At 41.4% G+C, this 115,343-nt stretch carries 110 protein-coding genes, 1 tRNA gene, 4 pseudogenes, 2 riboswitches and 3 other annotated features (2 of these 120 cut by a window edge); of the genes and pseudogenes, 101 read left to right on the top strand and 14 right to left on the bottom strand.

Translation table 11 applies throughout. The features are described 5' to 3' along the window. From AC0VYC_RS12975 to AC0VYC_RS12960, 4 genes are all read left to right on the top strand, one after another. Positions 1–1,234, top strand: the 3' portion of a protein-coding gene (locus AC0VYC_RS12975) for an alpha-N-arabinofuranosidase (protein ID WP_475388630.1). The gene continues 245 nt to the left of window position 1, outside the view; the window shows 1,234 of its 1,479 coding nt (coding positions 246–1,479); the start codon falls outside the window, past its left edge; its stop codon occupies positions 1,232–1,234. Positions 1,235–1,480: 246 nt separating this feature from the next. Further along, positions 1,481–1,795, top strand: a complete 315-nt coding sequence (gene trxA, locus AC0VYC_RS12970; protein ID WP_007501629.1) for a thioredoxin — start codon at positions 1,481–1,483, stop codon at positions 1,793–1,795. A gap of 139 nt (positions 1,796–1,934) precedes the next feature. Then, a complete protein-coding gene (gene uvrC / locus AC0VYC_RS12965; RefSeq protein ID WP_041506756.1) occupies positions 1,935–3,707 on the top strand; it encodes an excinuclease ABC subunit UvrC in 1,773 nt (590 codons plus the stop codon). A 61-nt stretch (positions 3,708–3,768) separates the two neighbouring features. Continuing rightward, positions 3,769–3,946, top strand: a riboswitch (Lysine riboswitch). Positions 3,947–4,077: 131 nt separating this feature from the next. Next, complete coding sequence (locus AC0VYC_RS12960) at positions 4,078–5,313, top strand: aspartate kinase (RefSeq protein ID WP_056705939.1); 1,236 nt, start codon at positions 4,078–4,080, stop codon at positions 5,311–5,313. A gap of 43 nt (positions 5,314–5,356) precedes the next feature. On the opposite strand, the gene AC0VYC_RS12955 is transcribed toward AC0VYC_RS12960, so the two are convergent. After that, complete coding sequence (locus AC0VYC_RS12955; RefSeq protein WP_475388627.1) at positions 5,357–7,105, bottom strand: ABC transporter ATP-binding protein; 1,749 nt, start codon at positions 7,103–7,105, stop codon at positions 5,357–5,359. Between the two features lie 129 nt (positions 7,106–7,234). Here AC0VYC_RS12955 and AC0VYC_RS12950 point away from each other — a divergent pair, with 129 nt between their 5' ends. The 3 genes from AC0VYC_RS12950 to AC0VYC_RS12940 are packed head-to-tail and all read left to right on the top strand — an operon-like array spanning position 7,235 to position 12,040. Further along, positions 7,235–8,692, top strand: a complete 1,458-nt coding sequence (locus AC0VYC_RS12950; RefSeq protein WP_335350412.1) for an ABC transporter permease — start codon at positions 7,235–7,237, stop codon at positions 8,690–8,692. Between the two features lie 13 nt (positions 8,693–8,705). After that, on the top strand, positions 8,706–10,226 hold the full coding sequence (locus tag AC0VYC_RS12945; RefSeq protein WP_335350411.1) for an ABC transporter permease: 1,521 nt from the start codon (positions 8,706–8,708) through the stop codon (positions 10,224–10,226). A gap of 20 nt (positions 10,227–10,246) precedes the next feature. Next, positions 10,247–12,040 (top strand): ABC transporter substrate-binding protein, encoded by a 1,794-nt coding sequence (locus AC0VYC_RS12940; protein ID WP_335350410.1) that lies wholly within the window; start codon positions 10,247–10,249, stop codon positions 12,038–12,040. Positions 12,041–12,172: 132 nt separating this feature from the next. Here AC0VYC_RS12940 and AC0VYC_RS12935 read toward each other — a convergent pair whose 3' ends face one another. Next, positions 12,173–12,616 carry a YslB family protein gene (locus AC0VYC_RS12935; protein ID WP_008345974.1) on the bottom strand — a complete coding sequence of 148 codons (444 nt, stop codon included), beginning with the start codon at positions 12,614–12,616 and terminating at the stop codon, positions 12,173–12,175. A 283-nt stretch (positions 12,617–12,899) separates the two neighbouring features. Between AC0VYC_RS12935 and AC0VYC_RS12930 the strand changes: the two genes are divergently transcribed. From AC0VYC_RS12930 to AC0VYC_RS12910, 5 genes are all read left to right on the top strand, one after another. Next, the gene (locus AC0VYC_RS12930) at positions 12,900–13,508 is read left to right on the top strand and encodes a succinate dehydrogenase cytochrome b558 subunit (protein ID WP_475388623.1); all 609 of its coding nucleotides are present in this window, start codon (positions 12,900–12,902) and stop codon (positions 13,506–13,508) included. A 37-nt stretch (positions 13,509–13,545) separates the two neighbouring features. Further along, positions 13,546–15,306 carry a succinate dehydrogenase flavoprotein subunit gene (gene sdhA, locus AC0VYC_RS12925; protein ID WP_007501620.1) on the top strand — a complete coding sequence of 587 codons (1,761 nt, stop codon included), beginning with the start codon at positions 13,546–13,548 and terminating at the stop codon, positions 15,304–15,306. Between the two features lies 1 nt (position 15,307). Continuing rightward, positions 15,308–16,072, top strand: coding sequence for a succinate dehydrogenase iron-sulfur subunit (gene sdhB, locus AC0VYC_RS12920; protein ID WP_072367454.1), 765 nt, complete (start codon positions 15,308–15,310; stop codon positions 16,070–16,072). Between the two features lie 123 nt (positions 16,073–16,195). Further along, the gene (locus AC0VYC_RS12915) at positions 16,196–16,654 is read left to right on the top strand and encodes an acyl-CoA thioesterase (RefSeq protein ID WP_007501614.1); all 459 of its coding nucleotides are present in this window, start codon (positions 16,196–16,198) and stop codon (positions 16,652–16,654) included. A 71-nt stretch (positions 16,655–16,725) separates the two neighbouring features. Next, positions 16,726–17,442 (top strand): biotin--[acetyl-CoA-carboxylase] ligase, encoded by a 717-nt coding sequence (locus tag AC0VYC_RS12910; protein ID WP_041506811.1) that lies wholly within the window; start codon positions 16,726–16,728, stop codon positions 17,440–17,442. A gap of 142 nt (positions 17,443–17,584) precedes the next feature. Here AC0VYC_RS12910 and AC0VYC_RS12905 read toward each other — a convergent pair whose 3' ends face one another. Continuing rightward, positions 17,585–18,715, bottom strand: coding sequence for a 2-methylaconitate cis-trans isomerase PrpF family protein (locus AC0VYC_RS12905; protein WP_216894817.1), 1,131 nt, complete (start codon positions 18,713–18,715; stop codon positions 17,585–17,587). 135 nt (positions 18,716–18,850) lie between these two features. Between AC0VYC_RS12905 and AC0VYC_RS12900 the strand changes: the two genes are divergently transcribed. The 18 genes and pseudogenes from AC0VYC_RS12900 to AC0VYC_RS12815 all read left to right on the top strand — a co-directional run. Then, the gene (locus AC0VYC_RS12900) at positions 18,851–19,711 is read left to right on the top strand and encodes a LysR family transcriptional regulator (protein ID WP_007501609.1); all 861 of its coding nucleotides are present in this window, start codon (positions 18,851–18,853) and stop codon (positions 19,709–19,711) included. A 155-nt stretch (positions 19,712–19,866) separates the two neighbouring features. Further along, positions 19,867–21,183 (top strand): CitMHS family transporter, encoded by a 1,317-nt coding sequence (locus AC0VYC_RS12895; RefSeq protein ID WP_327872112.1) that lies wholly within the window; start codon positions 19,867–19,869, stop codon positions 21,181–21,183. Between the two features lie 206 nt (positions 21,184–21,389). Next, complete coding sequence (gene gerE, locus AC0VYC_RS12890) at positions 21,390–21,614, top strand: spore germination transcription factor GerE (protein ID WP_003184172.1); 225 nt, start codon at positions 21,390–21,392, stop codon at positions 21,612–21,614. Between the two features lie 149 nt (positions 21,615–21,763). Further along, positions 21,764–22,204: a MarR family winged helix-turn-helix transcriptional regulator gene (locus AC0VYC_RS12885; RefSeq protein WP_007501606.1), complete on the top strand. Its 441-nt coding sequence runs from the start codon at positions 21,764–21,766 to the stop codon at positions 22,202–22,204. Positions 22,205–22,211: 7 nt separating this feature from the next. Continuing rightward, on the top strand, positions 22,212–23,030 hold the full coding sequence (gene racE, locus AC0VYC_RS12880; protein ID WP_148943496.1) for a glutamate racemase: 819 nt from the start codon (positions 22,212–22,214) through the stop codon (positions 23,028–23,030). 101 nt (positions 23,031–23,131) lie between these two features. Next, positions 23,132–24,193 (top strand): GerMN domain-containing protein, encoded by a 1,062-nt coding sequence (locus AC0VYC_RS12875; RefSeq protein WP_475388619.1) that lies wholly within the window; start codon positions 23,132–23,134, stop codon positions 24,191–24,193. A 151-nt stretch (positions 24,194–24,344) separates the two neighbouring features. Beyond that, entirely contained in the window at positions 24,345–25,073 is a 729-nt protein-coding gene (rph, locus tag AC0VYC_RS12870) for a ribonuclease PH (protein ID WP_138278819.1), read from the top strand. 10 nt (positions 25,074–25,083) lie between these two features. Then, positions 25,084–25,686, top strand: a complete 603-nt coding sequence (locus AC0VYC_RS12865) for an XTP/dITP diphosphatase (protein WP_475388618.1) — start codon at positions 25,084–25,086, stop codon at positions 25,684–25,686. A gap of 14 nt (positions 25,687–25,700) precedes the next feature. Further along, on the top strand, positions 25,701–26,225 hold the full coding sequence (locus tag AC0VYC_RS12860; RefSeq protein ID WP_008345914.1) for a YfcE family phosphodiesterase: 525 nt from the start codon (positions 25,701–25,703) through the stop codon (positions 26,223–26,225). A gap of 120 nt (positions 26,226–26,345) precedes the next feature. Continuing rightward, positions 26,346–26,419: transfer RNA gene (locus AC0VYC_RS12855), tRNA-Arg, on the top strand. 219 nt (positions 26,420–26,638) lie between these two features. Then, positions 26,639–26,811: pseudogene (locus AC0VYC_RS12850) on the top strand (tyrosine-type recombinase/integrase); the annotation flags it as partial. A gap of 342 nt (positions 26,812–27,153) precedes the next feature. Next, the gene (locus AC0VYC_RS12845) at positions 27,154–28,098 is read left to right on the top strand and encodes a hypothetical protein (protein ID WP_073413703.1); all 945 of its coding nucleotides are present in this window, start codon (positions 27,154–27,156) and stop codon (positions 28,096–28,098) included. A 721-nt stretch (positions 28,099–28,819) separates the two neighbouring features. Next, a pseudogene (locus AC0VYC_RS12840) lies at positions 28,820–29,356 on the top strand (site-specific integrase). Between the two features lie 71 nt (positions 29,357–29,427). Further along, on the top strand, positions 29,428–30,312 hold the full coding sequence (locus tag AC0VYC_RS12835; RefSeq protein WP_073413700.1) for a DUF2971 domain-containing protein: 885 nt from the start codon (positions 29,428–29,430) through the stop codon (positions 30,310–30,312). Between the two features lie 305 nt (positions 30,313–30,617). Continuing rightward, a complete protein-coding gene (locus AC0VYC_RS12830) occupies positions 30,618–30,782 on the top strand; it encodes a hypothetical protein (protein WP_475388615.1) in 165 nt (54 codons plus the stop codon). A 92-nt stretch (positions 30,783–30,874) separates the two neighbouring features. Next, positions 30,875–31,162, top strand: a complete 288-nt coding sequence (locus AC0VYC_RS12825; RefSeq protein ID WP_475388613.1) for a hypothetical protein — start codon at positions 30,875–30,877, stop codon at positions 31,160–31,162. 184 nt (positions 31,163–31,346) lie between these two features. Beyond that, a complete protein-coding gene (locus AC0VYC_RS12820) occupies positions 31,347–32,630 on the top strand; it encodes a PIN-like domain-containing protein (RefSeq protein ID WP_073413696.1) in 1,284 nt (427 codons plus the stop codon). Between the two features lie 425 nt (positions 32,631–33,055). After that, a pseudogene (locus AC0VYC_RS12815) lies at positions 33,056–33,372 on the top strand (HNH endonuclease); the annotation flags it as partial. Between the two features lie 83 nt (positions 33,373–33,455). Here AC0VYC_RS12815 and AC0VYC_RS12810 read toward each other — a convergent pair. Beyond that, positions 33,456–33,968: a hypothetical protein gene (locus AC0VYC_RS12810; RefSeq protein ID WP_283933183.1), complete on the bottom strand. Its 513-nt coding sequence runs from the start codon at positions 33,966–33,968 to the stop codon at positions 33,456–33,458. Between the two features lie 113 nt (positions 33,969–34,081). Between AC0VYC_RS12810 and AC0VYC_RS12805 the strand changes: the two genes are divergently transcribed. From AC0VYC_RS12805 to AC0VYC_RS12765, 9 genes are all read left to right on the top strand, one after another. Beyond that, entirely contained in the window at positions 34,082–34,255 is a 174-nt protein-coding gene (locus AC0VYC_RS12805; RefSeq protein ID WP_234799342.1) for a hypothetical protein, read from the top strand. A gap of 476 nt (positions 34,256–34,731) precedes the next feature. Continuing rightward, on the top strand, positions 34,732–35,157 hold the full coding sequence (locus AC0VYC_RS12800) for a DUF4241 domain-containing protein (RefSeq protein WP_475390056.1): 426 nt from the start codon (positions 34,732–34,734) through the stop codon (positions 35,155–35,157). A 306-nt stretch (positions 35,158–35,463) separates the two neighbouring features. Then, positions 35,464–36,723, top strand: a complete 1,260-nt coding sequence (locus AC0VYC_RS12795; protein ID WP_475388610.1) for a Kelch repeat-containing protein — start codon at positions 35,464–35,466, stop codon at positions 36,721–36,723. A gap of 254 nt (positions 36,724–36,977) precedes the next feature. Continuing rightward, positions 36,978–37,127, top strand: a complete 150-nt coding sequence (locus tag AC0VYC_RS12790) for a teichoic acid D-Ala incorporation-associated protein DltX (RefSeq protein WP_024427820.1) — start codon at positions 36,978–36,980, stop codon at positions 37,125–37,127. 14 nt (positions 37,128–37,141) lie between these two features. Then, on the top strand, positions 37,142–38,647 hold the full coding sequence (gene dltA / locus AC0VYC_RS12785) for a D-alanine--poly(phosphoribitol) ligase subunit DltA (RefSeq protein ID WP_475388608.1): 1,506 nt from the start codon (positions 37,142–37,144) through the stop codon (positions 38,645–38,647). Next, complete coding sequence (dltB, locus tag AC0VYC_RS12780) at positions 38,644–39,828, top strand: D-alanyl-lipoteichoic acid biosynthesis protein DltB (RefSeq protein WP_475388606.1); 1,185 nt, start codon at positions 38,644–38,646, stop codon at positions 39,826–39,828. The genes dltA and dltB overlap by 4 nt, the downstream gene beginning before the upstream one ends. Positions 39,829–39,849: 21 nt before the next feature. Then, entirely contained in the window at positions 39,850–40,086 is a 237-nt protein-coding gene (dltC, locus tag AC0VYC_RS12775) for a D-alanine--poly(phosphoribitol) ligase subunit 2 (RefSeq protein WP_003216498.1), read from the top strand. Further along, positions 40,086–41,252 carry a D-alanyl-lipoteichoic acid biosynthesis protein DltD gene (gene dltD, locus AC0VYC_RS12770; RefSeq protein WP_048002087.1) on the top strand — a complete coding sequence of 389 codons (1,167 nt, stop codon included), beginning with the start codon at positions 40,086–40,088 and terminating at the stop codon, positions 41,250–41,252. The genes dltC and dltD overlap by 1 nt, the downstream gene beginning before the upstream one ends. Positions 41,253–41,347: 95 nt before the next feature. Next, a complete protein-coding gene (locus AC0VYC_RS12765) occupies positions 41,348–41,767 on the top strand; it encodes a YkvA family protein (protein ID WP_475388603.1) in 420 nt (139 codons plus the stop codon). Between the two features lie 224 nt (positions 41,768–41,991). Here the strand turns inward: AC0VYC_RS12765 and AC0VYC_RS12760 are convergent, their stop codons facing one another. Beyond that, positions 41,992–43,038 (bottom strand): lactonase family protein, encoded by a 1,047-nt coding sequence (locus AC0VYC_RS12760; RefSeq protein ID WP_475388601.1) that lies wholly within the window; start codon positions 43,036–43,038, stop codon positions 41,992–41,994. A gap of 432 nt (positions 43,039–43,470) precedes the next feature. On the opposite strand from AC0VYC_RS12760, the gene ilvE reads away from it, so the two are divergent. The 14 genes from ilvE (at position 43,471) to yihA (ending at position 61,823) form a co-directional block, all read left to right on the top strand. After that, positions 43,471–44,385 (top strand): branched-chain-amino-acid transaminase, encoded by a 915-nt coding sequence (gene ilvE, locus AC0VYC_RS12755; protein ID WP_008342856.1) that lies wholly within the window; start codon positions 43,471–43,473, stop codon positions 44,383–44,385. A gap of 8 nt (positions 44,386–44,393) precedes the next feature. Further along, positions 44,394–44,641, top strand: a binding site (T-box leader). A gap of 122 nt (positions 44,642–44,763) precedes the next feature. Next, positions 44,764–46,488: an acetolactate synthase large subunit gene (ilvB, locus tag AC0VYC_RS12750; RefSeq protein ID WP_008342854.1), complete on the top strand. Its 1,725-nt coding sequence runs from the start codon at positions 44,764–44,766 to the stop codon at positions 46,486–46,488. Further along, positions 46,485–47,003: an acetolactate synthase small subunit gene (ilvN, locus tag AC0VYC_RS12745; RefSeq protein ID WP_007501584.1), complete on the top strand. Its 519-nt coding sequence runs from the start codon at positions 46,485–46,487 to the stop codon at positions 47,001–47,003. Before ilvB ends, ilvN begins: the two co-directional genes overlap by 4 nt. 18 nt (positions 47,004–47,021) lie before the next feature. Next, positions 47,022–48,050 (top strand): ketol-acid reductoisomerase, encoded by a 1,029-nt coding sequence (gene ilvC, locus AC0VYC_RS12740; protein WP_007501581.1) that lies wholly within the window; start codon positions 47,022–47,024, stop codon positions 48,048–48,050. Continuing rightward, positions 48,037–49,590, top strand: a complete 1,554-nt coding sequence (locus AC0VYC_RS12735; RefSeq protein WP_008342850.1) for a 2-isopropylmalate synthase — start codon at positions 48,037–48,039, stop codon at positions 49,588–49,590. Before ilvC ends, AC0VYC_RS12735 begins: the two co-directional genes overlap by 14 nt. Before the next feature lie 18 nt (positions 49,591–49,608). Continuing rightward, positions 49,609–50,706, top strand: a complete 1,098-nt coding sequence (leuB, locus tag AC0VYC_RS12730) for a 3-isopropylmalate dehydrogenase (protein ID WP_475388598.1) — start codon at positions 49,609–49,611, stop codon at positions 50,704–50,706. A 42-nt stretch (positions 50,707–50,748) separates the two neighbouring features. Continuing rightward, entirely contained in the window at positions 50,749–52,164 is a 1,416-nt protein-coding gene (gene leuC, locus AC0VYC_RS12725; RefSeq protein WP_041090960.1) for a 3-isopropylmalate dehydratase large subunit, read from the top strand. 15 nt (positions 52,165–52,179) lie between these two features. Further along, complete coding sequence (gene leuD / locus AC0VYC_RS12720) at positions 52,180–52,779, top strand: 3-isopropylmalate dehydratase small subunit (protein ID WP_008342843.1); 600 nt, start codon at positions 52,180–52,182, stop codon at positions 52,777–52,779. A gap of 123 nt (positions 52,780–52,902) precedes the next feature. Continuing rightward, positions 52,903–53,910, top strand: a complete 1,008-nt coding sequence (ddcA, locus tag AC0VYC_RS12715; RefSeq protein WP_008342841.1) for a DNA damage checkpoint antagonist DdcA — start codon at positions 52,903–52,905, stop codon at positions 53,908–53,910. A 240-nt stretch (positions 53,911–54,150) separates the two neighbouring features. Continuing rightward, on the top strand, positions 54,151–55,425 hold the full coding sequence (tig, locus tag AC0VYC_RS12710; protein WP_017358146.1) for a trigger factor: 1,275 nt from the start codon (positions 54,151–54,153) through the stop codon (positions 55,423–55,425). A 251-nt stretch (positions 55,426–55,676) separates the two neighbouring features. Then, complete coding sequence (gene clpX, locus AC0VYC_RS12705) at positions 55,677–56,942, top strand: ATP-dependent protease ATP-binding subunit ClpX (protein WP_017358145.1); 1,266 nt, start codon at positions 55,677–55,679, stop codon at positions 56,940–56,942. 139 nt (positions 56,943–57,081) lie between these two features. Further along, complete coding sequence (lonB, locus tag AC0VYC_RS12700; protein WP_007501566.1) at positions 57,082–58,743, top strand: ATP-dependent protease LonB; 1,662 nt, start codon at positions 57,082–57,084, stop codon at positions 58,741–58,743. Between the two features lie 171 nt (positions 58,744–58,914). Then, positions 58,915–61,239 (top strand): endopeptidase La, encoded by a 2,325-nt coding sequence (gene lon / locus AC0VYC_RS12695; protein ID WP_007501564.1) that lies wholly within the window; start codon positions 58,915–58,917, stop codon positions 61,237–61,239. Continuing rightward, the gene (gene yihA / locus AC0VYC_RS12690) at positions 61,236–61,823 is read left to right on the top strand and encodes a ribosome biogenesis GTP-binding protein YihA/YsxC (RefSeq protein ID WP_007501562.1); all 588 of its coding nucleotides are present in this window, start codon (positions 61,236–61,238) and stop codon (positions 61,821–61,823) included. Before lon ends, yihA begins: the two co-directional genes overlap by 4 nt. 244 nt (positions 61,824–62,067) lie before the next feature. Here yihA and AC0VYC_RS12685 read toward each other — a convergent pair whose 3' ends face one another. Beyond that, complete coding sequence (locus AC0VYC_RS12685) at positions 62,068–62,553, bottom strand: hypothetical protein (RefSeq protein ID WP_024718411.1); 486 nt, start codon at positions 62,551–62,553, stop codon at positions 62,068–62,070. Positions 62,554–62,793: 240 nt separating this feature from the next. On the opposite strand from AC0VYC_RS12685, the gene hemA reads away from it, so the two are divergent. The 8 genes and pseudogenes from hemA (at position 62,794) to ysxE (ending at position 71,696) form a co-directional block, all read left to right on the top strand. Further along, positions 62,794–64,161, top strand: coding sequence for a glutamyl-tRNA reductase (gene hemA, locus AC0VYC_RS12680; RefSeq protein WP_024718410.1), 1,368 nt, complete (start codon positions 62,794–62,796; stop codon positions 64,159–64,161). A 7-nt stretch (positions 64,162–64,168) separates the two neighbouring features. Further along, positions 64,169–64,999, top strand: a complete 831-nt coding sequence (locus AC0VYC_RS12675; protein WP_007501558.1) for a cytochrome c biogenesis protein — start codon at positions 64,169–64,171, stop codon at positions 64,997–64,999. 37 nt (positions 65,000–65,036) lie between these two features. Next, the gene (hemC, locus tag AC0VYC_RS12670; protein ID WP_024718409.1) at positions 65,037–65,972 is read left to right on the top strand and encodes a hydroxymethylbilane synthase; all 936 of its coding nucleotides are present in this window, start codon (positions 65,037–65,039) and stop codon (positions 65,970–65,972) included. Beyond that, positions 65,969–66,760, top strand: coding sequence for a uroporphyrinogen-III synthase (locus AC0VYC_RS12665; protein ID WP_008342826.1), 792 nt, complete (start codon positions 65,969–65,971; stop codon positions 66,758–66,760). The genes hemC and AC0VYC_RS12665 overlap by 4 nt, the downstream gene beginning before the upstream one ends. After that, positions 66,757–67,728, top strand: coding sequence for a porphobilinogen synthase (gene hemB / locus AC0VYC_RS12660; RefSeq protein ID WP_007501555.1), 972 nt, complete (start codon positions 66,757–66,759; stop codon positions 67,726–67,728). Before AC0VYC_RS12665 ends, hemB begins: the two co-directional genes overlap by 4 nt. A gap of 27 nt (positions 67,729–67,755) precedes the next feature. Next, positions 67,756–69,048, top strand: a complete 1,293-nt coding sequence (hemL, locus tag AC0VYC_RS12655) for a glutamate-1-semialdehyde 2,1-aminomutase (protein WP_039167003.1) — start codon at positions 67,756–67,758, stop codon at positions 69,046–69,048. Positions 69,049–69,379: 331 nt separating this feature from the next. Next, positions 69,380–69,859 (top strand): annotated as a pseudogene (locus tag AC0VYC_RS12650) (LysM peptidoglycan-binding domain-containing protein); the annotation flags it as partial. 805 nt (positions 69,860–70,664) lie between these two features. Next, positions 70,665–71,696 carry a spore coat protein YsxE gene (ysxE, locus tag AC0VYC_RS12645; RefSeq protein ID WP_039167006.1) on the top strand — a complete coding sequence of 344 codons (1,032 nt, stop codon included), beginning with the start codon at positions 70,665–70,667 and terminating at the stop codon, positions 71,694–71,696. A 79-nt stretch (positions 71,697–71,775) separates the two neighbouring features. Here the strand turns inward: ysxE and AC0VYC_RS12640 are convergent, their stop codons facing one another. After that, entirely contained in the window at positions 71,776–71,964 is a 189-nt protein-coding gene (locus tag AC0VYC_RS12640; protein ID WP_003216497.1) for a hypothetical protein, read from the bottom strand. A 169-nt stretch (positions 71,965–72,133) separates the two neighbouring features. Next, positions 72,134–72,363, top strand: a binding site (T-box leader). Positions 72,364–72,422: 59 nt separating this feature from the next. Between AC0VYC_RS12640 and AC0VYC_RS12635 the strand changes: the two genes are divergently transcribed. From AC0VYC_RS12635 to pheA, 20 genes are all read left to right on the top strand, one after another. Further along, the gene (locus AC0VYC_RS12635) at positions 72,423–75,065 is read left to right on the top strand and encodes a valine--tRNA ligase (RefSeq protein WP_024718405.1); all 2,643 of its coding nucleotides are present in this window, start codon (positions 72,423–72,425) and stop codon (positions 75,063–75,065) included. A 65-nt stretch (positions 75,066–75,130) separates the two neighbouring features. Continuing rightward, on the top strand, positions 75,131–76,435 hold the full coding sequence (locus AC0VYC_RS12630; protein ID WP_436853245.1) for a bifunctional folylpolyglutamate synthase/dihydrofolate synthase: 1,305 nt from the start codon (positions 75,131–75,133) through the stop codon (positions 76,433–76,435). A 149-nt stretch (positions 76,436–76,584) separates the two neighbouring features. Next, complete coding sequence (locus AC0VYC_RS12625; RefSeq protein ID WP_429627372.1) at positions 76,585–77,316, top strand: prepilin peptidase; 732 nt, start codon at positions 76,585–76,587, stop codon at positions 77,314–77,316. Positions 77,317–77,473: 157 nt separating this feature from the next. Beyond that, positions 77,474–78,490 carry an SPOR domain-containing protein gene (locus AC0VYC_RS12620; RefSeq protein WP_255234011.1) on the top strand — a complete coding sequence of 339 codons (1,017 nt, stop codon included), beginning with the start codon at positions 77,474–77,476 and terminating at the stop codon, positions 78,488–78,490. A gap of 177 nt (positions 78,491–78,667) precedes the next feature. After that, complete coding sequence (locus AC0VYC_RS12615; protein ID WP_007501543.1) at positions 78,668–79,237, top strand: Maf family protein; 570 nt, start codon at positions 78,668–78,670, stop codon at positions 79,235–79,237. 48 nt (positions 79,238–79,285) lie between these two features. After that, positions 79,286–79,960, top strand: coding sequence for a RadC family protein (radC, locus tag AC0VYC_RS12610; protein WP_026050121.1), 675 nt, complete (start codon positions 79,286–79,288; stop codon positions 79,958–79,960). Positions 79,961–80,050: 90 nt separating this feature from the next. Continuing rightward, entirely contained in the window at positions 80,051–81,070 is a 1,020-nt protein-coding gene (locus AC0VYC_RS12605; protein WP_007501538.1) for a rod shape-determining protein, read from the top strand. Between the two features lie 27 nt (positions 81,071–81,097). Further along, a complete protein-coding gene (mreC, locus tag AC0VYC_RS12600; protein WP_007501536.1) occupies positions 81,098–81,997 on the top strand; it encodes a rod shape-determining protein MreC in 900 nt (299 codons plus the stop codon). After that, positions 81,994–82,512, top strand: coding sequence for a rod shape-determining protein MreD (gene mreD, locus AC0VYC_RS12595; RefSeq protein WP_008342803.1), 519 nt, complete (start codon positions 81,994–81,996; stop codon positions 82,510–82,512). The genes mreC and mreD overlap by 4 nt, the downstream gene beginning before the upstream one ends. 54 nt (positions 82,513–82,566) lie before the next feature. Next, complete coding sequence (gene minC, locus AC0VYC_RS12590) at positions 82,567–83,250, top strand: septum site-determining protein MinC (protein ID WP_007501533.1); 684 nt, start codon at positions 82,567–82,569, stop codon at positions 83,248–83,250. 2 nt (positions 83,251–83,252) lie between these two features. Then, positions 83,253–84,056, top strand: coding sequence for a septum site-determining protein MinD (gene minD, locus AC0VYC_RS12585; protein WP_017358134.1), 804 nt, complete (start codon positions 83,253–83,255; stop codon positions 84,054–84,056). Positions 84,057–84,165: 109 nt separating this feature from the next. After that, the gene (locus tag AC0VYC_RS12580) at positions 84,166–84,957 is read left to right on the top strand and encodes a M23 family metallopeptidase (protein WP_024718399.1); all 792 of its coding nucleotides are present in this window, start codon (positions 84,166–84,168) and stop codon (positions 84,955–84,957) included. Continuing rightward, positions 84,950–85,819 carry a M50 family metallopeptidase gene (locus AC0VYC_RS12575; protein ID WP_041506793.1) on the top strand — a complete coding sequence of 290 codons (870 nt, stop codon included), beginning with the start codon at positions 84,950–84,952 and terminating at the stop codon, positions 85,817–85,819. Before AC0VYC_RS12580 ends, AC0VYC_RS12575 begins: the two co-directional genes overlap by 8 nt. A 66-nt stretch (positions 85,820–85,885) precedes the next feature. Then, positions 85,886–85,959, top strand: a sequence feature (ribosomal protein L21 leader region). A gap of 12 nt (positions 85,960–85,971) precedes the next feature. Further along, entirely contained in the window at positions 85,972–86,280 is a 309-nt protein-coding gene (rplU, locus tag AC0VYC_RS12570; RefSeq protein WP_003216781.1) for a 50S ribosomal protein L21, read from the top strand. A gap of 14 nt (positions 86,281–86,294) precedes the next feature. Then, a complete protein-coding gene (locus tag AC0VYC_RS12565; protein ID WP_007501524.1) occupies positions 86,295–86,633 on the top strand; it encodes a ribosomal-processing cysteine protease Prp in 339 nt (112 codons plus the stop codon). 12 nt (positions 86,634–86,645) lie between these two features. Next, entirely contained in the window at positions 86,646–86,930 is a 285-nt protein-coding gene (gene rpmA, locus AC0VYC_RS12560) for a 50S ribosomal protein L27 (RefSeq protein ID WP_003216586.1), read from the top strand. A 277-nt stretch (positions 86,931–87,207) separates the two neighbouring features. Next, on the top strand, positions 87,208–87,801 hold the full coding sequence (locus AC0VYC_RS12555) for a sporulation initiation phosphotransferase B (RefSeq protein ID WP_007501522.1): 594 nt from the start codon (positions 87,208–87,210) through the stop codon (positions 87,799–87,801). A 21-nt stretch (positions 87,802–87,822) separates the two neighbouring features. After that, entirely contained in the window at positions 87,823–89,109 is a 1,287-nt protein-coding gene (gene obgE / locus AC0VYC_RS12550; protein ID WP_007501521.1) for a GTPase ObgE, read from the top strand. 55 nt (positions 89,110–89,164) lie between these two features. Beyond that, on the top strand, positions 89,165–89,608 hold the full coding sequence (locus tag AC0VYC_RS12545; RefSeq protein WP_008342790.1) for an ACT domain-containing protein: 444 nt from the start codon (positions 89,165–89,167) through the stop codon (positions 89,606–89,608). An 18-nt stretch (positions 89,609–89,626) separates the two neighbouring features. Next, a complete protein-coding gene (gene pheA / locus AC0VYC_RS12540; protein ID WP_039167032.1) occupies positions 89,627–90,505 on the top strand; it encodes a prephenate dehydratase in 879 nt (292 codons plus the stop codon). A 24-nt stretch (positions 90,506–90,529) separates the two neighbouring features. Here the strand turns inward: pheA and AC0VYC_RS12535 are convergent, their stop codons facing one another. Then, positions 90,530–91,069: a 3H domain-containing protein gene (locus AC0VYC_RS12535; RefSeq protein WP_475388585.1), complete on the bottom strand. Its 540-nt coding sequence runs from the start codon at positions 91,067–91,069 to the stop codon at positions 90,530–90,532. 3 nt (positions 91,070–91,072) lie between these two features. Continuing rightward, a complete protein-coding gene (locus tag AC0VYC_RS12530) occupies positions 91,073–92,221 on the bottom strand; it encodes an IscS subfamily cysteine desulfurase (RefSeq protein ID WP_285851007.1) in 1,149 nt (382 codons plus the stop codon). A gap of 92 nt (positions 92,222–92,313) precedes the next feature. On the opposite strand from AC0VYC_RS12530, the gene nadB reads away from it, so the two are divergent. From nadB to AC0VYC_RS12505, 5 genes are all read left to right on the top strand, one after another. Next, positions 92,314–93,885 (top strand): L-aspartate oxidase, encoded by a 1,572-nt coding sequence (gene nadB, locus AC0VYC_RS12525; protein WP_475388582.1) that lies wholly within the window; start codon positions 92,314–92,316, stop codon positions 93,883–93,885. Further along, positions 93,867–94,730 carry a carboxylating nicotinate-nucleotide diphosphorylase gene (gene nadC / locus AC0VYC_RS12520; protein WP_475388580.1) on the top strand — a complete coding sequence of 288 codons (864 nt, stop codon included), beginning with the start codon at positions 93,867–93,869 and terminating at the stop codon, positions 94,728–94,730. Before nadB ends, nadC begins: the two co-directional genes overlap by 19 nt. Next, complete coding sequence (nadA, locus tag AC0VYC_RS12515; protein ID WP_024718391.1) at positions 94,717–95,826, top strand: quinolinate synthase NadA; 1,110 nt, start codon at positions 94,717–94,719, stop codon at positions 95,824–95,826. The genes nadC and nadA overlap by 14 nt, the downstream gene beginning before the upstream one ends. Before the next feature lie 131 nt (positions 95,827–95,957). After that, positions 95,958–97,160 carry a SafA/ExsA family spore coat assembly protein gene (gene safA / locus AC0VYC_RS12510; protein ID WP_407708605.1) on the top strand — a complete coding sequence of 401 codons (1,203 nt, stop codon included), beginning with the start codon at positions 95,958–95,960 and terminating at the stop codon, positions 97,158–97,160. Positions 97,161–97,293: 133 nt separating this feature from the next. Further along, entirely contained in the window at positions 97,294–97,914 is a 621-nt protein-coding gene (locus AC0VYC_RS12505; RefSeq protein WP_017367717.1) for a YhcN/YlaJ family sporulation lipoprotein, read from the top strand. 46 nt (positions 97,915–97,960) lie between these two features. Here the strand turns inward: AC0VYC_RS12505 and AC0VYC_RS12500 are convergent, their stop codons facing one another. Further along, positions 97,961–98,593 carry a LysE family transporter gene (locus AC0VYC_RS12500; protein ID WP_041090919.1) on the bottom strand — a complete coding sequence of 211 codons (633 nt, stop codon included), beginning with the start codon at positions 98,591–98,593 and terminating at the stop codon, positions 97,961–97,963. A gap of 238 nt (positions 98,594–98,831) precedes the next feature. Beyond that, a riboswitch (TPP riboswitch) is annotated at positions 98,832–98,941 on the top strand. A 126-nt stretch (positions 98,942–99,067) separates the two neighbouring features. Here AC0VYC_RS12500 and thiC point away from each other — a divergent pair. Beyond that, positions 99,068–100,828, top strand: a complete 1,761-nt coding sequence (gene thiC / locus AC0VYC_RS12495; protein WP_475388577.1) for a phosphomethylpyrimidine synthase ThiC — start codon at positions 99,068–99,070, stop codon at positions 100,826–100,828. Between the two features lie 31 nt (positions 100,829–100,859). On the opposite strand, the gene AC0VYC_RS12490 is transcribed toward thiC, so the two are convergent. Next, positions 100,860–101,009 (bottom strand): hypothetical protein, encoded by a 150-nt coding sequence (locus tag AC0VYC_RS12490; protein ID WP_017367715.1) that lies wholly within the window; start codon positions 101,007–101,009, stop codon positions 100,860–100,862. A 192-nt stretch (positions 101,010–101,201) separates the two neighbouring features. Between AC0VYC_RS12490 and AC0VYC_RS12485 the strand changes: the two genes are divergently transcribed. Continuing rightward, on the top strand, positions 101,202–101,384 hold the full coding sequence (locus tag AC0VYC_RS12485) for a hypothetical protein (RefSeq protein ID WP_008342761.1): 183 nt from the start codon (positions 101,202–101,204) through the stop codon (positions 101,382–101,384). 232 nt (positions 101,385–101,616) lie between these two features. On the opposite strand, the gene AC0VYC_RS12480 is transcribed toward AC0VYC_RS12485, so the two are convergent. Next, positions 101,617–102,261: a serine/threonine protein kinase gene (locus AC0VYC_RS12480; protein ID WP_017367714.1), complete on the bottom strand. Its 645-nt coding sequence runs from the start codon at positions 102,259–102,261 to the stop codon at positions 101,617–101,619. A gap of 226 nt (positions 102,262–102,487) precedes the next feature. On the opposite strand from AC0VYC_RS12480, the gene AC0VYC_RS12475 reads away from it, so the two are divergent. From AC0VYC_RS12475 to yajC, 7 genes are all read left to right on the top strand, one after another. After that, complete coding sequence (locus tag AC0VYC_RS12475) at positions 102,488–103,000, top strand: intercompartmental signaling factor BofC (RefSeq protein ID WP_008342756.1); 513 nt, start codon at positions 102,488–102,490, stop codon at positions 102,998–103,000. Between the two features lie 147 nt (positions 103,001–103,147). Beyond that, complete coding sequence (ruvA, locus tag AC0VYC_RS12470; RefSeq protein ID WP_173408156.1) at positions 103,148–103,753, top strand: Holliday junction branch migration protein RuvA; 606 nt, start codon at positions 103,148–103,150, stop codon at positions 103,751–103,753. An 11-nt stretch (positions 103,754–103,764) separates the two neighbouring features. Next, a complete protein-coding gene (gene ruvB, locus AC0VYC_RS12465; RefSeq protein WP_007501501.1) occupies positions 103,765–104,769 on the top strand; it encodes a Holliday junction branch migration DNA helicase RuvB in 1,005 nt (334 codons plus the stop codon). After that, positions 104,762–104,962 (top strand): DUF2905 domain-containing protein, encoded by a 201-nt coding sequence (locus AC0VYC_RS12460; RefSeq protein WP_008342752.1) that lies wholly within the window; start codon positions 104,762–104,764, stop codon positions 104,960–104,962. The genes ruvB and AC0VYC_RS12460 overlap by 8 nt, the downstream gene beginning before the upstream one ends. Before the next feature lie 34 nt (positions 104,963–104,996). Further along, the gene (gene queA, locus AC0VYC_RS12455) at positions 104,997–106,025 is read left to right on the top strand and encodes a tRNA preQ1(34) S-adenosylmethionine ribosyltransferase-isomerase QueA (RefSeq protein ID WP_007501498.1); all 1,029 of its coding nucleotides are present in this window, start codon (positions 104,997–104,999) and stop codon (positions 106,023–106,025) included. A 31-nt stretch (positions 106,026–106,056) separates the two neighbouring features. Then, the gene (gene tgt / locus AC0VYC_RS12450) at positions 106,057–107,202 is read left to right on the top strand and encodes a tRNA guanosine(34) transglycosylase Tgt (protein ID WP_008342748.1); all 1,146 of its coding nucleotides are present in this window, start codon (positions 106,057–106,059) and stop codon (positions 107,200–107,202) included. A gap of 47 nt (positions 107,203–107,249) precedes the next feature. Next, positions 107,250–107,516: a preprotein translocase subunit YajC gene (gene yajC, locus AC0VYC_RS12445; protein ID WP_003216659.1), complete on the top strand. Its 267-nt coding sequence runs from the start codon at positions 107,250–107,252 to the stop codon at positions 107,514–107,516. Between the two features lie 49 nt (positions 107,517–107,565). On the opposite strand, the gene AC0VYC_RS12440 is transcribed toward yajC, so the two are convergent. After that, positions 107,566–107,943, bottom strand: a complete 378-nt coding sequence (locus AC0VYC_RS12440; RefSeq protein WP_007501492.1) for a TIGR04086 family membrane protein — start codon at positions 107,941–107,943, stop codon at positions 107,566–107,568. 165 nt (positions 107,944–108,108) lie between these two features. On the opposite strand from AC0VYC_RS12440, the gene AC0VYC_RS12435 reads away from it, so the two are divergent. Then, entirely contained in the window at positions 108,109–108,771 is a 663-nt protein-coding gene (locus tag AC0VYC_RS12435) for a DUF421 domain-containing protein (protein ID WP_024718383.1), read from the top strand. A 1-nt stretch (position 108,772) separates the two neighbouring features. On the opposite strand, the gene spoVB is transcribed toward AC0VYC_RS12435, so the two are convergent. After that, on the bottom strand, positions 108,773–110,323 hold the full coding sequence (gene spoVB / locus AC0VYC_RS12430; protein WP_047947105.1) for a stage V sporulation protein B: 1,551 nt from the start codon (positions 110,321–110,323) through the stop codon (positions 108,773–108,775). A gap of 116 nt (positions 110,324–110,439) precedes the next feature. On the opposite strand from spoVB, the gene AC0VYC_RS12425 reads away from it, so the two are divergent. The 5 genes from AC0VYC_RS12425 to recJ form a co-directional block, all read left to right on the top strand. Continuing rightward, a complete protein-coding gene (locus AC0VYC_RS12425; RefSeq protein WP_003216788.1) occupies positions 110,440–110,736 on the top strand; it encodes a post-transcriptional regulator in 297 nt (98 codons plus the stop codon). Between the two features lie 41 nt (positions 110,737–110,777). Continuing rightward, a complete protein-coding gene (gene secDF / locus AC0VYC_RS12420; RefSeq protein WP_475388572.1) occupies positions 110,778–113,006 on the top strand; it encodes a protein translocase subunit SecDF in 2,229 nt (742 codons plus the stop codon). Between the two features lie 200 nt (positions 113,007–113,206). Then, positions 113,207–113,695 carry a cation:proton antiporter regulatory subunit gene (locus AC0VYC_RS12415; protein WP_008342734.1) on the top strand — a complete coding sequence of 163 codons (489 nt, stop codon included), beginning with the start codon at positions 113,207–113,209 and terminating at the stop codon, positions 113,693–113,695. Positions 113,696–113,794: 99 nt separating this feature from the next. Next, a complete protein-coding gene (locus AC0VYC_RS12410) occupies positions 113,795–114,151 on the top strand; it encodes a LapA family protein (RefSeq protein WP_024718382.1) in 357 nt (118 codons plus the stop codon). A gap of 81 nt (positions 114,152–114,232) precedes the next feature. Next, positions 114,233–115,343, top strand: the beginning of a protein-coding gene (recJ, locus tag AC0VYC_RS12405) for a single-stranded-DNA-specific exonuclease RecJ (protein ID WP_072368029.1). Its footprint extends 1,223 nt past the window's final position; only the first 1,111 of its 2,334 coding nucleotides appear in the window; it begins with the start codon at positions 114,233–114,235; its stop codon lies off the right edge, out of view.

The following is a 115,343-nucleotide window of genomic DNA, read 5'->3' as shown; positions in this document are numbered from 1 at the left end:
TGATCTGAGTGAACGAAAGCCGATGGTGAATACTCATTGGGGTGGCACCGTTGAATCAAATGCGTTTGGTACACATGAATTTATGAGACTGTGTGAATTACTTGAATGTGAGCCTTATATTTGTGGAAACGTTGGAAGCGGCTCTGTTCAAGAATTAGCAGAATGGATTGAATATATCACATTTCCTAAAGGGACACCTATGTCGGATTGGCGGATTCAAAATGGAAAACAAGAACCGTGGGAGCTGACGTACGTTGGTGTAGGCAATGAAAGCTGGGGATGTGGTGGAAATATGACGCCAGAGTATTATGCAGACTTATATAAACGCTACCAAACGTATGTGAGAGAATTTGCTGGTCAGCGCATTTACAAAATCGCATGCGGTGCGAATTCAAATGATGTGAATTGGACAAAAGTATTAATGGAGCGCGCAGCGCCTTGGATGGATGGGCTCAGTTTGCATTACTATACGGTCCCAGGAACATGGGATAAGAAAGGGTCAGCGACCGATTTTGATGAGGATGAGTGGTTTACAACGCTGAAAAAGGCGTCTGAAATGGAGCGGCTTGTCGTGGAACACGGAAAAATCATGGATCGTTATGATCCAGACAAGCGAATCGGGATGATTATTGATGAATGGGGGACATGGTATGATCCAGAACCGGGGACAAATCCAGGGTTTTTGTATCAGCAAAACACATTAAGAGATGCTCTAGTCTGTGCCTTGCATTTTCATATTTTTCATCGCCATTGCCAGCGGATTCATATGGCGAATATTGCCCAGACCGTCAATGTGCTGCAAGCGATGGTGTTAACGCAGGACGAAAAGATGCTCCTGACACCTACCTATCACGTATTTAACATGTTTCAAGTGCATCAAGAAGAAGAAGCGCTTGAAGTAGAATTGAATGTCCCTTCATATGAACGCCGGGGTGAAAAAATCCCTCAAGTCAGTGTATCAGCCTCGCGGTCATCTGACAAGATGCATATTAGTTTATGTCATGTGAATCCCCATGAAAAAGCAGACGTATCTCTTGCGATAGAGGGAATCGATGCAAAAACGAAGGTCACTGGCCGTGTGCTGACTGCTGATCGGATGAATGCGCACAACACGTTCGATGATCCTCATTCCGTTCAGCCTGCGGACTTTCGGCAATTTGCTGTTAAGCACGGCGAGCTGACTATTGATCTGCCGCCTATGTCGGTTGTAATGTTGACCGTCGATCTGGCTTGATCGCATATTTCAATGTTTGATGAGAAGAATGTTGGGGCATCATACATTGTAAATGAAGCGGAAAGGGAGTCATGTCATATGCTTAGAACCATTCTGATGATCATTGGTGCGATTGTTGTTATTGGTGCGATTATACGGTTTGTTTTTTAATTCATTTCATAAAAAATGATTCGTAAGCATTTCATTCGCAAGTCACATTGGTAGATGCTATACTAAAAAGCATAATTTACATTGGAGGAATGAATAATGGCAATCGTAAAAGCTACTGACGCAACATTTTCACAAGAAACTGCAGAAGGTGTTGTTCTTGCAGACTTTTGGGCACCTTGGTGCGGACCTTGTAAAATGATTGCTCCAGTTCTTGAAGAACTTGATCAAGAAATGGGCGATAAAATGAAAATTGTAAAAATTGATGTGGATGATAACCAAGAAACTGCTGGTAAATACGGCGTTATGAGTATCCCAACACTTCTTGTTTTAAAAGACGGTGAAGTCGTCGAAACGTCTGTTGGTTTCAAACCAAAAGAAGCACTAGCTGAGCTTGTAAACAAACATCTATAAACCGATCTATGCCCGCGTGGCATGATCTCAAAAGCGGTTCTCGTATAGTCGAGAGCCGCTTTTCTTTCATCGTGGTATAAAACAAATGTTCGTGATACACTAGAAGGAGTGAAAGTGGAAAACAAGGACGGATGAAAATATGAACAAATTGATTAAAGAAAAGCTGTCAGTCTTACCTGATCAACCAGGCTGTTACTTAATGAAAGATAGACAAAATACGATCATTTATGTGGGAAAGGCAAAGGTATTAAAAAATAGGGTCCGCTCTTATTTTACAGGATCTCATGATGCCAAAACGCAGCGGCTTGTCAGTGAAATCGAAGACTTTGAATACATTGTCACCTCTTCAAATATTGAGGCACTTATTTTAGAGCTGAATTTAATCAAAAAATATGACCCGAAATACAATGTCATGCTCAAGGATGACAAAACGTACCCTTTTATTAAAATTACGAATGAACGTCACCCTAAGCTGATTGTCACCCGCAATGTGAAAAAGGATAAAGGGAAATACTTCGGTCCATATCCGAACGTACAAGCAGCAAGAGAAACGAAAAAGCTGCTCGACCGTTTATATCCACTTAGAAAATGTGCGACACTCCCTGACCGAGTCTGCCTTTATTATCATCTTGGACAATGTCTTGCTCCGTGTGTGTATGACATTTCTGAAGAAACGAATAAACAGCTCGTCGACGAAATCACAAGATTTCTAAACGGAGGACATCAGCAAATCAAGAAAGAATTAACAGAAAAGATGCAAGAAGCGGCCGAACAATTAGAATTTGAGCGGGCAAAAGAACTGAGAGATCAAATCGCATACATTGACTCAACGATGGAAAAGCAAAAGATGACGATGAGTGACTTATCCGATCGTGATGTGTTTGCCTATGCTTATGATAAGGGCTGGATGTGTGTCCAAGTCTTCTTCATCAGACAGGGGAAATTAATCGAACGTGATGTCAGCCTATTTCCGATGTATCAAGACCCTGAGGAAGAATTTCTCACGTTTATGGGGCAGTTTTATGAGAAGAACAACCATTTTCTGCCGAAGGAAATTTTGGTGCCAGACAGCGTCGATCAAGAGATGATTGAGCAATTGCTTGAAACGAATGTTCATCAGCCGAAAAAAGGAAAGAAGAAGGATTTGCTTTTACTTGCCCACCAAAACGCCAAAATTGCTCTCAAAGAAAAGTTCTCGCTTATAGAGCGTGATGAGGAACGAACAATTGGTGCAGTGGAGCAGCTTGGCGATGCACTCAATATTTATATGCCATACCGGATTGAGGCGTTTGATAACTCCAATATCCAAGGAGCAGACCCCGTATCCGCTATGGTTGTCTTCCAAGACGGGAAGCCGTATAAAAAGGAATACCGAAAATACAAAATTAAAACCGTTGAGGGGCCCGATGATTATGCTTCCATGCGTGAAGTCATTAGAAGGCGGTATACCCGTGTGTTAAAGGATGAACTGCCGCTTCCTGACTTGATTTTAATCGACGGAGGAAAAGGACAAATCAACGCAGCCATAGATGTGCTCGAAAATGAATTAAATCTGTCTGTTCCTGTGGCAGGTCTAGTGAAAGATGAAAAACACAGGACATCGAATCTTATGATGGGTGATACGCTTGAAATTGTTGCGCTGGAGCGGAATAGTCAGGCCTTTTATTTATTGCAGCGTATTCAAGATGAAGTGCACCGATTTGCGATTAGTTTTCATCGGCAGCTGCGCGGGAAGAATGCATTCCAGTCTATTCTAGACGATGTCCCAGGTATCGGGGAAAAGCGCAAAAAGCAGTTGCTGAAACATTTTGGCTCTGTGAAAAAGATGAAAGAAGCCTCTATCCAGGATTTTCAGGACGCTGGTATTCCGAAACAAACGGCTGAACTTTTAATGGAGGCATTAAAAAAATAGATTGTACTTTTTCCAAAAGTCTGTTAAGATGTGACTAATTTAATAAATGAACGTGTTGTTTGTTGAAGATAGAGGTGCGAACTTCAAGAGTAAGCCTTCAGAGATCGAGGGGATCTAGGAAGAGGGCTGAAAGGGGAGCGTCGCCGAAGTGAATAAAATCCACTCATTTTATTCGCTGGCTGTACATTGAAGAAATGTAGGGCTGTCAAGAATTCATTTCTTGGAGGGCTATCTCATTGTTTGCATCGTTTGATGATGATTTTAAAGCAATGGGAGATTTGTTCTCTCATTGCTTTTTTATTTGCAGTGAACAGAGCAGTCTCCGCAGCCTCTTCTCTCACACGTGATCTTTTGAAAAAGGGTGGTAGACATGGGACTAATTGTACAAAAATTTGGTGGAACATCTGTTGGATCGACAGAAAAAATTCGCAATGTCGCAGAGAGAGTCATCGCTGAACGCGAGGCAGGAAATGATGTGGTCGTGGTTGTGTCTGCGATGGGCAAATCAACGGATGTTCTAGTAGACCTAGCGAAAGAACTCACAGATGATCCAAGCAAAAGAGAAATGGATATGCTACTGACAACTGGTGAGCAGGTGACCATTTCATTATTAGCAATGGCACTCCAAGCAAAAGGTTATGATGCCATTTCCTTTACAGGCTGGCAAGCTGGGATGAAAACAGAGAAGGTGCACGGAAATGCAAGAATCGTGGACATCGATGAAGCAAGAATCAAAGAAGAACTGAGTGCGGGAAAAGTCGTCGTTGTAGCAGGTTTCCAAGGAATTGCGGATGATCTACATATTACAACACTTGGGCGTGGTGGATCAGACACGACTGCTGTGGCACTAGCTGCGGCACTCAAAGCGGACAAATGTGATATTTATACGGACGTACCAGGTGTGTTTACAACAGATCCTCGTTATGTGCCATCTGCGCGAAAACTTGCAGGAATTTCATACGATGAAATGCTTGAGTTAGCCAATTTAGGAGCAGGTGTGCTGCATCCGAGAGCGGTCGAATTTGCAAAAAATTATCAAATCCCACTAGAAGTCCGTTCTAGTATTGAAAATGAATCGGGTACGTTAATTGAGGAGGAATCATCCATGGAACAAAATTTAGTTGTAAGAGGCATTGCATTTGAAGATCAGATGACACGCGTGACGGTATGCGGCCTTTCAAGCGGTTTAACAACGCTATCGACGATTTTTACGACACTTGCAAAGCAAAATATCAATGTCGATATTATCATTCAGTCTGTCACAAGCACCAATCAGACCTCTATCTCTTTCTCTGTGAAAACGGATGATTTGTCTAAAACAGTTGAAGTATTAGAAGAATACAAAGGTGCGCTTGGTTATGAGCAGATTGAGACAGAAAGCAAATTAGCCAAAGTATCTATCGTTGGCTCTGGTATGGTCTCAAACCCAGGTGTTGCGGCTGAAATGTTCGCTGTGTTAGCTCAAAAAGACATTCAAGTGAAAATGGTCAGTACGTCTGAGATCAAAGTCTCAACAGTCGTTGATCGTGAAGATATGGTGAAAGCGGTAGAAGCCCTTCATGATGCGTTTGAATTATCAAAGGTGAGCGCCGCTGCTCATTCTTAAACAACAAAAGAGGTGTACCCATTGTAGCGGGTACACCTCTTTTTTATTGTGCTGTTGGAATGGCAACCCAGTGATCTTTTGATATTTCTACTAACTCTGCATTCTGTAAATGATAAGGATCTTCGTCCATCTGTTCTGCCGAAACGAACCTTTCCTTCTTTGCTTCCACTTTAGGATCAGGTATAGGGATAGCTGAAAGTAACGATTTTGTGTAGGGGTGCTGCGGATTGTTGTAAAGCTCCTCACTTTCGGCTAATTCAACAATTTTACCAGCATACATCACAGCCACTCGGTCACTAATATGTTTCACCATCGACAAATCGTGTGCAATGAATAAATAAGTCAACCCAAGCTTTTTCTGAAGATCCTCTAATAAGCGTACGATTTGCGCTTGGATAGAAACATCAAGTGCAGACAGAGGTTCATCACATACAATCAATTGTGGTTCGACGGCAAGCGCCCTTGCGATTCCAATTCTCTGGCGCTGTCCTCCGGAGAATTCATGAGGGTACCGATCGGCATGTGACGGCTTGAGGCCAACCATCTCAAGCAGTGCTTCCACCCTTTTTCTTCTTTCGGTGTTGTTTGTGCTTAACCTGTGGAGATCAAGCGCCTGTCCGATAATATCCAGCACTTTAAAGCGAGGATTTAGAGATGAATAAGGGTCTTGAAAAATCATCTGCATATGCCGCCGCATCGTTTTCATTTCTTTTTTCGACAGACGGTGGACTGGAATGCCTTGAAATAAGATATCTCCATCTGTTGGTTCGTTTAAGCGCAGGATCGCTCGGCCAGTGGTTGATTTCCCTGAACCTGATTCGCCAACAAGCCCCAGTGTCTCTCCGCGTTTAATCAAAAAATCAATCTGATCAACCGCTTTTAGCACATGCCCTTTACCGATTTGAAAGTGCTGAGATAATGATTTAACTTTCAGTAAAGGCGGATGATGTTTGATATGTATGGCATCAAAATCTTTCTTGTTTTTTTTCTTTTCATGTAAACGAGGCAAAGAATTGAGAAGCTGTTTTGTATATTCATGCTGAGGGTTCTCAAACAATTCTTCTGTTGTATTGGATTCGACAATTTTTCCTTCTTTCATCACAACCACCCGATCACACATTCCGGCAACAACGCCTAGGTCGTGTGTGATGAAAATAATCGATGTCCCAAATCGTTCTTGAATATCCTTCATCACATGTAAAATTTGGGCTTGTATCGTCACATCGAGTGCAGTTGTTGGTTCATCTGCGATAAGCAAGGCTGGCTGAGAGGCTAAAGCGATGGCAATGACGATCCGTTGACGCATACCGCCAGAAAATTCATGCGGATATTGCTGATAGCGCTCCTTACTATGCTGAATTCCTACAAGTTTCATCAGGTCAATGGCCTGTCGTTTGGCTTCTTCTTTTGAAAGCTTCTTGCGTTTAATCAAGCTTTCAGCGATTTGGGGGCCGATCCGTATCGTTGGATTGAGAGAAGTCATAGGGTCTTGAAAAATCATGCCAATATCCCGCCCTCTTACAGCCTGCATTTCTTTTTCCGTTTTTGTTGTGAGTTCTTCCCCCTGAAAGGTTATGCGTCCTGATTTTAAAAAAGAAGGAGGTGATGGAAGGAGTTGTAAAATACTCCGGGCTGTTACGCTTTTCCCGCTTCCTGATTCCCCGACAATACCAAGTGTTTCTCCTTTGTTTACTTCAAAGCTAATGCCACGGACAGCTTCTAATTCGCCATCTCGTGTGTGAAAAGATATATGTAAATCCTTCACTGTTAGAAGAGGTGCTAAATCCTTCAATTTTTTCCACCACCTGTATGATATGGATATTGACTTTCAAATGAAGCTAGCATAAACTTTACTATACAGATCGGAATAATGCAATTAACTTTTTGGAACGAACATTCATGTGAAAGGGGGAACGATGGGTTGTCGAGAATGGTAGCTGTAAAACATGATGAGATTGGCGGCGTATCTCATCCATCCTGGGTTAGTCGAATATTTCAAGACATTCAATCGCGCCGCGCATATCAATTAGTGCTGTGGATTGTTGGTTTACCCGTGCATTTGTTTGTGTTTTTTTATTATTTACATAAGAGTAAACAAGATACATATATTCATGTATTAGAAGAAGTGAAGGCTCGTTTAGATGTTTCCGGTGTTAAAGAGAAAATGAGAGCGGATATTCAGCAGCAAGTGTTGAGGAAAAAAGAATTCTTCCATGAAAAAATAGATCCACATGAGATCGACAGCCTCACTCACCAGTGGACAGAAGAAGCCTTTCAAAAAACAGTGAAATTGAAGGTTGAGGAAGAGCTGAAAAAACAAGGTCAGTCGAAAGTCACGTTTCACACGGTTTTTGCTTCACTATTATCTAACCGGCTTTTTCTTATGGTGACATTGATTCCAGGCTTACCAATGTACATTCTGCTTTTTTTATACCGGCATGCATTCTTGAAATATGTTGTTGAACGGCTGCTTATGAGTGTATTGGTGATTATCGGTGTAGTCATTCTTGTCTTTACCATTCTCTATTTCTCTCCATTTGATCCAGCAGTAAATATTCTTGGAGAATCCGCAACAAAGGAGCAAATCGCAGCTTTTAATCACCTATATGGTCTAGATCAACCATATATCCAACAGCTTTGGAATGCTTTAAAAGGACTTTTCACATTTGATCTAGGAAAATCGTTTACCGGAAATGAAGAAGTGGCAACAAGCATAGCGAGTAAATTTCCTATCACGCTCACATTAGCTGTTTGGTCACTCGTCATGGCGATTGTGATTGCCATTCCAATAGGGATTATTTCTGCAACAAGACCGTATTCATTTTTTGATTATTCGTTCATGTTTATCGCATTACTTGGGTTGTCTATTCCAAATTTTTGGCAAGGACTCATTTTCATTTTGAACTTTTCGATTAAATGGAAATGGCTTCCCGCCACGTATTCCCCAGAAAATTGGTTATCGTTACTCATGCCAGTCATTGTCCTTGGTACGGGGTTAACTGCCTCGATTGCTCGGATGACCAGGTCATCTATGCTCGAAGTTATTCATGAAGATTACATGATTACAGCAAAAGCAAAGGGGCTAAGTCAGCAGTATATTCTATGGCGACATGGAATTGGCAATGCCATGATTCCGATTATTACCGTCATTGGACTGCTTTTCGGCGGCATGCTTGGAGGAGCGGCTGTTACAGAAAAGGTATTCAACATTAGTGGGATTGGAAGCTATATTGTTGATAAGCAGTTTATTCCTGATATTCCGAGTATTTTGGGAGGGGTTGTATATGTGGCGATTACCATCTCCGTCGTGAATGTCATCATTGATATTTTATATGCATTTTTTGATCCTCGTATTAGATCAAAGATGAAACAATATTGAAGTAGGTGTAGGAATGTCAGCAACGATGAAGTCGATTCATTCTCATGAGCAGCATCACGTGAAAAAGCGGTCTATCGAGTATATTGGCGCAAAATTCACATCTGTTGCATCAATTGTCATGACCATTCTTTTCTTTATAAACAGCGTTGATATTGCGAATCAAACCGTGAAGCCACTGATGTTCAGTGTATCTTTTATTTACCTTTTCTTTTCGCTTATTCAAGTCAGTATTACATGGAAAATGAAGAATGATCTAGAAAAGACAGGTGTAATTCAAACCTTCACGAGGCGTCTAGGTTATGTGCAGCTGTTGAGTCTTTTGGTTGGTCATCTCATCATCACCGTTTTTGCCTTTAGTCTCATAAAAGAAAGAAAATCTCTGGCATATATATTTGCTTTTTACATGCTGATCAATCATATCGTGATCATGGCTTTGTCCGCTCTTAATTTATTCAAACCCTATGTAACGGATTCCTTTCCACTTGCTATGCTGATTCTGCTTGTCATCGGTCTCTTTTATACGGCAGTATTTGTGTTTGTCATCAAGCAGGAGGATAGAAAGATATCACCGGTAGCGGGAACATATTTTGCCATTGTCCTTGTGCTTTCATCTGTGATGGGCAACGTATTTGCTCTTCTTCTGGCGATACAGCTTGCGGTGAAAACAGGACATATCAAAAAATATCGTTTTGAAAAATGGCGTTCCATCTGGGAGAAAATAACGAGAAACCAAGCAGCGATGCTAGGACTGTTGTTCATTGTTTTTGTTTTTTCTCTGTCAATGTGGAGTGTGTTTACCTTCGATTATGACTTGGCGGTTGAAAATCAATATGGTGCTATTTTGCAAACACCAAGTCTTGCTTATCCACTTGGAACTGATCAATTTGGCCGTGATGTATTTTCGCAAATTGTCTTTGGGGCAAGAATTTCCTTACTCGTTGGCTGCATTTCAACACTTATTCCAGCTGTCATTGGAGGTTTTTTTGGGGCGATTGCAGGATACTACACGCCAAAAATAGATCATGTCATTATGCGGCTGCTGGATGTTCTTTATGCCATCCCTGGCATATTGCTGGCAATCGCGATCATTGCAGCATTTGGAGCCAATATTGTGAACTTGATCATTGCTCTTAGTGTAGGAGCGATTCCGACCTATGCCAGAACAATGCGTGCCAACGTCATGATGATTTCTAATCTCGAATATGTTCACTCAGCCCGTGCATTAGGTGCTAGTGATTGGTCTATTATTTTTAAAGAAATTGTCCCCAATGCACTGGCGCCGATGATTGTGAAAGCCACTTTGACAATTGGGTCGGCAGTGATTGCGACAAGTAGTTTGAGTTACTTGGGCCTTGGTGTTGAACCTCATATTCCGGAATGGGGAAATATATTAAAAGCGGGGAGTACCTATCTAGAATCTCATGCCTATCTAGCAATTTTTCCAGGGCTCGCCATTATCATACTTGTCTTATCATTTAACTTTTTAGGTGACGCATTACGGGATGCGTTAGATCCAAAATTAGATGAAATGTAAAAACACAAGGGGGAAATATTATGAAAAAAAGTGTATTACCATTGCTCATCATATTGCTTCTCGTATTAGCAGGCTGTGTCAATACGAAGTCAAGTGTAGGAAATGAAGAAGGTAGTCAAGCGTCGAAAGAAACCATTGAATTACTTGGAATGAGTAGCAGTGAAGATGACCTGAATATTGTTCGAGATCAATTGGTCAAGAGTGGATTTAAAGTAAAACTCAATATTCAGCCTGATTATGGCAGCTATACAGCTCAAAAGGATGCCGGGAATTATGACATTGTTCTTTCGAGTTGGACGACTGTGACGGGGAACCCTGATTATGCGGTTCGTGGCCTGTTTAAAACCGGTGCTGATAACAGCATCATGTCAGATAAACAAATCGATCAATTGATTGACAAAGCAGCAACAGAAACGCCTGTCGAATACATTCAAACGTATCAAGAATTAGAAAAGCGTCTCGTCTTTGATAAGGCCTATATTGCGCCGCTTTACAATTCATTGAAAGCTCAAGGTGTGAACAAAGGTGTGATCAATGAGAAGACCGTTCGTCTAGCTAAATCTCGGGCAGTTGCATGGGAATCAATTGATTTTAACGATTCATCCAAAAGAAATAAAGATCCGCTCATCACGCAGCAGGCACTGGCTTCCCTTACATCGCTTGATCCGATCAAAGGCAATGATGGATCAATTAATACACTGAATACAAATATGTATGTAAGACTTGTGAATTTGACAGATGATGATAAAGTCACATCAAAAGGTTCACTTTCTTGGAATCATGCCGCAGCAAAAGATAAAACACATTATTACTTCTTATTAAGAGACGATATCCGTTTTGCAAAGGTGGAGAATAAAAAAGCGATGGATTCGGGTGAACGCGTAGGTGCAGATGATGTGGTTTTTTCGCTGAACAGAGCTAAGGATAAAAACGCAGTACCAGACCATCGTACATACTCATTGCATGAGCATATTCAAAGCGCAGAGGTTGTTACCGATCTATCTGAACTGAAAGCAACATCTGGTAATGGCGGTACGATCAAAGAAGAATTAGAAAAAGATGTGCAACAGAAGGTGCAAAAGCTCGTAAAAGATAAAGAAGATGCAGACAATCAAGCAGGTGCGTATCAAGTGGTCAAGATCACGACAACAGAGCCATTCCCGCAAGTATTAAATTATTTAGCCCATCAATCAGCAGGAATTGTTTCTAAGAAACAGATAGAGCGTGTAAACACATATGATATGGATGCCTTTGATCCAGCAAAGGATATCCCATATGGTGATCAGCGTACAATCACGGAAGGAAAAATGTATAACAATCAATTGTTTGCGAGTGGTCCATACATTTTATCGTATAAAAACGATTATGAAGCCGTTTTTTATAAAAACCCTGCATATATGAAAGGCACAGAGAACGAGCCAAACATTTCTCAAGTCACCGTTCGATTTATTGAAAATCCTGATAGTGCACTGTCTGCACTTCGAAATGGTGAAATTCATATTTTTAATGGTATTCCTGAAACAAAATATGATGTGGTCGAGAAAGACAGCAAGCTCGCCTTGCAAAAAAATCAGAGCAATGCGGTTGCTTATCTATTATTTAACACATCTAAACGCGAAGTGGCAAAAAGTGAAGAATTACGAAAAGCCATCCTTTACTCAATCAATCAAGAGGAATTCGTCAACTTCTATCAAGGTCATAAAAACAAGGCTTCATCCACAGTCAGTCCGCTTGTCGAAACAAAAAATGAGTTAAAGCCAGACGCAGAAAAGATGAAGGGATACTTAACGACATATCAAAAAAGTAAAAAATGAACAAGGAGCATCTACTCCGAATGGGGGTAGATGTTTTTCTGATGAAAGGAAATCCAGCTTCTGTGTGTATGCTATGATAGAAGGGCATATAAAAAAGGCGTGACACGAAGTCATCGCCTTTCATAAGCAGTGTTAGCTAGGGTCTCTTAAATCCCATTTAACGGTTAAAATGACTTTATCAGCACGCTTTTTTACTTGTTCATAGGATTCAGCCACGTGCTCATTGAGAAGCTGAATCTGTTCAGCGATAAAACCTGCTTCCATTTGAAAGCATGGCTCCTTTTGATAGCTGAGTCGATTCGATACAAGTGGACCTTCGAGCTCAAACTCAATTTCCTGTTTTTTAGAATGGACCATCGTGAGAGTTCCCCATCCGGCATCATGGAAAAATTCGGGGATCTTTTCCCATGACTCTTGAGGAAATTTACGAGCAAGCAGTTTACCCGCAAAATACATCATAGATGAATGATCCTGACCAAGAATGTCAGGCAGCAGAACTTCGCGTATCAGCTCGTAGGCAAATCCATTGACTTCAATTTCTTTTAGCTGTTCTAAGTTAGATTCGAATTTATTCATTGTATGGCTCCCCTCTTTCAACAATTTATTATAGCTTATGTGGGCATATGATGACAGAGTTTTCCCTGAAGTCTAAGAAATTCTTATTGTAGTAAAACGAATTTTGATTTAAAACTTTTAAATTTCGGAAAATTTTAATTTATGTACGCGGTTTCTTGACGCTTTTTTGACATAGGAGTAAAATGAAATTGTCAATAAATTTGAATAAAGTGCTTACAATTGAAAGAAGCGGGGGTAAGACAATTTTCAAGCAATTGCACTTTTTTTACTAGGGGGTAAAGTAATGTCGGGGAACAAAGAATTTTTTTATCGGAGATTGCATTCTTTGCTTGGCGTCATTCCGGTCGGTCTATTTTTAGTACAGCACTTAGTGATTAACCACTTTGCGACGAATGGACCAGAGGCGTTTAACAAAGCTGCACACTTTATGGAACAGCTTCCATTCAGATATGCACTTGAGCTGTTCGTGATTTTCTTACCACTGATCTATCATGCTGTTTATGGGGTGTACATAGCCTTTACGGCACAAAACAACACGTCTCGCTTCAGTTACTTAAGAAACTGGTTGTTCAGACTGCAACGGATTACAGGTATCATCACATTGATTTTTGTCACTTGGCACGTATGGGAAACACGCATTCAAGCGCAGCTTGGAGCTGAAGTAAACTATGACATGATGGCGAATATTTTAAGCTCTCCATTTATGCTAGGTTTCTATATTGTCGGCGTTTTATCTACTATTTTCCACTTTGCTAATGGCTTGTGGTCATTTGCTGTCAGCTGGGGAATTACAGTTTCACCACGCTCACAAAGAATCTCCACATATGTGACATTAGGTATATTTATAGCGCTTTCATATGTAGGGATAAGAGCAATTTTCGCTTTTGTTTAAGAGGAAATAGATTAGTAGAAGAGGGAGAGGGGCTACAATGAGTAATTCTAGCATCATCGTTGTCGGAGGCGGCTTAGCTGGTCTCATGGCAACTATCAAAGCAGCAGAAGCGGGAACAGCTGTTAAACTATTTTCAATCGTACCTGTGAAACGTTCGCATTCTGTTTGTGCACAGGGCGGAATTAACGGAGCGGTCAATACAAAAGGTGAAGGAGATTCACCTTATGAGCATTTTGATGACACGGTATATGGCGGAGACTTTTTAGCTAACCAGCCGCCAGTAAAGGCAATGTGTGAAGCAGCGCCGTCCATTATCCACTTACTTGATCGTATGGGTGTAATGTTTAACAGAACACCAGAAGGATTACTGGACTTCCGCCGTTTCGGGGGAACACAGCACCACCGTACAGCATTTGCTGGTGCGACAACAGGTCAGCAGTTATTATATGCACTAGATGAGCAGGTTCGCCGTTATGAAGTAGCGGGGCTTGTGACGAAATATGAAGGCTGGGAATTCCTTGGCGCTGTCTTAGATGACGAGGAAGTATGCCGAGGCATTGTCGCGCAGAACTTGACGACAATGGAAATCGAATCCTTCCGTTCAGATGCTGTCATCATGGCAACAGGCGGCCCTGGTATCGTATTCGGTAAATCAACGAACTCCATGATTAATACCGGATCAGCTGCATCGATCGTTTATCAGCAAGGTGCTCATTATGCTAATGGAGAATTCATTCAAATTCACCCAACAGCGATCCCAGGAGATGACAAGCTGCGTCTCATGAGTGAATCAGCTCGTGGTGAAGGTGGACGTGTTTGGACATATAAAGACGGAAAACCTTGGTACTTCCTTGAAGAAAAGTACCCAGCATACGGGAACCTTGTACCGCGTGACATTGCAACGCGTGAAATTTTCGACGTATGTGTGGAGCAAAAGCTTGGGATCAACGGAGAGAACATGGTATACCTTGATCTTTCTCACAAAGATCCAAAAGAGCTTGATATTAAGCTTGGTGGAATCATTGAAATCTATGAAAAATTCATGGGTGATGACCCGCGTAAGCTTCCGATGAAAATTTTCCCGGCTGTTCATTATTCAATGGGCGGATTATGGGTTGATTATGATCAAATGACGAATATCAAAGGCTTGTTTGCTGCCGGAGAATGTGATTACTCTATGCACGGCGGAAACAGACTTGGTGCAAACTCATTGCTTTCTGCGATTTACGGTGGAATGGTTGCTGGACCAAATGCTGTGAAATACATTAGCGGTCTTGAAAAGTCTGCAGAAGATTTATCATCTGCAACATTCGACAGTGCCGTGAAGAAAGAGCAGGAGAAATGGGACAACATCCTTAGCATGGATGGCACAGAAAATGCATATGTGCTTCATAAAGAGCTTGGAGAATGGATGACGGACAACGTTACAGTCGTTCGTTACAACGAGAAGCTCTTAAAAACAGATGAGAAGATTGAAGAACTGATGGAGCGCTATAAGCATATTAACATCAACGATACAGCTTCATGGAGCAACCAAGGCGCTGCCTTCACGCGTCAGCTTGACAACATGCTTCAGCTGGCACGAGTGATTACGATTGGGGCTTACAACCGGAATGAAAGCCGAGGCGCACACTATAAACCGGAATTCCCAGAAAGAAACGATGAAGAATTCCTAAAAACAACGATGGCTACGTTCAAAGGGAAAAACCAAAAACCTGCATTCCACTATGAGGACGTCGATGTATCGTTAATTGCACCTCGTAAACGAGATTACTCGAAGAAAAAGGTGGAGAAATAAGATGAGTGAAAAAAACACGATTCAATTTATTATCACACGTCAAGATACAGCAGATGGCAAGCCTTATGATGAGGAATTCGAAATCCCTTACCGTCCGAATATGAACGTCATTTCTGCACTCATGGAAATTAGACGTAACCCGGTCAATAAAAAAGGTGAAAAAACAACGGCTATTAACTGGGACATGAACTGTCTTGAAGAAGTATGCGGCGCTTGTTCCATGGTCATTAATGGAAAGCCTCGCCAGTCATGTACAGCACTGATCGATAAGTTAGAGCAGCCGATTCGTCTTCAGCCGATGAAAACTTTCCCGGTTGTGAGAGACTTGCAGGTTGATCGAAGCCGTATGTTCAATTCATTGAAAAAAGTCAAAGCATGGGTGCCAATCGATGGCACATATGATCTTGGACCTGGACCAAGAATGCCTGAGAAAAAGCGTCAATGGGCGTATGAGCTTTCAAAGTGTATGACATGTGGTGTCTGCCTTGAAGCTTGTCCAAACGTAAATGATAAGTCTTCCTTTATGGGCCCTGCACCGCTTTCACAAGTTCGTCTATTTAACGCACATCCGACAGGTGCAATGAATAAGTCTGACCGCTTAGAAGAAATTATGGGTGACGGTGGTCTTGCAAACTGCGGGAACTCTCAAAACTGTGTGCAGGCTTGTCCGAAAGGAATCCCGCTCACAACATCAATTGCAGCACTTAACCGAGATACAACATTACAAGCTTTCCGTAATTTCTTCGGAAGCGATCACGCAGAATAACATCACATTCAGTCCTCCTTGCCAATCATGATGAGTGTTTACAAGAGGCTGGATGCAATAACATAACAAACGCCTCTTCCAATACGGGAGAGGCGTTTTGTTTGCGAATAAGGAGTGGATCAAATGAGGCTGCCGTCATATATTGAAGAACCGTTTGAAGAGTGGAGGGCATCGTTTCGATTTTATGTGGAAACAACCGTCCGTTTTTCAGAAACGGATATGTTTGGTCACATGAACAATGTCACCCCGTTTGTGTATTTTGAAGAGGCGCGGATTGCCTTCTTTCAAAAAACGGGAATTGTAGATAAGCGAATGAAGCGAGCGCGAGAGACGATTACGGTCGTGGCAAACCTTCAATGTGATTACATCAAGCAAGTGGAAATCGGTGAGAGGCTGCGTGTGTATGTAAAGCCAGAAAAGGTTGGATCAAGCTCGCTCATCCTTCATTATTTAGGAGAAAATGAACAGCAAGAACCGTGTTTTACAGGCTCAGTCACGATGGTGCAAATAAGTAAAGACACCGGTGCCCCTGTACCGTTTACAGAAGAGGAAAAAGAGACTTTTCAGGCACAGCGACATTAAAGAATCACGGTCACATGTTTCATTTTGTTATAATAAAAGAATCAAAATGAAGAAGAAACAAAGGAGAGCACATGAAGATCTTTCAATACGACACCATTGATAGTACAAATAATGAAGCGAAAAGGCTTATTCAGCAAGGAGAAACCCCTTCATTTGCTGTATATGCCCGGCAGCAGACAGCAGGGAGAGGCAGGCTTGGCAGACCGTGGGAAACGCCTACAGGGAATGTGGCTGTCACGATGACAGTAAAACCGCCAGTAGATATCTCCACCCAATCAACGATTGCCCCGCTGACGGCACTCGCCATTTATGATGTACTCAAACCACTCATGAGAGCAGAGGATCAACTGGCAATCAAATGGCCAAATGATCTATTGATTAATGAAGCGAAAGTATCTGGCACATTAATTGAAGCAGACCGCAGCGCCATTTACATCGGTGTGGGCATCAATGTAGAGACAAAGCCGGAGCACGTTCCGTATAAAACCGTTTGCCTATCAGAACTGACTGAGGTGAAAGCGGACCAGCTAGTGAAAGATTTGGCAGCGGCCTTTGAAAAATACCATGCACGCTGGCAAATGGAAGGATTTGAAGCCCTCATAGCTCTCTATAACAAACGATTATATCGGCTGAATCAACCGCTTCGTATTTCATTAGATCGTGAAAAGCAAACATGGCAGGAAGGGATTTGCTGTGGTGTGAACCGTTATGGTCATATTCAGTTAAAAGATGATCAAGGACATATAAAAGCCCATTCAGCAGGAGATATTGATGCACCGCCCAAGTAGACAATTTCTTGTTCTATGAGTGTGTAGACAAACCGTTGCATTCGGTGTTAGAACGGAGTTGCTTTAAGATCTTCAAACTGAAAAAAGACAAAGAGCTAAAATCAGTTCATTTTAGCTCTTTGTCGACATGATGACGTCTCATTTATGCTTCTCTTTTTATTTGAGGTTGAACCATGTAGTCTTTTTTTGTAAAGACCACTCCATCTAGGATTTCTCTTGCGGTTCGAATGACTTTCACTCTGTTTTGTGAGATATCAATTTCAGTTTGCATAATACCAGCAGGATGACCAATTCGAAGTGTATCATCTTGACCTTGAAAAAGCTGTGCCGGAAGCGTTTGATCCATGAAACAGCTGGCTGACACACAGACAGATCCGGTAATGGCAAGTGCTTGGTGCGGTCTTTGCATCGATAGCATCCGAACGATGATGTCCATATCTGCTGCTCTTCTCAATATTCCATTTGTATCTACATAATCAGCAGGCTCGCTAATAATTGCAAGCTTAGGAACAGCTGGAGACTGTAATGTGGCCAGTTCTTTTGGTGCAAAGTGGCACATTTCAGCAGCGATGGAACGAATCTCTTCTAAATCATCCAGCAATTCGTCTGTAAACTCCTCAGGCAATTCAGTTCCTTTTAATTGAATATCTTTGGCACGGATAAAGGCGATTGGATTTGCAATGTCAACGATTGAGATCGGAATCTCTCCAAACTTTGTCTGGATCGTATCCATTTTGTTTCCAGTCGGAAAGGTTTTACCTGTGACAGCGCCTTCAGGTTTTTCAAAGGATAAATAAATGGGAGAACCTGTTCCTTTCACTCCTGGAATTTCTGCCTGTCCTTCAAATTTCACTTCTCCGTTCTCGACTTCTACCTCTGCCACAATGATTTTATTCGTGTTGGTATTCAGAATACGTACTGTTGTGACAGGCTCAACTGCTTGGACAAGTCCTTTAATGATGGCATACGGCCCAACTGCTGATGAGATATTCCCGCAGTTTCCTTTAAAGTCCACAAATCTTTCATTGATGCTGACTTGTGCAAACGTATAGTTCACATCCACATCTGGACGAGTGGCTTTGTCGATAATGGCCACCTTGCTTGTTAAAGAATTGCCGCCCCCGATTCCATCAACCTGTAGCCGGTCAGGGCTGCCCATAATGTCTAATAAAAATGCTTCGAGCTCATCGTGTTCATATGGTGCATCATTGGCTTGAATGAAGACCCCTTTGCTTGTACCGCCTCGCATGATTGTGATTGGAACTTTTCTCATTGCTCTCACCCTCAATTGTTTAGTTACTATTTATCTAATCAAAATGGTAAAGTATAATAAGAAATAAGTTAAATACATTATTTTAAGAGAAATCGATAAAATATTTTTATAACAAGGTCAAAAGGAGGGCACACAATGGATGAGAAAGATTGGCGGTTTTTAAAGGTGCTATATGAAGAGAAGAACATCACAAAAGCGGCAGAAAAATTATTTGTCTCGCAGCCTGCCTTAAGTTATCGATTGAAACAGCTTGAAGAGGAATTTGACATGAAGCTTTTCTTTAAAAGAAAACGAGGGATTGAATTTACATCAGAGGGCGAATATTTGGCTAAATACGCAAATGACATGCTCAAGCAGCTCCAGCAAACGAAAGATGGCATGCTCAATATGCAAAAAAAGGTCAAAGGAACGATCCGACTAGGGGTGTCGAGTAACTTTGCTCAATATAAACTGCCGGAAATTTTAAGAGAGTTTTCTAAGCAGTATCCACATGTTCAATTTATGGTGAACACAGGATGGAGCACAAAAGTCATGGATTTATTAGGGACATCAAGTGTACATTTAGGGATTTTAAGAGGAGATTACGACTGGAATGGAGAGCGATTTTTGCTTGATAAAGAACGGCTTTGTATCATTTCAAAATCAGAAATACAGCTAAAGGATCTTCCTAAGTTGCCGCTCATTGACTATCACACGGATAGTTCATTAAAACGATTGATTAACAGATGGTGGCAGGAGACGTTCACGATGCCTCCGCTTGTGACAATGGAGACAGACAGGCAAGATACATCAAAAGAGATGGTGAAGCATGGTTTAGGTTATGCCATTGTCCCGGAAATTTGCCTTAGACCAAGTGATGAGCTATTTGTAAAAGGTCTTTCGTATAAAGATGGACAGCCTGTTTTAAGAGATACATGGCTCATGTACCAGCCGGATTCCCTTCATTTATCTGTTGTGAAAGCATTCATTGAGTTTTTAAGAAGTCAGCAAGGCTAATTATAAAAAAAATTTATCGAATAAACGAAAAAATCGATATTTTCATTATAAAAAAAGCTATTATATCCTTGAAATAGAAAGCGCTAACATTTCGGGCCGCAAGTGCAAAAGGGGCGCTTGTGGATCGTGTAAAGAAGAGGATGGAGGGATATGAAGTGCTAGCTATTTTAGGGATCTTGATGGTCGTGACTTTTACATTTCTTATTATGACAAAACGTATGCATCCGGTGGTGGCTCTCACCGTTGTGCCAATCATCTTTGCATTAATCGGTGGATTTTACAGCGGATTAGGGGGCATGATGCTTGATGGACTCAAGACCGTTGCACCATCTGCTGCTTTATTGTTATTTGCCATCTTATTTTTCGGTGTCATGCTGGATGCTGGATTGTTTGACCCATTGATCAAACTGATTTTACGTCTTGTGAAAGGCGATCCGGTCAAAATTGCTTTTGGGGTAGCGATTTTGTCTATGCTTGTTGCATTAGATGGTGATGGGACGACAACGTACATGATTACCGTATCAGCTATGTTGCCACTTTTCTTAAGAATTGGGATGAACCCACTGATTTTAGGGACGATTTCATTATTATCACTAGGCATTATGAGTGGAATGACGCCTTGGGGTGGTCCAGCTACTCGTGCGATTGCTGCACTTGGTTTAGATGCAGCGGAATTCTTCATTCCATTACTCCCGACGATGATAGGGGGCGGTCTTTTTATCCTTTTTACAGCGTATGTTCTTGGAAAAAAAGAACGGAAGCGCATTGGGGTTGCCGAGATTCAGTATAAAGAAGAGGTCTCGATCTCTCCTGAATTGGCGGCATCAATTGAAGATGGCGTAGCGGATATGAAGAGACCAAACTTGATTTGGGTCAACTTCTTCCTGACGATTGCTGTCATGGCCACACTTGTATTGGATATCGTACCGATTCCTGTACTCTTTCTCATTGGCTTTGTCATTGCGCTTATGATCAACTATCCAAAAGTTGAAGATCAGCGCGAGCGGATTTTATCGCATGCAGGAAATGCCTTAACGGTCATTACCCTTGTGTTTGCAGCAGGAATTTTCACAGGCATTTTTTCGGGAACAAAAATGGTGGAATCCATTGCTAACTTGGTCATTTACATGATTCCGGATTCATACAGCTCATTTTTTCCACTCATTGTCGCTTTGACCAGTATGCCATTTACATTTGTTCTTTCAAATGATGCTTATTATTTCGGGGTGCTGCCAATCTTAGCTGAAGCCGGCGCAGCTTACGGGATTGATCCAGTAGAAATTGCGCGCGCCTCTATTATCGGACAGCCTGTCCATTTGCTGAGTCCGCTTGTCGCTTCCACATTACTGCTTGTGAGTATGTTGAATAAAGATATTGGTGATTTGCAAAAGTACGCACTGCTATGGACCGTACTCACAGCCCTGTTTACAACACTTATTGCTCTTTTAACAGGAGCCATTTCGATATTTTAAAAGCTTGTTTGATAAAGGACGATGTCTCTATAGGGGACTCGTCCTTTTTTGTGCGGTTTGAAGGCGAGGAAATTGGACGCTGCTCTGCGGGAATTCTCGATTTTAACGTCACCTACCTCAAGTACCCGGCATATGATATCTCGACTATACAGAATCCCATTCTATAGAGACTAGAGCTCTCACCTTAGCAAGGAGGGTTACAATACTTGAAGGAGAAAGAGTTTCAATCCAAGCCGCTATTAACCAAAAGAGAAAGAGAAGTATTCGAATTGCTCGTCCAAGATAAAACAACAAAAGAAATTGCAAGCGAGCTTTTTATTAGCGAAAAGACTGTTCGAAATCATATTTCGAATGCCATGCAAAAGCTAGGAGTTAAAGGTCGTTCACAGGCCGTAGTCGAGCTTCTGCGTATGGGTGAGCTAGAGCTCTAACGTCAGCCGGTTTTCCTTCCGCACCAGGGAGGAGCCGGTTATTTCTATATCGTTTCCATGAGTCTCTTCTTGCAATTTCTTTGAAAAACGAGGAAAATAGGAATGTACGTTTTAATCAAAGTGAGATGCTATAGTGAGGTATCAATGAAATGGAAACGAATGAGTCAGGCCATGTTGCAGAAATTGAAAAATCATTGCGCCATATTGCTGCAATCATTAAGCAAAAAGGCAGAGAAATTCTGAATCAATATACGATTACACCTCCTCAATTTGTAGGGCTCCAGTGGCTTTATGAATTCGGAGATATGACAATAGGTGAGTTATCACAAAAGATGTATTTGGCTTGCAGCACGACGACCGATTTAATTGATCGAATGGAAAAAAGTGAACTTGTTGAACGGGTAAAAGATCCGTCTGACCGCCGCGTGGTTCGCATTCATTTATTGCCTGAAGGTGAGCGGATCATTCAAGAAGTGATTGTCAAACGCCAAGAATACGTCAGTGAACTTCTAGGGGCTTTCTCAGAAGAAGAAGCCATCGTTTTCAACCAATCTTTAACGAAACTACAGCAGCAAATGAAAAGAAAATGAGGCGATTTTGTTGGATCAACCCATCGGCGTGATTGATTCCGGCGTAGGCGGTTTAACCGTTGCGAAGGAAATCATGAGACAACTGCCAAAAGAAAAAATTATTTATGTAGGCGACACAAAACGATGTCCATACGGCCCTCGAGCAGAAGAAGAGGTTCTTCAATATACATGGGAAATGGCGCACTACCTGTTAAGACATCACCATATTAAAATGCTAGTCATTGCGTGTAACACTGCGACGGCGATAGCACTTGATGAAATTAAAGCAACACTTGATATCCCGGTTATTGGCGTGATCCAGCCCGGAGCCCGCACAGCGATCAAGGTCACAAACAATCAGCATATTGGCGTCATCGGCACAGCCAATACGATCAAAAGTGAAGCCTATAAAGAAGCACTGCTTTCTTTAAAAGCAGGACTAACTGTTCAAAGTCTGGCATGTCCAATGCTTGTACCGTTTGTGGAAAGTGGTACGTTTTTAGATCATACAGCAGATGAAGTCGTAAAAGCTTCTCTTGAACCGATGAAAGAAACAGGCATTGATACGCTTATTCTTGGCTGCACACACTACCCGATTTTAAAAGAACCGATTCAGCGCTTTATGGGCAGTGGCGTCAACATCATTTCTTCAGGAGATGAGACAGCGAGAGAAGCGAGCACCATTCTTTCATATAAAGGGCTGTTAAATGATTCGAAGGAAGAGCCTGTTCATACTTTTTATACAACAGGGGAGCAGCAAAACTTTCAAAACATCGCTCAAGACTGGTTCGGCTACCTGCCAGGAAAGGTCGAAACGGTTTCGCTTGAACACGTATATCAGCAATAACCTACTTCTCATGGAAGTGGGTTATTTTTTTATGAAAAGGGTCTAATCCTCTGAGGGAGCTCGTATACATACTAGTACAAACCACTAGAGGAGGGTGAAGTATGCTGAAAAAAGGAACTACAGCAGCTGTTACGTGTATTGCGTCAGCCATGCTTTTATCAGGATGCGGATTGTTTCAAACAGACCAAGCGAAAACAGAGATTGATCCACCACAAAATGTCACGTTTGTGAAAGAAAATAAAGAAGAGAAACAAACAGCGAAAGAAGGAAAAGAAGAGAAGCAAGCAGATACCGTCATGAGAGAATTATATTTAATTGATAAAAATGGATATGTTGTCTCTCAATCCATTCCGCTGCCGAAAAACGAAGGAAGTGCGAAACAAACACTTGAATACCTCGTAGACGGGGGACCGATTTCTAACCTGATGCCAAATGGGTTCAGAGCCGTGCTGCCGGCGGACACGAGCGTATCTGTCGATATTAAAAATGGCACTGCGGTTGTGGATTTCTCAAATGAATTCAAAAACTATAAAAAAGAAGACGAACAGCGCATTTTGCAATCAGTCACTTGGACATTAACGCAGTTTGATTCAGTAGCCAAAGTCAAATTAAAGATGAATGGCCATGAATTAAAAGAGATGCCTGTGAATGGGACGCCGATTTCAGATGATTTAAGCAGAGAGGACGGCATTAATATTCAGCACGAGGCTGCGGCTGATATGACATCGACAAAGCCTGTGACCGTCTACTATTTAGCTGAATCTGATAAACAGACGTACTATGTCCCGGTGACCAAAAGAGCACCAAAAGACGATGATGATCCAATTACAGCAGCCATTGATGAGCTCGTCTCTGGGCCAAGCAAAACAAGCCAATTGCTGACAGACTTTGATCAAGATGTGAAGCTGAATGATGTCCCGAAAGTAAAAGACGGTCATGTGACACTAGATTTCAATGAATCCATTTTTGGCAGTGCAGATGAAAAGAAAAAAGTCATTTCACAAAAAGTTCTTGATAGCATTGTGCTGACATTAACAGAGCTGCCAGATGTGAAAAGCGTGTCTGTAAAGGTAAACGGAAAGGCAGAGCTTGTGAATGAAAAAGGAACAGAACTCACAAAGCCAGTTTCAAGACCAGAACAAGTGAATACAGGTAGTTTTTAACGTCACACATTGATATAATGGAGAAAAAGAGGCATGCACATTCGCTGCCTCTTTTTTATTCCAAGCGATTAGAACGGATCGAGGTTGTCAAAGTTAATAGGAGAACCCCGCTGACACCCGCGCGGAATGTATATTGTAACGGAGGTAAAACATGAGATTAGATGAAAGACAATACGACGAATTAAGAAAAATTGAAATACAGGCAGGCTACATCACGCACCCAGAAGGCTCTGTCTTAATCTCAGCGGGAAATACGAAGGTGATTTGTAACGCATCTATCGAGGACCGCGTACCTCCTTTTTTAAGAGGAGAAGGAAAAGGCTGGATTACAGCAGAATATAGCATGCTTCCTAGAGCAACGGCTCAAAGAACGATAAGAGAATCATCTAAAGGAAAAGTCACAGGACGTACAATGGAGATCCAGCGTTTAATTGGACGTGCTCTGCGCGCAGTCGTTGACTTAGAAAAGCTTGGTGAGCGCACCATTTGGATTGATTGTGATGTCATTCAAGCAGACGGCGGAACACGCACAGCTTCTATCACAGGTGCATTTGTGGCCATGACACTAGCGATTCAAAAGCTTCAATCAGCAGGCGTTTTGAAAGAAAATCCGATCACTGATTATTTAGCCGCGATATCCGTCGGAATTGATTCTAAACAGGGACTTCTGTTAGATTTAAATTATGAAGAAGATTCTTCAGCTGAAGTAGATATGAATGTCATCATGACAGGCGCTGGACGCTTTGTTGAACTTCAAGGTACTGGCGAAGAAGCGACATTCTCAAGAGAACAACTAAACGGACTGCTTGATTTAGCCGAAAAAGGCATCAAAGAATTAATTAAAAAGCAAAAAGCAGTGACAGGAGAAGTTATCGAATAAAGAGAAGGGTTTGATCAGGATGAAAACTGCCATCATCGCAACGCACAATGCGGGCAAAGCGAAAGAATTCAAAGCCATTCTTGAGCCAAAAGGATTCACGGTCAAAACACTAGCGGACATCGGATTTACGGAAGAGATTGAAGAAACAGGACATACCTTTGAAGAAAATGCGATCATCAAAGCCGAGGCCATTCAAGCCAAAGCAGGTGAAATGGTGATTGCAGACGACTCGGGTCTGTCGATTGATTACCTTGGCGGAAAGCCTGGCGTCTATTCAGCGAGGTACGCGGGCGAGCATAAAGACGATGCCGAGAACGTGGAAAAGGTGTTAAGTGAGCTGCAAGGTATCGAAAAAGAAGACCGCACTGCTAGATTTAGATGTGCCCTGGCTGTCAGTATACCGGGGAAAGAAACAAAAACGGTAGAAGGATCAGTAGAAGGCTTTATCGCAGAAGAACCGATCGGCGAAAACGGCTTCGGATACGACCCAATTTTCATCGTCAAAGACAAAGACCAGACGATGGCCGAGTTATCACCAGAGAAAAAAAACAAGATCAGCCATCGAGCGGTCGCGCTTCAAAAGCTTTCATCACTGCTAGACGCAAATGAATAAGGGGGAATGAAGCCATGAAGATACTCATCATTAGTGACAGTCATGGACTCACAGACGAACTTCAAACCATTGCCAAACGGCATGCGGCTGAAGTGGACATGATGATTCACTGCGGAGATTCAGAACTCGAAACGAACCACCCAGCACTCGAAGGATACAAAGTCGTCAAAGGAAATTGTGACTTTATGGGCGATTTTGAAGAAGAACTCCTGCTCCCATTGGATGGAGGCGGAAAACTATTTCTCACTCACGGACATCTGCATGGCATCAAACAATCCTTGCTTCAAGTCTACTACCGTGCAGAAGAGCTAGGCGCAGACATTATCTGCTTTGGCCACTCGCACATCCCAGGCAGTGAACTGCTAAGAGGAAAACTCCTCATTAACCCAGGCAGCGTGCACCTGCCAAGAGTGCGCAAAGAGCGCAGCTATGCTATACTGACACTAGATGGAAGCGAAGCAAACGTACAGTTTTTCACGGACGAAGGTCACGTCATACAAGACCTCGAAAACACTGTCACATTGGAAGGTATTTCATAAGGGTGCAGCATTTGCCCCTTATGAAAAAACTTTCGAAAAACCGTTGACTTTAAAGAACAATAGTAATATAATAAATCTTGTCGCTGAGGTAATACGCCAAAGCACACTACATAACAACATGTCCCAGTAGCTCAGCAGGATAGAGCAACGGCCTTCTAAGCCGTCGGTCGGGAGTTCGAATCTCTCCTGGGACGTCATTTAAATCGGGTGCTAAAGCCCGTCAAGTCAACCTCTTATATCGTTTAGTGAAACGGTCAGTATAGCGGAAACGTAAGAAATTACACCTGTTATTGGCTTATATCACTTTCGGTATAGGAGGTTTTTTGTATGATTAAATGAAAAGGTTTATTTGATGTTGAAGTAGATGTGATAGGAATATAAAGGTAGACCAAAACTTAAAGAAGATGCAACAAACACATAATAACATCCAGAAGCGATTAAATAAGTATTCCAAGAAGACGATTGAAAAACATCAATCCCCGCGCATTAAGAAGAAACTTTGTAAAATCATTGCTTGATAAAAGGGCAAATGTTGCAGTGATATCAAAGGCATTGGGGGCATAGTGACATATCTTTTACAACTTAAATGTTTGCATTTAAATGTCTTATACACCCTTGTGAATGGAGTTTTCTTGTCTCGTAACTCCTCCATTTTTCGTTCAGAGTTTACTGTATAAGTAGGGTACTGTCCGACCCACCTTGATGTTTACCCTAGCTCAATGGGATTAGCTATATTTCTTCGCATCAAGTTCTCCTTTTACGCTTCTTCATAAAATAAAAGAACCTTTTAACCATGAATGTATCAAATAACAATTGTTAAAGGGTATATTTTAGTCCATGGGCACTTTATTTACAAAGGTTATCCGACACTGTACTCGAAAGGGTCTAGTGCATAAATCAATTTTAATGTTATTATAGAACGTACAAAATGAAAAAAGAAAAAGTCAAGAAGCTTGAAAAGAGAATGCAGCTAGTCAATAAAAACCAAAAGAAACAAGAAAAAGCGGTGGCTCGCATTAGGAGTTGGAAAAAACAAATGTTTTATGGATACGGTTACAGAGAATTTATCAAAAAAGGAGAACACAAATTAACTATAAAAAAACATATAACAAAAGAAGAATACGACAATCACACTACAAGGTTAAGTGAAATCAATAAATTAAACGCTATGACGAATGTATATAACCTACTTGATAGGAATGGAAAAGAGTTTTTAACTTACTCCACTAAAATAAAAGAACAATTAGAAAAATATAATGAAGATTCAATAGGTTTGGAAGCGAATCGATTACTAATAAACTATTTATCTTCTTTATCGATGTTTATCGATTATGGAGAAAAATATAACAAAAAATACTTTGATAAAGAAAAACTAAAAGAGTTTCAAAAAAATACAAATGAATTTTATGATGGACATGTTTCTTATCGGTTCATGGTATTAATGAGAAATTACGCTTTACATTATGGTTTTCCGTTGTCAATTATTAAACAAAGTATTTCAGGACTTAATGGCATTTTTGCCTCAAAAGAAGCATTATTGCAATTCAAAGCATGGAAACATGTCAAAGAGGATATTGAAAAAATGCCTAATTTAATCTCATTAGACATTCACGTTGAAATTTCTATGATGTTCATTAAACATCTATATGACAATTATGTTTACGATATTGCTCCTGTTGTATTAAAAGGTATTGAACATTTGAACAACATGATAAAAACTAACGAAGAAAAAATACCTATTCTTGTAACTTTTAAAAACAAAGAAGAATTTAAAAGGGGAAACATCTCCGTCAATTTCATAAAAACAAAGCCATATCAAGACGCTTTGAAAATAATAGATAATCATCCAAGTATAAACATTATCAAAAAATAAAATTTAAGGAACGGCTTGGCCGTCTTCATAAAAAATACGTATATGAAACTTTCAATGCATTCGAGGGAGATGAACGTATTTATTTTATCGAAAGTTATTAAACAAGTTTATATTCTTACGAAGATGCAGATAAAGAGACAAGTAGCACTTACTGGGATTTTAAAGAAAAGAAGTACAAAAACTAGATAAGTCCAAGACGGAGAGCCTGCGGACACTGATCTACACCTATTAAGGGTCTTGATCAGTGTCCGTTTTTTAATTGTAAGGAAAGGAGCTGCGCCATGAAAAAGGAAAAATTTTAAGCAAGGTTATAGGGAAAAACATACAGCGGTTAAAAAAGTCAAAGGCGGGGCAGTGCGCAGAAAATAAAGGGGGAATTATCTTGAACCAAACAAGTTTAGACATTCCGCAGATAGACGAGGGGAAAAGGTTCGAAATAGAAAAATTAAGGAAAAATATAAAATACTTACATTACGTTGCAAACGCCAGAAGACTTTCTTCCAAAGATCACAACAACATATAACATTACGCTGCCTAGCTTTTCCAATCAAGGGCATTAATCGTCTTACGCAAAAAGAGCGCAGCATCTTAGTAATGCTCTATATGTAGGATGAAGAAATGTTTGATTACGAGATTTATGTTGGAAATGGGTCTCAGCCAAAGGAATTTATAGACTGGCCTTTGCTTTGAGAGAAGAAGTGTATAAGCAGGGGGATAAAACATGAATTTTGTGCAGCCGATAAGGAACTTGATCAGATCCATTATATTAACAAATATCTTGGAGAGCGAACAAAAGGAACTTGCTGCTTTTTGTGGCGGGTATTAACCTGGGCTTGCGTATATCTGATTTGCTGAAATTAAGGGTGAAGAATGTGAGAAAATAGTTCGTATCCCTTAGAGAAAGACAGGTAAAGAGAAAAGAATCAAAATAAACAAGACGCTTCGAAAAGCGATAGATCAATATATTAAAGACAAAAATGATCAAGAGTATCTCTTTAAGAGTAGAGAAGGACTTAACAAACCAATCAGCCGCAGCAGTGCATACATCATTTTGAGAGAGGCAGCGGAGTATGTTGGCCTTGATAGTATAGGCACACACACTTTACGTAAAACATTTGGTTACTGGCACTATAAGAAATTCAAGGATGTGGCCTTACTGCAAGAAATATTTAACCACTCAAGCCCAGATATTACATTGAGATATAGCGGGATCAAACAAGACACAATGGACAAAGCGATGGACAATTTTGGATTATAGGTTTATTTTCTCAAAAATATATCTTAAAATAAAATGAGTTTATGAAAATACAAAAAGTAGGGAGATATTTTATGCATTTAACAGGAGTATACGGTTTTGAAATTTTTGTGAAATATATTATGAGGGATTTTCTTGAGAAGGCACGACCAAAAGAGGTTTTCCACTATACAAATATTTATGGATTAGACGGCATATTAAGAAAAGGTGATTTTTGGGTTTCTGATGCCGATTTTTTAAACGATAAAAATGAAATTAAATATACATTTGAATTGAGCAAAGAAATATTCCCATCAATCTGTAAAGAGCGAGGGTTGTCAGATGAGAAACTAAGAGATTATACTGAATTATTTAATGCAAATATTCGCTCAATGTTTGAAACTAATAAAAATAATTTCTATTCTCTATCTTTTTGTATTAATCCAGATTCTAATTTATTATGGGCAAATTATTCTCAAAATGATGGGTATTGTATTGCATTTGATTTGTATGAATTTAATAAATCTCTGAATAGAAATGAAAATTTCACACCTGTTCCAGGCTATGTAATTTATGATAATTTAGAACAAATTAATAAACTTGAAAAACTTCTAAATGATATTATTGATATTTTTGAAGAGGGAACCCATTTAGATTCCAAATTACCAAGTGTCTTTACGGCCTTAGAATTTTATTCTCTCTTTTTTAAAGACAAATGTTTTTCTCAAGAAGAAGAGTATAGAATTATTTTTTATCCTAAAGGTAATAAAGAAATTTATAAGTGTCGTATATCAAATGGGGCTTTTATTCCTTATGTGGAGACTGAATTCGATACAGGTTCTGTGATTGGTGTGACTATAGGGCCTAAAAATAATATGGATATTAACTCTGAAGGATTGTACAAATTCCTTCATCAAATAAAAGAATTTGATTATTCTAAAGTCAAGATTGGAAAATCTAAGATTCCTTATAGATTCTAACCTATAAAGTCTTTATTATTGCGAAAATAAATTAACGCTAGAAAATTCATTCATAAGGTTAATATACTAAGACTCATTTGCTCTAATGACAGATGAGTTTTTTTAATTTCTTCATCAATTATACATATTGAAAAAATATCCAACTCATTTTAAGGGAATGGCTCTAAGCAAGAGGGACAAAGGATTCAGCGATTTCCTGAGTTAGACACAATAATAGATATGGTGAATTGGATTGTGTGGATAATTGTCGGAAAATATAGGTAAATGTTGTATAATAAGTTGAATTTAATTGAGGAGGTGTGGTCATGAGTCAGGAAATCATAATTGCAGTTATTGGCGGTGTAGTGACTATAATAGTTGGTCTTATAACCGCTGGAGCTACGTACCTTGGTGTAAGGATTCAAATTAATAAGAATGAAGAAACTTTGGAAAAAAACGTGTACAACAAGAGGTTGAACGAAAACAACTAGAACAAGAATCTTTTGAATATCAAAAACAAATAATTGAAAGATTTATTGATTTTGAGATTCATGAAAATTTTAATAAAATTAAAAGAAATCATATGGATGAACTAATCTTTGACACTAAGAATCTAAGAAAGGAATACATTAAACATGAAGGTCTTAATTTTAAAGAATTTGATAAAAACAAATATGATCTAATAAAGTATAAAAGTGACACGATTAATGAAGTGATAGAGATTTATGATGCTTTTCGTCTTCTAGCTATTTACGATGGTTTAAGCGAAAATATGCCGGACGATGAATTTCATAGATTTAAAAAAGGTTATCAACTTTGTTTAAACAGATTTGAAAAAGATCAGATACACAATTTTGTGAAATTATTTTAGATGCAAATGGCATACTTTTGGCAAAGCATTTTGTCTGAGAGCGGTTATGATGGTATTAGGTGATAAATTGAGAGCGGCTTCCATTGCGGAGGGCGCTTTTCGTTCGACAAAGTTTGCATGCTCTTAAAATTAACTCTTTTAGTTCGATATAACAATATGAACTTATGTATTGGGGGAATTTGAAATGAGAGAAAAGTTTCGAGAATTTTATTTTGACAAAGATGATAAAAAAATATGGGAAGAATCCATCATTATTTTAGATACAAATGTCTTACTTAACTTATATAGATACACTAAAGAAACATCGGATCAAATTATAGGGTTATTAGATAAATATAGAGATAACTTATGGATGCCTCATCAGGTTGCATTGGAATATCATTATAATAGGAAATCAGTATTAATAGAACAGAGTGGGTCATATAAGAAAGTCTGTAACGCTTTAAAGGATATTCCAGATAAAGTAAGAGATATACTTAATCAAGATTTGAGTAACTATAAGAAACGGCACAAAGATGATGTGGAAAATTTCATTGAAATTATTAAGTCTGCAACGAATAAACACATAGAAGAATTAAATGCAAAAAACGGAAAAGATACTGAATACAATTTTACTGATAAAGATTCAATTAAGTTGAAAATCACTAACCTTTATAATGGAAAAGTAGGCGACCCTTATACCAAAGATGAAATGAAAGAATTAGAAAAAGAAGCTGATGACCGTTTGAAAAAGGAAATACCACCAGGATATAAAGATTATAATAAGAAGAAAGGTCATAAAGTTCATAATGGTGTTACAATTCAAAATAAATATGGTGACTTAATTCTTTGGAAGCAATTATTGCGTTTTGCTAAAGAGAAGAACACCAGTGTTATATTTCTGACTGATGAACAGAAAGAAGATTGGTGGTATGATTTAAAAAGTAGAATAATAGGTCCTAAAGTGGAGTTACTAAATGAATTCACTAGTGAAACTAATATGGAATTCCATATGTTTAACTCTTTAGGTTTCGTGAAAAGACATCGAGATGATGTTAACGATGATACGGTTTCCGAAGTGAAGGAATTAGATGAATATAACAGATTATCAGAAAACCGTAAGATTTTTGGTAGAAGATTTTCAGTAAATGGTCGTTATGAAGGTTATTCGAGAGAGTCTAGGGTACCACCAAATTTAGATAATAAAAAGCCATTTATACCGGAGTATTTAGATTCAGATACTCTTGCTACATTTTGCTTTTGGTTTTATAACAATTTTTCAAAATCAGTTTCCAAAAAAATCAGATTCAGTACTTTTTATGAAATTATTGAGGATGAGTTTGGTGATTCTACGGCTAAAAACATTATGAATTTCTTATACAAAGAGAAGTTAGTGAAAGAAGACGTTATAAAACAGGAAATGTATATTAAGGTGGATCTATTAAAAGCTAGAGTGTACTTAACTGTAATGGATTTAACTGTTGAGTAATTAAGACTAATAAAAGAATATAACATAAAGATACTTAAGCATCCTTTGGGGTGCTTTTTATTTTGGGGAGGGACACAGCATAGACAACTCACTCAGGGAATTAATCGTTAACACAGCAATTGGACACGCAATAAGGACAGACCAATTGTATAACGGTCTTAAAGCCCTTAATAAAAGGGGATGCAAATGGGCGGATGGGGAGATCATCAGGGGGTTAGGGATGCTTGGGTCTTATGGTGTGAGGGATAGGCAAGCTATATACAGTCTCCTACATGTCAGCCAGACTCTGACCTATGAAGCAGCTCGATCCTATCTAGCATCATATCAACGGGAGTACAGGGAGTTTTATGCTGTACAGAAAGTGGGGCATCTTCATGCCTTTGTTTTGTTTGCGATGATAGATGAGAGGAAAGCTGGTGAATCCAATGCCACCTAAACCATTGAGGGAGTGTAAGGTGCGTGGATGTAGAGATTTAACAAGGGATGGTTATTGTCCTGCTCATGCTGATGGTAAGCAACAGGAAGCGAAGTATTACGACAAACATGTTCGAGATAAACAATCAACAAGTTTTTATAAATCAAGAGAATGGAAACAGACAAGACAACTTGTTCTAATGCGAGACAATTACCTTTGTCAGAGCTGTTTAAAATAAAATCGTGTTATACCTACTGACATGGTTCATCACATAGTGGAACTAGACTTAAACAAACGCCTAGACTAAACAACCTTGAAAGCATGTGTATATCACGTCTGCATCTGAATATCACGATGGGTAACAATAGTAAACTGAAAAGCCCTTCCATAATAATGAAGGGACTTTTTTGTTATTTAACACGATCGATGTTAGTATCTACTTCCGAGATCCATTTTTTTGTTGTGGTTGTTTTGTATTTGCCGTTAACATATATTTTTGTGGTTGCTTGGTATTCAGCCTTAGTATACTTCTTAAGCCATCTATACTTTTGGACTGCTTTTAATTTTATTTCACCTTTTGCCGAGACATAACCAGATACCATCCCAGCAAACGCAGCAGCTGCAGCAGGTCCAAGCTGTAAAGTTGCAGTTAAGTATCTTGTAATATGAAACATCCCATAGGTGGCAGCTGATGCAACTACATAAGAAGGTATAGTGTAATTAGATGAGAATTGTCCGTCCCATTTTGCTCGAGCTTCCAATTCATTGTTTAATAAGTTCTCATTAGTAACATATAGGGGAGGTTCATAGTTTATTTGATTTTTAGAAATCACTTCATTCTGCGCCAATAAAGGAGTGCTGCTGACAGAAAGCATTAACACCAAAGACAAACTAACAAGAAACAAAGATCTAAAGATTTTCATCAACCTTCTTTATGTAAAAAATGTAATTTATTTCATTATAAGCAAAAAAGTGTTTTAATTCCAACTTTTATGTAATAAAATGTATATGATTTAAACAAAGGGGTGAGATGGCGATGAAGCATTTTTTAACGGCAATCGTAGTAGCTATCATTGTGGGGATCATTGTTTATGTTGCAGATAATCGTTTAGGTATGTTTCCGTTAATGCTAATTTTAGCTGTTGCAATCTATATCGTAAGCAGGATTAGTGAATCATTGATAAAAAAATACTCCAAAGAAAATAGTTAATAACACAGCCCCTCCCACTGGAAGGGCGTTTTTTAATGAACCTTCATTTTTCTTCTCTTTATCTCATTCTAATACAACATTAATTAAGACAAGCTTCCGAACAGACTTACGAATCTCCTGCTCAGTTATCCAAGGTTTATCTAAGCCTGATCAATTTTCCCGAAGGTCAACTCAAGCGCAATTATTCACCATTTATTTTCAACTAATGAAACAGACACCGCAGAGATTAATGTTAAATAGAAAGAACATTCTTTCTCTAACTTAAAAAATTAAGGTGTATAGTAGAAGGAGAATATGAAATGAGTAAGGAGGAATTCTGGGGTGTAAAATATCACTCCAACAAACCTACTATATGAAAATGGAGAGACAACAAACCGCTCAGAAGGTAATCAATTATTTGCCAAACAGATCGGTCATATCGAAATCACAAGCGGTCAAATCGTTGCCTGTGATCCTTTTGTTTCAGAAGGTGACCAATCTTTTACGAGGAAGGTTGCTATAGGAAATATCCTATTCTACTTCTAGTGAAACGGTTAGAAAGCGGAGACGAACGCGTAGCCTATGCAATGATCATGTTTACAAACGAGCAAGCAATAGAGTGGGAGCTTGCTACAAGAGCGGGGCAGGAACTCAAACATTTGAAAGAAGACGAGTTTTACGGTTACGGTGTAAATACGGGTATGGGCTGTTTCATGGATGCTGAGGCTGCATTAGATTTACAAGCTTATAAGGATAAGCGCTATAAAGAGGACAATGATTTTTATTTTTATGAGGAATTTGCAGAAGCGCTTGAGAAAAACTACAAGCACACATGGGACTGGCTTGTCACCCGTTTTCATGAAAAGGTGGACATTGCCATGTTTACAACAGGCTTCGGTGACGGGATGTACCCAAGCTTTTGAGGGCTGGATGAAAACGGAGAACCTGCTTGTCTTGTGACGGATTTTCTTATAGTGGACTGATGAGAAACCCATGAAACTATGGGTTTTTTTATTTGTTTCTGAATATCGTGTCTTTATAGAAATCGTGAAGGAGATAAAGTTGAAATAAATAAAAGTTGAACGGAAGTAAAATATATAAACATACAACGATTAGTGAATCGGTATTAGATAATAAAGTGTTAAATTATTAAAAATATAACAAAAGTATGAAGAAAGTCATAAAAAAACCGATAAATGTTGAGTACACAATTTTAAGGAGTGATTTTCTTGAAAAGATTAGGATTAATATTCTTCCTATTAATCTCGTCATTAATTTATCCGTTACATTCAGTAAAAGCAGACACAGTAGAATGGAAAGAACAAGCAGATTTGCCAGAGGCACGTGTTGGTGCTAGTAGTGGAGTAGTTGACGGCAAGATATATATCATAGGTGGTCAGGGGCCAACTCAACGACAAGGTGCAGATCAAACTTTTGTTTATGATCCTGAGAAAAATGAATGGTCAAGTAAAACATCAATGCCAACTCCTAGATATGGGGCTGCTACGGCAATTTTAAATGACCAAATATATGTCATAGGTGGAATGTCTATAGATGGAGTAGTAAAGACAGTAGAAGTTTATAATACTAAAAATGATTCGTGGGAAAAGCTTGAAGATATTCCGTTGGAAACAAAAGTCTCACCATATAGAATATATGCGAGCAGTGTAAAAGGGAAAATTTTAGTTGTCGCAAAAGAAGGTAACTATCAAATGAAAACATACAGCTATGACCCAGACACGAAAAAATGGGAAAAGAAAAGTTCTTTAGATTATATTGTGACTGCCGGAACGTTAAATGAGATAGATGGTAAGTTATATTTATCTGGGGGAACAGAGGGTTTAAATAAAATGATCGGTGAATACGATCCTGACACAGATACGTGGATGAAAAAGCAAGGTGGTTGGTCAGCGGGGTATTATGCGACAGCTGTTTACAATAATAAAGTTTTACTTACAGGTGGAACTGCTAGATTATCGGTACATGATGTAATGTTAGGAACAAGGTATAGCGTTCAAACACCTAAAACCTTTTATAGAAAGGGACACTCCGCTGCTATTGTCAATGATAATCTTTATATCATTGGGGGAGAAGAAAACACAAATGGTGATATGCCTCGTGCAAGAGAAAAATTTAAATCTGTCATATCACTTTCTCTAAAAGACGCATTACCTCAAGAAAACAACACCGAAACCCCAGGCGACAAAGACCCAGAACCAACCACACCACCAAAAGACGATGCGACAGATGAAGACGGCGATGCTCTCCTCATCATCACAATGGTCAATGGTTTACAAAAAGAGTATGACCTCTCCATGAAAGAAGTCAATGCTTTCCTATCCTGGTACAAAAAACGTGATGCCGGCGAAGGTCCTGGGTTTTATGAAATTGACGAGCATGACAACAACAAAGGTCCCTTTGAAAGTAAAAAGGATTACGTGGTATTCAACAACATTCTCATGTTCGAAGTGAATAAATATAAAAAGTAAATAACATCAAAGCCATCTAGTCTAACTAGGTGGCTTTTACGTTTGTTCGACAGTTTCCGGCAATTTTAAGGCAAATTTAAGCTTCCATTTCATTTCAATTATATTAAATCTTTGTTACAATAAGACAGCTTTGCCTGAAGACACGTTCATACTTTGGACATCTTTTTTTCATCAATTCTTAAAATTTTTATGTTTTGATATGAAACTCTTTTGATGATCCATGCGTCTTTATAAGTGTCAAAAGAAAAGAGGTTATCAATATGCTATTCAAAAAGCTATCAGAAAATAAGTCTGTAAAATGGATAGGATATACAAGCTTTTACTTACTTATTTTGCTATTATTGTTCTTTATTTACGGATTCCATACAGCAAATACGGGATCATTCATTTACAACGATTTTTAATTGGAGATTAAACTATGAAACTATTACACACGATTCATGAATACCAACAAACGAAACCGACACAGCCAGCATTTGTTTCTCAACATGCTTCGATCACATATGATGAGCTTTGGCGTCTATCAGACCAAATGGCTGGTGCGATCGATGCAGTCGCAGCTGGCAGTGAACCTGTCATTGTCTACGGTCATATGGAGCCAGAGATGCTGATTTCTTTCTTAGGCAGTGTGAAATCAGGCAGACCTTATATACCGGTCGACATCTCAATCCCTACCGAGCGCATCGTCTCAATCATTGAAAGCTCAAAAGCCAGTCTATTGATATGTGCAAATGAGCAGAATGTATTAGATGTAGAAGAACACATTGAAGTGAAGAGTGCGGCATCGCTTTTAGCACTTGAAAAAGAAGCACCGCCATCCACGCAGTGGGTTCAACAAGATGATGTTTTCTACATTATTTATACGTCTGGCAGTACCGGAAAACCGAAAGGCGTTCAGGTAACAGCCAGCAATTTAGAAAGCTTTACAGGGTGGATGTGCAGCGACTTCCCAATCGGCGAGGGACGCACGTTCTTAAATCAAGCGCCGTTTTCTTTTGACTTATCAGTGATGGATCTCTATCCAGCGCTTCAATCAGGCGGAACGCTTTACTGTTTAGTGAAAGATCTTGTGAATAAGCCGAAGGATATGTTTGCAGCGCTTGGTCAATCTGACGTTGAAGTGTGGACATCCACACCTTCCTTTGTGCAAATGTGTTTAATGGACCCTTCCTTTACAGGGGAGCTATTACCAAAACTAAACGTTTTCCTTTTCTGCGGTGAGGCGCTTCCTGTATCTGTAGCAAGTGCACTTCTTGAGCGTTTTCCTAAAGCGCAGGTCTTTAATACGTATGGTCCAACTGAAGCAACTGTTGCGATCACATCGATTGAAGTCACGCAGGCCATTCTTGATCAGCACGATTCTTTGCCAGTGGGTTATGCCAAACCGGATACAGAAATCGTCATATTAGATGAAGAAGGCAAGACACTCCCTGATGGGGAAAAAGGAGAAATTGTTATCGTGGGGCCAAGCGTCACGAGAGGCTACTTAGGTGAACAGGCTTTAACGGATAAAGTGTTCTTTGAATACGAAGGACGCCCTGCTTACCGCACGGGTGATGCAGGTGTGGCGCAGGATGGTTTGATTACGTGCCATGGTCGTCTGGACTATCAAATTAAGCTGCATGGATACCGAATGGAGCTTGAAGAAATTGAATATCATGTGAGCGAGACAACCTATGTCAATGCTTGTGTGATTGTGCCGTTTCAGCCGAACGGGCATGTGGACTACTTAATTGCAGTAATTGTCCCAACTGAGCATTCTTTTGAAAAAGAATATCAGCTGACAAGTGCAATTAAGAAAGAAATGGCGGATTCACTTCCTGCGTACATGATTCCAAGAAAGTTTGTCTATCTTGAGCAGCTGTACATGACGCCAAACGGGAAGGTTGATCGTAAAAGAATCGCGAAAGAGGTTCTTCTATGATTCCGTTTAGTTCATTCTTTTTCTTCATTCTAATTGGTATTCTTCTTCTGCCGACGATGATTCTTGGTCTTCGCGGCAAAAGAATGCAGGGCTACAACATGTTTGCAACGGTTGTGGCACTCGCGCTTATTTTCTCAAAGGATGCACATGGCGCATTGCTGCTGTTCTTGTTTACAGTGTGGCAAGTCTTGATCATCCGCCTATACCTTGCGTACCGGCTGAAGGCGAACCGTGCGTCTGTCTTCTATATGGCAGTGGTGGCATCGATTTTGCCGCTTGTGCTATCAAAGATTTTACCGTTCTTTTTAACTCATCAGCCGCACCAACCGCCGCCAATGAACTGGCTGAGCTTTTTGGGGATCTCGTACTTAACATTTAAAGGTGTTCAGTTAGTTATCGAGACAAGAGACGGCTTGATTAAAAAGAAAATCCCGATTCACCGTTTGGTCTATTTCATCGTCTTTTTCCCGACGATTTCATCAGGTCCGATCGATCGTTATCGCCGTTTTGAAAAGGATATGGATACACCGCCTGAAAAAGAAGCGTACAGTGACCTTCTATATGCAGGGATTCATAAAATTTTTATTGGGTTCTTATATAAGTTCATTATTGGTTATCTCATTCACACATATATTCTCATGAATATTCATCACATTAGTAGCAGTCACTTTGTTCAACAGTTAACGTATATGTATGCGTACAGTATGTATTTGTTCTTTGACTTTGCTGGATATACAGCATTTGCTGTAGGTGTGAGTTATATCATGGGCATTAAATCACCAGAAAACTTTAACAAACCGTTTATCAGCCGGAATATTAAAGACTTCTGGAATCGCTGGCACATGTCGCTATCCTTCTGGTTCAGAGATTACGTGTTTATGAGATTTGTGTTCTTTATGACAAAAAAGAAGTGGATCAAGAACCGCATGGCTGTATCAAATATTGGGTACTTTGTCCTCTTTCTATTGATGGGTGCTTGGCATGGTCTCGCCCTTCAATACATTATTTACGGACTATACCATGCAGTTGTGATGTCCGGTTACAATTTATTTGAGAAGTGGAATAAAAAGCACAAGTGGTGGCCGGATAATAAGGTCACAATGGTTGTGTCGATCATTATTACATTCCATGTGATTTGTTTCGGATTTTATATTTTTTCAGGAAAACCATTTCATCATTAATGATTAAGGGAGTAGAAAATTATGGAATTTAAAAATCAAGTATACGGTATTATTGCAGAGGTTTGTCAGGACGACGTTGTGAAAGAAAATCCAGAGATTGCAATTTTTGACGAAGGTCTTCTAGATTCATTTGGTACAGTAGAACTACTTATGGCAATTGAAAGTCAACTTGGAATTACTGTTCCGATTACAGAGTTTGATCGTGATGTGTGGGATACACCGAATCACATTGCTGAGCAGCTGGCAGAGATGAAGTAATGAAAAAGCGTTTTTTTGGGCCGCTTATTTTAGCGGCTGTTCTATTCATTGGTGTTCTTCTTGTACCAAATGCATGGCTCTCACATCTGATCCCAAAAGACAAATTACAAAAGTCAGCCACAGAATTAGATCCAGGGATGTTCCAAGGGCTTTATTTACAAGATGAAATGCTAAAAGATCCAACTTATTTGCCGATCTATGGATCTTCTGAACTATCCCGTTTTGATCCATATCACCCTTCGAATTTCTTTCATGAAAATCCTCAAGGGTTTACACCTTATCTTGTTGGAAAAGGTGGATCGCAATCATTAATTCATGCCATGAACTTTGCAGCGCATATGAATGAATTAAAAGGGAAAAAGCTTGTGTTTATCGTGTCCCCGCAGTGGTTTGTCAAAGGGGGATCAGACGAGAATCACTTTGCTCCTAACTATTCAGCGCTTCAGGCGCTTGATCTTGCTTATAATAAAGAAATTGATCCAGCTGTGAAAAAAAAGCTCATCAAAAGAATCATGAAGTTTAAGGCAGTAAAGAACGACATGGTCATCACAGAGCTTTTTAAAGCAGAGCTTTCTGGGAACAAATTCGCTTATGGCGCGATTTCTCCTATTGCAAAAATGTATTATGGCATGCTTCAAAAGAAAGACATGTACTATACGATCGGGTCTGGGCATGAGCGCAAGCATCGTCCGTCTCCTTCAGTGAAAGGGAAAACATGGACTGAGCTTGAAAAAGAAGCGAGCGTCTTAGGATCCGAAAAAGCAGGGGACAACCCGTTTTATATTGATCAGAGACTGTTTGATCGTAAGCTGAAGCCGATCATGAAAAAGATGAAGGATTCTCGTCGTGACAATTCTTATGCAGCATCACCTGAATATAAAGATTTCCAGATCATGCTGGATATTTTAAAACAGGCAGGGGCGAAGCCTTTATTTGTGACGATTCCCGTCAACGGAAAATGGTATGATTACACTGGTTTTCCGAAAGAGGGGCGTACAGATTATTATCAAAAAATCAATCGTCAAATTCGAGATAATGGGTATGAAGTCGCAGATTTGACTTCGCATGAGTATGACCCATATTTCTTTAAGGATACGATTCATGTGTCGTATAAAGGATGGGTATACATCGATAAGGCGATCGAAAAGTTTTACAAAGAGCAGTAGATTGCAGCAGCTTTCTGCTGCTTTTTGTTTGTCGAATGAGTGGATTTCTTGTATAAATAAGGTGGAAGGGCTATGCTGAATATGGAGGCGATACGATGAATCGTTCTGAGAAAAAAGAACTATTAAAGCATTCAAAGAAGCATTTTAATGATCATGCCTTTTGGGAAAAGTTAAAAAAGACGGCACAAAAAGCTGGAGTTTCTCTTGTCTATGCTGTGTTATTACTTTATTATACATTGCAAAAACCCGAAGTACCGGTTAAAGCGAAGACCCTCATCATTGGGGCGCTAGGGTATTTTATCCTTCCGATTGACCTAATCCCTGATACATTGGTGGGGATCGGCTACACAGATGATCTAGGCGCCATCACATTTGCTCTGCTTCAAGTCGCAATGTACATTGATGACGATGTCAAAGGAAAAGCAAAAGACTGGCTGGGAAAATGGTTCGGTGAAAAAAGCGATACGTCTTTCATTGATCAAAAGCTTGAAGATGGCGGTATGCCGTCTGCTTAAAGAAAAGGCTCCTAAACGGAGGCTTCAGCGTGTAGACAAACCCTCGCATTCTTTGTCAGTCCTGTGCTTCGGTGCTCACGAATGTCAAATTCGCTCCGCTCCGGTGCTCGTTCTTCCTAGACTTCAAGGGTTTTCAACTACGCTGAAAAAAAGACAAAGGGCTAAAATAAAGTTCATTTTAGCCCTTTGTCAACAATCTATTGCCTCCTAAACGGAGGCTTTTTTCATTGTCCTAAAAATTTCACGCAAACCGGATGCGGAACGGTGATGTCTGATTGTAAGACAGTGAGTCGACCGGTTTCTTTGTCACGTTTGTATAACACAAGGTTGCTAGATTCTTGGTTTGAGCCGACGAGAAATTCTTCTGTTGGATCAAGGACAAAGTCTCTAGGCCAATTTCCTTCAGAAGAAGCAATGTCGACAAGGCTTAGTTTGCCATCATGATCTGCTTTGAAAATGGCAATGCTGTCATGTCCACGATTTCCTGCATACACAAATTGACCGTCAGAAGACACATGAATGGCGCTGCCTTGATTATTCTCTGTGAAGTCATTAGGAATGGTTGCGATCGTTTGGATCTCTTCGAAATGACCATCTTCAAAGTAACGAAGTACAATGACCTCTGAGCTGAGCTCTGTCATCACATAGGCCACAGGTTTCGTTGGGTGGAATGTGATATGACGAGGGCCGCTGCCTGGTTTTGTTTCAAATGTATGGGCAAGCTCAAGTTTGCCGTTTTCTTTCTTATACGTATAAATTCCGTCTGTTCCAAGGTCAACAGCTACTGCAAATTGTTCATCAGGTGTCAAACCCATAAAGTGAGTGTGCGGTTTTTCTTGACGGTCTTCGTTTGGTCCAGTGCCTTCATGTTGCGCCTGTGATAGCGTGCGGATCACTGAGCCATTTTCAGCATCGATTTCATACATCTCTGCTGTTCCTTTATGATAGTTTGCTGTAAACGCCGTTTTCGTTTGGCTGTCCACGCTGACGTGACAAGGAGAAGCCCCATCGGCAAGCTCTTGGTTGATGAAACGAAGTGCGCCGGTGTCGGCATCAATTTGATACGCAGCAAGACCGCCCTGTGCTCCTTCTTTCACAACAGCATACACAAACTTTTGAGAATCTGAGACAGTTAAATATGTAGGATTTTCAAGTTCTGCAGCCACTTCTACTTGTTCAATCTGCTGCTTGTCCGTATTTAAAGTAAAAGAATAGATTCCTTTGCTGTCTCCCTTTGTATACGTTCCGATATAACCTCTGATGTTAGCCATGTATTGCCCTCCTTCTATTAGATGCTCTCATTCTATCATAAATTCATAGGAAAACGCTTTAGAAAGGCATGCTGAAGGAAAAAACAAACGCAATGAAATCTCACAATATTCTTCAAAAACCGTGTGAAAAAATCTCACAAAAGCTTGTTCAAAAGAAAACCGTTCATGTAGAGTAAATAAATTGAAGAAAAAATACAAAAAATTTTAAGTTTTTTCATTCCTTGTCTAGCAAAGGTGTAAGCGTATACATTTTATTTTGATTAGTCTAAATTGTCTAATAATTTTAAAAATGCTGTTGACACTGTATGGAAAGCGGCGTAAGATGGGTTCAACAAAAGCAAACAGACACGCAGAGTAAGCGTGAGACACTTCAATATAAAGTGTCTGAAAATTCAACTACTTTTTGTTTGAAAGAGAGGGTGCTCACTGAAGATGGAAGACCAAAAGGAACAGTGGATCTTTTTAAACGATGAACTCGTGAAAAAAGAGGATGCGAAAATTTCAGTTTATGATCATGGCTTCTTATATGGTGACGGTGTGTTCGAAGGAATACGTGTATATAACGGAAATATCTTTCGAATGAAAGAACATTTAGACCGCCTGTATGATTCCGCTAGATCGATTATGCTGAACATTCCATATTCACTTGAGGAGCTCACTGAAAAAATGATTCATACAGTTGAAAGGAACGGCCTAAAAGATGCCTATATCCGCCTTGTTGTCTCAAGAGGAGCCGGTGATCTTGGCTTAGATCCAAACAACTGTGGGAGAGCCAACACAGTGATCATTGTAGAGCCGCTGGCCATCTTTCCAAAGCACCTATATGAAACAGGTATTGATATTGTGACAGTACCGACAAGGCGAAATCGTCCAGACGTACTAAGTCCAAAAGTGAAATCATTAAACTATTTGAATAACATCCTTGTCCGAATCGAAGCCCATATGGCCGGTGTCAGTGAAGCGCTCATGCTGAACGATCAAGGGTACGTGGCAGAAGGTTCTGCAGACAATGTGTTTATTTATAAAAAAGGTAAGCTCTATACACCGCCAGGTTATATCGGCGCTCTTGAAGGCATCACAAGAAATGCCATCATGGAGATTGCAGAAGACTTAGGCTACGAAGTGAAAGAAGAACCTTTCACAAGACATGATGTGTATACAGCTGAAGAAGTCTTCCTGACAGGAACTGCTGCCGAAGTCATCGCTGTTGTAAAAGTTGACGGCCGTATCATTGGCGAAGGAAAACCAGGGTTCCACACAAACAAACTTCTTGAACAATTCCGCAAGCGAGTCGTTGAAGAAGGAGAAAAAGTAGTCTTTACCGATGAAAACATTCACGCAAGCTAAATAGATATCGATAAACGTTGAAGAGGACTAGTAGCTTTAGAGTCAGTATCTACAGAGAGCCGGTGCTAGCTGGAAACCGGTGTTACTTTCTAAAGTGAACTCACCTCTGAGTGTCTGCTTGAAAAGATAGTAGGGCAGACCGAGTGACATTGCATCACTCGTTACCAAAATGGATGAAAGATGTCCATGAGACGGCAGCATGATTTGCCGTGAACAAGGGTGGTACCGCGAAAAACAAAGCTTTTTCGCCCCTTTGACCTAGTGAAAAGTAGTGTCATTGTGGGGTGAGAAGGCTTTTTTATATGGTCTCATATCTCTATCTTGAATGGAAAAGGGTGAAAGGACTTGACTGAAGCAAGACAAAGAGGAGGAAATCAAATGGGGACAAATGTACAAATGGAGACGGAAAAATCAAATGCACCACAAACGATGAACGGTGCACTCATGTTAATTGAAGCACTCAAAAGAGAAAAAGTAGAAGTCATTTTTGGTTATCCTGGCGGAGCTGTTTTACCGATCTACGATAAAATTTACGATTCTGGTTTATTTCATGTCCTGCCAAGACATGAGCAAGGAGCGATTCACGCAGCGGAGGGATACGCAAGAGTATCTGGTAAACCAGGCGTTGTTATTGCCACATCAGGACCGGGGGCAACCAACCTAGTCACAGGAATTGCGGATGCGATGATTGATTCACTACCTATGGTTATCTTCACTGGACAGGTGGCAACCTCAGTCATTGGATCAGATGCTTTCCAAGAAGCAGATGTACTTGGTATCACAATGCCAATCACAAAACACAGCTATCAAGTGAGACGTCCAGAAGAGTTACCGGGTGTCATTAAAGAGGCATTTCACATCGCAACAACCGGCAGACCTGGTCCAGTCTTGATTGATATTCCAAAAGATGTCGCTGGCATTGAAGGGACATTTGAATACGATCAGCCAATCGACTTGCCTGGTTATCAGCCGAAAATTGAGCCGAATTATTTGCAAATTCGCAAGTTAGTAGAAGCTGTAAGCAGAGCAAAGAAACCAGTTATTCTAGCAGGAGCTGGCGTTCTTCACGGCAAAGCGTCGGAAGAATTAAGGCAATATGTAGAGCAGCAGCAAATCCCTGTCGCTCATACATTGCTTGGGCTTGGTGGATTCCCAGCGAAGCACCCTCTTTTCCTAGGAATGGCGGGTATGCACGGCACATATGCAGCGAACATGGCACTACATCAATGTGACTTACTCATTTCAATCGGAGCGAGATTTGATGACAGGGTAACCGGCAACCTCAATCATTTTGCAAAGCATGCGAAGGTGGCTCATATTGACATCGACCCAGCGGAAATTGGTAAAAACATTCACACCCATATCCCAGTTGTTGGTGACAGTAAGCTAGTGCTTCAAGAACTGATCAAGCAGGACGGGAAACAAGGTGAATCAGACGAGTGGAAGAGCCAGCTAAATCAGTGGAAGGAAGAATATCCACTCTGGTATGTCGAAAACGAAGCTGAAGGCTTTAAGCCTCAAAAGCTGATCGAATACATTCATCAATTTACAAAAGGTGAAGCCATTGTGGCAACTGATGTCGGACAGCACCAAATGTGGGCTGCACAGTTCTATCCATTCGAAAATGCCGATAAATGGGTGACATCTGGTGGGCTTGGCACAATGGGATTTGGTTTACCGGCAGCGATTGGCGCGCAGCTAGCTGATCAAGAGGCAACGGTTGTAGCGATTTTAGGAGACGGAGGTTTCCAAATGACCCTGCAAGAACTTGCCGTTATCCGTGAGCTGAACCTTCCAGTGAAAGTGATTGTTCTCAATAATCACAGTCTTGGAATGGTAAGACAATGGCAAGAAATTTTTTACGAAGAACGCTACTCGCATTCTAAATTTTCAGAGCAGCCAGACTTCGTGAAATTATCTGAAGCTTATGGCATTAAAGGGATCAGAATCTCATCAGACGAAGAGGCGCAAGAAAAGCTAGAAGAAGCATTAACGTCTAGAGAGCCTGTTTTCATCGATGTCAATGTAGCGAGAGATGAGAAAGTATTCCCGATGGTAGCACCGGGGAAAGGACTTCATGAGATGGTGGGGGTGAAACCTTGAAAAGAATTATTGTGTTGACTGTATTAAATCGATCAGGCGTACTGAACAGAATCACAGGCCTTTTTACCAAAAGACACTACAACATTGAAAGCATTACGGTCGGCCATTCTGAGATTCAAGATGTATCACGCATCACGTTCGTCGTCCATGTAGACCAGGAGAAAGACATCGAACAGCTGACAAAACAGCTGAACAAACAAATCGATGTCCTCAAAGTAACGGATATTACAAACCAATCAATCGTTCAGCGAGAGCTGGCTTTGATAAAAGTCGTATCTGCACCAGCATCTAGAATGGAGATCACGGGGGTCATTGAACCGTTTAGGGCTTCTATTGTAGATGTGAGCAGAGAAAGTGTCGTCATTCAGGTGACAGGTGAGTCTTCAAAAATTGAAGCACTCATTGAATTACTTAAGCCATACGGCATTAAAGAAGTCGCCAGAACTGGCACCACGGCCTTTGCGAGAGATAATCAGCAAAAGCCGCAAACAAATAAAACAATTTCAATTGTCTAAACAAAAGGAGAGAGTCAAATGGTAAAAGTATATTATAACGGTGATATTCAAGAAAACGTATTAAACGGTCAAAAGGTAGCTATCATTGGTTACGGATCACAAGGTCATGCACATGCATTGAACTTAAAAGAGAGCGGCGTAGATGTCATTGTCGGCGTAAGAAAAGGCGGATCTTATACAAAAGCACAAGAAGACGGTCATCAAGTATTCACAGTAAAAGAAGCAGCAGCCCAAGCAGATGTCGTCATGGTATTACTTCCAGATGAGCAGCAAAAGAAAGTATATGATGAAGAAATCAAAGATCAATTAGAAGCAGGGAATTCACTTGTATTCGCACACGGATTCAACGTTCACTTCCATCAAATTGTTCCGCCAAGTGACGTAGATGTGTATCTTGTGGCTCCAAAAGGTCCAGGACATCTTGTAAGAAGAACATATGAGCAAGGCGCTGGTGTACCTGCACTATTTGCTATCTATCAAGATGTATCAGGTCAAGCGAAAGACAAAGCACTTGCTTATGCAAAAGCAATCGGCGGAGCAAGAGCGGGCGTTCTTGAAACAACATTTAAAGAAGAAACAGAAACGGATCTATTCGGTGAGCAGGCAGTTCTTTGTGGAGGTCTTACTTCATTAGTAAAAGCAGGTTTTGAAACATTAACAGAAGCTGGTTATCAGCCGGAGCTTGCATACTTCGAGTGTCTGCATGAACTGAAATTGATCGTTGACCTTATGTATGAAGAAGGATTAGAAGGTATGAGATATTCCATCTCTGATACAGCGCAGTGGGGTGACTTCGTATCAGGACCACGCGTTGTGGATGCAAAAGTAAAAGAATCAATGAAAGCAGTCTTGACTGACATCCAAAACGGAACATTCGCGAAAGAATGGATTGTTGAAAACCAAGTGAATCGTCCACGTTTCAATGCGATCAATGCAAATGAAAATGAGCACCAAATTGAAATCGTCGGAAGAAAGCTTCGTGAAATGATGCCTTTCGTTAAACAAGGAAAGAAAAAGGAAGCGGTGAGCGTCGGTGCGAAAAATTAATTTTTTTGACACAACACTTCGAGATGGAGAGCAATCACCAGGAGTGAACTTAAATGCACAAGAAAAGCTAATCATTGCTAAGCAGCTTGAGCGCCTTGGGGTTAATATCATTGAAGCGGGTTTTCCCGCTTCATCCCGAGGGGATTTCTTAGGCGTACAAGAAATTGCAAGAACGATTAAGAACTGTTCAGTTGCAGGACTTGCACGATGTGTGAAAGGTGACATTGATGCTGCATGGGACGCATTAAAAGATGGAGCTCAACCAAGAATACACGTCTTTATTGCGACTTCTGACATTCACCTCAAGCATAAGCTAAAGAAAACACGTGAAGAAGTGGTTGAACAAGCTGTTTCAATGGTGAAATACGCGAAAGAGCGCTTCCCAGTTGTTCAGTGGTCAGCAGAAGATGCATGCCGGACAGATCTTTCTTTCCTAGCAGAAATTGTAGAAAAAGTGATCGACGCAGGCGCAAGTGTCATTAACTTGCCTGACACTGTTGGATACCTAGCACCAAAAGAGTACGGAAATATCTTTAAATATATGAAGGAACACGTTCCAAATATCGATCAAGTCATATTGTCAGCACACTGTCATGATGATTTAGGAATGGCTGTAGCGAACTCACTTGCTGCCATTGAAAATGGAGCAGATCAAATTGAAACAGCTGTCAACGGTATTGGAGAGCGCGCAGGAAATGCTGCTTTAGAAGAAATTGCAGTTGCCCTTCATATTCGCAAAGACTTTTACCAAGTCGAATCAACCATTCAGTTGAATGAAATTAAGCGCACAAGTGATGTAGTGAGCAAATACTCAGGTATGATTGTACCGCGTAATAAAGCAGTCGTTGGAAACAATGCATTTGCCCATGAATCAGGTATTCACCAAGATGGATTCCTCAAAGAAAAAACAACCTATGAAATTATCTCTCCAGAGCTTGTAGGCGTCACAACAGATGTGCTTGTCCTTGGTAAACACTCCGGAAGACACGCGTTTAAAGACCGCTTAAAAACACTCGGCTTTAAATTGACTGAAGAAGAAATCAATAAGTTCTTCGAAACGTTTAAGAACTTAACAGAGAAGAAGAAAGAAATCACAGATGATGATTTAATCTCTATTATATTAGAAGAAAAAGTAGCAGACCGTAAAATTGGCTATGAATTTGAAAGTCTTCAAGTTCACTATGGGACAGAGCAAATGCCGACAGCAACAGTCTCTCTTAAAAATCAAGAAACGCAGGAAGTCATTCAAGAAGCAGCTACAGGTGCAGGCAGTGTAGAAGCTGTGTACAACACGCTTGAGCGCTGTATGGAGGAAAGAATTCATTTGCTAGATTATCGTATTCAATCCAATGGAAAAGGCAGAGACGCACTAGCGGAAGTATATGTCACTGTTTCAATAGAAGGAAAAGAAACAGCAGGACGCGGTGTAGCGCAAGATGTGCTGGAAGCATCGGCTAAAGCTTACGTCAATGCAGTGAATAGACATTTAATCTTTAAATCAAACCTAATAGAAATTGAGAAACATCACGCCATCTCATAAGAAAGGAGGAAGGGACTCATGAAAAAGAAAATTGCACTTTTGCCCGGCGATGGAATCGGACCGGAAGTCGTCACATCAGCCGTCGCTGTCCTGAAAGAGACAGCGGCTCAATTTCAACACGAATTTGAATTCGAAACAGCTCTCATTGGCGGTATAGCGATAGATGAAAAAAACAATCCGCTCCCTAAAGAAACAGTAGAAGTGTGCAAAAGCGCAGATGCGATTTTATTAGGAGCCGTTGGCGGACCAAAGTGGGATCAAAACCCGCCAGAGCTTCGCCCAGAAAAAGGCTTGCTCTCCATTCGCAAGCAGCTGGACTTATTTGCGAACATCCGCCCTGTCAAAGTATTTGATAGCTTGAGTGAGGCTTCACCGTTAAAACAAGATCACATTAGCGGAGTAGATTTCGTCATCGTTCGTGAATTAACTGGAGGCCTCTACTTTGGCGAACCAAGTGAGCGCTACACGGATGATGAAGGAAAAGAAGCTGCGGTTGATACACTTCTTTATACAAAGGAAGAGATTGTTCGTGTATTAAAAGAAGCGTTCGACATGGCGTTAACGAGACGGAAAAAAGTAACGTCTGTGGATAAAGCAAATGTTCTCGCTTCGAGTAAACTATGGCGGGATGCGGTAGAAGAAGTTGCATCCCAGTATCCAGATGTCGCATATGAGCACATGCTCGTCGATAATGCCGCGATGCAGCTGATTTATAAGCCCGCTCAATTTGATGTCATCGTGACAGAGAATATGTTTGGTGACATTTTAAGTGACGAAGCATCTATGATTACTGGCTCACTCGGCATGCTGCCATCTGCTAGTTTATCAAGCACCGGCCTTCATTTATATGAGCCGATTCATGGTTCAGCACCCGATATTGCGGGGCAAAATGTCGCAAACCCTCTGGCTACTATATTGTCAGCAGCCAGCTTGCTTAGAACATCCTTTGCTCTAGAAGAAGAAGCGGCTGCAATTGAAGCAGCTGTGGAAGCCGTTCTTGCCTCTGGCAAACGAACAAAGGACCTAGCAGCAAAAGAGGGAACGTATGAAACGACTGATGATATCACGCGAGCCGTTGTAGATGCACTCAAACAACGTACGAAAACCATTGTATAAATAGAAATCTTGTTGAATTAGGTAGAGGGAGGAAAAAGGGTTATGCCTCGAACAATCATCGAAAAAATATGGGATCAGCATGTTGTCAAAAATGGCGAGGGAAAACCAGACCTTTTATATATTGATCTGCACTTGGTGCATGAGGTGACGTCACCTCAAGCATTTGAAGGATTAAGACAAAAAGGGCGCAAGGTGCGAAGACCACAAAACACATTTGCGACGATGGATCATAACATTCCGACTGTGAATCGATTTGTGATCAAAGATGAGATTGCGAAGAAGCAAGTCAGTGCTCTAGAGCGCAACTGTGCTGAATTCGGGGTCCGTCTAGCTGACCTTCACAGTGTAGACCAAGGAATCGTTCATGTCGTTGGACCAGAGCTTGGTTTAACACTTCCGGGGAAAACAATCGTGTGTGGAGATAGTCATACATCTACTCATGGCGCATTTGGTGCACTTGCCTTTGGGATTGGCACAAGTGAGGTTGAGCATGTGCTTTCCACACAAACACTTTGGCAGCAGCGTCCGAAGACACTAGAAATTAGAGTAGACGGAACGCTTCAAAAAGGGGTAACAGCCAAAGATGTCATTTTAGCAGTCATTGGCGCACATGGCGTGAAGTTCGGTTCAGGTTATGTCATTGAATACACTGGGGAAGTATTCAGAAACATGTCAATGGATGAGCGGATGACCGTTTGTAATATGTCAATTGAAGCAGGCGCAAGAGCAGGATTGATCGCACCTGATGAAGTGACCTTTGAATATTGCCGCGGACGCAAATACGCACCGCAGGGTGAAGATTTCGAAGCAGCGATAAAAGAATGGAAAGAACTAAGAACAGATCCGGGTGCGACCTATGATAAAACCATTGTTTTAGATGGAAATCATATTTCACCAATGGTCACGTGGGGAATTAACCCAGGAATGGTGCTCCCTGTGGATGCAGCAATTCCAGGACCTGAAGATTTTGCACAAGAAGATGACCAAAAAGAAGCAAAACGTGCTTATGAATACATGGGGGTTCACCCGCATCAGCGTATTGAAGATATTACGATTGAGCATGTGTTTATTGGCTCATGTACGAACTCAAGAATGACTGATTTACGCCAAGCCGCTTCTATGATTGAAGGACAAAAAGTAGCTGATCATGTCAGAGCGATTGTGGTTCCCGGCTCACAAAGTGTCAAACTGCAAGCAGAAGAAGAAGGTCTTCATAAAATTTTCCTAGAAGCAGGATTTGAATGGAGAGAATCTGGCTGTAGTATGTGCCTCAGCATGAATAACGATGTGGTGCCAGAAGGTGAACGCTGTGCATCTACATCAAACCGTAACTTTGAGGGACGTCAAGGGAAGGGTGCAAGAACGCATCTTGTCAGCCCGGCAATGGCTGCAATGGCTGCCATACATGGCCGATTTGTCGATGTCAGGAAGTTTAATCAAGAGAAAACAGTCGTGTAAGGAGTTGTGTCATAGATGGAGCCTTTAGTCACTCATAAAGGAAAAGCCGCTGTGCTTAACCGTATAAATGTAGATACAGATCAAATCATTCCGAAACAATTTTTGAAAAGAATCGAACGAACAGGATATGGCCGATTTGCCTTTTTTGACTGGCGATATTTGGCAGATGGTAGTCCGAATCCAGATTTTGAACTCAATCAGCCGATTTATGAAGGAGCCTCTATTTTGATCGCAGGCGAAAACTTTGGCTGCGGATCATCAAGGGAACATGCGCCTTGGGCACTTGATGATTATGGATTCAAAATTGTCATTGCCCCATCTTTCGCCGATATTTTTCATCAAAACTGTTTTAAAAACGGGATGCTTCCAATCCGCCTTGATTATGATGTGTGGAAAACGTTTGCTGCATCATATGAAAACAAAGGATATGAAATGACAGTTGATCTGGAAAAACAACAGATTCAAGACCATGAAGGGAATGTTACTCCTTTCGATGTAGATCCACACTGGAGAGAAATGCTCCTGAATGGCTATGATGAGATTTCATTAACATTGTTACTAGAAGATGAGATTCAAGCATTTGAAGAAAAACGTAGCAGCTGGCTGCGTGCATAAACAACGAGAAGCCGTCCCCGTGGTGTGACGGCTTCTTTTTTGCATGAAAACCTCTCGTTACTTGTGTTTACTAACCTTCGTTGGTAAACTGATAAAAAATATGCGCCCGAAAGGAACGTAAGCATGAAACATGACAAGAAGAAAGATAATGTCATTTTGTTTCCTGGTCTGAAAGAAAGACTGATTGAAAAAGGAATGGCAGCATTAAAAGATAAACAGTATCAAGAGGCGCTTCACTTATTTTCAGAAGCGAAATCGTATGATGACGATGAAGAATCCGATATTCATCTCGGTATGGCGATTTGTTTTCTAGAGCTTGGTGAGCTGCAGGATGCAAAGCGAGTCTGTGAAAAGATGCTACATGAAGGATATGGCCACTATTTCACTGTGCTTCAAGTATATATGACCATCTTAATTCAGCTGAAAGAGTACGAGGAAGTCAAACAAACAATTGAGGCAGTCCTTGAAGAAAATCACCTTCCAGCAGAAAGCGCGGAGCATTTTTATAAGCTGCTTGAATTTAGCAGAAAGATGATTGAATCACCAGAAGAGATTTTAGACGAAGACGAGGAAGGCAGCGGAGAAATCAATATAGATGAAATGCTCGAGCGGCCAGAAGAGCAGGTGCAGTTCATCCATTCGCTGAAAGACCGAAACATCACGCCGCATATGGGTCTATTAAATACGATCCTACAAAAGCCTGATGGAAACCCTTTGGTCAAATCATTGATCCTGCAACTTCTGTCAGATCATGATGTGGCAAAGCCGGTTCATGTGACGAAGTTCGGTGATTCTTTAACGCTTGTTCCTTCTGAGGCTGTCAAGCCAGAGCAAATGCCACTGCTTCAGCAAGTCCTTCGAAAGCTCGATGACACACTTGGCAATGAGAACCCAACCCTTTACCAAGGAGTTGAAGAGTTATGGCGCCGGCACTTATTTGTGCTATATCCATTTCTTCCTAAATATACGGATCCGAATCTTTGGGCTGCGGCACTTCATAAAGTCGGCTATGAAATGCATGGAATCGAGATTGACCTCGAAGAATTGCATTTATTGTATGATTTTAACGAACGAGAGCTGAGAGAAGCTTGTACAATGCTGAAAGATATTGAAGAAATTTCTTATTTGTAATTTGTCGATTTAGTTGAAAGACGGACTTGTTATGTTATAATATAATGGTTGTATTTGTGCATATATCGTGCGGTTGTAAGATTCCAACGGTTGAAAGACGTTATGTATAATCAAGTCAAATGTTGTATACATAAGACCGCTTCTTTAGCGGAGTGCGTGGTTTTTGATTGGACGAAGTCTTTATGATGCTTTAGAATGTAACAACGCACAATCTGAATAGATTTTTGGAGGGAAACACACATGTCAGTAAAATGGGAAAAACAAGAAGGTAACGAAGGTGTCTTAACAGTAGAAGTTGACGCTGAAACATTTAACAAAGCACTTGATGATGCATTTAAGAAAGTAGTTAAGCAAGTATCAATCCCTGGATTCCGTAAAGGGAAAGTACCACGTGGTCTTTTCGAGCAGCGTTTTGGAGTAGAATCTCTTTATCAAGATGCACTAGATATTCTTCTTCCAGTTGAATATCCGAAAGCAATCGACGAAGCTGGTATCGAGCCGGTTGATCGCCCTGAAATCGATGTTGAGAAAATCGAAAAAGGCGAAAGCTTAATCTTCACTGCAAAAGTAACAGTGAAGCCAGAAGTAAAACTTGGTGACTACAAAGGTCTTAACGTAGAAAAAGACGACACATCTGTATCTGATGAAGATGTCCAAGAAGAGTTAAAAGCTATGCAAAACCGTCAAGCTGAGCTTGTTGTCAAAGAAGAAGGCGCAATCGAAAACGGCGATACAGTTGTTCTAGATTTCGAAGGATTCGTTGATGGAGAAGCATTCGAAGGCGGAAAAGCTGAGAACTACTCTCTTGAAGTAGGTTCTGGTTCATTCATCCCTGGTTTCGAAGAGCAATTGGTTGGTCTTGAAGCAGGGGCAGAAAAAGACGTTGAAGTGACATTCCCAGAAGAATATCATGCTGAAGACCTTGCAGGTAAACCAGCTGTATTCAAAGTGAAAATTCATGAAATCAAAGCAAAAGAACTTCCAGCACTTGACGATGAGTTCGCTAAAGATGTTGATGAAGAAGTTGAAACGATTGCTGAATTAACTGAAAAAACGAAGAAACGTCTTGAAGAAGCAAAAGAAAACGAAGCAGAAGGCAAACTTCGTGAAGAGTTAGTAGCAAAAGCTTCTGAAAATGCGGAAGTTGACGTTCCTCAAGCGATGGTTGACACTGAGCTAGACCGCATGATGAAAGAATTCGAACAACGTCTTCAAATGCAAGGGATGAACCTTGAGCTTTACTTCCAGTTCTCTGGACAAGATGAAGATGCGCTAAAAGAGCAAATGAAAGAAGATGCTGCTAAACGCGTAAAATCTAATCTTACTCTTGAAGCAATTGCTGCTGCAGAAGACCTACAAGTGTCTGATGAAGAAGTGGAAGAAGAACTTTCAAAAATGGCTGAAGCATACAACATGCCAGTTGAAAATATCAAACAAGCGATCGGTTCTACTGAAGCAATGAAAGAAGATTTAAAAGTTCGTAAAGCAATTGATTTTCTTGTAGAAAACCGTTAATATGGTGCATAATAATAAAACAGGGCGCGAGTGACTCGTGCCTTGTTTTGTACAATTTTTGACTTATCATCGCTTCTTTTGGAAACGATAGTGTAAGTCGCATCTTTCTGTCATACATATCTCAATGTGCAGTGTTACAAACACATCATTACCGTCTTTTAGGAAAGTATGGTAAAATGCATACATACTGGACCCAGAAGGGTAGCTGACTGTTAGCTACAGGCAAGTGAAGAAGAATAAGGGGTGAAAGAATGTTTAAATTCAACGAGGAAAAAGGTCAATTAAAATGCTCGTTTTGCGGAAAAACGCAAGATCAAGTGCGTAAACTGGTCGCAGGACCTGGCGTATATATATGTGATGAATGTATCGAGCTTTGCACGGAAATAGTTGAAGAAGAGCTCGGTACTGAGGAAGAAGTTGAATTCAAGGATGTTCCGAAACCTCATGAAATCCGGGAAATTCTTGATGAATATGTCATCGGACAAGAGAATGCGAAGAAATCCTTAGCTGTAGCGGTTTATAACCATTACAAGCGGATTAATTCCAACAGTAAGATTGATGATGTTGAGCTTTCGAAAAGTAACATTTCTATGATTGGACCTACAGGAAGTGGTAAAACATTACTTGCTCAAACGCTTGCACGTATTTTAAATGTTCCATTTGCGATTGCAGATGCGACGTCTTTAACAGAAGCAGGTTACGTTGGGGAAGACGTAGAGAATATTTTACTAAAGCTGATTCAAGCAGCAGATTATGATGTAGAAAAAGCTGAAAAAGGCATTATCTACATCGATGAGATCGATAAAGTAGCAAGAAAATCAGAAAACCCTTCTATCACTCGTGATGTATCTGGGGAAGGTGTACAGCAAGCCCTTTTGAAAATTCTTGAAGGAACAGTCGCTAGTGTACCGCCTCAAGGTGGACGTAAGCATCCTCATCAAGAATTCATTCAAATTGATACAACAAATATCCTCTTCATTTGTGGTGGAGCCTTTGACGGCATTGAGCAAATCATCAAACGCCGCCTAGGTCAAAAAGTCATTGGATTCGGTGCGGAAAATAAAATTGAAGATCTTGAAAAAGAAGTCCTTCTATCAAAAGTTCTGCCAGAAGACTTACTTCGCTTCGGTTTAATCCCAGAATTCATCGGTCGTCTTCCGGTTATTGCAAGCCTAGAGCCGTTAGATGAAAAAGCACTTGTAGAAATCTTGACGAAGCCTAAAAATGCGCTCGTTAAGCAATATACAAAAATGCTTGAGCTTGATGATGTTGAGCTTGAGTTTGAAGAAGATGCTCTTAGCGAAATTGCGAAAAAAGCAATTGAGCGTAAAACAGGAGCTCGTGGTCTTCGCTCCATCATTGAAGGCATCATGCTTGATGTGATGTTTGATCTTCCATCTCGTGATGATATTGAGAAATGTGTCATTACTGGTGAAACGGTTGCTGATGGTGAGCCGCCACGTCTTGTCTTAAAAGACGGTACAGTCGTGAATAAAGATACAAAAACATCAGCATAAGCCCATTTGAATGACTCCTGAATCTTTTGATTCAGGAGTTTTTTATTTATCGTGGAAGTTGTGTTTATTCCGTCCAGCTCTAGGAAATACTAGCAGACAGAAACCAATACATAACGATAGATGAAGGAGGGAGCACCGATTGAGCTGGACAGGAATCGTATTATTCATACAACTGTTCTTTGGTATCGTCATCGGGTTGTACTTTTGGAACTTACTGAAAAATCAGCGCACACAAAAGGTGACGATCGATAAAGAATCGAAGAAAGAAATGGAAGCACTCAGAAAGATGCGATCCATTAAACTGAGTGAACCTTTATCAGAGAGAGTCCGGCCAAAGGGGTTTCAAGATATTGTAGGGCAGGAAGACGGTATACGTGCACTTAAAGCTGCCCTGTGTGGACCGAACCCGCAACATGTCATCGTCTACGGGCCGCCTGGTGTTGGAAAAACAGCTGCTGCCCGTCTAGTGATGGAAGAGGCGAAGCGCCACGCTGATTCACCATTTAAAAAAGATGCAGTATTTGTTGAGCTTGATGCCACAACGGCAAGATTTGATGAACGAGGCATCGCAGACCCCTTGATTGGTTCCGTACATGATCCCATTTATCAAGGAGCAGGGGCCATGGGACAGGCAGGCATTCCGCAGCCGAAACAAGGAGCCGTCACACATGCTCATGGCGGCGTTCTCTTTATCGATGAAATTGGAGAACTGCATCCGATTCAAATGAACAAAATGCTCAAAGTGCTAGAAGATCGAAAAGTGTTTTTAGATAGTGCTTATTACAGTGAAGAAAATACGCAAATCCCGAATCACATCCATGATATTTTTCAAAATGGGTTGCCCGCTGATTTTCGACTGATTGGCGCCACGACAAGAACACCGGACGAAATTCCGCCGGCTATTCGATCAAGATGTTTGGAGATTTTCTTCAAGGATTTGGATCAGCATGAGCTGAAAATTGTTGCAGCTAAAGCAGTCGAGAAAATACAGAAGGAATTAAGTGACGAAGGACTGAACCTGTTAACATCCTATGTGAAAAATGGACGTGAAGCGGTCAACATGGTACAGATCGCCGCAGGTATGGCTGTCACTGAAAACCGAAAAGATATTACGATCGCCGATGTAGAATGGGTCATTCATTCAAGCCAGCTGACACCAAGATATGAACAAAAAGTACCGGAAAAGCCAAAGGTAGGAGTAGTAAATGGTCTTGCCGTGTATGGACCGAACAGCGGGGCTCTGCTTGAAATTGAAGTGAACATTTGTAAAGCGCTTGAAAAAGGCAGTATCAATATTACTGGTATTGCGGAAGAAGAAAGCATCGGCAATCAGTCGAAATCGATCAGACGGAAAAGTATGGCGAAGGGCTCAGTTGAAAATGTCTTAACCGTGCTTCGAAACTTAGGCATACGAACAAATGAATATGATATCCACATTAATTTTCCGGCTGGTGCCCCGATTGATGGGCCGTCTGCTGGAATTGCGATGGCCACAGCCATTTTCTCAGCCATTCATCAAATTCCGATTGATCATTTAACGGCGATGACCGGTGAGATTGGATTACAAGGTCAGGTGAAGCCGATCGGCGGTGTCATACCAAAAATCAAGGCAGCCAAACAAGCGGGTGTCAAAACAGTGATCATCCCTTATGACAATCAGCAGTCGATCTTAAAAGAGATTGAAGGGGTTACGATTGTGCCTGTGAAGCATTTCCAAGAAGTGCTGGATCAGTGTTTGGTCAATCCGCCAGATGAGAAGAAAGATGGACTAGAAGAAGAAATGAAAAGGAAATCTGTTTAATCCCCATCTCATATGGGGATTTTTTAGTGAAATAGATCTTTTTTTCTTTTTCAAGATAAAAAGAAAGGGTATACTACGGTAAGATCATCATTTCTCAAGTCTTTTACATTGTACAAGACTGAAACAGGTATATTATAATGATTCATACTAGTGACGGAGGTGTCTATCAACATGGCAGATGAAATCAAAAAGAATGTTCCGCTCCTTCCATTGCGAGGCTTGCTTGTTTATCCAACAATGGTCTTGCATTTGGACGTTGGGCGCGAAAAGTCTGTTCAAGCATTAGAACAGGCCATGATGAACGATCATATGATTTTTCTAGCAACACAGCGGGAAATTTCAATAGATGAACCAGGTGAAGAGGAAATTTTCAAAGTCGGCACCTACACAAAAATTAAACAAATGCTGAAGCTGCCAAATGGAACGATCCGTGTGCTCGTCGAAGGCTTAAATCGAGCGCAGATCGAATCCTACATGGAGCTAGAAGACTATACGTCAGTCGATATTAAAGAGTTGACAGAAGAAGAATTAAAGGACGCAGAAGCAGAAGCACTCATGCGCACTTTGTTAGATCACTTTGATCAGTACATAAAAATTTCAAAAAAAATCTCAGCTGAAACATATGCAACGGTGACGGATATTGAAGAACCTGGAAGAATGGCGGATATCGTCGCTTCCCACCTTCCTTTGAAATTAAAAGACAAGCAAGAAGTGCTGGAAACAGTCGATGTCAAAAAACGATTGAATCGGGTCATCAGTCTCATTCACAATGAAAAAGAAGTGCTAGAGATTGAAAAGAAAATTGGCCAGCGTGTCAAACGTTCAATGGAGCGAACGCAAAAAGAATATTATTTGCGCGAACAAATGAAAGCTATTCAAAAAGAGCTTGGAGACAAAGAGGGAAAAACAGGCGAAGTCAGTACGCTTATGGCTAAAATTGAAGAGTCCGGCATGCCAGATTCCGTTCGTGAAACGGCTTTAAAAGAACTGAACCGTTATGAAAAAATCCCTTCAAGCTCTGCTGAGAGTTCTGTCATTCGCAATTATATTGATTGGCTGATCAATCTGCCGTGGGGCACTTATACAGAAGATCGTCTAGATTTAAAGCTTGCAAGCGAAATTTTAGATGACGAGCACCACGGGCTTGAAAAAGTAAAAGAGCGGGTACTCGAATATCTTGCTGTTCAGAAACTGACAAATTCATTAAAGGGACCGATTCTTTGCTTAGCAGGACCTCCTGGGGTAGGGAAGACGTCACTTGCTAAATCCATTGCCAAATCACTCGATCGAAAGTTTATCCGTATCTCTCTTGGCGGTGTACGTGATGAATCTGAGATCCGTGGTCATCGAAGAACTTATGTAGGTGCGATGCCTGGCCGTATCATTCGCGGGATGAGCAAGGCGGGCACGATGAATCCGGTCTTTCTTTTAGATGAAATTGATAAAATGTCTTCTGACTTTAGGGGAGATCCGTCTTCTGCGATGCTTGAAGTGTTAGATCCAGAGCAAAATCATAACTTTAGCGATCATTATATTGAAGAGACATTTGATTTATCTCAAGTCTTATTTATCGCAACTGCCAACAATTTAGCAACCATTCCAGGTCCACTTCGTGATAGAATGGAGATTATCACGATTGCAGGGTATACGGAAGTTGAAAAAGCAGAAATTGTGAAAGATCACCTTCTGCCGAAGCAGCTAAAGGAGCACGGATTAAAGAAAGGGAACTTGCAGCTTCGTGAAGCAGCGATTTACGATATGATTCGCTATTACACGAGAGAAGCAGGAGTCCGCGGGTTAGAGCGTCAGCTTGCGGCGATTTGCCGAAAAGCGGCAAGAGCAATTGTGGCTGAAGACCGCAAACGCATCACAGTGACGGAAAAGAACTTATCTGAATTCCTCGGAAAAAGACTTTACCGTTATGGTCAGGCGGAAACGACAGATCAGGTCGGCGTTGTCACAGGGCTTGCATATACCACAGTTGGCGGAGACACCTTGTCCATCGAGGTCTCACTCTCACCGGGTAAAGGTAAGCTTTTGCTAACAGGTAAGCTCGGTGATGTCATGAGAGAATCTGCGCAGGCGGCATTCAGTTATATTCGTTCAAAAGCAGATGAACTGAACATTGATCCTCAATTTAATGAAAAGCACGATATTCATATCCATGTTCCAGAGGGTGCAGTTCCAAAGGACGGGCCATCAGCTGGTATTACCATTGCGACGGCTCTTGTATCAGCACTCACAGGACGTCCTGTTTCAAAAGAGGTTGGCATGACAGGAGAAATTACGTTAAGAGGAAGAGTGCTTCCGATTGGCGGATTAAAAGAAAAAGCATTAGGCGCACATCGTGCAGGACTGAAAACGATTATTCTTCCAAAGGACAATGAGAAGGATATTGATGATATTCCTGAAAGTGTGAGAGAAGGATTAACTTTTATTCCGGTTTCACATTTAGATGAGGTGCTTGAGAAAGCGTTAGTAGGAGAGGGAAGATGAAAGTAACAAAATCAGATATCGTCATTAGTGCGGTGAAACCAGAGCAGTACCCGAGCGGGGGACTGCCTGAGATCGCACTTGCTGGACGGTCAAATGTTGGAAAGTCCTCGTTCATTAACTCATTGATTAATCGGAAAAATTTAGCGCGTACGTCTTCTAAACCAGGAAAGACCCAGACGCTTAATTTTTACATTATTAATGATATGCTCCATTTTGTGGACGTCCCAGGTTATGGCTTTGCAAAAGTATCAAAAACAGAGCGCGAAGCATGGGGGAGAATGATCGAAACGTATATTACAATGCGTGAAGAGTTAAAAGCAGTCGTCCAAATTGTGGATCTGCGTCATAAGCCATCCGCAGATGATGTGAACATGTATGAATTCCTTAAATATTATGGAGTTCCTGTGATCATTATTGCGACAAAGGCCGATAAAATTCCAAAAGGCAAATGGGAAAAACATGCGAAAGTCGTCAAACAGACACTCGACATCGACCCATCAGATGAATTAATCCTTTTCTCTTCTGAAACAAAAAAGGGAAAAGATGAAGCATGGAATGCGATCCTTGCGAAGATTAACAGTTAAAAGAAAGGCATCTGCACAAAGCAGATGCCTCAGCGTGAAGACAAACCCTCGCATTCGTTGTCAGTCCTGCGCGCTGGTGCTCACGAATGTCAAATTCGCTCCGCGCCAGTACTCGTCCTTCCTAGACTGCAAAGGTTTTCTATCACGCTGAAAAGAAGACAAATGGCTAAAATCAAGTTCATTTTAGCCATTTATCAACATTCTAAGGCATCTGCACATAGCAGATGCCTTTTTATTGTATAAGTTATTTCCTTTTTAAAAATAATAAGAGGAGACTGACGGCAATCAATACATATGGCCAGTACAATTCAAAACCGGAAGTAGGGATCGAAAGTGTGCTAAGTTGCTTTGTAATTTGTTGAAAGAAATAAAGGAATAGACCGAGTGCAATGAGAACAACACTTTCTATTCGATATTCCTTTTTCTGTGATGATTTCATCAAAAGCGCGAGGCCGACGATGAACACAATCATCGTAAATGTATCTGGCCAGTGTTCTAATTTCGGCTGAAGGATAAAGTGTAGCGCAAGGCCTGTCATGAGCATACCGATAAACACATGAGAGGTTTCCTGTTCCTTCTTTCCTTGATATAAGAAAGCAAGGCCAAAAAGCAGTACAAGTGTATACCATTTCTCCTGATCTTTCCAAATGTCAAATTGATCTCCTGAGAGAATGGCATATAGTGCTACAGCCAGCAAAGTGAGCGGCAGCAAAATAGATTTCTTCTTCAAAGATGTCACCTTCTTATAAGCAGATCATTTGTCCGCACGCGCCAAATCTGGTAAATTGCTTGAAGTGATGATATGGCATTCGATGTCGAACATTTTTCTACTATATCACAACATTTTTGAAATCTGTTCACAATTTTTATCCAGTTAAAAATGAATATATGTTATAATCATTATAAATAATAAATTCTATATTGTAATTATTATAAATTAGACAGGGCGTTGGGGGTGCAAGCTGAAGTTATGCATATTCTTGTTGTGGGTTTAGATTATAAAACAGCCCCTGTTGAGATACGGGAACAGCTGAGCTTTGAACCGAGCGAGCTCGGAACAGCGATGTCCAAGCTTAAAGAAGAAAAAAGCATTCTAGAGAATATCGTCATCTCAACATGTAATCGAACAGAGATCTACGCAGTTGTAGATCAGCTTCATACTGGTCGGTTTTATATAAAAAGATTTTTAGCAGATTGGTTCGGTTTAGAAAAAGAAGATGTCTCTCCATATTTGAAGTTTTATGAAAATGATGGAGCGGTTGAGCATTTATTCCGGGTTGCCTGTGGACTTGATTCTATGGTCATTGGTGAAACACAAATACTCGGTCAAGTGCGCTCAAGCTTTAAAGTCGCTCAAGAGGAGAAGACCATTGGTACCGTTTTCAATTATTTGTTTAAGCAGGCGGTAACAGTTGCGAAGCGCTCTCATGCGGAAACAGATATTGCGTCTAATGCTGTATCTGTCAGCTATGCGGCAGTGGAACTTGCCAAAAAAATCTTTGGACGTCTTTCTGATAAACATGTCCTTATTCTTGGTGCGGGTAAAATGGGCGAGCTGGCGGCTCAAAACCTTCAAGGTCAAGGGATTGGCCAGGTAACAGTCATCAATCGAACGTTTGAAAAGGCCAAAGAACTGGCCGGCCGCTTTTCAGGAGAGCCTAAGAGCTTGAATCAATTAGAAAAAACTTTATCTGAAGCGGATATTTTAATTAGCTCTACTGGGGCTAAACAATTTGTGATTACAAAAGAAATGGTCGAAAAAGCGAACAAACAGAGAAAAGGCAGACCTCTATTCATGGTGGATATTGCAGTACCACGTGATTTAGATCCAGCTATTTCTGAAGTAGAAGGTGCTTTTTTGTATGACATTGATGACCTTGAGGGCATTGTGGCAGCTAACCTGAAAGAGCGCCGTGCAGTAGCTGAAGAGGTGGAGCTTCTCATCGAAGCTGAAATTGTGGAATTTAAGCAATGGCTTAATACGCTCGGAGTGGTTCCTGTGATTTCTGCTTTAAGAGAAAAAGCACTCTCGATTCAAGCGGATACGATGCAAAGCATCGAACGAAAGCTTCCAAACCTCACAAATCGTGAAATGAAGCTGTTAAATAAACATACGAAAAGCATCATCAATCAAATGCTGAAAGATCCTATCTTAAAGGCCAAAGAAATTGCCGGGGAGCCGAATGCAGAGGAAAAACTTTTACTCTTTAAAGAAATCTTTGATTTACAGGTTGAAGATGAAGAGCAAAAGGCAGAGCCGATGCAGGTGGAGCAAGGGGCATTTCAGCTGTTTAAAACAAATATGGCACAAGGCCTTGCTACAGTTGCCAGTGAGTGATTAGGCGATGATGGAATCCATTGTAGCGAGACTAGGTGAAGCGACGACCTTGATCTATGCACTCAGTGTCTTGTTCTATTTCATAGATTTTCTTCAACACAACCGGAAGGCTGGAAAAATGGCTTTCTGGTTGCTTTCTATTGTCTGGCTGCTGCAAACAGTCTACATGTTTTATATTATGATGGAAACAGACCGATTCCCTGTGTTGAATGTAGCAGAGGGGTTATATTTTTATACGTGGGTGCTTGTGACATTGTCACTTGTTTTGACAAAAGTATTACGCGTTGAATTTATTGTCTTTTTTACAAATGTGATTGGTTTTTCCATGATGGCGATTCACACCTTTACACCATCCGATCTTCATTCTGCCGAACTGACGGGAAAGCTGACGAGTGAGCTGCTCGTCATTCATATTACGATGGCCATTTTATCATACGGCGCTTTTTCACTTTCATTTGCTTTTTCACTACTCTACCTATTTCAATATCGTTTGCTGAAAAAGAAAAAATGGGGAAAATGGCTTTTGAGAATTGAAGACTTATCAAAGCTTGATCATATGGCGTATGTCTTAAATATTATTGGCGTACCGATGCTCTTGCTTAGTTTAATTCTTGGCATTATATGGGCATATATTTCGTATGATACGTTGTACTGGACAGATGCAAAGGTGCTCGGTTCGTTTATTATGCTGTTTTTATACGGCTTTTACTTATACATTAGACTGGTGAGAAATATGCAGGGCAAAATCGTGGCGCGATGGAATGTCGCTTCATTTCTTGTGCTGATGATCAATTATTTTCTGCTTGGTAGCTTATCAACCTTTCATTGGTTTCAATAATGATGAGTCTTAAGGGCATTGTCGGGAGGAAGACGTAATGCGTACAATTAAAGTAGGTTCTAGACGAAGCAAACTTGCGATTACACAAACAAAATGGGTCATTCAAAAGTTGTCTGAACTAAACCCTTCTTATTCTTTTGAAATTAAAGAGATTGTGACAAAGGGTGATCAAATTTTAGATGTGACCTTATCAAAGGTTGGCGGAAAAGGTCTGTTTGTTAAAGAGATTGAACAGGCAATGCTGAACCATGACATTGACATGGCGGTACACAGCATGAAAGATATGCCGGCCTCTCTTCCGGAAGGTTTAGTCATCGGCTGTATTCCTGAGCGTGAAGATGTGCGGGATGCATTGATTTCAAAGGATCATCTCCGTCTTCATGAACTGCCAAAGGGAGCGGTTGTGGGAACGAGCAGCTTACGGCGCAGTGCCCAGCTTCTTCAGGAGAGACCAGATCTTGAGATTAAATGGATCCGTGGAAACATTGATACGAGACTTGAAAAACTGAAAAATGAAGAATATGATGCGATTATTCTAGCGGCTGCCGGATTGTCTAGAATGGGCTGGAGTCAAGAAGTCGTGTCGGAATTTTTATCTCCTGATACTTGCCTTCCTGCTGTAGGGCAGGGCGCATTGTCGATAGAATGCCGAGGAGATGACGAAGAGCTATTGCAGCTGTTAGCTCAATTCACAAATGAGTATACAAAGAAAACGGTCCTTGCTGAAAGAGCTTTCCTTCAACAAATGGATGGAAGCTGTCAAGTGCCGATCGCTGGTTACGCAACGATGAATGAGCGTGATGAAATTGAATTGACAGGTCTTGTGGCATCTGCGGATGGGCATACGATTATTCGAGAAACCGTAACAGGTACTGATCCTGAGGCAATCGGAACAGCATGTGCGAAGCAGATGGCTGATAAGGGAGCAAAGGATTTGATCGACAAGGTGAAAAAGGATCTGTCTTCCCAATGACGATAGCCAAATCGCTTTACGGACAGACGGTGCTTGTCACTCGAAATGAACGTCAAGCGGGTGCGTTTCAGCAGAAAATTGAAGCGCTGAACGGCCATGCTGTTTTAACCTCTCTTATCAGGTTTGAGCCAACGCTGACAAAAGAAAAAGCGAAGGCATTTTTAGAAGATTTAGAAGCAAGCCATTGGCTTGTGTTTACGAGTGTAAATGGTGCGTCTTTTTTTCTCAGTTATATAGAGAAGCATCAATTACATCAAAGCTTATCCCACTTGAAAGTGGCGGCCGTAGGTGAAAAAACATCTGCCTATCTGATGCAGCACGGCTTAAAAGTGGATGTGGTTCCAGAACGTTTTATAGCAGAAGAACTGGCAGATGCTTTAATTGAACATGTACACCCAGAAGAATGTGTCTTTGTAGCAAAAGGTCACCTGTCACGAGATGTGGTGAAGAATACCCTCGTTCCGCTTGGCATTGACGTAAAAGAGTGGATTATATATGAAACAGTGAAGGATGAGGACGGAATTATCGCACTCAAGTCGGCAATGATGGAGCAATCATTTGATTTTATTACATTTACAAGCTCCTCCACTGTTCATTCTTTTATGCACGCCATGGAGGCTGATATCGATAGATTAGCTGCATCAGACACATGTTTTGTGAGCATCGGTCCTCTTACACAAGAGGCACTGCTTCAATACGGGATTTCTTCTGAAACCCCAGATACTTATACGATAGACGGGATGCTTGATTTGATGTGCCGTTTATCTGAAAGGAAGTTGAACCAATGATGAAATTTAACAGACACCGCAGATTGCGTACAAGCGCAGGAATGAGAGAATTGGTGAGAGAAACATTTTTAAGACCCTCTGATTTCATTTATCCCATCTTTTTTGTAGAGGGAGAGAATGTCCGGAAAGAAGTCCCTTCAATGCCGGGTGTCTATCACATTTCAGTTGATCTTGTGAAAGAAGAAGTCCAAGAGCTTGTTGACCTTGGGATTAAATCTATCATTGTTTTTGGGGTACCAGACCATAAAGACCATGTAGGCAGTGAAGCTTATCACGATCATGGGATTGTTCAAAGAGCAACGCTTGAAATCAAAAAGCATTTCCCAGAGCTTGTGGTCATTGCTGATACTTGCTTATGCCAATATACAGATCACGGACATTGCGGAATCGTTGAAGATGGAGAAATTTTAAATGATGAATCTCTTCAGCTCTTAGCGAAAACCGCTGTCAGTCAGGCTCGTGCAGGTGCAGATATCATTGCTCCATCAAACATGATGGATGGCTTTGTTATCGCAATTCGTGAGGCGCTTGATGAGGCCGGCTTTGTTCATGTGCCTGTGATGTCATATGCTGTGAAATATGCAAGTGCTTTTTACGGTCCGTTTCGTGATGCGGCGCATAGCACACCGCAGTTTGGAGATCGTAAAACGTATCAAATGGACCCTGCAAACCGCTTAGAAGCACTGAGAGAAGCGCAGTCTGATGTAGAAGAAGGCGCTGACTTCCTGATCGTGAAGCCGTCACTCTCATACTTAGATATCATGCGTGATGTGAAAAATGAATTTACACTTCCTGTTGTTGCGTACAATGTGAGCGGAGAGTATGCAATGGTGAAAGCAGCAGCTCAAAATGGCTGGATTTCTGAAAAAGAGCTTGTTCTTGAAATGCTGACTAGCATGAAACGTGCAGGCGCAGAATTAATCATTACGTATCATGCAAAAGATGCAGCGAAATGGCTCTCAGAATAAAGAACGGATAGACAGGAGGACATTGAAATGGGACGTAGCTATGAAAAGTCAAAGCAAGCATTTAAAGAAGCGCAGCAGTTAATGCCGGGTGGTGTGAACAGCCCTGTGCGCGCATTTAAATCAGTCAATACAGACCCGATTTTTATGGAACGAGGAAAAGGCGCAAAAATATACGATATTGACGGAAATGAATATATTGATTATGTCTTATCGTGGGGACCGCTTATTTTAGGGCATACGAATGACCGTGTGGTTGAAAGCATTCAGCGAGTAGCTGAACATGGTACAAGCTTCGGTGCTTCTACTTTAGTTGAAAATGAATTAGCTAAGCTTGTATCAGAACGAGTTCCTTCTATTGAGGTCATTCGTATGGTCAGCTCTGGAACAGAGGCGACGATGAGTGCGCTTCGTCTAGCACGTGGTTTTACAGGCAGAAACAAAATTGTGAAATTTGAAGGCTGTTATCATGGCCACGGTGATTCTTTGCTCATTAAAGCTGGTTCGGGTGTGGCAACGCTTGGACTTCCGGATAGCCCTGGTGTCCCTGAAGGTACAGCAAGCAATACGATCACCGTTCCATACAATGATTTAGAAAGCATCAAAGTCGCTTTTCAAGAATTTGGAGACGACATTGCAGGTGTCATTGTAGAACCAGTTGCAGGAAATATGGGGGTTGTCCCTCCACAAGAAGGTTTCTTGCAAGGATTGAGAGACATCACTGAGCAATATGGCTCTTTACTCATTTTTGATGAGGTCATGACAGGCTTCCGTGTGGATTATCATTGTGCCCAAGGCTATTTTGGCATTACGCCTGATCTGACATGTCTTGGTAAAGTCATCGGAGGCGGCTTGCCAGTTGGTGCTTATGGCGGTAGAGCGGACATTATGAGACAAATTGCGCCAAGCGGCCCGATTTATCAAGCAGGAACGTTATCCGGTAACCCGCTTGCGATGACAGCAGGTCTTGAAACATTAAAACAGCTGACACCTGAGTCTTATGAAGAGTTTAGACGCAAAGGAGATCGTTTGGAAGAAGGCATTTCAAAAGCGGCGAAAGCACATGGGATTCCATTAACATTTAACCGTGCCGGTTCCATGATCGGATTCTTCTTTACAAACGAACAAGTCGTCAATTACGATACAGCGAAAACAGCTGACCTCGCTTTATTCGCTGAATTCTACAAGGAAATGGCTGATCACGGCATCTTCCTTCCACCTTCACAATTCGAAGGGCTGTTCCTCTCAACTGCTCATACGGATGAAGACATCGAGTATACAATTGAGACAGTTGAAAAGGTATTTCAAAAATTAGCTCAGTAACCAAAAGCCGATATGGAGACATATCGGCTTAGATCGTTGACAAAGGGTTAAAATGAACTTTATTTTAGCCCTTTGTCTTCTTTTCAGCGTGAAAGAAAACCTTTGCAGTCTAGGAAGGACGAGTACTGGAGCGGAGCGAATTTGACATTCGTGAGCACCAGCGCGCAGGACTGACACCGAATGCGAGGGTTTGTCTACACGCTGAGCCGATATGGAGACATATCGGCTTTTTGCTTTGCATAAAACCAATCATATTTTCACCGCCTTCTTCATACACCTGTATTGACATCTAATTTTATTTTGAAGGATTAGATGAAAGGAGGACACCGACTTGTCTCAAAACAATCGATTACAGTTTTCGGTAGAAGAGTCCATTTATTTCAAAAACGGACAGGAAGTCAGTGAGCTACTGTCAATTTCTCTCGATCCTGACATTCTCGTTCAAGAAGTGAATGATTATGTTTCCATTAGAGGTTCACTCGAGCTAACAGGAGAATACAACATAAATCAAGAGGAGCTAATGGGTGAATCCAGTTCCTATGCATCATACAGGCAGGCTGATGAGGTGAAGGTAAGAGAGGACGGAACGGCGGAGCTGCTGCATCAATTTCCGGTGGATATCACGATCCCAAAGAACAAAATTAGTCATTTAAATGATGTATTTGTGTTTATTGATGCATTTGATTACCAGCTGACAGAAAGTCGTTTGCTCACGATTCAGGCTGATTTGGCCATTGAAGGTCTGTTAGATGAAGGAACGCCTGAACCGCTTGTAGAAGGGCCATATGAATTTGTCCATCGTGCTGAAGAGGAATATGGCGATGTCACCTATGAATATCAGGCGCAGCCTGAATATGAAGAGCAAGAAATGCTCCCACGTGAAGAGCATGAAGAAAATGCAGAACAGCAGGCCGCTTTGCAACATGAAGCGCGAACTGAACAAGAAGAGGATGAAATAGACATCGAGACGGTGATGGTGGAAGAAGCAGAAGAAGAAGAGGAGGAATACGAGGAAGAAGAAGCCGTGGCGCTTGGGTATCGTTCCTTCCCAGAAGCTCAAGTACAAGAGTCGCCATTCTTTGACCCGCCTAAGCTGCTAGAAGAAGAGGAGCGGGATGATACGTTCTTTGAGGTGGAAGTGAGGAAAGACCCTGAAGCAGAGAGCAAGGAAGAAGAAGAGCCGCCAGTTTATCCAGCCTTTGAATCACCTGCTTATCAGATGGAACAGACGCAGGAAGAGCGGGATGACAGCTATCAGTTCGAACGATTATATGAACGTGAAGCACCAAAGGTGTATGAATCAGCTCAAGAAGCTGAGGAGTTTGAACATGACCAGAGAGAAGCGTCTGGCAGTGAGAATTCTCTTTATTTAACGAAGCTGTTCGCTAAGCAGGAGGAGGAAGATTTTTCTCGCATGAAAATATGTATAGTTCAGCAAGAAGATACGGTCGATCGTATTTGTGAGCGATATCAGTTGAATGTGCAGCAGCTCCTTCGAACGAATTCATTGTCGGTGGATGCAGAGCTTGAAGAAGGGCAGATTCTTTATATTCCTGAATATCAAAAAAGCAACGCATAGTATGAGATGATGGACCGAGAAAATGTGGTGAGAGAACGTGGATGAAATCCAATCTGTCCTATACGAATACGGGCTTGAGGCTGAATATATCGAACCTGTCAGTCCAGCTGTCGTTAGAGTGTATACAAAGCAGGGCGTATTTGCACTAAAGCGGGTAAAGCCCCATCGACACATGCAGTTTACAGAGCAAATGCTTGAACTAGAATCAAAAGGCTATCGCTCGTTTGTGCCGATTTATCGCACGAAGAGCGGTTCCTTTTTCTCTAATCATCGGGAAAGCCAGTACACGTATTATCTCATGCCATGGCTGACCAATGAAAAGAGAGAAGAGCAGGACGATAAACATGAATATTTATTTCAAGAGATTGCAAGACTTCATAAACGAACAGAAGTTATGATGGACATTAATGAGCAGGAAATAGAGGCTCACTACACCCAAATGAAAAGCAAATGGGAAACAGAGAAAGACATGTATGAACGATTTATCGAGCGGGCAGAACAAACATGGTATATGTCGCCATTTGAGCTGGCTGCTGCTATGTATTTTTCAGAAGCGATGTCTGCAAGTGAATTTGCACTTGAACGTTTAGAGGATTGGCATGAGGAAATGAAAGACCAAGAGACGACACGTATTGTGTTAAACCATGGGCAATTGTCAATCCATCACTTTTTGTACAATGATGTAGGTACAGGACATTTCACCAATTTTGAGCGGTCCAAAAAGGCTGCCCCCATTTATGACCTTTTGACTTTTTACTATCGCACATTCAAAACCTACCCTACTCCTTGTCCTGAATGCACATCTTTGTTTTATACGTATCAAAAGGGAAATAAACTTCGTGAGGAAGAGATTCATTTGTTCTTGAGCTACCTCGCTTATCCGCAAGGTTTGTTTGATACGGTGAAAGCCTATGAAGCAGGCGGACAGGATGAGATGGAAAGTTGTCAAGAGCTGTTAAGGGCGTATTGGCAAATGAAAAATTCTGAGCCGACCGTCATGAAAATACACGAAATTGAGCAGGCTAGACGCCTTGAAGAAGAACAAAATGCCTCGTCATCAGAAGAGTGACGAGGTTGTTTGCTGTTGCGCTATGAAATGTCTAACGAGGGACCTATACATAAGAGTGAGCCTGCAGCTTTCAGCTCTCTTAAAACCAATCAAGGTGAAAGGCACAGGCGAGAAATATAAGAATTCCTAAGATGAGGACGTCAAATGTTGTGGGAAAAATGATCGTGCGAAAGCCTTGAAATATGGCAATCGGGAGAACGACTTGGGAGGCAACTGCCCGAATTTGTCTAAGCCATGGGGGGAGTGTGTAAGGATTGATCTTTTTCAAAATAAAACGCCCTCCTTCTTTATTTTGTTATTATCATATGGGCAAAGAGGCAAAGGGTGCCTGCCCAATTTGTATAAAGAAGAAGAAAAGCGGAAAAGATGATTGACGAAAACAAAAGGCATTTAGTAATATTAATAAAAGATGAGTATAAGCTGATGAACGTGATATATCGTAAGCGTGGATCAGGAAGAGTACGAGCAAGCCCCTAAAGAGAGGGAAACCAATAGCTGAAAGGTTTTCTAGGATGCACTTGTTTGGAAGGTCGCCTGTGAGCTTAATTTCTTGAAACATGTAGTAGAGAAATTCGGGAGATCCCCGTTATCCTTTAGAGAGTACGGGACACGTCTAAGTGTTTCGTGAAAAAAGGTGGTACCGCGAAAAAGCTTTTTCGTCCTTTTATAAGGATGAAAAGGCTTTTTTTATGTTTCATCAGCCGAAAAAATGTGGAGGTAACACAAATGGGAACAAATAATCAAGAAATGCCAACAAAGTACGATCCAAATGCGATTGAAAAAGACCGCTATACGTACTGGCTTGAAGGGAAATTCTTCGAAGCACAAAATGACAAAACGAAAGATCCATATACAGTCGTCATTCCTCCACCAAACGTGACAGGAAAATTACACTTAGGGCATGCTTGGGATTCAACCCTTCAAGACATCGTGACTCGTATGAAACGGATGCAGGGCTATGATGTTTTATGGCTGCCAGGAATGGACCATGCGGGTATTGCAACACAAGCAAAGGTCGAGGCGAAGCTTCGCGAAGAAGGTGTGAGCCGCTATGATCTCGGACGTGAAAAATTTGTAGAAGAAACGTGGAAGTGGAAAGAAGAGTATGCCGATTTTATTCGCAGCCAGTGGGCGAAAATGGGTCTAGGTCTAGACTATTCGCGTGAGCGTTTTACATTAGATGAAGGCTTGAATAAAGCAGTCCGCCAAGTGTTTGTTCAATTGTATGAAAAAGGATTGATCTATCGCGGAGAATACATCATTAACTGGGACCCAGCAACAAAAACGGCCCTTTCTGATATTGAAGTCATCTACAAGGATGTGCAAGGTGCGTTTTATCACTTGAGATATCCGCTTGCAGATGGATCAGGTTCGATTGAAATTGCGACAACAAGACCTGAAACGATGCTTGGAGATACGGCAGTCGCTGTACATCCTGAAGATGAACGCTATCAGCATTTGATTGGGAAAACAGTTGTATTACCAATTACAGGCCGAGAGATTCCAATCGTTGGGGATGACTATGTCGATATGGAATTTGGATCAGGAGCTGTAAAAATAACGCCGGCTCATGACCCGAATGACTTCGAGCTTGGAAACCGTCATAACCTAGAGCGCATTCTTGTGATGAATGAAGATGGCACAATGAATGGAAATGCGCTTCAATACAAAGGAATGGACCGCTTCGAATGTCGTAAACAGCTTGTGAAAGATCTTCAAGAAGAAGGCATTTTGTTCAAAATTGAGGACCACATGCATTCAGTTGGTCACAGTGAGCGCAGTGGAGCTGTAGTGGAGCCATATTTATCAACACAATGGTTTGTGAAAATGCAGCCGCTCGCAGATGAAGCCATCAATCTGCAAAAAGGTGATGAGCAAGTTCAATTTGTTCCAGACCGATTTGAAAAGACGTATTTACACTGGATGGAAAATATCCGTGACTGGTGTATTTCTCGTCAACTATGGTGGGGACATCGCATCCCGGCTTGGTATCATAAAGAAACGAAGGAAGTATACGTGGGACTTGATGCGCCAGAAGATATTGAAAACTGGGAGCAAGATAACGATGTACTTGATACATGGTTTAGTTCAGCGCTTTGGCCTTTCTCTACAATGGGCTGGCCAGATGCAGACAGTGAAGACTTCAAGCGCTACTACCCAACCAATCTGCTTGTAACAGGCTATGACATCATCTTCTTCTGGGTATCTCGTATGATCTTCCAAGGTCTTGAATTCACAGGAGAAAAACCATTTAAAGATGTCCTCATTCATGGTCTTATCCGCGATGAACAAGGGCGTAAAATGAGTAAGTCACTTGGCAACGGAATTGATCCAATGGAGGTTATCGACAAGTACGGAGCAGATTCATTGAGATATTTCTTAGCGACTGGAAGCTCTCCAGGTCAAGATTTACGTTTTAGCTTTGAAAAGGTTGAATCCACTTGGAACTTTGCGAACAAAATTTGGAACGCATCCCGTTTTGCTCTCATGAATATGGATGGTTTAACGTACGATGAGCTTGATTTGACAGGAGAAAAATCAGTTGCTGATCAATGGATTTTGACACGCTTAAATGAAACAATTGAAAGTGTCACACAGCTTGCTGACAAGTATGAATTCGGTGAAGTAGGCAGACATTTATACAACTTCATTTGGGATGATTTCTGTGATTGGTACATTGAAATGGCGAAACTTCCGCTTTATGGAGAAGATGAAGCAGCGAAGAAAACGACTCGTTCGATCCTTGCGTATGTATTAGATCAAACGATGAGACTTCTACATCCGTTTATGCCGTTCTTAACAGAAGAAATCTGGCAGCATCTACCTCATGAAGGTGAGTCCATTACTGTAGCGGCATGGCCTGAAGTGAAGCCGGAGCTTTCCAACGAACAAGCTTCTGCTGATATGAAACTGCTTGTTGAACTGATTCGTTCTGTTCGTAACATTCGCAGTGAAGTGAACACGCCAATGAGCAAACAAGTTGAGCTTTACATTAAAGCATCTACGTCTGATGTTCAGGAACGTTTAGAGAAAAATCGTTCATATATTGAGCGCTTCACGAACCCAAGTGTTCTTGAAATTGGCACAGATGTCCCAGCTAGTGATAAAGCGATGACGGCTGTTATTTCTGGAGCAGAACTCATTCTGCCGCTTGAAGGCTTAATCAACTTAGATGAAGAAATTGCCCGTCTGCAAAAAGAGCTTGATAAACTGACAAAAGAAGTGGAACGAGTTCAGAAAAAGCTTGGCAATGAAGGCTTTATGAAAAAAGCGCCTGAAAGTGTCGTAGAAGAAGAGCGTGCGAAAGAACGTGATTATGTCGCAAAACGCGAAGCTGTTCAAAAGCGTATTGAAGAGCTGAAAGCATAAGAGTGAAAAGACGGCTCCTAATGAATTGGAGTCGTCTTTTTTGAAAATTTCGTATGAAATGAGAGATGACATTGTTTACAACCTATCATGAAGCCATTGAATGGATTCATAGCAGACTCGCTTTCGGTGTCAAACCGGGACTTGAACGAATGAAATGGCTGATGGACAGACTAGACCATCCTGAACAAAAAATAAAAGCGGTGCATGTAGCTGGAACAAATGGAAAAGGATCAACGATTGCATTTACGCGATCCATTTTACAGTCAGCGGGCTATTCAGTTGGAACCTTCACCTCGCCATTTATTTTAACGTTCAATGAACGAATTAGTGTTAATGGGGAGCCGATTTTGGACGAAGAGTGGCTGAGTTTGGTGAACGAAATCAAGCCTTTAGTTGATGAATTAGATGATACAGAGCTTGGTGTAGCAACAGAGTTTGAGATCATTACAGCATGTGCGTTTGCTTATTTTGCCCATGTGCACCAAGTAGACTTTGTCCTCTTGGAAACAGGACTTGGCGGAAGACTTGATTCTACAAATGTGACAGCGCCCATCTTAACAGCAATTACGTCGATTGGTCACGATCATATGGCCATTTTAGGCGACACACTTGATCAGATTGCAGCAGAAAAAGCTGGCATTATTAAAACTGGGATTCCGATGATCACGGCCGTTCATCAAGCGGAAGCTCTTACTGTGATTCAACACAAAGCCGAAGAAAAGAATGCGCCGTTTATCTCGTTACATGATACTTGTACCTTTAAGGACCAGCAGCCGACGGAAACAGGTGAACGCTTCACATTCACTACCCCAAAAAGGGAGTACTCGCAGCTAGAGACAGGGTTAATCGGAACGCATCAAATGCAGAACGCCTCCCTTGCCGTTCTACTGATCGAATGGCTTGAGCAAGAAGGATATATCCATGTGCTAAATGAGCAAGTGTATGAAGGAATTCGGCAAGCAGTGTGGGCTGGAAGATTTGAAAAGATCCAAGATCAGCCTCTTGTTTATTTAGATGGTGCTCATAACGAAGAAGGAATGGACCGTTTAATCGAAACTGTACAAGCTCATTTTTCTAGTAAACAGGTTCATGTATGTTTTAGTGCGTTAAAAGATAAACCTTACAAACAAATGATCGAAAAGCTTGAAAGGATTAGTTCATCGATTCATTTTGTTTCCTTTGACTTTCCAAGAGCTGAATCAGCGGAAAAGCTTTATGCTTGCAGTCATTTAGAAGCAAAATCGTTTGATGAAGACCCTTGTGCAGTGCTTGACTTCATTCAGAAGAAAAGAGATGACCCTTCAGCAATGATTCTGGTGACAGGTTCCCTTTATTTTATCTCAGATGTACGAAGTCGTATTTTACAGTAAGGAAAAGACGCACATTGCTTCTATGCAATGTGCGTCTTTTTTCTTTTGATATGTAGAAGAGGGGGAAAATCACTTTTTCGCAAGGTGATCAAAGGTGAATCGCTATGGTACAATCCGGTCTATTCTATTTCCGGAAGGAGTCACCTAATTTGATTGATTTTTTTATGTTTTTCACAGGCATGGTCATGGGGTCATTTTTTCATCTTGTTGGTGAGAGGCTTCCAATGAAGCGGTCTATTCTTTTTCCTCGTTCACACTGCGGAGCTTGTAAAGAGCCGCTTTCTTTTCACGACATGCTCCCGCTTTTTTCTTATATTGTATTGAAAGGGTCATGTAAGCATTGTAGAACCCGGCTCTCTTTGCTTTATCCAATGGTTGAGTTGTTGACAGGCGGCCTTTTTTTACTCGTTTATAGACATGCTGGTTTCTTTTTTGAGGGCCTTTTTCTTGTGAGTCTATGTAGTTTATTCGTGATTGCTGTCGTGAGCGATCTTTTTTATATGAGAGTACCCAACGAGCTCTTTCTCTTCTTTTTTCCTCTTTTCGTCATATACCGCACGCTAGAACCGCTTTTTATTTGGTGGGAAGGAGCGGCATCTCTTCTTATTTGTCTTCTTTTGTTTTATAGTTTAGAACATTTCAAGCCAAATAGTATGGGGGGAGCGGATGTCAAACTATTTGGTGTGCTTGCATTTTGCTTCGGATTTAAGCCGTTTCTGATCATTCTTTTTCTTTCGTCTGTCACGGGAATGGTTTACGCAAAGGTGTTTTCTTACAAGGCAAATGAACCCTTTCCTTTTGTTCCTGCCATCGCTTGTTCTTTCTGGTTTTATCTTTTTTGTGGTGATCTGTTAAACCCAATTCGCGATTTTTTCGGATGAGAAAATTGGCGAACACTTTTTGAACCTGCCGACAAAAGTCTTGTTCTTTTTTTTATTGGCTATGTTAAAGTGTGAAACAGAAAGAAGGACGGGTTACATTCGCGCTATTTCATTGGACAGAAAGGTCTTTCTTACAAACAATGTCAGAAAGCGGGGAATGACAGTGAAAAAAAGGCAGGCAAAAAAACAAGGGTTAAAGGTCAATATTAATGGCAAGGAAGAAATGCTGCATGGAGAAGAGCATCAGCCTCAAAAACAGCAAGAGGATCAAGTGACGTTTTCGAACTGGGAGGAAAAGAGGCAGTCGGAACAGGAGACAGCCGCTTCCGGGGAAGAACCGTCTAAACCGAAAGAAGAAGATTTTCAATGGGACGATGCAGCTGATCACATTTACCATTCGGATCCAAAGGTTGTCACACCTTATCAAAAGAAAAAAGGTTCTTTTGACCAGAAGTTCAGTAAAAACCGCGGTCCCTTCAAACGAGTGATGACAACGATTGTGTTTGCAGTCGTTCTAGGGACAGGCCTCGGTGTATTTGCACTAAGTTTAAGCAAAGATGGATCTGCCAATCCATCAGGAGGCGATCATATCAGCGTCTCAGCATCTGGAAGCGGGCCTTCGGCGAAAGCTGGGGGAGATGCACCACCGGCTGATCTTGCAGATACGTCAAAGGACAATGAAGGTGAAAAAAGTGCATCAGGTCATTTTTCAACCTTTGTGGTGCAGGCTGGAAAGTTTTCTTCTGAAAAAGGAGCAGATGACTTAGTTGACAGTTTAAAAGAGGCAGGATATGCAGGTAAAAAGGTATCAATGGATGATGGCTATTATGTTATTGCCGGACTTGCCACAGAACAAGGCATGACAAGTGCCGTTGGGAAAAAATTGATCGATCAGCATTTTGAAGCATGGGGAGGAAAAGAGCTCTCATTTCAAGTGCCGGATGAGCTGACAGGTTTAATAGAGAAGGCATCTGTCTTATCCTCTAAGGTGATTGCAGGAGAAGATGTGGATCAAAAAGAAGTCACTCAGTTGATTTCTGAGCTTGAAAATGCCAAAACAACCGACGCACCAGCCAAAAGCAGTTTGCTGAAAGCTGTACAGCTTTTAAATGACCCATCTGCTGAAAATGGCTGGAAATCTCAGCAAGCGCTATTAGATCAACTAAATACGTAAAATCATGTTTTTAACAGCCAAACTAGTCAAAAAATGACTAGTTTTTTTCTTTTGCTTCCAACATAATGATGTAGGAACATGAAAATGGCATTTTCGTTAATTGTCGGTAAGATGTTCATTTGATAGGATGAATGGGTATCTTACTTCTTAGGCTAACCCCTGAAAGGATGAACAAACATGAACCAGTTAATACTCGCATCTCAATCACCTAGAAGAAAAGAATTGCTTGATTTAGCAGGGTTTTCTTATGACATTCAAGCAAGTGATTTAAAAGAAGAAATAAATCGAAACCTTTCTCCTGCTGAGAACGTCCAATGGTTGGCAGAACAAAAAGCAAATGATATTCAAAAAATACATCCCAAAGCTGTGATCATTGGTGCAGATACAATTGTTGCAATTGATGGCAAATGTCTTGGAAAGCCAAAAGACAAGGAAGATGCAGCCTCAATGCTTCAATTATTGTCAGGTAAGACACATCAAGTCTTGACTGGTGTCACGATTCAATCAGAGAATAGAAAAGAAACATTTTATGAACAGACAGACGTGACATTTTGGCCGCTTACACAAGATGAAATAGACCGCTATATTGAAACCGGTGAGCCTCTTGATAAAGCTGGAAGCTACGGCATTCAAGGAAAAGGTGCCCTGTTTGTACAAAAAATAGACGGTGATTATTTTTCCGTTGTAGGACTCCCTATTGCTAAAACAGTCAGAGTGCTTGAAACATTTGGTATCACCCCTTTTTGATGACGGGAAGGAATCAAAAAAGGAGTGTAGATCTTGAATCATTTCCCTATGCTGCTGAAGCATTTTCCTCATGATGAAAAGCCGCGCGAACGATTTGTCAAATATGGCCCAAGCAGCTTATCAAACCATGAACTTGTCGCGATTCTTTTGAGAACAGGCACAAAAAAGGAATCAGTTCTTCAAGTGTCCGCAAGACTTTTGCAAACATTTGGTGGTCTTCGTTCTGTGAAGGAAGCTTCTATTGAAGAATTGTCAAAGATTCGAGGAGTTGGAAAAGCGAAGGCGATCTCTCTTTTAGCTGCTTTAGAACTCGGCACTAGATTACACCATCAAACGACGGACAATCGTTATGTGATCCGCACGCCGGAGGATGGTGCGAATTTTGTGATGGAAGATATGAGATTTTTGACGCAGGAGAATTTCGTTTGTCTTTATCTCAATACCAAAAATCAAGTTCTTCATAAACATACTGTGTTTATCGGAAGTCTAAATTCGTCGATTGTTCACCCGCGCGAAATTTTTAAAGAGGCCTTTAAACGTTCGGCCGCTTCATTTATATGTGTGCACAACCATCCATCTGGAGATCCGACGCCCAGCAGGGAAGATATTGAAGTCACACAGCGACTTTTTGAATGTGGGAAGCTGATTGGAATACAGCTGCTTGATCATCTAGTGATCGGTGATCAAAAATTTGTGAGTTTGAAGGAAAAAGGGTATTTGTAACACTTTTTTTTTCAATGTTTTACGATATAATAGAGTTTATGAGTTTTTCCCTAAAGGGAATTTTGGTTTAAGAAAGGAAGATACATACATATGTTTGGAATTGGTACAAAAGACCTTGGAATAGATCTTGGAACAGCGAATACGCTTGTTTTTATTAAAGGAAAAGGCATTGTTGTGAGAGAACCTTCGGTCGTAGCTTTGGAAACTGATACGAAGTCTATAGTGGCGGTTGGAAATGACGCTAGAAACATGATCGGTCGTACACCTGGTAATGTTGTGGCACTGCGCCCAATGAAAGACGGAGTCATTGCAGACTACGAGACGACAGCAACAATGATGAAATATTACATTAATCAAGCATTAAAAGGTAAAGGGCTTTTTGCTCGTAAACCGTACGTGATGGTGTGTGTACCATCTGGTATTACAGCAGTAGAAGAGCGTGCTGTCATTGATGCAACAAGACAAGCTGGTGCTCGTGACGCATACCCTATTGAAGAGCCATTTGCTGCGGCAATCGGTGCTAACCTTCCTGTATGGGAGCCAACTGGAAGCATGGTTGTTGATATTGGCGGCGGTACAACAGAAGTAGCCATTATTTCACTTGGCGGTATTGTGACATCTCAATCGATCCGTGTTGCAGGAGACGAGATGGATGATGCGATCAGCAGCTACATTCGTAAAACGTATAATCTTATGATTGGTGATCGCACGTCAGAAGCGATTAAAATGGAAATCGGTTCTGCGCAGCCTGACGTACATGACGAGATGGACATTCGCGGCCGTGACCTTTTAACAGGTCTGCCAAAAACGATCTCTATTACGGCAGAAGAAATTGCAAAAGCGCTTCGCGATACGGTGGAAACAATTGTCGATGCGGTCAAAATGACACTTGAAAAAACGCCACCTGAGCTGGCAGCAGATATTATGGACCGTGGAATCGTTTTAACAGGCGGTGGTGCATTGCTACGTAATCTTGACAAAGTCATTAGTGATGAAACAAAAATGCCGGTCATTATTGCTGAAGATCCGCTTGACTGTGTGGCGATCGGAACAGGGAAAGCACTAGAACATATTCACTTGTTCAAAGGAAAATCTAAAGATAATCGATAATTGGGCGTAAATAAAGAGGTGTAAGACATGCCGCAGTTTTTTATGAATAAAAGATTAATGTTGCTCCTTGTCTGTGTCATCGTACTGGTGGCCATGATTGGTTTTTCAGTGAAAAGCGGCAGAGGTGCTTCATGGCCGGAAAAATTAGTGGGGGATACGACAGGCTTTTTTCAAGGTGTCTTTCATAAACCATCACAATTTATTGCCGGTATTTATGGGAACGTACAAGATTTAAAGAACACATATGATGAAAACGAGCGTCTTCGAAAAAAACTTGATGGACAAACCCAATATGAGGCGAAACTTCAAGAACTAGAAGATGAGAACAAAAAGCTTCGCAAGCAGCTCGGATATGTGAACTCTATTCGTGACTACACGCCCATTCTTTCAACAGTCATTGCGAGAAACCCGTCCCTTTGGGATAGTTTTGTCATGATTGATAAAGGGAAAAAACAAGGCGTTGAAAAAGATATGGCGGTCACCAATGAGAGTGGTGCGTTAATTGGGAAAATTGAAAGTGATAAGCTCAACAATTTTACGTCGACTGTAAGGTTGCTAAGCTCTACAGATCAAAATAATAGAATTTCAACGAAAATTTTTGCGAAAAAGGGCAAAGAAGAACTCAATGGAATTATTAACGGTTATGACAGCAAGAAAAAAATGCTGACAATGAACATTTTAAAATCCGATGCTGATGGGGATGTCAAAAAAGGAGATCTTGTTGAAACATCTGGAGCAGGGGGCGTATTCCCGCAGGGCTTGACCATTGGAAAGGTAAGCGAAATTGAGCCGGACCATTACGGACTGACAAAAATTATTTATGTAGAACCAGCTGCTGAACTCAATAATTTAGACCGCGTGATTGTTGTGAATCGCAGCACAAGTACGGCAGATGCATCTCAATTAACGAAGGAGGAAGGCTCGTGAAACGTGTCCTTCTTGCTTTCGTCATGTTGTTTATTTTCGTATTTGACAGTATTTTTGTCGATTTAGTGAAGCTCCCATTTGTTTCAGATAATCAAATTTTAGCACCTCATTTCATCTTACTCGCACTTGTATTTATGACAGCTTTTGTGAATCAAAAATATGGTGTGATTTATGGATTTATCTTTGGACTTTTATATGATATTTCGTATACAGGTATTCTTGGTGTTCATATGTTTGGCTTTGGTGCGCTCTGCTATTTGTTAGCAAAAGCCTTCAAAGTTCTCCAAACGAATATGTTAGTCGTTGTCTTTCTATCGATGATTGCTGTTGCAGTGATGGAGTTTTATGTGTACGGCGTTCAAGCGACGATTCAACCAGGTATTATGCCTTTTAATACGTATGTCATCGAACGCTTTATTCCAACGATTCTTTTAAATACTGCTGCGTCTCTCATACTTGTTGTGCCGCTTAGGCTCTTTTTCATCAATGTGAAACAAGGACTGATCGACGAATAAAAGCAGGAGTTTGTCCAATTACGGCGAAATGAGTATGTTGTTGAGGTGAGCATCTTGAAAACTCAAAAACAGCAGTATGTGACAATAAAAGGTACAAAAAACGGATTAACATTACAGTTAAATGATGACTGTTCGTTTGAAGACCTTCTTTCTGGCTTGCGAGAGGTTCTTTTACTTGAGCAATATACAGATGGAAGAGAAGGACATAAAGTCAATGTGCATATTAAACTTGGTTTTCGATATTTAACAGAGGATCAAGAGGCGCGTTTAACTGAAGCGGTGTCTGAAAATGAACATCTCGTCATTCACTCTATTGAAAGTGACGTCATGTCAACTGAAGAAGCGAGACGTTTAAAAGCAGAGGCTGAGATTACTTCTGTAGCAAAAATTGTACGCTCTGGACAGGTGCTTTATGTCGAAGGGGATCTTTTATTAATAGGAGATGTCAACCCTGGCGGCACCATTCGTGCAGGGGGGAATATTTTTGTGCTCGGTGCGTTAAAAGGTGTAGCGCATGCTGGATGTAATGGAAACAAACAAGCTGTGATTGCGGCATCTCATATGATTCCAACTCAGCTCCGCATCGCACAGGTGTTTAACCGTGCACCGGATCAAAAAGAAGATGGAAATGAAATGGAATGTGCTTATTTAGATATAGATGGCAATATGATCATTGAACGCCTGCAGCAATTGGCTCATATAAGACCTAATCTGACAAGGCTTGAGGGAGGAATGTGAAATTGGGCGAGGCTATTGTGATTACCTCAGGAAAAGGCGGCGTTGGCAAAACAACAACATCTGCAAACTTAGGCACAGCACTAGCAATTCAAGGAAAAAAAGTGTGTCTAGTTGATACCGACATCGGCCTTCGGAATTTAGATGTCGTGATGGGGCTTGAAAACCGCATTATTTATGATCTAGTCGATGTAGTAGAAGGAAGATGCAAGATTCACCAAGCGCTTGTGAAGGATAAGCGGTTCGAGGATCTGTTGTATCTTTTACCTGCTGCTCAAACAAGCGATAAAACGGCGGTAGAGCCGGAGCAGATCAAAGAATTAATTCAATCATTGAAACAAGACTTTGATTATGTTGTCATTGATTGCCCTGCTGGAATTGAGCAAGGCTTTAAAAATGCTGTATCAGGTGCTGACAAAGCGATTGTGGTCACGACACCTGAAATCTCAGCTGTGAGAGATGCAGACCGAATTATCGGCTTGCTGGAACAAGAGGATATTGAACCGCCTCGTTTGATTGTGAACCGCATTCGTACTCACATGGCGAAAAATGGCGATTCGATGGATGTGGATGAAGTTGTCCATCATTTATCAATTGATCTTCTCGGCATTGTAGCCGATGATGATGATGTCATTAAGGCTTCAAACAATGGTGAACCGATTGTCATGGATGCTAAAAATAAAGTTTCCATTGCGTATCGCAATATTGCTCGCCGCGTACTAGGTGAATCTGTTCCTCTTCAATCCTTTGAAGAAGAAAACAAAGGGATGTTTGCAAAGCTGAAAGCATTTTTCGGTGTAAGAGCATAATGATTCACGTGAGATGAGACCGATTCGATGAGAATCGGTCTTTTTGTTGCATATCATATGAGGTCGCCACATAAAATGTACAAACTGTTTGTATGTAAAGGGTGATCTTATGAAAAGAGTGGACGAGTATCGAAAGAAAATAGCGCAGCGCCGCAAAATGAAGCAGCCAGCTGCTGCCCCTAAGAAGGCAGCTTTCAAGAAGAAAGATGATATTCCGCCATGGGTCATGTTAACAGAAGAAGAAAAGCATTCTGGCTCGGCTTCCTACGAGTCAACTTCTCATCAGCCGAAAAAATTTCGCCATCCGTTATTTCATTCAAATACATTTGTGCTTAAATGTTTACTTTCTGCCTCTCTTGTACTGATTGCCGCTATTTCATTTAAAGGGCAGGCGGGGCCTTTTCAGCAGCTGAAGCCGATGATCAGTCAAACTTTTGAACAAGATTTTCAATTTGCCGCCGCCAACCGGTGGTTTGAGAAGACTGTCGGAAACCCACTTGCCTTTTTAACCGATAAAAAAGAAGGACAAAAGGACGTACAAGCCAATCAAGAGCTGGCTGTACCTGCCTCTGGAAAAGTGCAGGAATCCTTTACGCAAAATGGTGCCGGAGTGAAAGTTGAAACATCTGCTGAAGCCATCGATAGTATGAAAGAAGGCTATGTCGTAGAAGTGAAAAAGAAAAGTGATACGGGGCTCACAGTCGTGGTGCAGCATGCAGATAACAGCTACAGCTGGTACGGCCAACTAAAAGAAGCTGATGTGGCTTTATACGATTTTGTCGATAAAGGGGAAAAAATTGGTCAAATTGCGCTTGATAAACAAGGCAAGGGGACATATTACTTCGCCATTAAGCAAAATGAACAGTTTATTGATCCCATTCAGGTGATGACCTTTGAATAGATGGCTGCTCATGCTGACAAAGGTCCATGTTCACCCGCTCCTTTGGATAGTCATGGCATTTGCCATGCTATCAGGTCAAATTAAGCCGTTGCTTTGTCTGCTCATCATCGTCTGTGTCCATGAGCTTGGACATGCAGCGGCTGCTTGTTATTATCACTGGCGGATTCGGCGGATTTTTTTACTGCCATTTGGCGGGGCGGTAGAAGTAGAAGAGCATGGGAACCGTCCGCTAAAAGAAGAGTTGGCGGTCATTTTATGCGGACCGCTTCAGCATGTCCCGCTCCAGCTCGTCGCCTGGCTTCTCATGGAAGCCTCACTTATCTCATATGATGTCTTTACGATGTTTACTTTTTATAATGTAGCGATTTTTTTAGTGAACCTTTTGCCCATTTGGCCACTTGATGGCGGGAAATTATTCTTTTTGCTCTTATCTGTTTTTTATCCTTTCCAACAGGCACATGCCCTTGCAATAAAAGGCTCTCTCATTTTTTTCGGTCTTTTGACAGCAGGGTTACTCTGTTTTGCTCCGCTGCAATTCAACGGCTGGATCCTGCTCACTTTTTTAGCCTACTCGCTTGTGATGGAGCACCGGCAGCGGCATTATATCAGGGTACGTTTTTTACTAGAACGTTATTACGGTAAAAAAGAGCAAAAGGTAGAGAAACTCATTCCGCTGAGAGCGGGTGCTGAGGAGAAAATATATGAAGTGATGGCGCGATTCCAAAGGGGCTGTAAGCATCCCATTATTATCGAACGGAATGGTGTGAAAATGAGCCAGCTCGATGAAAATGAATTGCTCCATGCTTATTTTTCAGATCGAAGAACCACCTCTTCTATGGAAGATCTTCTTTTGCCGTACTAATGGTGAAAATACATTGACATTCAGCGTCTAATTTGATATATTTTTTAATGTTATGGATATGTAGCACCCGTGCTACAACCGCGCGGAGCAGGTGTAAAGTGCCTATTGGCCCCCTGTATTCGGCGAGTCTGAGTTTATTAGGAGGTGCAGAGATGTACGCAATTATCGAAACTGGTGGTAAACAAGTAAAAGTTGAAGAAGGTCAAACTGTTTATGTTGAAAAACTAGCTGCTGAAGCAGGTGAAACAGTTACTTTCGAAAACGTATTGTTTGTCGGCGGAGACACTGTCAAAGTGGGTAACCCTTCAGTTGCTGGAGCAACAGTAACGGCTAAAGTTGAAAAACAAGGTCGCGGTAAGAAAATTACTGTGTTCAAGTACAAACCGAAGAAAAACAACCACAAAAAACAAGGTCATCGTCAACCTTACACTAAAGTTGTTATCGAAAAAATCAACGCTTAAGGCGTGTGAGTGATATGATCAAAGCAACCATTACTCGGTCGCCGGCAGATGAAAGCATTACGTCTTTTCAGATGACTGGACATGCCGAGTTTGCTGAAAAAGGTCAGGATCTCGTTTGTGCAGGTGTATCTGCTGTTGTTTTCGGATCAGTCAATTCAATTATTGCACTGACAGGAATGGATCCACTGCTTGATATTGGAGATGAAGGCGGGTATTTCTCTTTTGAACTGCCAGCTGATACAGATCCAGTCACCTTTGAAAAAGCCCAGTTGCTTTTAGAAGGCATGGTCGTTTCCTTAGAAACAATTGAACGAGATTATCACGATTATGTGAGAATATCTACAAAAAAATAGGAGGTGAACTTCATGCTTAGATTAGATCTTCAATTTTTCGCATCTAAAAAAGGGGTAGGTTCTACAAAGAACGGACGTGACTCTGAGTCTAAACGTTTAGGCGCTAAACGTGCTGATGGTCAATTCGTAACTGGTGGTTCTATCCTTTATCGTCAACGTGGAACGAAAATCTATCCAGGTGAAAACGTTGGACGCGGAGGCGACGACACTCTTTTCGCTAAAATCGACGGAACAGTTAAATTCGAACGTTTCGGTCGTGACCGTAAAAAAGTGAGCGTATATCCTGCGGCACAATAATTGCTAAAAACTCCGGTCATTGACTGGAGTTTTTTTCACTATTCAGGGAGCTTTTGCGCTTTTTACAAGTAGTATCGAAGATGATAAAAGAAGATGCACTCCATAAATATCAAAGAATGTTTGCTGACTTTGCCTCATTTTCTCCTATACGATCAGAAAAAACAACCTTTCCTCACATAACTAGTGTTTTTCTATGCTGTCTTCTCTGTTATAATTCAGGGAGACATATTGATGATAAGACTCCTAAAAGAGAGACCAAACGATTGGGAGTGCGATAATGGAAGAGATACCAAGTAAACAAAACGAAAAATTAACTCACGTTGCATTAACGAATGAATTGATCCATTTGCTTAGTCGTTCAAGACACGACTGGATGAATAAATTGCAGTTAATCAAAGGCAACTTGACATTAGAAAAATATGACCGAGTGTTCGAAATAATAGAAGAAATGGTCATTGAAGCACAGCATGAATCCAAACTCTCAAATTTAAAAATTCCCCAATTGGCCTATTACTTTCTAACCTTTAATTGGGAGTCGCATTTTATCACCCTAGAATATGAAGTGCTTGGTGAAACCCGAGACTTATCAGCATATGAATCGCAGCTGCTAACGGTATCACGGGAGTTGTTTTCGATATTCGATCAATCAGTTTGCCAAAAAACTGAAAATCATTTAACGGTCACTTTCCAAACGGATCATGAAGAGAATGATGTGATCTTATATTTTGATTTCAAAGGAAAATTAACAAGTTTGGATGCGTTAAATGCGTTTCATGACGCAAACTATCCATGTATGAGTATAACGCAATTTCATGTGACGAATCACGAGTCCATGATTGAGCTTTGTTTGAGGCAAGAACGAGATATGTGATGCAGAGAAACGGAGGAAGTTATGTTTGTAGATCAGGTTAAAGTGTATGTTAAAGGCGGTGACGGCGGAAACGGTATGGTGGCGTTCCGTCGTGAAAAATATGTGCCAAAAGGCGGGCCAGCAGGCGGCGACGGCGGAAATGGTGCAGATGTAGTATTTGAAGTAGACGAAGGACTCAGAACGTTAATGGACTTTCGTTATAAGCGTCATTTCAAGGCGGACCGCGGTGAGCATGGAATGAGTAAAAACCAGCATGGTCGAAATGCGGAAGAAATGATTGTTAAAGTTCCGCCGGGTACAGTGGTGACAGATGCTGAGACGGAACAAGTACTAGCTGACTTGACAGAGCATGGACAGCGGGCTGTGATTGCCAAAGGTGGACGTGGCGGACGTGGAAATTCACGCTTCGCAACACCAGCAAACCCTGCACCACAGCTGTCTGAAAACGGTGAGCCAGGTAAAGAACGTGACGTCATCTTAGAATTAAAAGTACTTGCAGATGTTGGACTTGTTGGTTTCCCAAGTGTCGGGAAGTCAACACTGCTTTCGATTGTCTCTTCTGCGAAACCAAAAATTGCGGATTATCATTTTACAACGCTTGTGCCAAACCTCGGAGTTGTTGAAACAGACGATAACCGAAGCTTTGTCATGGCGGATCTGCCAGGACTGATCGAAGGAGCGCACGAAGGTGTTGGCTTAGGTCATCAATTTTTACGCCACATTGAACGTACACGTGTCATTGTCCATGTCATTGATATGTCTGGACTTGAAGGGCGTGACCCATACGAAGATTACGTGACGATTAACGAAGAGCTTGAGCAATACAACATGAGATTGACAGAGCGTCCGCAAATCATTGTAGCGAACAAAATGGACATGCCGGATGCAGCTGACAATCTAGCGGCATTTAAAGAAAAATTAACAGATGACTATAAAGTGTTCCCAATTAGTGCGATCACAAGAGAAGGGCTTCGTGAGCTCTTATTTGAAATTGCCAATCAGCTTGAAACAACACCGGAATTCCCGCTCTACAATGAAGAAGAGCTCTCTGATAACCGTGTGATGTACAAGTTTGATGAAGGAGAAGCAGCATTTGAGATCTCAAGAGATCCTGATGGTACGTTTGTCTTAACTGGTAAAGCACTTGAGCGACTGTTTAAGATGACAGATTTCTCAAGAGACGAGTCAGTGAAACGATTCTCTAGACAGCTGCGCGGAATGGGCGTTGATGATGCCCTGCGTGAACGTGGTGCTAAAGATGGAGACATCATTCGTCTGCTTGAATTTGAATTTGAATTTATCGATTGATCAAAAGGAGGGTCCAGTTCATGGGCTCTCCCGTTTTTAAAAGGGGAGAAAACAGGTGAAAGAAGAAACGTTCTATTTAGTAAGAGAGGATGTACTTCCGGATGCGATGCGAAAAACGCTTGAAGTCAAAAAGCTTCTCGATCGCAAAAAAGCGGATTCAGTTGCCGATGCTGTTCAAAAAGCGGATTTAAGCCGCAGTGCTTTTTATAAATATCGAGATGCTGTTTTTCCATTTTATACTATGGTCAAAGAGCAGATCATCACATTGTTTTTCCACCTGGAGGATCGGTCTGGGGCTCTGTCTAGGCTGCTGCAAATTGTGGCTGACTCTGGCTGTAATGTGTTATCCATTCACCAAACGATTCCGCTGCAAGGAAGAGCGAATGTTACCCTGTCGATCAGTACGGCCGGCATGGCAGATGATATCAATACAGTCATGAATCAATTAAGAAAACTTGAATTTGTCGAAAAAGTTGAAATTCTAGGTTCTGGGGCGTAAAAGGAGAGATCATAGCAGATGAAGCAATTAACGGTAGGTTACTTTGGACCAGAGGCCACATTTACTCATTTGGCTGTCTGTTCTTGTTTTCCAAAAGAAGCAGAGCAACGGGCTTATGCAACCATTCCGCAATGTATGGATGCCGTGTCAAAGGGAGAAGTAGATTTGGCGGTCGTTCCACTTGAAAATGCACTCGAAGGATCTGTGAACTTAACGATTGATTATTTAATTCATGAGGACGCTTTGTCCATTGTGGGCGAAATGACAGCACCGATTCGTCAGCACCTGCTTGTCCATCCATCGAGAGCGGAGAGCTGGGAGACATTAGATGTGATTCAGTCACATCCGCACGCCATTGCGCAGTGTCATCAATTTTTGAAGAGGCAGTTCCCTGATATTCCGCATCGGCCAGTGGAATCAACAGGCTATGCAGCAAAATACATCAGTGAGCATCCAGATGAAGCTGTTGGTGCGATTGCGAATGAAATCGCCGCAAAAACGTACGGATTGACGATTGCGAAAAAAGACATTCATGATTATCCGCACAATCATACACGTTTTGTTATTTTACATAAAGAGGCGAAGGCATCGTTCCCAATGAATTCTGGTTTTTCTTCAAAGCCAAAAACGACCATTGTTGTCAGCCTGCCAAAGGATGATCAGTCAGGTGCATTGCACCGCGTGTTATCAGCTTTTTCATGGCGGAATCTCAATTTGTCCAAAATTGAATCGCGTCCGACAAAAACAGGCCTTGGACACTATTTATTTATCATTGATATCGAAAAAGAGATGGATGATGTACTTGTCCCTGGCGCCATTCAAGAATTAGAAGCGATTGGCTGTGAAGTGAAACTACTCGGCAGCTATCAAACATATGAATTAACGAATGAAAAATAGTGTCCTGCAGGGGACACTATTTTTTTAGTCTTTAATGAGAAATCCAGCGTCATCAAGCGCTTGAATGGCTTGGTCAAGCTGCTTTTGGCTGAAGGAAGTAAGGGTATGTAAGTGTACGCCGTCTGTCAGCTCTGATAAGTAGGAGGCGCCTGTATTAGAAATATGATGAACGAAGTCAGCCACTTGTTTGCGCGTACTCACTCGAATAGAGGCCGTTAGCTCCCCGTAGACAGGGTGCTCAATCATCACGTCTTTCACCGTTACACCGTAGTCTACAATCAGTGTCAGCTCCTCTTCTGTACGATGAGGATCGTGCTTGCAAGCGATAATCTGTTCAATTTCAGTTTCCGGTGTATGCTGCGCCATATACACATAGCCTTGGCTTGTGGCAATAATGGGTTCGTTTTTTGCTTTGAGTAATGAAATATCTTGTACAATGACTTGTCGTGAGACAGCGGCTTTTTTGGCTAAAAAACTTCCGGTGAGTGGTGTATCAGTCTCTTTCAGCCACTTTAAAATGGCGTTTCTTCTTTCTTCGCCAATGAGTTTTCTCTCTTGTTCCACGTTTTATGCTCCTTTCTTCTCCTTTTGCAAGCGTTCAAATGTATGCAAAAGCTGATCGATGTCATCCTTTGATGATCCTCGTCCAAATGATAGTCGAATGAATTGAAGGGCATCACGATCTGATACATGTAATGCCTTTACAGCAGGGGAAGGGTGATGATAACCAGAAGCGCATGCACTTCCAGTAGATATACAAATTCCCTGCCGATTACAAGCTAACATTACATATTGTCCTTCAAACCCTTCAAAAAAACAACCAATAATATGAGGGAGCGTGCGGCGCTGGTCATTTTCTTGCAGCATGCGGACAGGCAGCTGCCTTTTTTTTAGCTGCTGAAGAAAATAATCACGAAGCTGAATATCCAGCTGCTGCTGATGCTCTATTTTCAGCATGATTTGCTCGCTCGCGGCAACAAAAGCACCGATACATGGAACGTTCACTGTCCCTGGGCGTAGACCATTTTCCTGTACAGTATGTTGATATATAGGCTTCCAAGGGACATGTGCTCCCATATAGACAGCACCGGCGCCCTTAGGTGCATACACTTTATGACTCGAAATGGAGAGGGCATCAACCCCAAGTTCTTTAATCGACACATGCATTTTTCCGAATGTCTGCACTGCATCTGTATGAAAAAGAATATCTCTTTCTTTTAAGAGCGTCGCTAATTCAGCTAATGGCTGAATAATCCCAGTTTCTGAGTTGGCATGCTGGATGGATACTAGTCCGGTTTCAGGCAATAGAGCCTGTTTGAGAATCTCCTTTGTGATAATTCCTTCTTGATTCGGGTCTATGACCGTCACCTTCACACCGAGACGCTTCAAGGCATTGACCGCATGATGAACGGAAGGGTGCTCTACTGATGTGGTAATGACATGCTGTTTATGTGGAGGCAGCCCATTTATGATCGATTGAATCGCAAGGATATTGGATTCAGTTCCGCCACTTGTAAAGTAAATGCCATCAGGTTCGCCCCCTAGAATCGTTGCAAGTGATTGTCTGCTGTAAGCCAAGATTTCATTTGCTCTTCCTCCTGCATCATGCAGGCTGCTCGCATTTCCGTAACATTCTTTGCTCAACTGCTGAAATACATGCAGTGATTCCTCAGAAACAGGTGTAGAAGCTGCATAATCTAAATAAATCAAATCCATCCATCTCCTGTGTGAAAATTTTTTCTTGTATTTATTGTAGTGTTGTGTAATGATATGTGTCAAGACAGGTGTAAATGACAGGAGGGGCAATTGTGTCATCTATTAAAAAAGTCATTGTGGTGGGGTCGGGCATTGCGGCTCTTTCCTTTGTGAATACGATCTCAGAGAACTGCCAAGTCATCATGATGACAAAAAAACAATTTTCCTCTAGTAATTCCATGCTCGCACAAGGGGGAATCGCTGCAGCCTTTTCCGCACATGATTCTGTCGATCAGCATGTGCAAGACACTTTAGCTGCGGGGTGTGGTCACAATGATGACAAAACTGTACAGGAGATCGTCCGTCATGGAAAAGATCTTGTAAAGAAGCTCGTAGAAGAGGGCTGCCCATTTGATCGAGATGAAACGGGAATCCCGCAGTTAGGTAAAGAGGGAGCCCATACGACCCATCGTATTCTGCATGCAGGAGGAGATCAAACGGGAAAAACCCTCGTGCAGTTTTTGAAAGGGAAGCTCGGCTCACACATTCATGTATACGAAAATCATCATGTCATGGATCTATTGGTTCATGATGGGGTATGTACAGGTGTTGTGTGGAAAGACGAAAAAGGTCATGTACATACAATGACCGCAGATGCAGTTGTATTATCCACTGGCGGCTGTGGATCCTTATATGAGACAAACACAAATGATCCGTCTGTGACAGGAGATGGTCTGATGATGGCCTATCGCGCAGGGGCACAGCTAGTAGATCTCGAATTTGTGCAATTCCATCCGACCCTTTTGACCACTTCAGGTAAAGCGATCGGGCTCGTATCAGAGGCAGTCAGGGGAGAGGGCGCCTATTTAGAAGATGAATCAGGCAGGCGGATCATGAAAGGAATCCACCCACAGAGCGATTTAGCGCCTAGAGATGTGGTGGCAAGGACCATTTTCCATGAGCAGCAACTCGGTCATTCCATTTATCTGAACATCCGTGATATTCCGCATTTTTCTGCACGTTTTCCTGCGATTGCTTCGATGTGTCAGCGTGCGGGAGTTGTTATGGCAAGCGGAAGGCTGCCAGTTTCACCCGGTATGCACTTTTTAATGGGTGGAATTAAGGTGAATGAACATGGAGAAACAACAGTTCCATCACTTTTTGCCATTGGTGAAGCAGCTTGTACAGGTTTACACGGCGCCAATCGACTGGCAAGTAATTCGCTCTTAGAAGGTCTCGTTTTAGGAAACAACGCAGCACGGTATATTGAGCGGTTGCAAACCTGGCAAGATAAAAACCTTGCTCCTTCCATTCAAGAAGTATGGTCTGTCCCAACGGTGTCACTGGCTCAGCTCAGAAAATGGATGACGGCATATGCCGCAATTGTGAGAGATGAGAAAGGCTTACAGACTTTGCTCGATCATTTAGAACAAGTCTCTTTTCAGCAAATCAATGTGAAGAATATCACAAATGAACAGATCGAAATAACTAATCAATGGGCTTTAGCCATATGCCTTGTCAAATCTGCATTACTCCGAACAGAAAGCAGGGGCGGTCATTATCGCACAGATTATCCTAATCGGCATGATGCTTCGTGGCGAACAAAACAGATTGTACATGAACAGGGCTATATTTATATCGTAAAAAATGAAAGGATTGGTGCCAAATGGAACGTTTACAGTTAAAGCAAATGCTCACTCATTTTTTAAAAGAAGATATTGGGTTTGGAGATGTATCCGCTGATGCCATCTTTGGAGACAAGAAAGGAACAGCTTACATCATGGCGAAACAATCAGGCGTATTGGCCGGGACGCAAGTCATTGATATGGGATACAAACTGCTGAATGAACAAGTTCAAACTGAGCTGTTCTTCCAAGAAGGTGATTGGATTCATGAAGGGGCTGTACTGGCACAAATAACTGGCCCCGTCAACGACTTGCTGAAAGGGGAGCGGGTGGTGTTGAATATCCTGCAAAGAATGACAGGGATTGCTACACTAACGCATGAAGCAGTAGAGCGATTAGCTGATCCATCTATTACGATTTGTGATACGAGAAAGACGACACCCGGTTTGCGCATGCTGGAGAAGTACGCAGTAAAAGTCGGAGGCGGAAAGAATCATCGTTTCGGCTTATCCGATGGGGTGATGATTAAAGATAATCATATTGCGGCTTGTGGTTCTATCAGGGAAGCTGTGGAGAAAGCAAGAGCATACGCCGGTCATATGGTGAAAATTGAAGTGGAAATTGAATCAGAAGCACAGCTGATGGAAGCCATTGATGCCAAAGCAGATGTCATCATGTTTGACAACTGCTCTCCAGACGAAGTGAAGCGCTTTAAACAAATGACCCCTGAAACCATATTGACAGAGGCATCAGGCGGTATCACGTTGGAGAATGTGGCTAACTACCGGGGGACAGGTGTAGACCTTATTTCACTTGGATTCCTCACACATTCTGCTCCATCATTCGATTTTAGTATGAATATGGAATTCAGCCATAAAGGGGGAACGACTCATGTCAATGCTTGATGTGTTAGCAGCGCAGCATACAGCCATGATGCCAGATGAATATAAACGGCGCTCTTATGATGAAATGAAAGAGAGAGTATTAGAGATTAAACGCGCCTTTGGATCAAAGCTTTTTATACCGGGTCATCATTATCAAAAAGATGAAGTCATCCAATTTGCTGATGTGACAGGTGATTCATTGCAGCTTGCACAAATTGCTGCTGACAATCACGAAGCAGAATACATTGTATTTTGCGGGGTTCATTTTATGGCAGAAACGGCCGATATGCTATCAAAAAAGAATCAGCACGTCTTTTTGCCAGATATGAGAGCTGGCTGTTCAATGGCAGATATGGCGAATATGAAACAAACAGACAGGGCGTGGGATAAGCTCACTGAGCTGTTTGGAGATACGATCCTTCCGCTGACTTATGTAAACTCAACGGCTGATATTAAAGCATTTGTCGGCAAACATGGCGGATCGACTGTCACATCTTCAAACGCTAAAAAAGTATTGGAGTGGGCGCTGACCCAAAAAGAGCGGATTCTTTTTCTTCCTGATCAGCATTTAGGGCGTAACACGGCCTATGATTTAGGGATTCCGCTAGAGGAAATGGCTGTCTGGGATCAAATAGAAGAAAAGCTCATCACCGACCAACCGCTTCATCGAATCAAAATGATTTTATGGAAAGGTCATTGCTCTGTTCATGAGAAATTTACCATTGAGAATATTGAACAAACGAGAAAACGAGACCGTGACATACAGATTCTTGTTCATCCAGAGTGTACACATGAAGTTGTAAAGGCTTCTGATCTAGCTGGTTCAACGAAATTTATTATTGATACGATCAAGCAGGCACCAGCAGGAAGCAAGTGGGCCATTGGAACAGAAATGAATTTAGTGAAACGCATCATTGACCAGCACCCTGACAAACAAATCGAATCCCTTAATCCAGATATGTGTCCATGTTTGACAATGAACCGTATTGATCTGCCTCATCTACTATGGTCACTTGAAAGCATTGAAAAAGGGGAGCCGGTCGGTTTGATTCAAGTGAATGAAGAGACGACAAAAGAGGCATTGCTCGCTTTAAATAAGATGCTCACCATTAAATAATGAAGTGTCCCCTCCTATCAGAAAACAAGTTTTTATCATATCGGCTTGTAAATAGGCATAAATTTATGTTGAAACATATTGTACTTCTGACATAACCGCTACGTTCACGTTTTGCATAGGAGGGGAAAACGTTGAAAATTCATATTGTGCAAAAAGGAGACTCCCTTTGGAAAATTTCAAAGAAGTACGGAGTCGACTTTCAAGAATTGAAAAAATTAAATTCGCAGCTCAGTAATCCAGATTTGATCATGCCAGGAATGAAAATCAAAATTCCATCTAGTGGTGTTCCTGTAAAAACCGATCATCACAAAGCAAAAGAAATGCCAAAAGCAAAAGAACACCCGTATGTAAAAGAAAAGCCAAAGGATGTCGTGCAAGTTCAAGATACGAAGCCGAAGGAAAAGCCGAATGAACCGGTACCTTATGTGCCACCAGTACCAAAGATTGAACAGCCAGTTTTTCCACAAGTTGATGTAAACTATTATCAGACGAATCTCTACCAGCCATTCACGCCTCCTCCCAAAAAAGAACATCATGAGAAAAAAGATCACGTTCATGAAAAGAAAGATCATGTTCATGAGAAAAAGGATCATAAAGATCACAAGGACCATTTTCATCATGAAAATAAGGATCATTTCAAAGATGAAGTGGCGAAGGGATATGATCCATTCATTCATATCCCACATCAAAAAGAGGAGGGAAAAGATATGGAACATAGTAATTACCCAAACCTTCCTAATTTCCCGCAAATGCCGAATGTTGGAGGGGCAGCAGTAGGGGGCATGGCTGAAAATAAAGAGCATCACCACCATCATCAAGAGTCATATGATCCTTATTATGGTTATGGTCATTACATGCCAGCAATGTATCCATATCCGCAGCAAATGGTACCCGCTTCTCCTATTTTACCGGGATCAGGCCTTTGTTATCCGGTACAGCCGTATTATCACCATCACATGATGCCGTATCCTTACCCGGCGGCTCAGCCTTATTATCCTGCGTATCAAGCACCGGCTTATTACGGTGAACATCATGAGCATCATGCAAACGATGGGCATCACTGGCACCACCATATGCATCCAAATGCAGGCGCAAATGCAAATGCAAATGCAAATGCCAATCAAGGCTTTTATCCAAACGCTCCAAATGAAGCATATGGCAAGGAAGACTGCGGATGCGATGATGGCATGAAGCATCATCAACCATGGCCTGGACATTATCCAACCCCTGTTCCATATGGTCAAATGGGTGCTTATCCAGCACAGCCTTATATGCAGCAGCCTTATCAAAACCCATCTGTCTTTGCAAGACCAGAAGAAGACGAAGAAGATTAATGACACAAGGGACGATCTCAATCGTTCCTTTTTTTGTTTATAACTGACAGCTTGTTTTTGTCCTCAACTGTACATGCTAAAACAGAGCCTGTTTTGCGCTCATGAGATTCAATTTGTACAGGGGGTTTTTCGTTTGAGACAAAAATGGCAAAAAACAATCGCCTTAGTGCTTCTACCTATTGGATTAACGGCATGTGGTACAAATAACAATGCGGGTGTAGATACACGTCATAATCAATCAGGTCAGCCAGTTGGATACCACTCCAATCAACAGGCAACAGACAACAACCAAGATCATCAAGGACCGGTTTCTGAGCTTATGGAGGGAATGAACGGAAGAAATACAACGAATGTTGATTATCGTTCACGCCCTACACAGGATCAAGTGAGAATGCCACTTACTGGTGGAGATGGACGCTACAGTCATGGAGATATGAACTATCATAACCAAATGTCGTTCTCTGGCTACGATAAACAAGAGAACATCCAGCGTTCAAGAAAAATCGCTAACCGAGTGAACAAAATGAACCATGTGACAGACTCACAAGTTATGGTGACGGATGAAAATGTGTATATTGCTCTTAAAACAGATGGGCGCTTGACATCAGAGGGTGTATCACAAGTAGAAGAAGCAGCGACTCGTTATGCAGATGGTAGAGCTGTCCAAGTCATTAAAGACGAAGGCGCATTTACACGCTTCAGAGATATGAGAAAAACGCAATTTGAAACAGGTCAGACAGGCATGACCCGATAAGCTGGAATAAAAAAGGCTAAAGTTCATGACGAACTTTAGCCTTTCTTTAAAAATAAACTTTGATCCCGATATAAAATTCATAAAAGAAATAACAGCCAAATCCAAGTAATAAAATACCGGCAATAATGGATGTCCACTTAATCATTGTTCGGTTCATCACTTTTCTTGTTAGGGAAACAATCGTGAGAAGACCGATGTCATGAAGAAGAATCCCTGCCAAAATACCCGTAGCAGCCAATATAAATTCAGATGAATTTGTATTTTTATAAGCATCTGCCAGTACAGCACCAAACACAGATACCCAGAACACAAGGTTTCCAGGGGATACTGCGACGAGCAGCCCATTTCGGTATGTTTTAGCGAATGATTTATTCACTTTTTCTCCTGCTAAATGGATGTCTTGATCCGCATTTTTAATCGAATCGTAGGCAAGAATCATTAAAAAGATGGCACCGATCAGCCAGAGCGGAATTTGGATAAAGGGCAAAGATAAAAATTGAGCAAATCCAGCATATAAAGCCAAGATGAGCAATATATCGATGGTCATACCACCAGCGCCTACAGTTAATCCATGAAAGAATCCGTTTTTTAATCCCTGCTTTGTCATTTCAACCGTGATCGCTCCAACAGGTAGAGCAATTGAGAATCCAACGACGATAAATGTAAGAAATGTTTGCAATCGACTAGAACTTCCTTTGAATCATGTTTGTATAAAAATTCTCCGTTTAGATTAATTATACATAATAGGAGAAAAGGATCAATGATTATTTCTGATTTAATCGAAATGAGAGAGATAGATCGTGTATATAAAGATGTATATCGTGAAGATCATGTATTCATTGTAGGGGAAAGGAACTATTTTCCTGAAACTTCTTTTTTTCATTTCTCAGCTATGCTACACTGTTGTGGAAATCAATATAAGTGACTAGGGGTGCCCGGAAATGCGGGCTGAGAGAGAAGACAAGCTTCTTAACCCTTTGGACCTGATCTGGCTCGTACCAGCGTGGGGAAGTTGAAGATGATACATGTGCCATATGAATGGCATACATGTTTTTTTCTGACGACGAAACCAGGTTCTTTACATAGAATCTGGTTTTTTGCTGGTGCTGATTCCATCCTGACCGGTCACACGAAAAGAAGGAGAGAACAGCAAATGAATGAAAAGACAAATGTTCCATCATCGCAATCTTTATTATCAAATTTTGAAGGCAGTCGAAAGGTATATGAACAAGGTTCAAGACCTGACATTTTGGTGCCAAAAAGAGAAATCGTGCTCACAAATACAGTGACACAAGCAGGTGATATCCAAAATGAACCGATTCGTGTGTACGATACAAGTGGACCGTATACAGATGAGGAGGCTCATATTGATGTCACAAAGGGATTAAAGCGCCTGAGATCAAAATGGATTAAAGAAAGAGAAGATACTGAAAGCTATGAAGGGCGTCAAGTAAAGCCAGAAGATAATGGATATCGCTTGAATGGGAAAGAATCCTTTCAAGCTGCCCATACAGATTTTCATCATGTGCCGCTCCGCGGGAAACAAGGTGCTTGTGTGACGCAAATGCATTATGCAAAAAAGGGGATCATTACGCCTGAAATGGAGTTTATCGCTTTGAGAGAACAGCTAAGTCCTGAGTTTGTTAGAGAGGAAGTGGCTAGTGGAAGAGCGGTCATTCCAGCGAATATCAACCATCCTGAAAGTGAGCCGATGATCATCGGGAAGAATTTTCACGTGAAAATTAATGCGAATATTGGCAATTCAGCTGTGACGTCGTCCATTGAAGAAGAGGTGGAGAAGATGACATGGGCAATTAGATGGGGGGCAGATACGATGATGGACCTGTCTACAGGAAAGGATATTCATACAACGAGAGAATGGATTATCCGCAATTGCCCAGTCCCAGTAGGAACTGTCCCGATTTATCAGGCACTTGAAAAAGTGAATGGAATCGCAGAAAATTTGACGTGGGAAGTATACCGAGACACATTAATTGAACAGGCAGAGCAAGGGGTTGACTACTTCACCATTCATGCGGGCGTCCTGTTAAGGTATATTCCGCTCACAGTCGATCGGGTCACAGGAATTGTTTCAAGAGGCGGAGCCATTATGGCAAGATGGTGTCTCGCTCATCATCAAGAGAACTTTCTGTATACCCATTTTGAAGAAATTTGTGAAATCATGAAAACGTATGACATTGCCTTTTCGCTTGGGGACGGGCTCAGACCGGGATCCATTGCGGACGCAAATGACGAAGCGCAGTTTGCAGAGCTGGAAACGTTAGGGGAATTGACAGAGATCGCTTGGAAACATGATGTACAGGTCATGATTGAAGGACCTGGTCATGTTCCAATGGATAAAATCAAAGAGAATGTCGATAAGCAGATGGAGATATGCAAAGAGGCACCTTTTTATACGTTAGGTCCTCTAACAACAGATATTGCACCGGGATATGATCATATTACATCCGCGATCGGTGCGGCGATGATTGGCTGGTACGGAACCGCCATGCTGTGCTATGTGACACCAAAAGAGCATTTAGGTCTGCCGAACAAAGAAGATGTAAGAGAAGGCGTCATCGCCTATAAAATTGCCGCACATGCAGCTGATGTAGCAAAAGGACATCCTGCTGCTCAAAAGCGTGATGATGCCTTATCGAAAGCGAGATTTGAATTCAAATGGCGGGATCAATTTCACCTGTCACTTGACCCAGAACGAGCGCTGGCATTCCATGATGAAACATTGCCTGCTGAAGGTGCTAAAACCGCTCATTTCTGTTCCATGTGTGGACCAAAGTTTTGCAGTATGAAAATTTCCCATGACATCCGCAACCAATCAGAAGAAGTGAAAAGAGAGATGGAGAAGAAGGCAAAAGAGTTTATCAATCAAGGCAGCCAAATCTATCAATCCTAAAAAAAACCTCGCACTCCTCTAGTGCGGGGTTTTATAAAACGGCTGAAATGGCTTTTCTTACGAGGTGCAAAAATGCTCTTACTGCAATCGCCATCGTTTCAACACTTGGGATGAGGGCATCTGTTAAATGAAACAGGACTGTTTGTCTCTCTGGAGATGTTCGTTTTTTCTTTTGTTTCATAAAGGTAGCCTCCTTTTCATTCAATATACTTCTTTTGAAGAGTACATAGATAGATATGTTGTGCGAATTTAAACAAAATTTAAACTTCTTGTGTTTAGAAGGAAAGAAGCAGGGGAAACGGATTGAATAGAGAATGAATGAAAAGAGCTGACCGATTCGGTTAGTGAACAAGACAGAGTGGAAGGTGATCTTATGATGAAAGTATTTAAGGTAACATTTCATATGAACAATGGGGAAGTGCTCGATTTCGAGCTGAAACGTCCAGCTACCTATGATGTGTATAAAAAAATTGAGGAAGCCAATCATTGGTTTAAGCTGAATAATGAAATCATTAACCTATTAAATGTGAATAGTATCCATGTAGAAACAGAATAAAACAGAAAGCCGCTCAAAGAGAGCGGCTTTCAGCGTGTAGACAAACCCTCGCATTCTTTGTCAGTCCTGCGTGCCGATGCTCACGAATGTCAAATTCGCTCCGCGCCGGTACTCGTCCTTCCTAGAATTCAAAGGTTTTCTATCACGCTGAAAAGAAGACAAAGGGCTAAAATCAAGTTCATTTTAGCCCTTTGTCAACAATCTGAAAGCCGCTCTTTTCGAGCGGCTTTCATTATGCAGTAAAATCATTTCGGTTGTTCAGCTGACCTCGAGACAGCCAGTTTTTCTTATACAAATAGGCAATCACTTCAAGCCACAGCCGCGGCGCTTTTTTAGGGAAAAAAGGTTTTTGATAATAGGCGTATGCAGCTTTTAAATCATCCCATTGATGACATGTTTTCGTTTGCGTGAAGCGGGCGACGTCAATGACCCTGACGCGGCCATCCTTTGTTAAAATTAAATTCCGCAGATGAATATCAGAAGGATTTAAACCTTTCGCGCGTGCTTCTTCCAATGCATCATCTACTTGTTCAATCATTTGTTTTTTGATCGGAATTCCTTTTGTCAGGCATTCATAGAAAGTATAACCTTTAATATATTCCATTAAAATATACTGATCCCCAGACTCGTAAATCTCAGGATAATAGGAGGAGCCGGAAAGTTTTTCATAAATTGCAGCCTCTTTGCGGGCGATGTTTCGATAAGAAGGAAAAAAGACTTTTAACGCCATTTTCTTGCCGTCTTTTTTGTATGAAAATACATAGGCACTTCTTCCTTTGCCGCACAGCTCAAGCTCAGCCGGTTTAAAGACGAGCTTATTAAAACGCTTTTCTTCTTGATACTGAATCGATTCGGCTAATCTTTTGACATCTGACATTGACTTCACCTTCTTTGGTTTCAGTTTATGCGGCTGAAAAACGAATGATGAAAAAACCATGTAATTCGGTAGAGCAATGGATTGTATAAAACATAACATTTACGCACGAAGGATACAACGAAAGACTCTCAATATGTGTCAAGACATCGATTTGGTTAATGTGTAGCAAAATGGGTCAAACTACATATGTCATGCATCGATCTTATGTTCTAAAGAGGTGTAAATAGTGAAAGTGAAAATAAAGTATTTCGTTACAGGACTTATCATGACAAGTGTACTCTTTTTCGCTGTTGATATGGAAGCAGCAGAACACTTGCAAAAAGAGTCAAAAACCATCAACGTTCAGCTTGAAAAGGTCTATCTAGACGGCGATGTAAGTATTGAAAGACAGCGGGCATCATTAGAAGACAAAGACACATTTTGGGCCCAGTATAAGGGCTGGACATTGGTAGAACAGCGAGAGGATTTTGCCCTTTTTAGAAAGCAAATTGACGATATATCGCCTTTGAGTAAAGCAAATGGATATATCGGATTATCAGAAGACGGCGTGATTTCTACGTTTCATGGAAGGCCTGACGGGTGGGCGGAGCCTATTCATCTCTTTTTTCAAATTGATACGTCCCGCTTGGAAAGTCATGTAGAGCAGCAGCTTGCACAAGGCATTCCGTTTCGAACAAAAGATGAATTTGAGCATGTGCTTGAAGTCATGAAACCTTACCGAAATGAACAATCGTTTTAATCGTATGACAGCTTGCTGGTGTGAAGACCGCAAGCTCTTTTTCATGGGTTGACTATGAAAAAAGGCTGAGCGAACGTATGTTAACTTTTATTACGGTTTTCTCTTCGATTTATGTTACAATGGAGAACAGTCAAAGAGGTGAAAACGGTGATAGAGTTTGTAAAAGGGACCATTGATTATGTGTGCCCGCAATATGTTGTCATTGAAAACGGCGGAGTGGGATATCAAGTCTATACCCCAAATCCGTTTATCTATCGAGTATCAAAACAAGAAACGATTTATACGTATCATTACATAAAGGAAGACGCTTTTTCGTTATATGGATTCCAAACACGAGAAGAAAAAGCGTTGTTCACAAAACTGTTAAATGTCACAGGGATTGGACCGAAGGGGGCGCTTGCGATTCTTGCTTCCGGTGACCCTGGCGCTGTCATTTCAGCGATCGAACGAGAGGATGAAGCTTTCCTCATTAAATTCCCGGGTGTTGGCAAAAAAACAGCACGTCAGATCATTCTAGATCTGAAAGGGAAGCTCGCAGATGTGGTGCCTGAAATGATAGGAAACTTATTTAACCACGAGGATCATATTCAGGTTGAAACACAGCAAAGCGCTTTAGATGAAGCGGTTGAAGCTTTAAGTGTCCTTGGGTATGGTGATCGTGAAATCAAAAAGGTTCTTCCTTTATTAAAAGAAGAGAAGAATCTTACAACCGATCAATATGTGAAAAAAGCTTTACAAAAAATGTTGAAATAGGGTGATGTCTCATGGATGAACGGCTCGTCTCAACTGAAGCAGACAACCATGAATCAGCCATTGAGCAAAGTCTGCGTCCACAGACGCTTAGTCAATATATTGGCCAGCAGAAAGTAAAGGATAATCTCAGCGTATTTATTGAAGCTGCCCGAATGAGGCAGGAAACACTGGATCACGTCCTTTTATATGGACCGCCGGGACTTGGGAAAACAACGCTTGCGTCGATCATTGCCAATGAAATGAATGTTCAGCTGCGTACAACGTCTGGACCGGCGATTGAACGTCCTGGCGATTTGGCGGCGATCTTAACATCTCTTGAACCTGGCGATGTTCTGTTTATTGATGAAATTCATCGCTTGCAGCGTTCAATAGAGGAAGTGCTATATCCAGCGATGGAGGACTTTTGTCTAGATATCGTGATTGGAAAAGGAGATACAGCACGCTCTGTGCGGCTTGATTTACCGCCATTTACGCTTGTAGGTGCTACAACCCGTGTTGGGCTTTTAACAGCGCCGCTTCGTGATAGGTTTGGAGTTCATGCAAGATTGGAATACTATGAGCAAAGAGATTTGGCTCACATTGTAGCAAGAACAGCCGAGCTGTTTGAGATTGGGATCGACATTCGTTCAGCTGAAGAGATTGCAAGAAGATCTAGAGGCACACCGAGGGTCGCCAATCGTCTGCTCAGAAGAGTAAGAGATTTTGCGCAGGTGCTTGGAAATCATGCGATCACACAAGACATTGCAGAAGATGCTCTTGAGCGTCTGCAAGTTGACAGACTCGGACTTGATCATATCGATCATAAGCTGCTTTTAAGTATGATTGAAAAATTTAGAGGCGGTCCTGTTGGACTTGATACGATCTCAGCGACAATTGGAGAAGAATCACATACGATTGAAGATGTGTACGAACCGTATTTACTGCAAATTGGTTTTCTGCAAAGAACACCAAGAGGGCGGGTCGTCACAAGAGAAGCGTATGAACATTTTCATATGGAGGTTCCGATTCGTGACTGAATTCCCTAAAATGTTGATGATTTTAGGTGGTGTCCTTTTTGCCGCAGGTTTAGTGTTTCAATTGGTTGGGAAACTTCCTGGCGATATTTTCGTGAAAAAAGGGAACGTAACGTTCTTTTTTCCTGTGATTACATGCATTGTCATTAGCATCGTCCTAACCATTTTACTCAATGTCTTCGGACGGATGAAATAACGTTAACTAGTTAACTACAGAATAGGTGAAGGAAATGAAGTTAGAACTATTTGATTTTGATTTACCAGAAAGATTGATTGCACAAGTCCCCCTTGAAAAACGAGATGCATCAAGACTGATGGTCTTAAATAAACAAACAGGTGACATCACACATGATACATTCTCGCAAATCACAGATTACTTTCAAAAGGGTGATTGTCTCGTTTTAAACAATACACGTGTATTGCCTGCACGTCTGTTTGGAACGAAAGAGGATACGGGTGCTAAAGTGGAGCTGCTTCTTTTGAAACAAGAAGAAGGAGACAAATGGGAAACGCTCGTGAAACCAGCAAAACGTGTGAAAAACGGAACAGTCATTACATTTGGTGATGGACGATTAAAAGCGGTATGTACAGAAGAACTGGAACATGGCGGAAGAAAAGTTGAGTTTCAGTATACAGGCATTTTTTATGAAGTACTTGAATCCTTAGGTGAAATGCCACTGCCTCCGTACATTAAAGAGCAGCTTGACGATCGTGAGCGTTATCAAACCGTTTATTCCAAAGAGGTTGGTTCGGCTGCTGCGCCTACTGCCGGTCTTCACTTTACAAATGAACTGCTGGATGCACTGAAAGCAAAAGGAGTGCATATTGCGTTTATTACGCTCCATGTAGGACTTGGCACATTTCGACCGGTCAGTGCTGAACGCATTGAAGAACATGAAATGCACGCAGAGTTTTACGAAATGAATGAAGAAACGGCGGAAGAACTTAATCGAGTGCGCAAAGAAGGCGGACGGATTATTTCAGTCGGAACAACTTCGACAAGAACGCTTGAAACCATTGCAAGTGCTTATGATGGTGAATTCAAAGCGTCAAGCGGCTGGACGTCGATTTTTATTTATCCAGGCTATACATTTAAGGCAATTGATGGCATGATCACGAATTTCCACTTGCCAAAATCGTCTTTAATTATGCTTGTCAGTGCATTAGCTGGACGAGAACACGTCCTAAAAGCGTACAATGAGGCTGTAAAAGAGGAATACCGATTCTTCAGTTTTGGCGATGCCATGCTGATTCAATAACATCATACAACAAAGACAGGAGGGCTCATTTTTGTCGCAATTACCGATACGTTATGAGTTCATTAAATCATGCAAACAAACAGGTGCACGTCTTGGACGCGTTCATACACCGCACGGCTCCTTTGAAACACCTGTATTTATGCCAGTTGGTACACTGGCTACAGTGAAAACAATGGCGCCTGAAGAGTTAAAAGCGATGGAAGCAGGCATCATTTTAAGCAATACGTATCATCTATGGCTGCGCCCGGGGCATGACATTGTCAAAGAAGCAGGCGGCCTGCACAAATTTATGAACTGGGATCGAGCGATTCTCACTGATTCAGGCGGTTTCCAAGTGTTTTCTTTAAGTGAATTTAGAAAAATTGAAGAAGAAGGCGTTCACTTCCGTAATCACTTAAATGGAGATAAGTTGTTCCTTTCTCCTGAAAAAGCGATGGAGATTCAAAATGCGCTCGGCTCAGATATTATGATGGCATTTGACGAATGCCCTCCATACCCAGCAGAGTACGATTATATGAAACGTTCTGTAGAGCGGACAAGCAGATGGGCAGAGCGCTGCTTAACAGCGCACCAGCGTCCAGAGGATCAAGGACTGTTTGGCATTGTACAGGGCGGAGAATACGAAGAGCTTCGTAAACAAAGTGCAAAAGATCTTGTTTCACTTGATTTCCCAGGCTATGCCATTGGAGGTTTATCTGTTGGTGAACCAAAAGACGTGATGAACCGAGTACTGGAGTTCACAACGCCATTTTTACCGGATGACAAGCCGAGGTACTTAATGGGTGTCGGCTCACCAGATTCATTAATTGACGGCGCGATTCGCGGTGTCGATATGTTTGACTGTGTACTGCCAACGCGAATTGCAAGAAATGGTACGCTCATGACAAGTGAAGGACGCCTTGTTGTGAAAAATGCTAAATATGAGCGTGATTTCAGACCAATCGATGAAAACTGTGACTGCTACACATGTAAAAATTACACACGCGCTTATATTAGACATTTGATCCGTACAAATGAGACGTTCGGAATTCGATTAACAACTTATCATAATCTTCATTTTCTGTTAAAATTAATGGAGCAAGTGAGAGAAGCTATCCGTGAGGATCGTTTAGGTGATTTTAGAGAAGAGTTTTTTGAGCGTTATGGCTTTAACAAACCGAATGCGAAAAACTTTTAACGCATAAACGAAAAGCTTTACAATGCTTTAGAAAGGGGTGAGATAGAATGGATGGTGGTATGGGTTCAATCATTATGATTGTTGTCATGTTTGCTGTGCTTTACTTCTTGTTAATCCGTCCACAGCAAAAGCAACAAAAAGCTGTGCGTCAGATGCAGCAATCTTTATCAAAAGGCGATAAAATCGTCACAATCGGTGGTTTACACGGTGAAATCGACTACATTGATGAATCAAAAGTGGTCATCAAAACAAGCGAAAACAACCGTTTAACTTTCGACCGACGTGCTATTAGAGAATTAGCTGACAAAGGTTAATCCTCCAATACATAGCGATAAAAAAAGAGCGATATCATTCGCTCTTTTTTTATTTGCCCCGAAGATTAACGCCAATCATTCCCCCTAGCATACAAATTCCCAAAAAGGCTGCATGATAGATGAATTGTTCTGGTGAAAAGGTTTCTCCAAACCCTAAATATTGAAATAAAAAAACAGTGAGTGAAAAGATAAAAGAGGTCATGGCGCCAATGAGCCAGCCCCGTTCCTTTGCTTTCCCTCCAGAAATCATTCCTCCTAGAAAAAGTGCCGCAAAGGACAAGATCATGATCATCCATTTAAACGATGATTCCTGCATACTTGTGAAGGTAAGCATCAGTGATACAAGTAAGCTTGTGACAATCATCACGACAAAAATAGCAATTAAGCCAGATAAAATGCCTTTTCCTATTTGTTTCGTTTCCTGCATGTGATTCGTCTCCTCTCCAATTGACCGAAGCTTGTCTTTTACTAAAATGTATTCACGGAGAAGAAAAAATAGACATGTTTCTCGTGATAAAAACCGAGGCTTTCTTTTCTACATAAATAAAGTGTTTTAACACAAGCTATGGTGGAGAAGGAGGGTTTACATCATATGCAGGACATCTTAATTATCTCCATGAGAACGATCATTTTATATTTTCTCATTTGGTTTATCTTTCGTTTAATGGGCAAAAGGGAGATTGGGGAACTGAGTATTTTAGATCTTGTTATTTTTATGATGATCGCTGAAATTGCGGTGCTCGCCATAGAAGAAGTAGAGGATCACATGTTACATACAGTATGGCCGATCCTGCTGTTAACCTTCATTCAAATCACCCTTGCCTATTTGTCACTAAAATTCCAAGGTGTCCGTCGTTTTCTCGACGGTAAGCCGGCCCTGCTCATCATCAACGGAAAAATAGACGAGGGTGCGATGAGAAAACAGCGATACAATTTTGATGATTTGCTGATTCAATTAAGAGAAAATAACATCGATAGTATCCAGGATGTCTCATATGCCATCTTAGAGCCTTCAGGAAAGCTCGCCGTTGTTGAAAAAGAAAACAAGCGCAAACATGCAGCGCTTGAGCTCCCGCTTATTGCAGACGGTGTGGTTCAGCATGATCATCTCAAGCAGATCAACCATGATGAACAGTGGCTGATAAAGGAGCTTGCCAAAAGAGGCTATCATGATATCGAGCAAATCTCTTACTGCAGCTTTAATCAGAAGAATTTTTATATTGATTTGAAAGATGAAATTATAAAGAAAAGATGAGCTACAGCAGCTTCCCAATAAACGGGATGCGGCGCAGCTCTTCTCGTTTCACTAGCCCAAGACAGATTAATAGAATGACATACAGCACGCACGTCAAAAAGATCATCATGACAAGCTCTAAAGGTGCGGAAAAGAGTCCGCTCGCTTGATGTTTCATCCATAAGCTGACTGCCCCAGTGCCGATGATCACAAGGACGCAAAGTCCATATTCTTTTAATGGTAAATGAATAGGCAGCACTTTACCGACAGTTGCCGCATGGAGCAACGTGACAAGAACGATGCCAATGAGGATCGCAAGCGCTGCGCCCATAATGCCAAAGCTTGGCTGTGAAGCAAGAACAAAGATCATGCCTGTTTTCACAACAGCTCCTATCAAACTGTTGGTCATCGCTGCCCCCGCTAAATTTAATGCTTGAAGGACAGCCTGCAGCGGCCCTTGAAAGTAATAGAGCAAAAAGAAGGGCGCCATGAATTTTACATAGACAGCGGCATGAGATGAACCATACATGAAGAGGGTTAAATTTTCTGCATACACGAAAAGGATAATACATGAAATGCCCCCGCTTAATAAACAAAGGCGCATCGCCTGCTTGAGCCGGTATTCGACCGTTTTGCGTTTGTTCTGTTCCATCCCCTCACTAATCGCTGGAACTAGTGCGGTGGAGAGAGAATACGTGATAAAACTAGGAAGTGTCAAAAGGGTGAGCGCAAGTCCCGTCAATTCTCCATACTGCCTTGTTGCTTCCACAGCTGCATAACCGGCAATCGCAAGGCTTTGCGCGACTACAATCGGTTCTAAAAACCAAGAGATATTGCCGATGAAACGGCTACCTGTCGTTGGCAGGGCAATACTCATGAGCTGCTTAAACGTGTCCTTCCCATCATGAATTGCCTTGAAAAAACGTTTTCGGATACGGATGGTCTTTTTATAACGAAAGGCAATCAGTAAGTAAGCAAGTGAAATCATTTCGCCGATGACAGATGAAATCATAGCGCCTGCTGCTGCGTATTCAATTCCATAAGGCAGGAACGCTGTTGTACATACTGCCACGAGTGAAATTCTTGCGACCTGTTCTAGTACTTGCGACATCGCAAGCGGGCTCATTTGCTGTCTTCCTTGGAAATAGCCCCTTAACACACTAGAGATCGCAATAACGGGTACGACTGGTGTAATGGCAAGCAGAGGATAGACCGTTCTAGGATCTGTCAGCATATTTTCCGCCATAATAGGGGCAAACCATAAAAAGAGCGGCGTGAAAATCAGGCTGAGTGTTCCTGTTATCGCAAGGGACATCACTAGAATGTGTTTTGTTTTTTGTTTGTCACCACGGGCTTCTGCTTCTGCGACTAGCTTACTAATAGCAACAGGAAGTCCGAATTGTGTCAGCGTCACGGCGAGAAAAAAGGTAGGCGCTGCCATCATATAAAGCCCTACGCCTTCTTCACCAATGAACCTTGCAATCACAATTCGATTGACAAAACCCAATATTCTTGTAATAAAACCTGCTAAAATTAAAATAATCGTCCCTTTTAAAAACGTTTGCTTCGTCAAATCACAGATCACCTGCCTTCTCAAACGACATAGAATCATATACAATAAGATATGCGTGTATATCGTCCAAGCATGACAAGTCTCTCGATAAAAAACTGAAAAGGGGGAGCCTCACATTGACACAACATCCGGCTGCTATATACAAAGACCATTTAAAGCCTTTTCTGTTCAGTAAGCTTGAAGAATTCATCGTTTTGGGCTATAAAGATGTAGATTTAGAGGAATTATGGTCATACTTAGAGAATAAGAAGTGGAAGAAAAAACAAGAGTATCCGATTCATGAAATGGTTGCAGATATTTTATCTGTGAAAATTGGCGAATTTATGAACTATGCAACCGTTCAGTCGTTTAAAACGTCTGCTTTTTTGGACAGTGAAGATGGCAAGAATATGCTGGACGAACTGTTGAAATAAGCCATCTAAATGGATTCAGGTGTTTAAGGAGGAAATACATAATGAAAAAAGGGCGCATACTTGCGTTTTTCTTAGTGGTTCTGTTAATCGGAACTGGTGTGGGCTTATTAACGAAGCCCGTTGCGAAAGATATGACGCTAGGGCTGGACTTACAGGGTGGATTTGAGGTTCTGTATGATGTACACCCAGTGAAAAAAGAAGACAAGATCACAAATGGTGTTCTCGTCAGTACAGTAGAGGCTTTAAACCGAAGAGCCAACGTGCTTGGGGTCAGTGAGCCGAACATTTCGATTGAAGGAAACAACCGCATTCGCGTACAGCTTGCGGGTGTAAAAGATCAAAACAGAGCACGGGAGATTCTATCGACTGAAGCACAGCTTTCCTTCAGAGATACGAATGACAAAGAACTCCTAAACGGATCTGATCTTGTTGAAAATGGTGCAAAACAAACATTCAATCAAACGAATGAGCCGATCGTGACGGTCAAACTAAAGGATGCGAAAAAGTTTGGTGACGTGACAAAAAAAGTAGCGGCGATGGCACCAAACAATCAGCTTGTCATTTGGCTTGATTATCATAAGGGAGATTCTTTCAAAAAAGAAGTCTCTAAATCAAAACATAAGTATGTATCTGCGCCGAATGTAAACCAAGAAATTAACAGCAGTGACGTACAAATCGAAGGAAACTTTACGGTTCAAGAGGCAAAAGACCTTGCGAGCATTTTAAATGCCGGCGCATTGCCAGTAAAATTAACCGAAAAATATTCAACATCTGTGAGTGCACAGTTTGGTGAGCAAGCACTAAACGAAACAGTCTTCGCAGGAATTGTAGGAATAGCATTTATCTTCTTATTCATGCTGTTTTATTACCGATTACCAGGTCTTGTTGCTGTCATTACACTGTCAGCTTATATCTATATCACACTGCAAGTCTTTGACTGGATGGGGGCGGTCATGACACTGCCTGGAATCGCTGCATTGATTCTTGGGGTAGGGATGGCTGTCGATGCCAACATTATTACGTATGAGCGGATTAAAGAAGAGCTTAAGCTCGGTAAATCTGTCCGTTCTGCTTTCAGATCGGGTAACCGCAGATCGTTTGCCACGATCTTTGATGCAAACTTAACAAGTATTATTGCCGGCGGGGTTCTATTCTTCTTTGGAACAAGCTCTGTCAAAGGGTTTGCAACCATGCTTATCCTATCAATTTTGACAAGCTTTATCACGGCTGTCTTCCTATCAAGATTCCTTCTTGGCTTACTTGTAGAAAGCCGTTATCTCGATCGCAGAAAAGGCTGGTTTGGTGTTCGTCAGAAAGACATCATTGATATTCATGAAACAATTGAAAATACTGAACCGAAAACACCATTTGATAAATGGGATTTCGTCAGCAAACGTAAAGGCTTTATGATTTTCTCAGCAGCCATTACCATTGCTGGAATCATTGTGCTGTCAATCTTCAAGCTCAATGCAGGTATTGACTTTGCAAGCGGTACTAGAGTTGATATTCAAAGTGACCATAAACTGTCAACAGAACAGGTGGAGCAAGACTTTAAAAAGCTAGACCTTGAGACAGACAGTGTTGTGTTATCGGGGCAAAAAGAAAATCAAGCAGCAGCTCGATTTGTCGGTGTTCCGAATAAAGAAAAAATTGCTGAAGTGAAAGATTACTTCAAAGATAAATACGGAACGGAGCCTAACGTAAGTACAGTGTCTCCGACAGTCGGAAAAGAGCTTGCGCGTAACGCATTATACGCTGTCATCATTGCTTCGATCGGGATTATCTTATATGTATCCGTCCGATTTGAGTATAAAATGGCGATTGCAGCGATTGTCTCTCTGCTTTACGATGCATTCTTTATCGTTGCCTTCTTTAGTATTACGCGCTTAGAGGTGGATGTCACCTTCATTGCAGCGATACTCACGGTCATTGGGTACTCGATCAATGACACGATTGTCACCTTCGACAGGGTGCGTGAGCAAATGAAGAAACGCAAACCGAAAACGATCGAAGATTTATCGTACATTGTGAATTTAAGTTTACAGCAAACCTTTACGCGTTCTGTGAACACCGTGCTTACCGTACTTGTAGTGGTGATTGCACTTCTCATTTTCGGTTCAGCATCTATTACAAACTTCTCCATTGCCTTACTTGTCGGCCTATTAACAGGGGTGTATTCATCCCTTTACATTGCGGCACAAATTTGGCTGATATGGAAAGGTCGTGAGCTGAAAAAGCCGGCTAAAATCGACACAGAACAAGATATTTAAACAAGAAAGACTGCCAGCTTGGCAGTCTTTTTTTCATGCATCATATTTGTCATCGTCACAACAATAAGATGATATGTAAAAACATTTCGGGTTTCATTGATCTTGAAATGGTCTTTTGCTATAATGACATACGTTTAGATCAGTATAGAAAGCAAGTGTCCGTTTGGGGCATTTCGCTTTTATTCATTGGAGGGGCTGTTATGAAGGTTCGGGAAACTGAACTGCCAGGTATCGGTCACAAAGCCGAAATGATCACAAGAAATAATGAGAAGCTTGCCATTATCACACATGATGACGGCAGAAGAGAGATGTATCATTTTCAAGAAGATGATCACGAAGAATGTATTTCTGGTATCTTGCTTAGCGATGAAGAAGCAAGACAAATCTCGGCTATTTTAGGCGGCATGGTCTATAAACCTAAAGCGCTTGAGACAGTGGAGGTGGCCATTGATGAACTCATCATTGAATGGTTTAAGATTGAAAAGAACGCACCGGCTGTTAACCAGACGATCGGAGACCTGAGTGTTCGCCAAAACTATCAAGTAACAGTCATCGCCATTGTGAGAAAATCACATGAGAAAATTTTAAATCCAGGACCAGATACGGTGATTGAAGAAGGTGACACCCTTGTCATCTCTGGAGAAAGAAAAGAATTAAAGAGCCTCATTAAAGAAAAACTCAGCAGCTAAACGCCCATGCTGATAGAAAACCTTCCGCCATGTTCTTTCGGTGTTTAAAAAGGACAAGAAAGAGGGAAGAATAAAAGAAAAAGCTTGGGGGATTTGTAGATGAATAAACAACAATGGACCATCATACTCGCATTTATTTTCGTATTAATTGTCTCAGTATTTGCTGTTATTAACGTGCGGCCTGTACAGGTAGACTACTTATTTGGAACGGCTGAATGGCCGCTGATCCTTGTCATTATCGGTTCTGTTCTGATGGGCGGACTCATTGTGGCTTTTGCGGGGATTTTCCAAATTGTGAAACTAAAACGTGAATTAAAAGCATTAAAAGCTGAACGTGCAGCCGCTGTGACTGCCCCTACTGCTTCTCCAAAAAAGGTAGACAAAGACGTTCAAAAGAAAACGAATGTCACACCTTTAAAAGAACAGCCAGCGTCTTTTGACCGGAAGGAAAAATAATCTTCCAGTACAATTTCATAAAATAAAAATTGAAACCCCTCAGTCCACTCTAGTATAATAGTGTGGTTGAGGGGTGAATTTATGTTATTATCCAAAATGCGTTGGGAATATGAACATCCTAGCGAAGAAAAAGTGAAATCACTCTCTGAAAATCTGAATATTTCAGCGCTGACTGCATCACTTCTTGTACAAAGAGGGCTCGAAGAAGTAGAAGAAGCGAGGTCTTTTTTATTTGATCAAAAAGCCGAATTTCATGATCCATTCTTATTAAAAGGAATGAAAGAAGCAGTAGAGCGCATCAACAAAGCGATCGAAGAGCAGGAATCGATTGTGATCTTCGGAGATTATGATGCAGATGGTGTGACAAGTACTTCTGTACTTTTACATACACTTAAAGAACGATCTGCGAAGGTAGACTTTTATATTCCAGATCGATTTAAAGAAGGATATGGGCCAAACGAACAGGCTTTCCGATATATCAAAGAGCAAGGAGCGTCGCTTGTCATCACTGTGGATACAGGGATCGCTGCTGTAAATGAAGCACGTATTGCAAAAGAAATAGGATTAGACCTGATCATCACAGATCACCATGAACCAAGCGAGGAACTGCCTGAGGCACTTGCGATTGTACATCCTAAGCAGCCTGGGTGTGAGTATCCGTTTAAAGAGCTGGCGGGTGTCGGTGTGGCGTTTAAAGTGGCACATGCACTCCTCGGTAAACTCCCAGTAGAATTATTAGATCTTGCTGCAATCGGTACAATTGCGGATCTTGTCCCGCTGCATGATGAAAATAGATGGATTGCCAAAAAAGGTCTGATGCAGCTTCGTCAATCTAGACGGCCTGGGTTAAAAGCGTTATTAAAAGAGGCAGGCGCCACTCTTGAAGAAGCAAATGAGGAAACGGTCGGCTTTCAAATTGCGCCAAGGCTGAATGCTGTTGGACGAATTGAGCAGGCAGATCCGGCTGTTCATCTTCTCATGACTGAGGATATGGATGAAGCAGAAGAACTCGCTCGTTTTGTACAAGAATTGAACAAAGAACGGCAGAAAATTGTGAGTACGATCACGGAAGAAGCCATTCAAATGGTCGAAGAGACAGGTGCTGACCAGTCTGCTATCGTCGTAGCAAAAGCTGGCTGGAATCCAGGCGTTGTCGGCATTGTTGCCTCAAAATTGACGGATACATTTTCTC

It is taken from the genome of Bacillus sp. iso_77 (assembly GCF_056173625.1).
The sequence above is the reverse complement of the archived record's forward strand: the minus strand, read 5'-3'. Positions and strand labels throughout refer to the sequence as shown.

Excerpts from the sequence above, each read along its gene's own strand:
- trxA (WP_007501629.1), top strand. The coding sequence starts at position 1,481 with ATGGCAATCGTAAAAGCTACTGACGCAACATTTTCACAAGAAACTGCA.
- uvrC (WP_041506756.1), top strand. The coding sequence starts at position 1,935 with ATGAACAAATTGATTAAAGAAAAGCTGTCAGTCTTACCTGATCAACCA.
- AC0VYC_RS12960 (WP_056705939.1), top strand. The coding sequence starts at position 4,078 with ATGGGACTAATTGTACAAAAATTTGGTGGAACATCTGTTGGATCGACA.
- AC0VYC_RS12945 (WP_335350411.1), top strand. The coding sequence starts at position 8,706 with ATGTCAGCAACGATGAAGTCGATTCATTCTCATGAGCAGCATCACGTG.
- AC0VYC_RS12940 (WP_335350410.1), top strand. The coding sequence starts at position 10,247 with ATGAAAAAAAGTGTATTACCATTGCTCATCATATTGCTTCTCGTATTA.
- AC0VYC_RS12935 (WP_008345974.1), bottom strand. The coding sequence starts at position 12,616 with ATGAATAAATTCGAATCTAACTTAGAACAGCTAAAAGAAATTGAAGTC.
- AC0VYC_RS12930 (WP_475388623.1), top strand. The coding sequence starts at position 12,900 with ATGTCGGGGAACAAAGAATTTTTTTATCGGAGATTGCATTCTTTGCTT.
- sdhA (WP_007501620.1), top strand. The coding sequence starts at position 13,546 with ATGAGTAATTCTAGCATCATCGTTGTCGGAGGCGGCTTAGCTGGTCTC.
- sdhB (WP_072367454.1), top strand. The coding sequence starts at position 15,308 with ATGAGTGAAAAAAACACGATTCAATTTATTATCACACGTCAAGATACA.
- AC0VYC_RS12915 (WP_007501614.1), top strand. The coding sequence starts at position 16,196 with ATGAGGCTGCCGTCATATATTGAAGAACCGTTTGAAGAGTGGAGGGCA.
- AC0VYC_RS12910 (WP_041506811.1), top strand. The coding sequence starts at position 16,726 with ATGAAGATCTTTCAATACGACACCATTGATAGTACAAATAATGAAGCG.
- AC0VYC_RS12905 (WP_216894817.1), bottom strand. The coding sequence starts at position 18,715 with ATGAGAAAAGTTCCAATCACAATCATGCGAGGCGGTACAAGCAAAGGG.
- AC0VYC_RS12900 (WP_007501609.1), top strand. The coding sequence starts at position 18,851 with ATGGATGAGAAAGATTGGCGGTTTTTAAAGGTGCTATATGAAGAGAAG.
- AC0VYC_RS12885 (WP_007501606.1), top strand. The coding sequence starts at position 21,764 with ATGGAAACGAATGAGTCAGGCCATGTTGCAGAAATTGAAAAATCATTG.
- AC0VYC_RS12875 (WP_475388619.1), top strand. The coding sequence starts at position 23,132 with ATGCTGAAAAAAGGAACTACAGCAGCTGTTACGTGTATTGCGTCAGCC.
- rph (WP_138278819.1), top strand. The coding sequence starts at position 24,345 with ATGAGATTAGATGAAAGACAATACGACGAATTAAGAAAAATTGAAATA.
- AC0VYC_RS12860 (WP_008345914.1), top strand. The coding sequence starts at position 25,701 with ATGAAGATACTCATCATTAGTGACAGTCATGGACTCACAGACGAACTT.
- AC0VYC_RS12845 (WP_073413703.1), top strand. The coding sequence starts at position 27,154 with ATGAAAAAAGAAAAAGTCAAGAAGCTTGAAAAGAGAATGCAGCTAGTC.
- AC0VYC_RS12835 (WP_073413700.1), top strand. The coding sequence starts at position 29,428 with ATGCATTTAACAGGAGTATACGGTTTTGAAATTTTTGTGAAATATATT.
- AC0VYC_RS12830 (WP_475388615.1), top strand. The coding sequence starts at position 30,618 with ATGAGTCAGGAAATCATAATTGCAGTTATTGGCGGTGTAGTGACTATA.
- AC0VYC_RS12825 (WP_475388613.1), top strand. The coding sequence starts at position 30,875 with ATGGATGAACTAATCTTTGACACTAAGAATCTAAGAAAGGAATACATT.
- AC0VYC_RS12820 (WP_073413696.1), top strand. The coding sequence starts at position 31,347 with ATGAGAGAAAAGTTTCGAGAATTTTATTTTGACAAAGATGATAAAAAA.
- AC0VYC_RS12810 (WP_283933183.1), bottom strand. The coding sequence starts at position 33,968 with ATGAAAATCTTTAGATCTTTGTTTCTTGTTAGTTTGTCTTTGGTGTTA.
- AC0VYC_RS12805 (WP_234799342.1), top strand. The coding sequence starts at position 34,082 with ATGAAGCATTTTTTAACGGCAATCGTAGTAGCTATCATTGTGGGGATC.
- dltA (WP_475388608.1), top strand. The coding sequence starts at position 37,142 with ATGAAACTATTACACACGATTCATGAATACCAACAAACGAAACCGACA.
- dltB (WP_475388606.1), top strand. The coding sequence starts at position 38,644 with ATGATTCCGTTTAGTTCATTCTTTTTCTTCATTCTAATTGGTATTCTT.
- dltC (WP_003216498.1), top strand. The coding sequence starts at position 39,850 with ATGGAATTTAAAAATCAAGTATACGGTATTATTGCAGAGGTTTGTCAG.
- dltD (WP_048002087.1), top strand. The coding sequence starts at position 40,086 with ATGAAAAAGCGTTTTTTTGGGCCGCTTATTTTAGCGGCTGTTCTATTC.
- AC0VYC_RS12765 (WP_475388603.1), top strand. The coding sequence starts at position 41,348 with ATGAATCGTTCTGAGAAAAAAGAACTATTAAAGCATTCAAAGAAGCAT.
- AC0VYC_RS12760 (WP_475388601.1), bottom strand. The coding sequence starts at position 43,038 with ATGGCTAACATCAGAGGTTATATCGGAACGTATACAAAGGGAGACAGC.
- ilvE (WP_008342856.1), top strand. The coding sequence starts at position 43,471 with ATGGAAGACCAAAAGGAACAGTGGATCTTTTTAAACGATGAACTCGTG.
- ilvB (WP_008342854.1), top strand. The coding sequence starts at position 44,764 with ATGGGGACAAATGTACAAATGGAGACGGAAAAATCAAATGCACCACAA.
- ilvC (WP_007501581.1), top strand. The coding sequence starts at position 47,022 with ATGGTAAAAGTATATTATAACGGTGATATTCAAGAAAACGTATTAAAC.
- leuB (WP_475388598.1), top strand. The coding sequence starts at position 49,609 with ATGAAAAAGAAAATTGCACTTTTGCCCGGCGATGGAATCGGACCGGAA.
- leuC (WP_041090960.1), top strand. The coding sequence starts at position 50,749 with ATGCCTCGAACAATCATCGAAAAAATATGGGATCAGCATGTTGTCAAA.
- leuD (WP_008342843.1), top strand. The coding sequence starts at position 52,180 with ATGGAGCCTTTAGTCACTCATAAAGGAAAAGCCGCTGTGCTTAACCGT.
- ddcA (WP_008342841.1), top strand. The coding sequence starts at position 52,903 with ATGAAACATGACAAGAAGAAAGATAATGTCATTTTGTTTCCTGGTCTG.
- tig (WP_017358146.1), top strand. The coding sequence starts at position 54,151 with ATGTCAGTAAAATGGGAAAAACAAGAAGGTAACGAAGGTGTCTTAACA.
- clpX (WP_017358145.1), top strand. The coding sequence starts at position 55,677 with ATGTTTAAATTCAACGAGGAAAAAGGTCAATTAAAATGCTCGTTTTGC.
- lon (WP_007501564.1), top strand. The coding sequence starts at position 58,915 with ATGGCAGATGAAATCAAAAAGAATGTTCCGCTCCTTCCATTGCGAGGC.
- yihA (WP_007501562.1), top strand. The coding sequence starts at position 61,236 with ATGAAAGTAACAAAATCAGATATCGTCATTAGTGCGGTGAAACCAGAG.
- hemA (WP_024718410.1), top strand. The coding sequence starts at position 62,794 with ATGCATATTCTTGTTGTGGGTTTAGATTATAAAACAGCCCCTGTTGAG.
- AC0VYC_RS12675 (WP_007501558.1), top strand. The coding sequence starts at position 64,169 with ATGATGGAATCCATTGTAGCGAGACTAGGTGAAGCGACGACCTTGATC.
- hemC (WP_024718409.1), top strand. The coding sequence starts at position 65,037 with ATGCGTACAATTAAAGTAGGTTCTAGACGAAGCAAACTTGCGATTACA.
- AC0VYC_RS12665 (WP_008342826.1), top strand. The coding sequence starts at position 65,969 with ATGACGATAGCCAAATCGCTTTACGGACAGACGGTGCTTGTCACTCGA.
- hemB (WP_007501555.1), top strand. The coding sequence starts at position 66,757 with ATGATGAAATTTAACAGACACCGCAGATTGCGTACAAGCGCAGGAATG.
- hemL (WP_039167003.1), top strand. The coding sequence starts at position 67,756 with ATGGGACGTAGCTATGAAAAGTCAAAGCAAGCATTTAAAGAAGCGCAG.
- AC0VYC_RS12635 (WP_024718405.1), top strand. The coding sequence starts at position 72,423 with ATGGGAACAAATAATCAAGAAATGCCAACAAAGTACGATCCAAATGCG.
- AC0VYC_RS12630 (WP_436853245.1), top strand. The coding sequence starts at position 75,131 with ATGACATTGTTTACAACCTATCATGAAGCCATTGAATGGATTCATAGC.
- AC0VYC_RS12620 (WP_255234011.1), top strand. The coding sequence starts at position 77,474 with ATGACAGTGAAAAAAAGGCAGGCAAAAAAACAAGGGTTAAAGGTCAAT.
- AC0VYC_RS12615 (WP_007501543.1), top strand. The coding sequence starts at position 78,668 with ATGAACCAGTTAATACTCGCATCTCAATCACCTAGAAGAAAAGAATTG.
- radC (WP_026050121.1), top strand. The coding sequence starts at position 79,286 with ATGCTGCTGAAGCATTTTCCTCATGATGAAAAGCCGCGCGAACGATTT.
- AC0VYC_RS12605 (WP_007501538.1), top strand. The coding sequence starts at position 80,051 with ATGTTTGGAATTGGTACAAAAGACCTTGGAATAGATCTTGGAACAGCG.
- mreC (WP_007501536.1), top strand. The coding sequence starts at position 81,098 with ATGCCGCAGTTTTTTATGAATAAAAGATTAATGTTGCTCCTTGTCTGT.
- AC0VYC_RS12580 (WP_024718399.1), top strand. The coding sequence starts at position 84,166 with ATGAAAAGAGTGGACGAGTATCGAAAGAAAATAGCGCAGCGCCGCAAA.
- rplU (WP_003216781.1), top strand. The coding sequence starts at position 85,972 with ATGTACGCAATTATCGAAACTGGTGGTAAACAAGTAAAAGTTGAAGAA.
- AC0VYC_RS12565 (WP_007501524.1), top strand. The coding sequence starts at position 86,295 with ATGATCAAAGCAACCATTACTCGGTCGCCGGCAGATGAAAGCATTACG.
- rpmA (WP_003216586.1), top strand. The coding sequence starts at position 86,646 with ATGCTTAGATTAGATCTTCAATTTTTCGCATCTAAAAAAGGGGTAGGT.
- AC0VYC_RS12555 (WP_007501522.1), top strand. The coding sequence starts at position 87,208 with ATGGAAGAGATACCAAGTAAACAAAACGAAAAATTAACTCACGTTGCA.
- obgE (WP_007501521.1), top strand. The coding sequence starts at position 87,823 with ATGTTTGTAGATCAGGTTAAAGTGTATGTTAAAGGCGGTGACGGCGGA.
- pheA (WP_039167032.1), top strand. The coding sequence starts at position 89,627 with ATGAAGCAATTAACGGTAGGTTACTTTGGACCAGAGGCCACATTTACT.
- AC0VYC_RS12530 (WP_285851007.1), bottom strand. The coding sequence starts at position 92,221 with ATGGATTTGATTTATTTAGATTATGCAGCTTCTACACCTGTTTCTGAG.
- nadC (WP_475388580.1), top strand. The coding sequence starts at position 93,867 with ATGGAACGTTTACAGTTAAAGCAAATGCTCACTCATTTTTTAAAAGAA.
- nadA (WP_024718391.1), top strand. The coding sequence starts at position 94,717 with ATGTCAATGCTTGATGTGTTAGCAGCGCAGCATACAGCCATGATGCCA.
- thiC (WP_475388577.1), top strand. The coding sequence starts at position 99,068 with ATGAATGAAAAGACAAATGTTCCATCATCGCAATCTTTATTATCAAAT.
- AC0VYC_RS12490 (WP_017367715.1), bottom strand. The coding sequence starts at position 101,009 with ATGAAACAAAAGAAAAAACGAACATCTCCAGAGAGACAAACAGTCCTG.
- AC0VYC_RS12485 (WP_008342761.1), top strand. The coding sequence starts at position 101,202 with ATGATGAAAGTATTTAAGGTAACATTTCATATGAACAATGGGGAAGTG.
- AC0VYC_RS12480 (WP_017367714.1), bottom strand. The coding sequence starts at position 102,261 with ATGTCAGATGTCAAAAGATTAGCCGAATCGATTCAGTATCAAGAAGAA.
- ruvB (WP_007501501.1), top strand. The coding sequence starts at position 103,765 with ATGGATGAACGGCTCGTCTCAACTGAAGCAGACAACCATGAATCAGCC.
- queA (WP_007501498.1), top strand. The coding sequence starts at position 104,997 with ATGAAGTTAGAACTATTTGATTTTGATTTACCAGAAAGATTGATTGCA.
- yajC (WP_003216659.1), top strand. The coding sequence starts at position 107,250 with ATGGATGGTGGTATGGGTTCAATCATTATGATTGTTGTCATGTTTGCT.
- AC0VYC_RS12440 (WP_007501492.1), bottom strand. The coding sequence starts at position 107,943 with ATGCAGGAAACGAAACAAATAGGAAAAGGCATTTTATCTGGCTTAATT.
- AC0VYC_RS12435 (WP_024718383.1), top strand. The coding sequence starts at position 108,109 with ATGCAGGACATCTTAATTATCTCCATGAGAACGATCATTTTATATTTT.
- secDF (WP_475388572.1), top strand. The coding sequence starts at position 110,778 with ATGAAAAAAGGGCGCATACTTGCGTTTTTCTTAGTGGTTCTGTTAATC.
- AC0VYC_RS12415 (WP_008342734.1), top strand. The coding sequence starts at position 113,207 with ATGAAGGTTCGGGAAACTGAACTGCCAGGTATCGGTCACAAAGCCGAA.
- AC0VYC_RS12410 (WP_024718382.1), top strand. The coding sequence starts at position 113,795 with ATGAATAAACAACAATGGACCATCATACTCGCATTTATTTTCGTATTA.